The sequence below is a fragment of the Paenibacillus sp. D9 genome (genome assembly GCF_001188365.1).
GTDB lineage: Bacteria > Bacillota > Bacilli > Paenibacillales > Paenibacillaceae > Paenibacillus_O > Paenibacillus_O humicus.
The window spans coordinates 1,783,776-1,899,118 of the sequence record NZ_JZEJ01000001.1 but is presented as its reverse complement, the minus strand read 5'-3'; the positions used below and the strand labels follow the sequence as shown (position 1 = coordinate 1,899,118).

At 58.2% G+C, this 115,343-nt stretch carries 99 protein-coding genes, 1 pseudogene and 1 riboswitch (2 of these 101 cut by a window edge); of the genes and pseudogenes, 66 read left to right on the top strand and 34 right to left on the bottom strand.

Going from position 1 to position 115,343, the window contains the following annotated elements; translation table 11 throughout:
- Positions 1–158, bottom strand: the 5' portion of a protein-coding gene (locus VE23_RS26425) for a hypothetical protein (RefSeq protein ID WP_127506324.1). 259 nt of this gene lie to the left of the window's left edge; 158 of the gene's 417 nt are visible here — the first part of the coding sequence; it begins with the start codon at positions 156–158; its stop codon lies beyond the left edge, outside the window.
- 231 nt (positions 159–389) lie between these two features.
- A complete protein-coding gene (gene lspA, locus VE23_RS08740) occupies positions 390–845 on the bottom strand; it encodes a signal peptidase II (protein ID WP_048743767.1) in 456 nt (151 codons plus the stop codon).
- 525 nt (positions 846–1,370) lie between these two features.
- Here lspA and VE23_RS08735 point away from each other — a divergent pair.
- From VE23_RS08735 to VE23_RS08695, 9 genes are all read left to right on the top strand, one after another.
- Positions 1,371–3,170 (top strand): sensor histidine kinase, encoded by a 1,800-nt coding sequence (locus VE23_RS08735; RefSeq protein ID WP_232316849.1) that lies wholly within the window; start codon positions 1,371–1,373, stop codon positions 3,168–3,170.
- Positions 3,154–4,380: a response regulator transcription factor gene (locus VE23_RS08730; protein WP_049867792.1), complete on the top strand. Its 1,227-nt coding sequence runs from the start codon at positions 3,154–3,156 to the stop codon at positions 4,378–4,380. Before VE23_RS08735 ends, VE23_RS08730 begins: the two co-directional genes overlap by 17 nt.
- Before the next feature lie 234 nt (positions 4,381–4,614).
- On the top strand, positions 4,615–5,085 hold the full coding sequence (locus tag VE23_RS08725) for a YhcH/YjgK/YiaL family protein (protein WP_049867791.1): 471 nt from the start codon (positions 4,615–4,617) through the stop codon (positions 5,083–5,085).
- 52 nt (positions 5,086–5,137) lie between these two features.
- Positions 5,138–6,559 carry an ABC transporter substrate-binding protein gene (locus tag VE23_RS08720; protein ID WP_048743770.1) on the top strand — a complete coding sequence of 474 codons (1,422 nt, stop codon included), beginning with the start codon at positions 5,138–5,140 and terminating at the stop codon, positions 6,557–6,559.
- A 91-nt stretch (positions 6,560–6,650) separates the two neighbouring features.
- Positions 6,651–7,526, top strand: coding sequence for a carbohydrate ABC transporter permease (locus tag VE23_RS08715; protein ID WP_049867790.1), 876 nt, complete (start codon positions 6,651–6,653; stop codon positions 7,524–7,526).
- A gap of 9 nt (positions 7,527–7,535) precedes the next feature.
- Positions 7,536–8,375 carry a carbohydrate ABC transporter permease gene (locus VE23_RS08710; protein WP_048743772.1) on the top strand — a complete coding sequence of 280 codons (840 nt, stop codon included), beginning with the start codon at positions 7,536–7,538 and terminating at the stop codon, positions 8,373–8,375.
- Entirely contained in the window at positions 8,372–9,268 is an 897-nt protein-coding gene (locus VE23_RS08705; protein WP_049867789.1) for an ROK family protein, read from the top strand. The genes VE23_RS08710 and VE23_RS08705 overlap by 4 nt, the downstream gene beginning before the upstream one ends.
- Complete coding sequence (locus VE23_RS08700; RefSeq protein WP_049867788.1) at positions 9,269–10,201, top strand: dihydrodipicolinate synthase family protein; 933 nt, start codon at positions 9,269–9,271, stop codon at positions 10,199–10,201.
- A 1-nt stretch (position 10,202) separates the two neighbouring features.
- Positions 10,203–10,904: an N-acetylmannosamine-6-phosphate 2-epimerase gene (locus tag VE23_RS08695; RefSeq protein ID WP_048743776.1), complete on the top strand. Its 702-nt coding sequence runs from the start codon at positions 10,203–10,205 to the stop codon at positions 10,902–10,904.
- 108 nt (positions 10,905–11,012) lie between these two features.
- On the opposite strand, the gene VE23_RS08690 is transcribed toward VE23_RS08695, so the two are convergent.
- Both VE23_RS08690 and VE23_RS08685 read right to left on the bottom strand, forming a co-directional pair.
- Positions 11,013–11,375, bottom strand: coding sequence for a hypothetical protein (locus VE23_RS08690; RefSeq protein WP_049867787.1), 363 nt, complete (start codon positions 11,373–11,375; stop codon positions 11,013–11,015).
- Positions 11,376–11,605: 230 nt separating this feature from the next.
- Positions 11,606–12,241 (bottom strand): DUF1796 family putative cysteine peptidase, encoded by a 636-nt coding sequence (locus VE23_RS08685; RefSeq protein ID WP_048743778.1) that lies wholly within the window; start codon positions 12,239–12,241, stop codon positions 11,606–11,608.
- 330 nt (positions 12,242–12,571) lie between these two features.
- Here VE23_RS08685 and VE23_RS08680 point away from each other — a divergent pair, with 330 nt between their 5' ends.
- Positions 12,572–13,492, top strand: coding sequence for a DMT family transporter (locus tag VE23_RS08680; protein WP_049867786.1), 921 nt, complete (start codon positions 12,572–12,574; stop codon positions 13,490–13,492).
- Between the two features lie 60 nt (positions 13,493–13,552).
- On the opposite strand, the gene VE23_RS08675 is transcribed toward VE23_RS08680, so the two are convergent.
- Positions 13,553–14,614 (bottom strand): LacI family DNA-binding transcriptional regulator, encoded by a 1,062-nt coding sequence (locus tag VE23_RS08675; protein WP_049867785.1) that lies wholly within the window; start codon positions 14,612–14,614, stop codon positions 13,553–13,555.
- Positions 14,615–15,126: 512 nt separating this feature from the next.
- On the opposite strand from VE23_RS08675, the gene VE23_RS08670 reads away from it, so the two are divergent.
- From VE23_RS08670 to VE23_RS08650, 5 genes are all read left to right on the top strand, one after another.
- Positions 15,127–16,020: an ABC transporter permease gene (locus VE23_RS08670; RefSeq protein WP_332310161.1), complete on the top strand. Its 894-nt coding sequence runs from the start codon at positions 15,127–15,129 to the stop codon at positions 16,018–16,020.
- A 19-nt stretch (positions 16,021–16,039) separates the two neighbouring features.
- The gene (locus VE23_RS08665; protein ID WP_049867783.1) at positions 16,040–16,921 is read left to right on the top strand and encodes a carbohydrate ABC transporter permease; all 882 of its coding nucleotides are present in this window, start codon (positions 16,040–16,042) and stop codon (positions 16,919–16,921) included.
- A 57-nt stretch (positions 16,922–16,978) separates the two neighbouring features.
- On the top strand, positions 16,979–18,568 hold the full coding sequence (locus VE23_RS08660; RefSeq protein WP_049867782.1) for an extracellular solute-binding protein: 1,590 nt from the start codon (positions 16,979–16,981) through the stop codon (positions 18,566–18,568).
- A 79-nt stretch (positions 18,569–18,647) separates the two neighbouring features.
- The gene (locus VE23_RS08655; protein WP_049867781.1) at positions 18,648–20,117 is read left to right on the top strand and encodes a glycoside hydrolase family 32 protein; all 1,470 of its coding nucleotides are present in this window, start codon (positions 18,648–18,650) and stop codon (positions 20,115–20,117) included.
- Between the two features lie 15 nt (positions 20,118–20,132).
- On the top strand, positions 20,133–21,017 hold the full coding sequence (locus tag VE23_RS08650; protein WP_049867780.1) for an ROK family protein: 885 nt from the start codon (positions 20,133–20,135) through the stop codon (positions 21,015–21,017).
- Here VE23_RS08650 and VE23_RS27315 read toward each other — a convergent pair.
- The 7 genes from VE23_RS27315 to VE23_RS08615 all read right to left on the bottom strand — a co-directional run bounded on the left by VE23_RS27315 (position 20,964) and on the right by VE23_RS08615 (position 29,953).
- Entirely contained in the window at positions 20,964–21,389 is a 426-nt protein-coding gene (locus tag VE23_RS27315) for a hypothetical protein (RefSeq protein ID WP_232316847.1), read from the bottom strand. The two genes, VE23_RS08650 and VE23_RS27315, sit on opposite strands and share 54 nt — an antisense overlap.
- A gap of 256 nt (positions 21,390–21,645) precedes the next feature.
- Positions 21,646–22,377 (bottom strand): hypothetical protein, encoded by a 732-nt coding sequence (locus VE23_RS08640; protein ID WP_049867778.1) that lies wholly within the window; start codon positions 22,375–22,377, stop codon positions 21,646–21,648.
- Positions 22,378–22,797: 420 nt separating this feature from the next.
- A complete protein-coding gene (locus tag VE23_RS08635) occupies positions 22,798–23,937 on the bottom strand; it encodes a toxic anion resistance protein (RefSeq protein WP_049867777.1) in 1,140 nt (379 codons plus the stop codon).
- A 17-nt stretch (positions 23,938–23,954) separates the two neighbouring features.
- Entirely contained in the window at positions 23,955–25,643 is a 1,689-nt protein-coding gene (locus tag VE23_RS08630) for a vWA domain-containing protein (protein ID WP_048743785.1), read from the bottom strand.
- A 10-nt stretch (positions 25,644–25,653) separates the two neighbouring features.
- Positions 25,654–26,391 (bottom strand): hypothetical protein, encoded by a 738-nt coding sequence (locus tag VE23_RS08625; protein WP_049867776.1) that lies wholly within the window; start codon positions 26,389–26,391, stop codon positions 25,654–25,656.
- Between the two features lie 226 nt (positions 26,392–26,617).
- Positions 26,618–28,222, bottom strand: a complete 1,605-nt coding sequence (locus VE23_RS08620) for a helix-turn-helix domain-containing protein (RefSeq protein ID WP_049867775.1) — start codon at positions 28,220–28,222, stop codon at positions 26,618–26,620.
- Positions 28,223–28,246: 24 nt separating this feature from the next.
- Positions 28,247–29,953 carry a sensor histidine kinase gene (locus VE23_RS08615; protein ID WP_049867774.1) on the bottom strand — a complete coding sequence of 569 codons (1,707 nt, stop codon included), beginning with the start codon at positions 29,951–29,953 and terminating at the stop codon, positions 28,247–28,249.
- Between the two features lie 302 nt (positions 29,954–30,255).
- Between VE23_RS08615 and VE23_RS08610 the strand changes: the two genes are divergently transcribed.
- Genes VE23_RS08610 through VE23_RS08600 form a run of 3 tightly spaced genes read left to right on the top strand, consistent with a single transcriptional unit; the run spans position 30,256 to position 33,782 of the window.
- Positions 30,256–31,182 carry an ABC transporter permease gene (locus VE23_RS08610; protein ID WP_049867773.1) on the top strand — a complete coding sequence of 309 codons (927 nt, stop codon included), beginning with the start codon at positions 30,256–30,258 and terminating at the stop codon, positions 31,180–31,182.
- A 13-nt stretch (positions 31,183–31,195) separates the two neighbouring features.
- Entirely contained in the window at positions 31,196–32,122 is a 927-nt protein-coding gene (locus VE23_RS08605) for a carbohydrate ABC transporter permease (RefSeq protein ID WP_232316845.1), read from the top strand.
- Positions 32,123–32,180: 58 nt separating this feature from the next.
- Entirely contained in the window at positions 32,181–33,782 is a 1,602-nt protein-coding gene (locus tag VE23_RS08600) for an extracellular solute-binding protein (protein ID WP_049867771.1), read from the top strand.
- Between the two features lie 143 nt (positions 33,783–33,925).
- On the opposite strand, the gene VE23_RS08595 is transcribed toward VE23_RS08600, so the two are convergent.
- The 5 genes from VE23_RS08595 to VE23_RS08575 form a co-directional block, all read right to left on the bottom strand.
- Entirely contained in the window at positions 33,926–34,468 is a 543-nt protein-coding gene (locus VE23_RS08595; protein ID WP_049867770.1) for a methylated-DNA--[protein]-cysteine S-methyltransferase, read from the bottom strand.
- Complete coding sequence (locus VE23_RS08590; protein WP_232316843.1) at positions 34,452–35,120, bottom strand: bifunctional transcriptional activator/DNA repair enzyme AdaA; 669 nt, start codon at positions 35,118–35,120, stop codon at positions 34,452–34,454. The genes VE23_RS08595 and VE23_RS08590 overlap by 17 nt, the downstream gene beginning before the upstream one ends.
- 112 nt (positions 35,121–35,232) lie before the next feature.
- The gene (locus VE23_RS08585; protein ID WP_049867769.1) at positions 35,233–35,466 is read right to left on the bottom strand and encodes a hypothetical protein; all 234 of its coding nucleotides are present in this window, start codon (positions 35,464–35,466) and stop codon (positions 35,233–35,235) included.
- Complete coding sequence (locus VE23_RS08580) at positions 35,463–36,317, bottom strand: alpha/beta fold hydrolase (protein ID WP_232316837.1); 855 nt, start codon at positions 36,315–36,317, stop codon at positions 35,463–35,465. The genes VE23_RS08585 and VE23_RS08580 overlap by 4 nt, the downstream gene beginning before the upstream one ends.
- 7 nt (positions 36,318–36,324) lie before the next feature.
- Positions 36,325–37,494 (bottom strand): oxalate decarboxylase family bicupin, encoded by a 1,170-nt coding sequence (locus VE23_RS08575; RefSeq protein WP_048749845.1) that lies wholly within the window; start codon positions 37,492–37,494, stop codon positions 36,325–36,327.
- 163 nt (positions 37,495–37,657) lie between these two features.
- Here VE23_RS08575 and mscL point away from each other — a divergent pair, with 163 nt between their 5' ends.
- The 7 genes from mscL (at position 37,658) to VE23_RS08540 (ending at position 44,775) form a co-directional block, all read left to right on the top strand.
- Entirely contained in the window at positions 37,658–38,056 is a 399-nt protein-coding gene (mscL, locus tag VE23_RS08570) for a large conductance mechanosensitive channel protein MscL (RefSeq protein WP_048749843.1), read from the top strand.
- Positions 38,057–38,326: 270 nt separating this feature from the next.
- On the top strand, positions 38,327–39,313 hold the full coding sequence (locus VE23_RS08565; protein WP_048749846.1) for an aldo/keto reductase: 987 nt from the start codon (positions 38,327–38,329) through the stop codon (positions 39,311–39,313).
- A 254-nt stretch (positions 39,314–39,567) separates the two neighbouring features.
- Complete coding sequence (locus tag VE23_RS08560; RefSeq protein ID WP_069202570.1) at positions 39,568–40,527, top strand: ABC transporter permease; 960 nt, start codon at positions 39,568–39,570, stop codon at positions 40,525–40,527.
- 192 nt (positions 40,528–40,719) lie between these two features.
- Positions 40,720–41,760: a LacI family DNA-binding transcriptional regulator gene (locus VE23_RS08555; protein ID WP_048749839.1), complete on the top strand. Its 1,041-nt coding sequence runs from the start codon at positions 40,720–40,722 to the stop codon at positions 41,758–41,760.
- Positions 41,761–41,827: 67 nt separating this feature from the next.
- Positions 41,828–42,979 carry a Gfo/Idh/MocA family protein gene (locus VE23_RS08550; protein ID WP_373864520.1) on the top strand — a complete coding sequence of 384 codons (1,152 nt, stop codon included), beginning with the start codon at positions 41,828–41,830 and terminating at the stop codon, positions 42,977–42,979.
- 37 nt (positions 42,980–43,016) lie between these two features.
- Entirely contained in the window at positions 43,017–43,649 is a 633-nt protein-coding gene (locus tag VE23_RS08545; RefSeq protein WP_021881290.1) for a ThuA domain-containing protein, read from the top strand.
- 31 nt (positions 43,650–43,680) lie between these two features.
- Positions 43,681–44,775: a Gfo/Idh/MocA family protein gene (locus tag VE23_RS08540; protein WP_021881291.1), complete on the top strand. Its 1,095-nt coding sequence runs from the start codon at positions 43,681–43,683 to the stop codon at positions 44,773–44,775.
- A gap of 173 nt (positions 44,776–44,948) precedes the next feature.
- Here VE23_RS08540 and VE23_RS08535 read toward each other — a convergent pair whose 3' ends face one another.
- Together VE23_RS08535 and arfA are read right to left on the bottom strand one after the other, a co-directional pair.
- The gene (locus VE23_RS08535) at positions 44,949–46,181 is read right to left on the bottom strand and encodes an aminopeptidase (RefSeq protein ID WP_048749833.1); all 1,233 of its coding nucleotides are present in this window, start codon (positions 46,179–46,181) and stop codon (positions 44,949–44,951) included.
- A 247-nt stretch (positions 46,182–46,428) separates the two neighbouring features.
- Entirely contained in the window at positions 46,429–47,940 is a 1,512-nt protein-coding gene (gene arfA, locus VE23_RS08530) for an arabinosylfuranosidase ArfA (RefSeq protein ID WP_049867768.1), read from the bottom strand.
- A gap of 344 nt (positions 47,941–48,284) precedes the next feature.
- Here arfA and VE23_RS08525 point away from each other — a divergent pair, with 344 nt between their 5' ends.
- The 5 genes from VE23_RS08525 (at position 48,285) to VE23_RS08505 (ending at position 54,884) form a co-directional block, all read left to right on the top strand.
- On the top strand, positions 48,285–49,373 hold the full coding sequence (locus VE23_RS08525; RefSeq protein WP_049867767.1) for a GntR family transcriptional regulator: 1,089 nt from the start codon (positions 48,285–48,287) through the stop codon (positions 49,371–49,373).
- 134 nt (positions 49,374–49,507) lie between these two features.
- The gene (gene araD, locus VE23_RS08520; RefSeq protein ID WP_048749830.1) at positions 49,508–50,221 is read left to right on the top strand and encodes an L-ribulose-5-phosphate 4-epimerase; all 714 of its coding nucleotides are present in this window, start codon (positions 49,508–49,510) and stop codon (positions 50,219–50,221) included.
- Positions 50,218–51,930: a ribulokinase gene (locus VE23_RS08515; RefSeq protein ID WP_049867766.1), complete on the top strand. Its 1,713-nt coding sequence runs from the start codon at positions 50,218–50,220 to the stop codon at positions 51,928–51,930. Before araD ends, VE23_RS08515 begins: the two co-directional genes overlap by 4 nt.
- 209 nt (positions 51,931–52,139) lie before the next feature.
- Complete coding sequence (gene araA, locus VE23_RS08510; RefSeq protein ID WP_049867765.1) at positions 52,140–53,624, top strand: L-arabinose isomerase; 1,485 nt, start codon at positions 52,140–52,142, stop codon at positions 53,622–53,624.
- A 60-nt stretch (positions 53,625–53,684) separates the two neighbouring features.
- Positions 53,685–54,884, top strand: a complete 1,200-nt coding sequence (locus VE23_RS08505; protein WP_049867764.1) for a sn-glycerol-1-phosphate dehydrogenase — start codon at positions 53,685–53,687, stop codon at positions 54,882–54,884.
- A gap of 311 nt (positions 54,885–55,195) precedes the next feature.
- Here VE23_RS08505 and VE23_RS08500 read toward each other — a convergent pair whose 3' ends face one another.
- The gene (locus VE23_RS08500) at positions 55,196–56,140 is read right to left on the bottom strand and encodes an aldo/keto reductase (RefSeq protein ID WP_049867763.1); all 945 of its coding nucleotides are present in this window, start codon (positions 56,138–56,140) and stop codon (positions 55,196–55,198) included.
- 12 nt (positions 56,141–56,152) lie between these two features.
- Positions 56,153–57,172 carry a Gfo/Idh/MocA family protein gene (locus VE23_RS08495; protein ID WP_049867762.1) on the bottom strand — a complete coding sequence of 340 codons (1,020 nt, stop codon included), beginning with the start codon at positions 57,170–57,172 and terminating at the stop codon, positions 56,153–56,155.
- A 122-nt stretch (positions 57,173–57,294) separates the two neighbouring features.
- Here VE23_RS08495 and VE23_RS08490 point away from each other — a divergent pair, with 122 nt between their 5' ends.
- Together VE23_RS08490 and VE23_RS08485 are read left to right on the top strand one after the other, a co-directional pair.
- Complete coding sequence (locus tag VE23_RS08490) at positions 57,295–58,131, top strand: helix-turn-helix transcriptional regulator (protein WP_048747477.1); 837 nt, start codon at positions 57,295–57,297, stop codon at positions 58,129–58,131.
- Between the two features lie 92 nt (positions 58,132–58,223).
- Positions 58,224–58,622 carry a hypothetical protein gene (locus tag VE23_RS08485; protein WP_049867761.1) on the top strand — a complete coding sequence of 133 codons (399 nt, stop codon included), beginning with the start codon at positions 58,224–58,226 and terminating at the stop codon, positions 58,620–58,622.
- 132 nt (positions 58,623–58,754) lie between these two features.
- Here VE23_RS08485 and VE23_RS08480 read toward each other — a convergent pair whose 3' ends face one another.
- Entirely contained in the window at positions 58,755–59,714 is a 960-nt protein-coding gene (locus tag VE23_RS08480) for an aldo/keto reductase family protein (protein ID WP_049867760.1), read from the bottom strand.
- 368 nt (positions 59,715–60,082) lie between these two features.
- On the opposite strand from VE23_RS08480, the gene VE23_RS08475 reads away from it, so the two are divergent.
- The 8 genes from VE23_RS08475 to VE23_RS08440 all read left to right on the top strand — a co-directional run bounded on the left by VE23_RS08475 (position 60,083) and on the right by VE23_RS08440 (position 71,216).
- Entirely contained in the window at positions 60,083–61,774 is a 1,692-nt protein-coding gene (locus VE23_RS08475; protein ID WP_083436501.1) for a carbohydrate-binding protein, read from the top strand.
- A gap of 303 nt (positions 61,775–62,077) precedes the next feature.
- The gene (locus VE23_RS08470) at positions 62,078–63,457 is read left to right on the top strand and encodes an ABC transporter substrate-binding protein (protein ID WP_084781359.1); all 1,380 of its coding nucleotides are present in this window, start codon (positions 62,078–62,080) and stop codon (positions 63,455–63,457) included.
- A 77-nt stretch (positions 63,458–63,534) separates the two neighbouring features.
- Entirely contained in the window at positions 63,535–64,428 is an 894-nt protein-coding gene (locus VE23_RS08465; protein WP_049867758.1) for a carbohydrate ABC transporter permease, read from the top strand.
- A 12-nt stretch (positions 64,429–64,440) separates the two neighbouring features.
- Complete coding sequence (locus VE23_RS08460; protein ID WP_021878031.1) at positions 64,441–65,259, top strand: carbohydrate ABC transporter permease; 819 nt, start codon at positions 64,441–64,443, stop codon at positions 65,257–65,259.
- Positions 65,260–65,304: 45 nt separating this feature from the next.
- Positions 65,305–68,163, top strand: coding sequence for an alpha-mannosidase (locus tag VE23_RS08455; protein ID WP_049867757.1), 2,859 nt, complete (start codon positions 65,305–65,307; stop codon positions 68,161–68,163).
- 12 nt (positions 68,164–68,175) lie between these two features.
- Positions 68,176–69,399 (top strand): enolase C-terminal domain-like protein, encoded by a 1,224-nt coding sequence (locus VE23_RS08450; RefSeq protein WP_048747464.1) that lies wholly within the window; start codon positions 68,176–68,178, stop codon positions 69,397–69,399.
- 138 nt (positions 69,400–69,537) lie between these two features.
- Positions 69,538–70,392 carry an NAD-dependent epimerase/dehydratase family protein gene (locus tag VE23_RS08445; protein ID WP_049867756.1) on the top strand — a complete coding sequence of 285 codons (855 nt, stop codon included), beginning with the start codon at positions 69,538–69,540 and terminating at the stop codon, positions 70,390–70,392.
- A 479-nt stretch (positions 70,393–70,871) separates the two neighbouring features.
- Entirely contained in the window at positions 70,872–71,216 is a 345-nt protein-coding gene (locus VE23_RS08440; RefSeq protein WP_049867755.1) for a hypothetical protein, read from the top strand.
- 128 nt (positions 71,217–71,344) lie between these two features.
- Here the strand turns inward: VE23_RS08440 and VE23_RS08435 are convergent, their stop codons facing one another.
- A complete protein-coding gene (locus VE23_RS08435; protein ID WP_048747459.1) occupies positions 71,345–72,322 on the bottom strand; it encodes an alpha/beta fold hydrolase in 978 nt (325 codons plus the stop codon).
- A 24-nt stretch (positions 72,323–72,346) separates the two neighbouring features.
- On the opposite strand from VE23_RS08435, the gene VE23_RS27835 reads away from it, so the two are divergent.
- Complete coding sequence (locus VE23_RS27835) at positions 72,347–72,571, top strand: LysR substrate-binding domain-containing protein (protein ID WP_198156147.1); 225 nt, start codon at positions 72,347–72,349, stop codon at positions 72,569–72,571.
- A 3-nt stretch (positions 72,572–72,574) separates the two neighbouring features.
- Here the strand turns inward: VE23_RS27835 and VE23_RS08430 are convergent, their stop codons facing one another.
- Positions 72,575–73,432, bottom strand: coding sequence for a LysR family transcriptional regulator (locus VE23_RS08430; protein ID WP_021878024.1), 858 nt, complete (start codon positions 73,430–73,432; stop codon positions 72,575–72,577).
- A 101-nt stretch (positions 73,433–73,533) separates the two neighbouring features.
- Between VE23_RS08430 and VE23_RS08425 the strand changes: the two genes are divergently transcribed.
- Complete coding sequence (locus VE23_RS08425) at positions 73,534–74,229, top strand: flavodoxin family protein (RefSeq protein ID WP_232313131.1); 696 nt, start codon at positions 73,534–73,536, stop codon at positions 74,227–74,229.
- Between the two features lie 30 nt (positions 74,230–74,259).
- Here VE23_RS08425 and VE23_RS08420 read toward each other — a convergent pair whose 3' ends face one another.
- Positions 74,260–74,760, bottom strand: a complete 501-nt coding sequence (locus VE23_RS08420; RefSeq protein ID WP_048747455.1) for a VOC family protein — start codon at positions 74,758–74,760, stop codon at positions 74,260–74,262.
- A 95-nt stretch (positions 74,761–74,855) separates the two neighbouring features.
- Here VE23_RS08420 and VE23_RS08415 point away from each other — a divergent pair, with 95 nt between their 5' ends.
- The 3 genes and pseudogenes from VE23_RS08415 to VE23_RS08405 form a co-directional block, all read left to right on the top strand.
- On the top strand, positions 74,856–75,788 hold the full coding sequence (locus VE23_RS08415; protein ID WP_049867754.1) for a helix-turn-helix transcriptional regulator: 933 nt from the start codon (positions 74,856–74,858) through the stop codon (positions 75,786–75,788).
- Positions 75,789–76,280: 492 nt separating this feature from the next.
- The gene (locus VE23_RS08410) at positions 76,281–77,000 is read left to right on the top strand and encodes an SDR family NAD(P)-dependent oxidoreductase (RefSeq protein ID WP_021878020.1); all 720 of its coding nucleotides are present in this window, start codon (positions 76,281–76,283) and stop codon (positions 76,998–77,000) included.
- Positions 77,001–77,316: 316 nt separating this feature from the next.
- Positions 77,317–77,601 (top strand): annotated as a pseudogene (locus tag VE23_RS08405) (MMPL family transporter); the annotation flags it as partial.
- A gap of 408 nt (positions 77,602–78,009) precedes the next feature.
- Here VE23_RS08405 and VE23_RS08400 read toward each other — a convergent pair.
- Positions 78,010–79,320 (bottom strand): amidohydrolase family protein, encoded by a 1,311-nt coding sequence (locus VE23_RS08400; RefSeq protein ID WP_049867752.1) that lies wholly within the window; start codon positions 79,318–79,320, stop codon positions 78,010–78,012.
- 167 nt (positions 79,321–79,487) lie between these two features.
- Here VE23_RS08400 and VE23_RS08395 point away from each other — a divergent pair, with 167 nt between their 5' ends.
- On the top strand, positions 79,488–79,916 hold the full coding sequence (locus VE23_RS08395) for a MarR family winged helix-turn-helix transcriptional regulator (protein WP_049867751.1): 429 nt from the start codon (positions 79,488–79,490) through the stop codon (positions 79,914–79,916).
- Between the two features lie 212 nt (positions 79,917–80,128).
- On the opposite strand, the gene VE23_RS08390 is transcribed toward VE23_RS08395, so the two are convergent.
- Positions 80,129–80,593: a VOC family protein gene (locus VE23_RS08390; protein WP_049867750.1), complete on the bottom strand. Its 465-nt coding sequence runs from the start codon at positions 80,591–80,593 to the stop codon at positions 80,129–80,131.
- Positions 80,594–80,756: 163 nt separating this feature from the next.
- Between VE23_RS08390 and VE23_RS08385 the strand changes: the two genes are divergently transcribed.
- From VE23_RS08385 to VE23_RS08320, 14 genes are all read left to right on the top strand, one after another.
- Positions 80,757–81,668 (top strand): helix-turn-helix transcriptional regulator, encoded by a 912-nt coding sequence (locus VE23_RS08385; RefSeq protein ID WP_048747445.1) that lies wholly within the window; start codon positions 80,757–80,759, stop codon positions 81,666–81,668.
- Positions 81,669–81,819: 151 nt separating this feature from the next.
- Positions 81,820–82,944, top strand: a complete 1,125-nt coding sequence (locus VE23_RS08380) for an ABC transporter ATP-binding protein (protein WP_049867749.1) — start codon at positions 81,820–81,822, stop codon at positions 82,942–82,944.
- On the top strand, positions 82,941–85,949 hold the full coding sequence (locus tag VE23_RS08375) for an extracellular solute-binding protein (RefSeq protein ID WP_049867748.1): 3,009 nt from the start codon (positions 82,941–82,943) through the stop codon (positions 85,947–85,949). Before VE23_RS08380 ends, VE23_RS08375 begins: the two co-directional genes overlap by 4 nt.
- Positions 85,946–86,929, top strand: coding sequence for a carbohydrate ABC transporter permease (locus VE23_RS08370; RefSeq protein WP_083436357.1), 984 nt, complete (start codon positions 85,946–85,948; stop codon positions 86,927–86,929). Before VE23_RS08375 ends, VE23_RS08370 begins: the two co-directional genes overlap by 4 nt.
- Positions 86,930–86,932: 3 nt before the next feature.
- Positions 86,933–87,799 (top strand): carbohydrate ABC transporter permease, encoded by an 867-nt coding sequence (locus tag VE23_RS08365; protein ID WP_021881982.1) that lies wholly within the window; start codon positions 86,933–86,935, stop codon positions 87,797–87,799.
- A gap of 25 nt (positions 87,800–87,824) precedes the next feature.
- A complete protein-coding gene (locus VE23_RS08360) occupies positions 87,825–89,840 on the top strand; it encodes a YIP1 family protein (RefSeq protein ID WP_049867747.1) in 2,016 nt (671 codons plus the stop codon).
- A 76-nt stretch (positions 89,841–89,916) separates the two neighbouring features.
- Positions 89,917–92,058: a DUF5696 domain-containing protein gene (locus tag VE23_RS08355; protein ID WP_049867746.1), complete on the top strand. Its 2,142-nt coding sequence runs from the start codon at positions 89,917–89,919 to the stop codon at positions 92,056–92,058.
- Positions 92,055–92,951 carry a carbohydrate ABC transporter permease gene (locus VE23_RS08350; RefSeq protein ID WP_021882131.1) on the top strand — a complete coding sequence of 299 codons (897 nt, stop codon included), beginning with the start codon at positions 92,055–92,057 and terminating at the stop codon, positions 92,949–92,951. The genes VE23_RS08355 and VE23_RS08350 overlap by 4 nt, the downstream gene beginning before the upstream one ends.
- On the top strand, positions 92,948–93,925 hold the full coding sequence (locus VE23_RS08345; protein WP_049867745.1) for a carbohydrate ABC transporter permease: 978 nt from the start codon (positions 92,948–92,950) through the stop codon (positions 93,923–93,925). The genes VE23_RS08350 and VE23_RS08345 overlap by 4 nt, the downstream gene beginning before the upstream one ends.
- Before the next feature lie 321 nt (positions 93,926–94,246).
- Entirely contained in the window at positions 94,247–95,617 is a 1,371-nt protein-coding gene (locus tag VE23_RS08340) for an ABC transporter substrate-binding protein (protein WP_198156146.1), read from the top strand.
- Between the two features lie 350 nt (positions 95,618–95,967).
- Positions 95,968–97,521: an extracellular solute-binding protein gene (locus VE23_RS08335; RefSeq protein WP_049867743.1), complete on the top strand. Its 1,554-nt coding sequence runs from the start codon at positions 95,968–95,970 to the stop codon at positions 97,519–97,521.
- A gap of 4 nt (positions 97,522–97,525) precedes the next feature.
- A complete protein-coding gene (locus VE23_RS08330) occupies positions 97,526–99,163 on the top strand; it encodes a response regulator transcription factor (RefSeq protein ID WP_049867742.1) in 1,638 nt (545 codons plus the stop codon).
- Positions 99,156–100,973 carry a cache domain-containing sensor histidine kinase gene (locus tag VE23_RS08325; RefSeq protein WP_049867741.1) on the top strand — a complete coding sequence of 606 codons (1,818 nt, stop codon included), beginning with the start codon at positions 99,156–99,158 and terminating at the stop codon, positions 100,971–100,973. Before VE23_RS08330 ends, VE23_RS08325 begins: the two co-directional genes overlap by 8 nt.
- 150 nt (positions 100,974–101,123) lie before the next feature.
- A complete protein-coding gene (locus VE23_RS08320) occupies positions 101,124–102,431 on the top strand; it encodes a family 43 glycosylhydrolase (RefSeq protein ID WP_069202443.1) in 1,308 nt (435 codons plus the stop codon).
- 78 nt (positions 102,432–102,509) lie between these two features.
- Here the strand turns inward: VE23_RS08320 and VE23_RS08315 are convergent, their stop codons facing one another.
- Positions 102,510–103,649 carry a YheC/YheD family protein gene (locus tag VE23_RS08315; RefSeq protein WP_049867740.1) on the bottom strand — a complete coding sequence of 380 codons (1,140 nt, stop codon included), beginning with the start codon at positions 103,647–103,649 and terminating at the stop codon, positions 102,510–102,512.
- Between the two features lie 224 nt (positions 103,650–103,873).
- On the opposite strand from VE23_RS08315, the gene VE23_RS08310 reads away from it, so the two are divergent.
- Positions 103,874–104,647, top strand: coding sequence for an exosporium glycoprotein BclB-related protein (locus VE23_RS08310; RefSeq protein ID WP_049867739.1), 774 nt, complete (start codon positions 103,874–103,876; stop codon positions 104,645–104,647).
- A 116-nt stretch (positions 104,648–104,763) separates the two neighbouring features.
- Here the strand turns inward: VE23_RS08310 and VE23_RS08305 are convergent, their stop codons facing one another.
- From VE23_RS08305 to VE23_RS08295, 3 genes are all read right to left on the bottom strand, one after another.
- Positions 104,764–107,259, bottom strand: a complete 2,496-nt coding sequence (locus tag VE23_RS08305; protein ID WP_049867738.1) for a DsrE/DsrF/DrsH-like family protein — start codon at positions 107,257–107,259, stop codon at positions 104,764–104,766.
- Positions 107,259–107,549, bottom strand: coding sequence for an ArsR/SmtB family transcription factor (locus tag VE23_RS08300; RefSeq protein WP_049869666.1), 291 nt, complete (start codon positions 107,547–107,549; stop codon positions 107,259–107,261). The genes VE23_RS08305 and VE23_RS08300 overlap by 1 nt, the downstream gene beginning before the upstream one ends.
- Positions 107,550–107,720: 171 nt before the next feature.
- Positions 107,721–108,170: a MarR family winged helix-turn-helix transcriptional regulator gene (locus tag VE23_RS08295; RefSeq protein WP_048748434.1), complete on the bottom strand. Its 450-nt coding sequence runs from the start codon at positions 108,168–108,170 to the stop codon at positions 107,721–107,723.
- A gap of 176 nt (positions 108,171–108,346) precedes the next feature.
- On the opposite strand from VE23_RS08295, the gene VE23_RS08290 reads away from it, so the two are divergent.
- Positions 108,347–108,802, top strand: coding sequence for a CBS domain-containing protein (locus tag VE23_RS08290; protein ID WP_049867737.1), 456 nt, complete (start codon positions 108,347–108,349; stop codon positions 108,800–108,802).
- Positions 108,803–108,881: 79 nt separating this feature from the next.
- Here the strand turns inward: VE23_RS08290 and VE23_RS08285 are convergent, their stop codons facing one another.
- A complete protein-coding gene (locus VE23_RS08285) occupies positions 108,882–110,228 on the bottom strand; it encodes a glycosyl hydrolase family 18 protein (protein WP_048748274.1) in 1,347 nt (448 codons plus the stop codon).
- Between the two features lie 365 nt (positions 110,229–110,593).
- Positions 110,594–110,727: riboswitch (cyclic di-AMP (ydaO/yuaA leader) on the top strand.
- A gap of 3 nt (positions 110,728–110,730) precedes the next feature.
- Between VE23_RS08285 and VE23_RS08280 the strand changes: the two genes are divergently transcribed.
- Entirely contained in the window at positions 110,731–111,222 is a 492-nt protein-coding gene (locus tag VE23_RS08280; RefSeq protein WP_021881457.1) for a C40 family peptidase, read from the top strand.
- Between the two features lie 133 nt (positions 111,223–111,355).
- On the opposite strand, the gene VE23_RS08275 is transcribed toward VE23_RS08280, so the two are convergent.
- Positions 111,356–111,925 (bottom strand): GbsR/MarR family transcriptional regulator, encoded by a 570-nt coding sequence (locus VE23_RS08275; protein WP_048748275.1) that lies wholly within the window; start codon positions 111,923–111,925, stop codon positions 111,356–111,358.
- A 241-nt stretch (positions 111,926–112,166) separates the two neighbouring features.
- Here VE23_RS08275 and VE23_RS08270 point away from each other — a divergent pair, with 241 nt between their 5' ends.
- Genes VE23_RS08270 through VE23_RS08260 form a run of 3 tightly spaced genes read left to right on the top strand, consistent with a single transcriptional unit; the run spans position 112,167 to position 115,122 of the window.
- Positions 112,167–113,384, top strand: coding sequence for a quaternary amine ABC transporter ATP-binding protein (locus VE23_RS08270; protein ID WP_048748276.1), 1,218 nt, complete (start codon positions 112,167–112,169; stop codon positions 113,382–113,384).
- On the top strand, positions 113,362–114,207 hold the full coding sequence (locus VE23_RS08265) for an ABC transporter permease (protein ID WP_021881613.1): 846 nt from the start codon (positions 113,362–113,364) through the stop codon (positions 114,205–114,207). The genes VE23_RS08270 and VE23_RS08265 overlap by 23 nt, the downstream gene beginning before the upstream one ends.
- Before the next feature lie 24 nt (positions 114,208–114,231).
- Positions 114,232–115,122, top strand: a complete 891-nt coding sequence (locus VE23_RS08260) for a glycine betaine ABC transporter substrate-binding protein (RefSeq protein ID WP_049867736.1) — start codon at positions 114,232–114,234, stop codon at positions 115,120–115,122.
- 117 nt (positions 115,123–115,239) lie between these two features.
- Here the strand turns inward: VE23_RS08260 and VE23_RS08255 are convergent, their stop codons facing one another.
- Positions 115,240–115,343, bottom strand: partial view of a tetratricopeptide repeat protein gene (locus tag VE23_RS08255; RefSeq protein WP_069202568.1) — the final stretch only. It continues 751 nt past the right edge of the window; 104 of the gene's 855 nt are visible here — the last part of the coding sequence; its start codon lies off the right edge, out of view — the gene reads right to left on this strand; it ends in the stop codon at positions 115,240–115,242.

Here is a 115,343-nt window from a genome sequence, read left to right as displayed (position 1 = left end):
CTTGAACCGTTTGCAAATTTGCTGATGGAACCGGAGACAGAAACTCCTCCAACTGTAGACGATATGGAAGATGCTGCAAAAGAGCTTCCTCCTAGCATAAACGCTGCTACAGGTACGGATAAGGCAAATGTTAATAGTTTGGATTTGTGTAATTTCATATAATTACCTCCATCAATCCTATTTTATTCCTATGTAAGATCTTGTTGTCGTATCTACTTTTCTCCGGCCGGATGATGGGGTAGATATCTCTTGCAAGAATATATTATATTACAATTTATGTCAACATTTTAATATAAACCCTTATAATGGGATTTTTTTGGAAGAGATTCGACACTTATCGATGCATGCATCAATCGGAGCTGCGGGCCGTGCATGCGGAGCGGAGGATATCAATTCTTCCACTCTTTGATTGCTAACCTTTTCAGCCAGTTGAGGGCCGAATGAATGAGAAGGAGCAGCACGCCAGCCTCGATGGCATGATCGGCCACGTTGAGAATGCCTCCGGAGCGCACAAGGAAGTCCGTTACGCGTCCGAACAGCAGGCGATCGATTCCGTTGCCTGCCGCTCCGCCAACGAGCAATCCGAAGCTGGCTTCCAGAAGGATGCGTTTCTTCTCCAGGGTGCCGCGATAATAGAGAATGGCCACGACGAACAGCAGAGCCGCAATGCCGAACAGAGTTCCATATCCCTGAAACAGGCTTCCGGCCATCCCGCTGTTCTCATAACGGCTGATTTGGAACGGCCCCCATGGGAATGAATCCCCGATCTCGAGATTTCTGCGGATCAGCCATTTGGTCGCTTGATCCAGCATGAATGTCAGTACCGCGATGCTATAGAACAGCATGGCCGACCTTCTTTCCTTATAGGCTTCTTCCATTCTAGAACATTTGTGCAAGCTTTGTCTTTATCGCGCTTCCCTCCTCTCCGTTCCGAATGGCAGTCAAACCGGTTCAGCCTGATTCATTAAAGGTTCTAACGCAGCGACAACTCCCAATCAATTTCATTTTGCCGATGTTGATGGAAATCCGCTTGTTGCCAATCTGCTTTTTATCGCAATTGTCAAGCGAATAACCGTCGAAATCCAGTCGGCGCAGCGTCGATAAATCTATTGCTTTTAAGATATTTAGAGCTTGTAAAATGCAGTGTAATTCTAAAATCGATATAATGGACGAATCGGGAAAAGATCGTCCCGTTTCCTTTGCTTGGCCAAAAGCCGGTACTGGAACGGATTGCATGATGCGAGAACTGCGGATTGGAGCTAGAATGAGGGGATGAATGAAAGCGCAGTCATCAGGTCTTTGAAAATAACAGGTTCTATCTTTGGGATGACGTTATAGCAGCCAGAGGGACAAAAGGGATGTGAATGCAGTTGAAAACCTTCGATGCAGCAAGCCGCCAAAGCCGCTTCCCCCGCTGGAACACGATCCGCAACCGCGTATTCTTCTCCATCCTCTGCTTTCTGATCGCCCCCGTGCTGATCAGCATGTATCTGCTCGACAAGCCGCTGGAGCGGACGATCGAGCATAAAATCGGGGAATCCAACCAGGATGCCTTGTCTCTGGTCACCTACAACGTGAAGCTTCTGCTTGACGACATGGTCCAGGCATCGGTGGAGATGACGCTCCAGGCCGATATCCGCTCGGTTTTGAAGGATCCCGGCCAATATTCCAAATACGAAAAGCTCAGGCTGTCCGATGCCGCGTTCAAACGGGTGTTCAGCTCTTATTTCACGAACACGGACATCACCTTGATCGACCGCTACGGCGGCTGGCTGAGCACAAGCTACGTACCGGATGCCAAGCTGAGCGCCTATACCGGCTCCGACTGGTACTCTTCGCTCATGAGCCAGCCCTATCGCCAGCTCTGGATGTCCGGAGACTCCCGGATGCTGTACCTGGAGCAGAGGCCGATGGTGACGCTTGTCAAAGCGGTGTCCGACTTTCCCGAAGGCCAAAATCTCGGTTCGATCTCCTTCAGCGTGCCGGAGACGGATGTCCGCAAAATGCTGCGGGGCCTGGACGGGGCCGTCTATTTGCTGGACAAGGAGGACCGGATCGTCTCTGCCGGCGGAGGCGGCATGCAGGGGCAGCAGGCTCCGGAGGAAATCGTGATGGCCGGAATCCACTCGAGCCGCCAAGGACAAAGCATCGTCGAAAAGGACGGACGGAAGTGGATCGTCAGCCATGATACGATCGGCTTGAACGGCTGGACGACGGTCCAGATGGTGCCTTACGACAAAGTGTTCGAGGAAATCGTGACGATCCGGCGGACCAATATGCTTGTTCTTGCTGCGATATTCATCGTGTTCACGATCGTGACGCTGTCGATTTCCAACGGAATGTCCAAGCCTCTGAGGCTGCTGCGCAAGAAGATGACCGAGCTGGAAAGCAAGCAGTTCCATTCCACGATCCAGGTCGCGGGACCTCAGGAGATCGCGGCGCTCAGCCAGACGTACAACGACATGGTGAGGGAGATCAGGCATCTGCTGCAGCGGGTCAAGCAGGAATACGAGCAGAAGGAAGACATGCGCTTCCGGGCGCTCCAGTCCCAGATCAATCCCCATTTCCTGCTCAATACGCTGAACAACATCAAATGGCTTGCTTACTTGCGCAAGGACGACGAGGTCGGGGACATGCTGTCCAGCCTCGGCGGCATTCTGGAAGGAAGCATCGGGCGCGACGGCAGTCTTGCGACGCTGCGGCAGGAGCTGGATTATATCGGCAGCTACATGAACTTGATGAAAATGAGCCTGGGCGCCGTCTCTCTCGAGATCGATGTTCCGGATGAGCTGCTGGATCAGGAAGCGCTTAAAATGATGCTGCAGCCTGTCGTGGAGAACTGCCTCATGCATGGGCTGAAGGACAAGGCGTCAGGCGGCGCGATCCGGATCGAGGCTCTCCGAAACGAGGAGCAGGTCATCGTCGCGGTAAGCGACAACGGGGCCGGCATGGCGGAGGCGAGGCTGATGGAGCTGAGGAAACGGCTGGAGGCGGACGCGCAGGAGGAGCCGTCCCGGCGGATCGGAATCAAAAATGTGCATGACCGGATCCGGCTTCAGTACGGCAAGCCCTATGGCATCAAGCTGGATAGCATGGAAGGGAACGGGACGACGGTGACGGTACTGTTGCCCGCAAGGAAAGGGAGGGAAGGACATGGCGGGGAAGCTTAAAGTGATGCTGGTCGAGGATGAGCTGCTGGTCCGGCTCGGGATCAAGTCGCTGGTCGACTGGGAGAGCCACTCCTTCGACTATATCGGCGATGCGGCCGACGGGGAGATGGCGCTGGAGCTGATGGAGCAGGGCGTGCCGGATATTCTGCTGACCGATATCGTCATGCCGCGGATGGACGGACTCGAGCTGATCGCCAGGGTGAAGGAGAAGTACCCGGATATGATGATCATCGTGCTCAGCAGCCACGACGAATACGACTATGTGCGCCGGGCGATGAAGCTCGGCATCGAGGATTACGTGCTGAAGACTTCCATCAAGCCGTCCGTGCTGCTGGAGCTGCTGGGCGAAGCTGCGGCCAAATACGAATCCCGCCGCGGGAGCGGAGCTTCCCCGGCGCCTGCGGAACGGCGGGGGAGCCAGGCTGACCGCATGGGGCGGCAATTGCGAGGCGAGCTCCAGGAGCCCCGGCCAGCCGGGCTGGAGCTGCCGCCGCTGCCGAAAGGAATGCGGCTGCTGCATGTGCGCGTGAGGGGATTCCGCGACGAGTCGCAGCGGGATTCGGCCTTCCGCCTGCTTGACCATCTTGTCCAGTCGGAGCTGCGGGATTTCCTGGGTTCCAGCCTCTGCATGCCCAATCCGCTCGAGATGGCCGCGTTGATTCAGCCGTTGGAATCCACAGCCGATGCCATCGCAGCCGATGCCATCGCAGCCGAAGCCGCCGCGGCGCGGATCGACAGCCTGATCCGAGCTTCCGGATCGATGCTCGGCATGGAGCTCGAAGCCGGCCTGTCGCCGCCTTGCGCAGATTGGGAGGAGCTTCGAGGCTATTATGCGGAGGCGCGCAGGCATGTGGAGGAATCGCCCCCTAACGCCGCATCGCGGGAAGATATCCGCGGCCTGCTGGCGTATCTGGGGGAGAACTACGCGAAATCCTTGTCTCTGAAGGATGCCGCAGCCCGGCTGAGCATGAGCGAGGCGTACCTCAGCACCTTGTTCAAGCGCGAAACCGGAATGAATTTTACCGATTGGGTGAACCGGCTGCGGATCGAGAAAGCTTCGGAGTATTTGAAGAAGACCGATATGCCCAGTTATTTGATTTCGGAGCGGGTAGGATACGAGAACATCAACTATTTCGGAAGGATCTTCAAGAAGGTCAAGGGAATAAGCCCGCAGCAGTTCAGGGGGAAATTTAAAAAAGGCTTGAAATGAAGGCTTGAAATGACTTTATAGGGAGGCTGCCTCGAGCAGGGCCTCTCTTTTTATCTAAATAGAGTGAATGTACGGCTAAAGAATGTGAAGATCGGCGGATAAAATCCATACAGGGTGAACAATTCGCGCAAATCCGTTCCTGTGAGCCTCGAATAGGCCTCGATATAATGAGGGCATAAGCCGCAAAGCCGACATTCATAAAAGGGCTTACATGAATCATGAAGGAGGGCAGGCATGATTGCAGATGCCTTGGACGGGTCCGGACACGATAGCCGTTATCTTCATCCTGTGCTGCAGCGAGCGCTTGCATTTCTGCTTGAAACCGATTTCTCGAAGGTGGAGGACGGCCGCATCGACATCGACGGCGACCGCTTCTATGCGCAGGTCATGAGTCTCCATACCGTCCCGCCGGTGGAGAGGCTTGCGGAAAAGCACGAGCGCTGCATCGATATCCATTTCCTGCTCGAAGGGGAGGAAGACATCGGCTGGAAGCCCCATGACGGCAAGGAAATCCTGCATCTTGCTTATGACGCCGAGCAGGATTGCACGCTGTACCGCGAGCTGGAGCGTGAGCGGCGCATCCGGCTTGAGCCCGGAATGTACATGATGCTGTTCCCGTCCGATATCCATCGTCCCGGGCTGGGAGGCGGGGAGCGGGCGCGCAAGGCCGTCGTCAAGATCGCTGCTGATCTGCTGCAAGCCTGATCCGCAACGGCCGGCATCATCCGCAATGACCAATTTGAAGGGGGAAATACCCATGCTCAAAAAAAGAGCGATGACCGTCCTGACCGCTGCTCTGGCTTTATCCGTGGCCGCCGGCTGTTCCGGCGCCAACTCGAATTCGAATTCCGCCGGTTCAGCCGACTCGGCCGGAGGGACATCCGGTGCCGGCAAAAAGGAAAAGGTGGAGCTTTCCCTGTGGCTGACTCCGCAATGGAAGGGAGTCATGGACGCCACGGAGGACGGCGCCGACTACGACAGCTTTTTCCTGTATGCCGCCGACAAATTCAAGAAGCAGTACGACAAGTACGACGTGAAGGTCAATGTCCAGGTCGTCGCGGGAGACCAGCGGGATGAGCTGCTGAACGTCAACCTCAACGGCGGCACTCCGCCGGATATGTTTTTTGAAAGCGTGTTCGCAATGGGCGATTATGTGCACCGTGGGGCGCTCGCTCCTCTGACCGACATCGTGGACGATGCCGCCAGAAAGGACATCGCCCAAGGCTACTGGGACAACGTCACGTTCGGCAAGGACGTCTACTTCTATCCGTTCGCCCATAACCCGGGAACGCTGGCCTACAACGCCGATATGTTCCGCGCGGCCGGCCTGGACAGCTTGGTAGGCGGGGAAAACGAGATCAAGACGTGGACGCTCGACGAATACAACCGGATTCTGGAGACGCTGAAAACGAAGCTGCCGAAGGACAAGTACCCCAATGCGTACCCGATGGCGCTGTATGCTCTGAACAACCAGGGGGATACGTGGAACCTGGCTTACCTGAGAATGTTCGGCAACAAGTTCTTCGATGACAAGAACAATCTCGCCGTGGACGATGCCGACGGAATCAAGGCGGCCGAATGGCTGAAGAAGGTGTACGATTCCGGCTATTCCAACCCCGGCGCCGAATCCGTCTCCTCCAACGATGCCAACGCGATGTTCCAGAACCAGCAGCTCGGCATCAGCTTCACCAACGCCGTCCTGTACAACAACGCCAAGGCGGACATGAAGGCGGGCAAATCTCCTTCCTTCGACATGCGCCTGGCGAATATTCCATCCGCAAGCGGCAAGCCGCTGGCCTTCACGTATGTCGTCGGCACGGCGCTGTTCAACACGGGCGACAAGGCCCGAATGGAAGCGTCCAAGGACTTCATCAAGTTCTTCTCCACCGATCCGGAGCTGGTGAAGGCATCCAAGAACAGCATTCCGGTGCGCAGCTCGGTCGCTTCCGAATTCGCCTCCCAATTTCCGCTGTTTACCGCCTATGACGCCAACGCCGCCAACATGTTCTCCTTCACCGGCAATGTCGCGGGCTACAGCGAGCTGAGGCAGGTGCTGTATCCGGAGCTGCAGGCGATGTACACGGGAGAGAAGACCCCGGCGCAGGCGATCAAGGATTATCAGTCCAAAGGAAACGCCGTTCTGCAGAAAGCCAGAGAAAGCTCGGTCATCAAGCCCTAAGCCGATCGCGAGGAAGCGAGCGCGCCATCCGGCATCCGGGATGTCCCGCCTGCGGGCGGGAGTTCCGGCCAAGGGAGAAAGGTAAGCAGCCATGATACGGTACAATCGCAATGTCAAAGAAGGCCTGACCGGATATTTGTTCATCGCCCCGCAGTTCCTGCTGTTCCTGATCTTCGTCGTCTATCCGATCGTCGAAGGCTTGCGCCTCAGCCTGTACAAGGTCCAATACCGGACGGAAACGTTCGTCGGATTCGACAATTACGCCGCTCTGTTCGGCGACCCCGTCTTTTTCAAGGCGGTCTGGAACACGGTCATTTTCGTCGTCGCCATCGTTTTGCTGACGGTCGCCTTTTCCTTCTTCGTCGGCTCCGCCGTCTTCGACAAAAACGCCAAGTATGTCTCGTTCATCCGGGGGAGTTATTACATTCCCGTCATGGTGTCCATGGTCGTCATGAGCATGGTGTGGAGCTTCCTGCTGAATCCGGCCAACGGCCTCATCTCGTATATGGCCCGGGAGATGGAAATGAGCACGGTGAATCTGCTCGGCAACAAAAGCACGGTGCTGCCGGTCGTCATCTTCGTCACCTTCGCCACGAACGTCGGGCAGGCGATCATCCTGTACATCGCCGCGATGATCGGCGTCCCGAAGGATCTGTTCGAGGCCGCGGAAGTAGACGGGGCGAGCCGCCTGCATGTCATCCGCCATATTCTCCTGCCGCTCGTGAAGCCCACCACCATCTACATCACCATCATCAACATCATCGCCGTGCTGAAAATCTTCGTGGTCATCCAGCTGCTTACGGGCGGCGGACCGAACAACGCTTCCGTGACCTTGATGTACTACCTCTACAACAACGCCTTCAAGTACAACCAGCTCGGCGTTGCCTCCGCGGTAGGCGTCATCATGTTCCTGCTGACGCTGTTGTTGTCCGTGCCCCAGCTCAAAGCCATGTTCAACGATAAGTGAGGGTTGGCTATGCGGCAAGAAAAAGCAAAGAAACGGGAATCATTCGATATCGCCAGCAACACGGTCGTGCTTCTCTTCGCCCTGCTGAATCTGTTCCCGCTGTACTGGCTGTTCAGCAGCTCGGTCAAGAACAGCTCCGATGTCATCAAGATGCCGCCGGACTGGTGGCCGCGCACGTTTACCTGGTCCAACTACGCCGATGTGTTCACCAATCAGCCGGCTCTGCGCTGGACGCTGAACAGCTTGTACGTGGCCGGATTGTCGACGGCGCTGCTCATCGTCACGAGCTCCATGGCGGCCTACGCCTTTTCCAAGCTTCGGTTCAAGGGGCGCAGCGTCTTCTTTATCGTCTTCATCTCCAGCCTGATGATTCCGAAGGAAGTGATGATCGTGCCTCTGTTCCGGATCTCCCAGGATCTGGGTCTCGTCAACAGCGTGTACGGCATGATCTGGCCCAACGTGGCGACGGCTTTCGGCGTCTTCCTTCTCAAAGGATTTTTCGACACGGCGCCGGATGCGCTGAGGGAAGCGGCAAGGATTGACGGGGCCGGAGAAGTCAGAACATTCTTGCAAATCATGCTGCCGATCGTCAAGCCCGGCATCGGAGCGCTGTTCATCCTGAACTTCGTTCAGGTATGGAACGACTATCTGTGGCAGCTGGTCATCGGCCAGAACAAGGAGAGCAAAACGCTTATGGTCGGAATCGCGACGCTGATGCAGGATCTCAATCCGAACTTCGCCTACAAGATGGCGGGCGCCACGGTCGCCGCGATCCCGATGCTGCTTATCTTCATCCTGTTCCAACGATACTTCACCCGCGGAATCTCGATTGGAGCGGTGAAGGAATGAGGCTGTTCGCCGCTCTCGACGTGGGAGGAACCGACATCAAGTTCGCCGTCCTGGACGGCTCGGCGGACATCGTTTTCGACGGCCGCGCCGCCACGCCGCAGGGACGGGCGAACATCGCCATACCGGAAGCGGCTGCTTCCATCATGGAATCGCTGATGGCCAGGCATCCCGGCATAGCGGGAATCGGGGTCAGCACCGCGGGAGTCGTCGATCCCGGCAGCGGGGAGATTCTCTACGCCGGAGGGACGATTCCAGAGTACCGGGGCACGAATTGGAAAAGCGCTCTCGGCCGCCGGTTCGGCCTCCCGGTCTCGGTCATGAACGATGTCAACGCCGCCGCGCTGGGCGAATGGTGGAAGGGCGCGGCGCGCGGCTGCCCGCATTTTGCCTGCATCACGCTCGGCACCGGCATCGGCGGCGCGCTGTTCACAGAAGGAGCCGTCATGGCCGGGCCTCGCTTTCGAGCCGGAGAAATCGGCCATTCGCTCTATGACAAGGATGCCGGCACGACGTACGAGCAGCGGGCGTCGACTTCGGCTCTGCTGAACCGCGCGGCTGCGCAATGGCCCGGCTTCAAAGGCTCCGGCCCGGAGCTGTTCGCAGCCGCCCGATCCGGCGACGCCGCATGCGGAGCGCTGATCGACGAATGGGCCGCAGAGGTGGCGCGCGGAATCGCGGAACTGATGCTGCTGTTCGACCCGCTCAAGGTGCTGATCGGCGGCGGCGTGTCTGCCCAAGGCGAAGAGTTGCTCCGCAGGATCGGCCCTCATGTGCGGAGCTGCCTGCCTGCCGGGTTCGCTCCCGCCGAGCTGGCCGTCGCCGAGCTTGGCAACAGGGCGGCGCTGTATGGAGCCGTTCATGCTTACTATACGAAAGAGACGGAGACGATCTAGATGAGGAAAAGCAATGTGTCAAAGTTCCAAGGGATGTATGTCGCCTTGTACTCCGCTTATGACGAAGCGGGCGCCGTAAGTCCCGGGCGCGCGGCCAAGCTGGCTCGCTATTATGTCGGCAAAGGCCTTGCCGGCCTCTATGTCGGCGGCAGCTCGGGAGAAGGAATTCTCCAGAGCGTCGAGGAACGCAAGGCGATGCTGGAGGCGGTTCTGGAGGAAGTGCGCGGCGAGCTCAAAATCATCGTGCATGTAGGAGCCAATTCCACGGCGGACAGCGTGGAGCTGTCCCGCCATGCCGAAGCCTGCGGCGCCGATGCGATTTCGGCGGTGCCGTCGATCTACTACCGGCTGTCCGAAGCCGCGGTGGAGAACCATTGGCAGCAGATGATCGATGCGGCCTCGCTGCCGTTCATCATCTACAACATTCCGCAGACGACCGGCTTCAGCTTGTCCGCTTCCCTATGCGCCAAGCTGGCCAAGCAGGACAAGGTCATCGGCGTCAAGATGTCCGGAGAGAGCACTTATGGACTGCAGCAGCTGAAGGCGGCGGGCGGGGAAGACTTCCTCGTTTTCAACGGTCCCGACGAGCAGTTCCTGGCCGGCCGGATGATGGGGGCGGACGGCGGCATCGGCGGCACCTACGGCGTCATGCCGGAGCTCTTCGCAGCGCTCTGCAAGCTCGCGGACGAAGGAAGGATGAAGGAGGCGCAGGCGCTTCAAGTCCGAATCAACTCGGTCATCTCGCAGCTGCTGAATTATCCGTCCCTGTACGGTGCCTGCAAGGCGATTCTGTCGCTGCGCGGCATCGAGACGGGCTCGCCGCGGCTGCCACTCCTGCCGGTAAGCGCTGCAGACGGCGATTCCTTGAAGGCTCTCAATCGGGACATCGAGGCGGCCGTCGCCGAGTACGCGGCATTTCCGGGGAAATACTGATATGCTGGAGCGGATCAGAGGCGGTCTGGTCGTCTCCTGCCAAGCGTTGGAGCAGGAGCCGCTGCACAGCCCGTTCATCATGGCCAAGATGGCGCTGGCGGCGGAGCAGGGTGGAGCGGCAGGCATCCGGGCGAATACCAAGCCCGATATTCTCGCCATCAAAAGCGAGGTCGGCCTGCCGGTTATCGGCATCGTGAAGCGCGACTATGCGGGCAGCGAGGTGTTCATTACGGCTACGAGGCGGGAGATCGACGAGCTGCTGGAATCAGGCTGCGAGATGATCGCGCTGGATGCCACGTCGCGCCCGCGTCCGGGCGGCGAGACGCTGAGCGGACTGGTCGGTTACTGCCGCAGCGTCAACTCTTCCGTGCAGCTGATGGCCGACATCTCGACGCTGGAGGAGGCGGCCGAGGCACAGCGGCTCGGCTTCGACTGCGTGTCCACGACTCTGCACGGCTACACGCCTGGCACTTCGGGACGGCATCTGTACGATGACGACTTCCGGTTTCTGCGTGATGTCGTAGAGACAGCCGCGATTCCGGTCGTCGCCGAGGGCAATGTGCTGACGCCGGAAATGTTCAGCCGCTGCCTGGAGCTCGGGGCGGCAGCGGTCGTCGTAGGAGGGGCCATTACGCGGCCGAAGGGAATTACGGAGCGTTTTCTCTCGGCAGCGGGCGGCAAGGCTAGCATGCAGCTAAAATAGGCAAAGCCGGTCCCGATTGGGGACCGGCTTTTTTGCATGTTGAGGATTTTTGTTTCAAAGACTCTAAGGGTTTTGATTTTTGATAGGGACAATAGCGCCCGCCATCAATTAATGATCCGATTTGTAAATCAATTTGATCGAGTTGGGATCCGATCCCTGGAGGTATATTTCATGAACGCCACAGGTGTTTTTAATATGGATTTCAAATTCGCCGCTAGAGTGGGGCCATTTAATGAGGCTCCCCTTTATTGTTAGAACTAATTTATTTTCATGGCAGGTCTTGCTGTATCCGCTATAATTTAAGGCACTATCCATGAATGTTCCCTTCAACAAAATCGTTTCCTCTTCAATTCGGGTACTGGTTATTGCGATGGAATTAGGATTCATTACATTTGTGAGCATGAAATAGGCTGCTGTCAATCCTAGTATGACAACGATCAGGGTCGTTAGCAGCAGAATTTTACCTCTCATTTGATCCTCCTGAGCCTCGCATTAATAAACTTGAATTTGCTTGATGCATGGAGCGAGAACTATCGCGTTGCTAGATTCAGAATACCATTTCTTCTAAATAATGCCATAGCTAATGAACAAAGATTGCGGATGAAGATGGAACTTTGACAGCATTCGCCTGCTGCCGAGAGAGTGATTGAAATCTGTCATCTTGCCAAGCCGGGTGCAGCGAGCTATCAGCCGCATCCTTTTCAACGATGGCTTATGCCGGAAAGAATTTGCCTCCAGTAGACATCGTTGTCATGGAAGAGATCGGCGACCTGAGGAATATGCAGGGCGCATACATGGGGAATCCGCCAGCCAAGCTCCTCGATTCCGGCCGCCGGTCCATGTTGCACGTAGAGAATGTTGAACTTGCCTCGGACCATTTTGCTCAGCACCTGCTGAAGCTCGTACAGCTCCGGGTAACTTCCTTCCGTCCGGATGAACAGCATCCTTTCGGCTGTGCCGATTTTATGCAGCATTCTTTCGGTGCGCCGCTTCATCTTGGCCCTGAACTCCGGATAAGGAAGCAGGGCGTACGGCGTATCCGGATGGATCGCAGGAAAGTCGTGATTGGAGACGATTCCATAAGCTTGATCCTTGACGAGATAACAGCCGGCATTGGGGTCGATCCCGACAATGCTCATGTTTTCGAGCTCCATGAAGTGGGCGAAGCGTTCCTGCAAAGCTCTCGATACGCCGGACAGATGAGGCGAGCCCATCCAATCGATCGGACCGGAGTAAAGCCGAAGGCCCGAACGGGTCATCTGCACGCCTGGCAGGCAGTTGTGGCCAAGGCTGTAGATCGCGTCATACGATCCTCCCAGGTCGGATAATGTAAGCATTTTCCATCCCTCCCGTTTTTCCCTCTCGTATAGTAAATGCAAGACCGATAGAGCCGGGCCGGGCAAGCTGTCGGGAAGGGGGAAATATGCTTTTGTCCCGGAGACTCTTTCCCTAGGCCTGATTCGCCGAATATAGTAGAGTGAAGCGGTTATGAACCGGCAAGATGTCGCCTGAGCGCGTGTGGAGGAGTTGTTCATTCGATAAGGCTGCCTATCATTCATCGGGAGAATGGAGTGCACAAGGATTCGTCTGATCGAATACCAGAAAGCGGGAGCAGACAACGCAGATATGCGAAGCGCAATCGACTGGATTCGGCATGGAGGTTTCGAATGAATGCAATAACCAAGTCTGCTTATCCTGCCCGGACAAAAGGCATCGCCCTGGCTTTGGCTGGGGCTTCCCTCTGGGGAATATCGGGTACGATGGCGCAATATTTGTTCCAGAAGCAAGGCTTCGAGGTGGAATGGCTTACCGTCGTCCGGATGCTGACAGCCGGCTTGATCATGCTGGGAATCGCGTATCGTAAAAATCGGGGGCAGGTGTGGGGGATATGGAAGACCGGGAAGGATGCGGCATCCATCATCCTGTTCGGAATTCTGGGCATGCTTGCCGTCCAATATACATTTTTCGCGTCCATCCATCACGGCAACGCGGCGACGGCAACGGTGATCCAGTATACCGCTCCGGTGCTGATCCTATGCTTCTCGGCCATCAGAGCCAGAAGGTTTCCGGGGCGGGTTCTGCAAGCAGGAGTTCTCCTTGCCATGGGCGGAACCTTCCTCCTCGTAACGGGAGGAAACGTGACGAGCCTGTCCGTATCCGCTCCTGCGATAGGGTGGGGACTGGCTTCCGCTGTCGCGCTGGCCTTTTATACGCTGCAGCCGGGCCGCCTGCTGCTGAGCTGGGGCTCGCTGATCGTCGTCGGGTGGGGCATGGTGATCGGGGGAGGCTGCCTCGCTTTTTATCATCCCCCTTGGGAATTTCAAGGAAGCTGGTCGGCATCATCGTTCGCAGCACTTGTTGTCGTCATCCTGTTCGGAACGATATTCGCCTTCATCTGGTATTTGGAGAGCACCAAATATATTTCCGCTTCGGAGACCAGTTTGTTCGCCTGCATCGAGCCGCTCACCGCAACGGCCATCTCGGTCATCTGGCTTGGCGTTCATTTCGGCCTCTGGGAGTGGGCGGGCACGCTCTGCGTCGTGGGCACTGTGACGCTGATGTCTCTCGTCAAGCAGGCTCCGTCGTGAGGAAAACAAAAAAAGCAGGCACCTGAGAAAAGGTGCCTGCTTTTTTTGTTTGCCTGCGGTTCAGCGGAGAGCGGCGGCAGCATCGTTCCGTTGGAGGCTGCCTGTCGATTCCCGGTAGACGGGATCGGTTTTGACATGCGTGACCATAAAAGGCTTCGCCGGGTTGTGGATCCGGGAGAGCAGCATTTCCGCCGTGACGAACCCCATGTCGGTGTTGTAGATGTGGACTGTCGTCAGCTGGGGCTCGACGATCCTCGATTCCTGGGCGTCGTCGAATCCGACGACGAGCACATCCTCTGGAATGCGGATGTTTTTGTTCTTGAGCGCGCGGAGCAGGCCGACGGCAATGAAATCGTTGGCGCATACGAATGCGGAAGGCAGACGCTCCATCCGGTCCAACTGATCCTCGATCCAGCGGGCTTCGCCGAAATGCCGGTCGTTCTCCACGATGCATGCCGAACGGTCCAGTGGAAGACCGGCATCGGCCAACGCCCGATTGAAGCCGGTCCATCGCTCGTTGAAGCTCTTGCAATGGTTATAATCCCCGACGAAGCCGAGGCGGCTGTGGCCCGAGGCGATCAGCCTGCTCGCGATGGAGTAGACGCTGTGCTCGTTCTCCATCAGGATGACGTCCGCTTGAAGCTCGGAGAACAGGATCTCCGAAGAGGCATCGATGAAAATAACCGGAATGCCGAGGGAGCAGATCATCTCGCTGTAAGCTTTGTCGAACATTTCGATGCAGACGATTCCGTCGGCTTTGCCCGGCTCGAAGTTGTTGGGAAGGGTGAGGGAAGCCGTATCGGAGTCCCTCACAATATGAAACGAGAGATTGAATCCCTCGGCGCTGATCTTCTTCTCCAATCCGCTCAGCAGAAGGGAGCCGAAATGGGAATTGGTCGGCATATTGGCCGTGAAAAGCGCGATGTTGCCTGATTTTCGGGCAAAAGCATCCGTATCCACGAAAGCGAACTGCTTGTACTTGAGTTCAGCCGCTTTTTTGAGGATTTTGTTGCGCGTCGCTTCGGGAATGCTTTCGTTGCCGTTCAGAGCCTTGGAGGCGGTATTGCGGGATACGCCAACAGCGTCCGCTATATCCTGAATGGTCACTTTGTCTTTTGGCATGTCCGCCGATTCACCTCGAATGAGTCAATATCCCCGTCTATCCTGATTTCAATCCTGGAAACTGTCCTGGTTACATTCAATTTATCGTCGATTGACCAAAATGTCAAGTGATACATTACAAATGTACAATAATTACATGAATTTTGAGCCGTTTTATTCCGTTACATATGGTGCTGTTTGCTTTACATTTGATGATTATTTTATATGGAGATGGGAGTGGGAAAAAGGATGAGACGGATAGGAAGAAGCTTGAAAACGGTTGAGACAGCCCTTTTTGGCCAGATTCTAGATCATTTTTGGAATTTTGCACTGTTTTGCTTCCGAAATTTTTTACAAAAACAGTTGACATTATCGACAGTTAATTGCTAAATTGTAAGAGTAAAATCAAATGAAAGCCTTTACATATTTGTGCAAATGTAAAGAAGATGAATGGGGGTCAACAATTGGATTTAGTACCGAATGGATATGAAGAAGCTGTCGTGCCGAGCAGGCAAGGGAGAATGAACCGAGCCATGTCATCCATCAAGCAAAATCATTTCCTTTATTGGCTCATGGCGCCCGCCTTTATCCTAACGGTCATCTTCAAGTACATTCCCATGTACGGGGTGATCATTGCTTTCAAGGATTTCAGCTATAGCAAGGGAATATGGGGGAGCGATTGGGTGGGCTTCAAGTACTTCGAGAAATTTTTGAATGCCCCGAACTTCGAAGCCATTTTCATGAACACGCTCAAGCTCAGCCTGTACGGACTGGCGTTCGGCTTTCCGGTTCCGATCATCCTTGCTCTAATGCTGAACCAGCTGCGGAGGCAAGGCGTGAAGAAGAACGTGCAGCTGATGCTTTACGCCCCCAACTTCATCTCTGTCGTTGTCATCGTCGGGATGGTCTTCATCTTCCTGTCCCCGACAGGACCGATCAACAAGCTGATCCTTCTATTCACCGGCCACCCGGTCAACTTCATGTCCGATCCCGGTTATTTCCGTACGGTCTATATCGTGTCCGGAATCTGGCAGGCGGCGGGATGGTCTTCCATCATTTATGTGGCTGCCTTGGCCGGAGTAGACCCGGAGCTGCACAACGCAGCCACGATCGACGGAGCCAACCTGCTGCAGAGAATACGCAGCATCGATCTGCCCACGATCAAGCCGGTCATGGCGATCGTGTTCATTCTCTCTGCGGGAGGAATCATGGCCATCGGCTTTGAAAAGGCGTTCCTGATGCAGACGGCTCTCAATCTTCCCACATCGGAAATTCTGCCTACCTATGTGTACAAGGTCGGCTTGAAATCAGGCGATTACTCCTACTCCGCCGCCATCGGCTTGTTCAACTCCATCATCAACGTCATCCTGCTGATCTTGGTTAACTTTGTCGTGAAGAAGCTCAACGAAGGAGAAGGCCTCTACTAAATAAGAAAGGAGCTGCCCTATGAATATCAAGCCGACCGCCATGGACCGGTTCATTCTTGCCGTCAATCGCCTGCTCTTGGCTTGCATCGTCCTTGTCGTCCTTGTTCCGCTCATCTATGTGGCCGTCGCCTCCTTCATGGAACCGACCGCCCTCTTGAACAAGGGCATATCGTTTCATTTGAAGGATTACAGCGTCGAGGGCTACAAGCTGATTCTCTCCAATAAAGCCATGGTGCGCGGCTTCCTCAACGCTCTGTTCTATTCAGGCGCGTTCGCGCTGATCACAGTGGCGGTATCGGTATGCGCGGGGTTCCCGCTGTCGATCGACAGCTTTGCCGGCCGCAAGTTTTTCATGACGGCGTTTGTGTTTACGATGTTTTTCGGGGGAGGGCTCATCCCGACCTTCCTCGTCATCAAGCAGCTCGGCATGCTCGACACGGTATGGGCGATCCTCATTCCCGGCGCCGTCAACGTGTGGAACATCATTCTGGCGAGAACTTTCTTCAAGGGGATACCAAGGGAGCTGAGCGAGGCGGCCAAGGTCGACGGAGCCTCGGAACTGACCATCTTCCTGAACATCGTCCTGCCGCTGTCCAAGCCGATCATGTTCGTTCTGGCCTTGTACGCCTTCGTCGGCCAGTGGAACTCCTTTTTCGACGCTATGATCTATCTGGAGAATACCAAGCTGTATCCGCTGCAGCTCGTGCTGCGTTCGATTCTGATCCAGAATCAGGTCAGCCCCGAGATGCTGACGGACCGCGCCCAGGCAGCGGAGCTCAAGCGCCTGTCCGAAATCATCAAGTATGCTTCCATCGTCATTTCCAGCCTTCCGCTGCTGATCATGTATCCCTTTTTCCAGAAATACTTCGAGAAGGGCGTCATGGTAGGATCTTTGAAGTAAGGAGGGCGGCAGTCTGGGCACTGTCTATAAGATCAACCATCATAGGAGGGGTATCAAATGAAAAAAATGAAAAAAACGGCGGTCTGCTTTTCCGGCGCGGCACTGCTGCTCGCCGCAGCCGGATGCAGCGGAAACGACGCAGGACCGGATGGATCGGGAGATTCCGCCACGACCTTGAAGTTCATGACCCAGAGCTCCGTGCTCGCTCCGGAAAATCCCAACGACAAGCTCATCTTCAAGCGGCTGGAGGAAAAGACGGGCATCCATATCAAGTGGACCAACTATACAAGCGACGTCTTCGCCGAGAAGCGGAATCTGGCGCTGGCGACAGGCGACCTTCCCGACGCGATTTTCGATGCGGGTCTGGGCGACTACGAGCTGCTGAAGCTGGCCAAGGACGGCACGATCATCCCGCTCGACGATCTCGTTAAGCAGATGCCGAACCTGAACGCGGTGCTGGAGAAGGCTCCCCAGTACAAGGCGATGATGACGGCTCCGGACGGGCATATCTACTCTCTTCCCTGGATCGAAGAGCTGGGATCGGGCAAGGAAAGCATCCATTCCGTCAACAACATTCCTTGGATCAACATAGCTTGGCTCGACAAGCTGGGACTTCAAATGCCGACAACGACCGAAGAGCTGAAGCAGGTGCTCATCGCCTTCAAGACGAAGGATCCCAACGGCAACGGGAAGGCCGACGAGATTCCGCTTTCCTTCATCAACTCCGATGGGGGCAATGAGGATCTCGGGTTTCTGTTCGGATCGTTCGGGGGAGGAATCAACTGGGACTATACGCTCGTGAGCGACGAAGGCAAGATCAGCTTCGGTCCCGCGGAAGAAGGCTTCAAGAAAGCCGTCGACTATATCCATGAGCTGTATGCTGCCGGAGTCATTGACAACGAGTTCGTCACTCAAGATTGGAACACGTATATCGCCAAGGGCAAGGAAGATGTCTATGGCCTATACTTCACTTGGGACAAGGCCAACGTGACCGGCATGGACAGCAAGTTCGAGCCGATGCCGGCTCTGGCCGGCCCGGACGGCACGAAGAACGTTACCCGCACGAACGGCATGGGATTCGATCGGGGCCGCATGGTCGTCACGAAGGCGAACAAGAATCTGGAGGCGACGGCCAAGTGGATGGACCAGCTGTACGATCCGCTGCAGTCGGTTCAGGACAACTGGGGAACGTACGGCGACGACAAGCAGCAGAACATCTTTGAATTCGACGAAGCCAATAAAATGCTCAAGCATCTGCCGCTGAACGGTGCGGCTCCAGGGGAGCTGAGAGGGAAGACAAGCGTAGGCGGACCGCTGGCGATTCTAGATTCGTATTACGGCACCGTCACGACGAAGCCGGATGACGCGGCATGGAGACTGGACATCCTCAAGAAGATTTACGTGCCGGACATGAAGGCCAAGAACATCTATCCGAAAGTGTTCTACTCGATGGAGGATCTCGACCGTCTGTCCGCCATCGAGGCCGATTTGAAGCCCTATGTGCTGCGGATGCGCACGGAATGGATCCAGAACGGCAAGGCCGATCAGGAATGGGCTTCCTATCTCAAGGAGCTCGACCGGCTTGGTCTGCAGGACTGGCTGAGAATCAAGCAGGAAGGCTATGACCGCAACGCGGCCGCGGGCTGAAGCCGAACGGCTGCAGCTTCAGGACTTCAGCAGCAGGACAGCACTCATGACATTTGAATGGCATAAAAGGAGAGTTACGATGAACCCTATATCCAACACGGCTTTTCGACCCGAATACCATTTCACTCCGCCAGCCGGCTGGATGAACGATCCGAACGGAATGGTCTATTATCGCGGCGCCTATCATCTGTTCTACCAGCATCATCCCCGCGGTACGACCTGGGGTCCGATGCACTGGGGCCATGCGGTCAGCAAGGATCTGATCCGGTGGGAGCATCGTCCTATCGCGCTGGCTCCCGACGAGCACGGCATGATCTTTTCCGGCAGCGCCGTTGTCGACCGATATGATACATCGGGCTTCTTTGGCGGCGGGGAGGGGCTCGTCGCGATCTTCACGCATCATGACGAGCATCCGGTCACGGGTGCAGCCAGGCAGAGACAGAGCCTGGCGTACAGCTTGGACGAGGGAGCGACATGGATCAAGTACGCTGGCAATCCCGTCCTTTCCCATGAAAGCCATGCCGATTTTCGGGATCCGAAAGTATTCCGGCATGAAGGCTGCTGGATCATGATTCTCGCCTCCGGTCAAACGGTGACGATCTACCGCTCGGTTAACCTCATCGATTGGACGTTTGCGAGCGAGTTCGGCCAAGGAATCGGCTCCCACGACGGTGTCTGGGAATGTCCGGACTTGTTCCCGCTTGCTGTGGACGGCGATCCGCAGAAGCGCGTCTGGGCGATGCTCGTCAGCATCGGCAACGATCCCGGCATCGTGGAGGGATCGCGGATCCAGTATTTCATGGGCTCCTTCGACGGGTTCGCGTTCACGCCCGATGAAGCATCGAATACCGTTCGCTGGCTGGATCACGGCCGGGACAATTATGCGGCGGTCACGTGGTCCGGCATTCCGGAGACGGATGGCCGTACGGTCTGCATCGGCTGGATGAGCAATTGGCGTTATGCCAACCAGACGCCGACCGAAGGCTGGAGGAGCGCCATGACGATTCCCCGAGAGCTCGCGCTTGACTACTCGGAAGGCGACGCCGTCCTCGTGCAGCGGCCGGTCCGTGAGCTGGAGTCGGCGCGGCAGCCGCTGCTGTCTCTTCTGGAGCCGGAATGGAAGGAAGCCCAGAGCAAGCTGAGCGGATTCGGGCTGGACAGCTTCGAGATGGTGGCCGAGTTCGAGGCGGAAGCCGGCGCCGGAGAGTACGGCATCAGCATAAGGATGTCGGCGGAGGAAGAGACGCGAGTAGGTTTCAGTCCGCAGAGCGGGGAATTGTTCGTGGATCGGACACGATCCGGAGTGGGCGATTTCCATGTCGATTTTGCTGGCAGGCACGCCATGGCGGCGAAGGCGGACGGTGGACGGATGAAGCTTCGTATTCTCGTGGACCGATCTTCGGTCGAAGTGTTCGCATGCGGCGGACGGGCCGTCATGACCGAGCTGATCTTCCCGGATCCCGAGTCGCTGGGACTCCTCCTGTTCGGCAGCGAAGATCGGGTCAAGCTTCTTTCGCTCGAGCTGTACAGACTGGCGCTGGGCAGTTGAAGGAGGCGGACAGGCATGAGAATCGGAGCGATTGAAGCAGGAGGAACCAAGTTTGTGTGCGGCATCGGCAATGAGGACGGAGATATCCTGGACAGCATCAGCTTCCCGACGGGGGATCCCGAGCGGACCGTGGAACAGGCGATGGCTTATTTCCGCAGCCGGGATGCGGAGGCGATCGGGATCGGCTCGTTCGGGCCGATCGGCGTCCATCCGGACCGGCCAGATTACGGGTTCGTGACCGCGACGCCCAAGACAGGGTGGTCCGGGTTCGATTTCCTGGGGACGATGAAGCGGGAGTTCGGGGTTCCGATCGGCTGGGATACGGATGTCAACGCAGCGGCGCTTGGCGAAGCATCTTGGGGAGCGGCTTCAGGTCTGGGCAGCTGCGTATATATTACGGTCGGAACCGGTATCGGAGTCGGCGTTTATTACGAAGGCAGGCTGGTTCACGGGCTGCTTCATCCTGAAGGAGGACATGTGCTGACGCGCAGGCATCCCAAGGACGGGTTCCGCGGCATCTGTCCCTTCCATGGCGACTGCCTGGAGGGGATGGCTGCCGGCCCGGCACTGGAAGCCCGCTGGCAGGTCAAGGGGAGTGTGCTTCCGTCAGAGCACGAGGCATGGACATTCGAGGCGTTCTATCTCGGCCAGGCAGTCGCGAACGTGATTTTGATGCTGTCGCCAGCGAAGGTCATTCTTGGAGGAGGCGTCATGCAGCAGCCGCAGCTGCTGCCGATGATCAGGGAAGAGGTCCGCCGCAATCTGAACGGATACGTAAAGGCGGACGAGCTTGCGGAAGGTCTGGACGCGTATGTCGTGCTTCCAGGGCTTGACGGCCGTTCGGGATTAAGCGGGGCGCTGGCGCTCGGGTTGAGGGCTTGGAGGGACAGCCAAGGCTGACGTGACGAATAGACAGCGAAGACAACCGAACGACGAGAGTAAACATGGTTGGCTGAAGCCGTCTTTGACGGAAATAGGTGCAAGGAATAGCAGGCTTTCAATTTTAAAAACGAAAGGCCAGCCGGTAATTTCCGGCTGGCCTTTCTGTTGGCTTAGTGAGGCTGCCGCAAAGGAACCTTCTTTCCATTTTGCATGGTCAGAGCCCCAGCTTATGTCCCTTCTCCAGCCGGACGATCTGCTTCCCGCCGTTGTCGGCGAGTCGCGGAACTGCAGGATGGTGTCGCGCATCTTGGGCAGAGCCTCCTGCTTGTAGGCGCTGATGGAATCGAGAGCCGACAGCATCTCGGTGAACGCCTGCTTCAGCGTATCCACGGAGATGCCGGCCTCCATCAATACGCCGGATAGATGAGGCGAGCCCATCCAATCGATCGGACCGGAATAAAGCCGTTTTTGGGGCATGATCCGCCGAATATCGTCCGACTGGCAGGCTAGTCCGCCATTGCGGCGGAGACCGCCGTCGCCTGCGCAATCGAAACACGCGGAAGGCAACGTTCGGTCAGGCTGATGAGGAGCGTTTTCGCATCAGGCATACGTTTCGTTCCGGCTTTCCGTTCGACGCCGCTAAGGCTTACGACTCGACCGGCGTTATTTTCAAGGAAGCTTTGCCGTTGTTCAGCGTCAGCACGCCCTCGTAATATCCTCTGCCGCAGCCGGTCGTATCGCATTTGCACTCGTAGTCGCCGGAACATCCGCAGACGTAGAATTGGGTTTCGTTGAAGCCGGGGGAAATATGCGATAAGTTCTGATAGAACGTATGCGCGTGATGGGTGAAGATCGCCAGCACTTTGTCTCTGACGTTGGCCGGGATAGCGTGGAAAAAATGGGCTGTCTCCTGCGCGTCCAGCACATGCGAAGGATCGACGGTGATGCCGTTTACTTTCAGCGGCCAGTGACAATCGATGATGTAGTAGAAATTCGGATCGAGCTTGGTCAGCAGATCGATGCTCGCGAAGCTGAATTTTCCCGGAGCGTTGTCGAGCCAGACGTACTTGACCTTGCCCTGCGTGCCGGGAAAATCCATCTTGCCCATCACGTCGCCAAGGTACTGTTTGAACTGGGCGCGCGTGTTGTCCTCCCAGTTGCCGATCGACGCTTTGAAAGGAATGTGCTTGGGGCCAAGAATGCCCGTCGCGACGTTCTTGAACGCCTTGTAGTCCGTTGTGGCTTGCGTTCCGGTCGATCCGTGCTTGTTGTCGCCGCCAAAAATGCAGAAGCTCTTGCGGCCGGACTTCACCGCTTGCTGAAGCAGACGCTTATAAATGCTCAGGCTGTTCCCAAAACCGACATGGCTGTCGCCCATGACGAGGAAGTTGACGGTTTGGACGGCATTCAGGCGCCTTTTTTTGAGTGGGCAGGCGGTTATTTTGCGTTTCGCAACGCGCTGGACGGGTTTAACGCTTTGGATTCGCTTGGACGGTTTGGCGTTTTTGACGCGTTTGGCGGTTTTGGCGGCGGGAGAAGCGACACCGGATTTCTTGTAGAAGCGATTAAGCCGCAGCTTCAGCTTGAATCATCCTTTCATAGACCGGAATGGACTATATATATTCTCGCCCCGCCGGCATTGGAAGACGGAGGCGGCCCAATTCGTGCCGGATCTGTCTCGTCAGGCAGACCCCATGACGAAACGAACAAAAGCAGGCACCTATATATGTACAGGTGCCTGCTTTTGGGTGTGCTCGTTGTTCGAAGGGAGACCGCAGCGGCATCGTTCCGCTGGAGGTCAAAGCCCCAGCTTATGCCCCTTCTCCAGCCGGACGATCTGCTTCTCGCCGTTGTCGGCGAGCTCGCGGAACTGCAGGATGGTGTCGCGCATCTTGGGCAGAGCCTCCTGCTTGTAGGCGCTGATGGAATCGAGAGCCGACAGCACCTCGGTGAACGCCTGCTTCAGCGTATCCACGGAGATGCTGGCCTCCAGAGACTGCTTGTGGATCGCGGCTCCCTGCGTATTGAGCATCCGGGAGGTAGAGGAGATGATGTCGTTGGTCGTCTGGTTGAGCAGCTCGATCTTCTTGAGCACGATCTTCTGGTTGTAGAGCGCCGAAGCGACGATGACGGAGATTTTGAGCGCCGAGATCGTGACGTTCTTGGCTCTGTCGACGCCCCGGATCAATTCCTTGTTGTTGCGGATGACGACCTCGATCGCCATGATGCCCTGCTGGTTGACGACGAGCATCTGCTGCAGGTCCATCACGCGCTGGCGCATCGGGAACAGCACCTCTTCGGTAATGAAGCGAACCTTCTCGGGATCCTCGCCGCGGACTTTGGCGGCCTCGATCTGGGCTTCGATCGATTCGTCCATGAGCCCGCCGAGCTGGATTTCCTTCTGGAGCTTCTTGGTCAGCTCCCGAAGGGCCTGCTGCTCGATCTCCAGCGTCGTGTTGTCGTTCTTCAGCGTCGACCGGCCCTTGTCGAGAGAGACGACGATATCGGAGATGACGGCGTCGGCCTTCTGAAATTTCAGGAAGTACGCCCGCAGCGGATTGAACAGCTTGCCGAGGAAGCCGCTCTTGGCAAAGTCGACGGCGCTCGGGTCGAGATCCTTGAGCTGCGTATGCAGCTCGGACAGTCCCTTGGCGACTTGGCCGCCTTCGTCTCCCGTCCTGGAGAGATTGCCGACCGATACCTGGAGCAGCGAGTTTTTGTCCGAGGAAGCCTTCATCGTTTTCATGCCGAAGCCGTCGATCGTCTGGAGTATCTCCCTGCGTTTGTCCAGCGATTCCGTGTCCAGCTCCATGATGGCGGCGACGTTGGCGTCCGCCAGCTCCTTGAGCTTGCGGATCTCCTCCGGCACGGGCTTGACTTCTTCTTCTACCGCCGCCTTGATCTCTTCCGGGCTGGCTACCTCAAGCGAAAATGTCATGGTCATCCTCCTCCGAGTTACATCTGGACATTGAACAGATTGCCGATCTTGTAGACGACATCATCCGTATCCGCGTTGATGCTGGCGGCCTCGTTGATGCTCGATATGCTTTGCAGCGCCTTGATGTTGGCATTGTAGCCGATCGTATAGATCGGGACCTTGTAGATTTCGACGAGCTCCTTGATGTCCTTGAGCGTATGGCCCTCATTCGTCTCGCCGTCGCTGAGCACGAAGATGAGCGGCTTGACGCCGGGGTTGGCCGCCATCTCGTCCTGCAGCATCTTGAGCGCGACGATGATGCCGTCGAAGGTGGCGGTGCCGCCTCCGGCCTGCAAGCCTTCCACCGCGCCGACGAACATGGACTGCTGGTTCGTGTCGTACTTCTTGATCGGAAGGTTGACCGTGACCGAGCTGGAGTAGGAGACGAGGCCGATGCTGTTGTCCTTGCCGAGGTATTTCTGGCCCTTGAGCAGCGATTCCTTGAGCTGGTTCAGCGGCGCGCCGTCCATGCTGCCCGAAACGTCGGCGACGAACACGGCCGCGATCGGCTTGCTGCCGTTCTTCTTCTCTTTCCATACCTTCTGGGCGGAGCCGAGCAGGCTGCCGTCGACCGAAGGGAGCTCCGACTTGTAGTCCTGCAGGCCGTTGAAGCCTTTGTCCGCCGCGGCCTTCTGGTAGTTGTCCTGGGCGGTGAATTCGGCGAATTTCTTGATGATGTCGAGCTTCTCCCGGGGGAGCTCGCCCAGGGCGTACAGCGGGCTGTCATGCCGCGCTCCGAATGGCGTGAACACGTATCCGCTCTTCAAGTCGGCCGCATTGACGTATGTCTGGTATTCCAATACGAATCCGTCCAGCATGCCCGACTTGGCCGCATCGCGCATCTGGATCGTCGTCGACGCGGTGAACGGAATGTTGGCCTGGAACTTCTCGAAGCCTTGGACCGCTTTGTCGCTGAGAATATTGGCGCTGTCGAACGTGCTCAGCGCCGTGACGAGAAAGTTGAGTCCGGTGGAGCTTGCGAACGGATCCGTGTAGCCCATGGAAAATTCGTTGTTTGCGATCGCTTCCGTCACCGTTTTGACGTTGACCGAGCCGTATGTATCCACGAGGGCATCATACTTGGCTTTGGCGATGACGATGCCGGGAACGTTGCCGGTGAGCCGCTTCGAGATCAGCTCCGTCTTGACTCCGGCCGCTTTGACCATCTCGCCCCACAGCTCGTTGGACGGGGTGAACGCATCGGGGATATATTTGCCGGACTTAATGTAATCGGCTGCCGTGCCGGAAGCGATGTTGCGGATCTTGACCGATGCCGGCTTGCCGTCCACGACGATGCCGGCCTTGTTGAACTCGGCTGCGGTTTCTGTCAGCCAGCCGTCCACGCCGGTTCCCGATTTTTCGGTCGACGAGAAGATTTCGACGAATTGATCCGTGGAATTATTGACCGTGACCGGAAACTTGGAGATGTCCGGCAGCGATTCGGCAATGTCCGCAGGGTTCAGGTCGATCTGTCCTTTGACCGGGGTTTCCGTCGCGACCGACAGATCGCCGTACAGCTTGTTCAGACGTTTGCCCGCATCCTCGGCCGATACCTGGGCTTTGCTCTTGCCCAGGTTGGAGGTCAGGGATATGCCCGCGTAGACGCCCGCGAACACAAGCACGACAATGACGGCGGATAGAAGGAAAAACCTGCTTTTCTTCGGCATTCTGCACCTCTTACTGTTTGTAGAATTTGGTCTGCTTGATGAGGGAATCCAGCTCCTGCATGCCCGGCATCGCATCGATGTCATCGGGATCGATGCCGTCGAGGCGGGAGATTTCGAGGAGCAGCCGGTCGAGCTTCATCAGCAGCTCCTCGTTGGCGGACAGGGAGCTTTTGACGAAGGCAAGGTGGTCGTTGTACATGGCCGCCTTCTCCTGGATGAGCTCGCTGGAGAAGGAGCTTCTCTTGCGGCCCGACATGCTGGAGAACTCCGCCTCGTCGAACACATGCAGCCGGTTCAGCAGGCTGCGCACGTTGAGATAGAACAGCTTCTCCGCCTCTTCGGTTACGGAGGCGAACTTCTTGAAGCTCAGCTCGCCGCGGTCGAAGCGCTGCTCCAGCACATTTTCCAGCGCGAGCTTTTTTTTCTTCAGCCGGGCGATCTGCTCCAGCGCCGTCGCGATATCGTTCTCAAGCGCCTTGACGCGCCTGTATGGAGACAGCGCTTCCGCGTAATCGTCATAGGATTTGATCTGCTTGACGGGCAGAGCGGCAGGCTCCCGGAATACGATCGCATAGCTTCCGTAGAACAGCGCCAGCGCGCTTGCCAGCAGCAGGCTGACGCCGGAGGCGGTCTCCAGCGCGCTGCCGCCGATCTCGACGTTCAGCAGTCCGGGCGACAGCACCGCGATATCGGCGGCAGCCACGACGACGATCAATCCAGCGAGTCTGAACAGCTTGGAACCGTTCATTTCTTCTTTCCCCCCTTGCCCTGCGCCGAACGGGGCTCTCAATCTATCTTCCAATGTTTTACTAGGAAAAGTATACCATAGGTTGCGCTGCCTCTCTCTTGCAAGAAGCGAAATAATCCTCAGAGTTTTAAAATATTCCCAATCTGTCCGTTATATGTTCCGGGCCGCGCTGCAGCTCCCCGGGCCGGCTTTCCCTTCAGCGCAAAAAAAGCCGGCCCGGACCGCGTCACGGTCTGGCCGGCTTTTGGAACTTCTTGCGGTAGTCGGCCGGACTGCAGCCGGTCTCCTGCTTGAACAGCTTGGAAAAATGAGAGTCGTTGGCGTATCCGACCTGATTGGCGACGGCGCGGACCGGCAGGGAGGGGTCCTGCAGCAGCCGCTTGGCCTCCGAGAGCCGCGCCTGGATGATATAAGTGCCGAGAGGCATGCCTGTCTCCTTCTTGAACAGCCGGGCCATGTAGTCGGGATTGAGAAAGACCGTCTCCGCCAGGCTTGTGCGGGTAAGATCATGCGCGAGATGGGCATGGATATGACGGGCGACCTCGTCCGCGATGGACTTGGGATGCTCGGCGAAAGGACGGGAATGCGCCGCCGTACGGACCAGATACCGAAGGTAGCCCTGCATGTCTTCGACGGAATGGAGGGACTGGGCATGCAGCCGGTCCCCTTCCGAGCCCGCATACAGCTGATGGGCCTGAATTTCCCTGCTCTTCAGATGGGCGTAGACGATCTGGACCATATCGTGCCGGAACGGCCGTAGCACGGAAGCGCATAGAGCGTTCTCCCGCATCAGGCGCTTCAGATACGCCTCGGTTTCATCGAGAAAAGAGCCGTATGCCCCCTCGCCAAGCAGCCGCTCGAGCAAGTCCAGATTGGGCGGCATATAAGCCGCCTCCTGACTGGAGCCGCTTTCGACGAAGATCGTCTCATTGCGGTGCTTGATCCATTCCTCATTGACATGCAGCAGCTCCTTGACGGCTTTGCGGATCTCCCCGAGCGGCCGGGACGTCGCGATATGGCAGCTGCAGTCGCATTTCAGGAATTTGCGGACCTCGGATATCAGCGCGTCGCAGAGCCGCATCGGGATATCTCTGTCGGGAGCAAGCGTCCATTTCAAGATGAGCATCCAGTTGCCTTCCTTGAACTCGGAGATGGCTTCGACGGATAAGGAGGGGTGCTGAAACAGCTCGTACATGACATTGAGCAGCGCGTAGTCGAACAGCGGCTTGTCTTCGCGGCCGAGGCTGGCCTCATGCGGGAACAAGGTCACAAGCACGGGCAGGAACAGATCGCTCAGCCGGTAGGGTAGATTCTCTTCCGTGATGGCGCCTGCAGCCGCAGAAGGACTGGAGGGGAAGGCCTTGCCGGCGACGAGCCGGGTCCAGAAATCCTCCAGCACGCTCTTGCGGCTCTTTTGCCACAGCTCCCCTTCATGGATCGCCAGCTCGTTATGCTTCTGCTCGCGGGCTTTGGCGATCGCCTTCCGGATAATCAGAGTCAGCTTGTCGACCTCGATCGGCTTGAGGAAATAATCGAAGCTTTGCAGCTCGATCGCTTTCTGCGCATAGTTGAAGTCGGCGTAGTTGGTCAGAAAGATCGCCTGGACCGGGCAATTCTCCTGTCGGATCCAGGCCAGCAGCTCGAGCCCGCTGCCCTGGGGCATCTCGATATCGCAAATGAGGATCTGCACGGTATATTCCAGCAGAATCTCCCTTGCCTGCGCGACATTGTAGGCGGTATGGACATGCTCGACGTTCATCGCGCGCCAATCGATTTTGCTCTCAAGCGCCTTGACGACGAAGTAATCGTCGTCCACAAGAAGGACGTTCATGGCAGGCTTCCTTTCGGGATGGGATTAGTCGCTGCCGGCCGGGAGCGTCATCGTGATGCGGGCTCCGCCGTCGATTCCATTGGCGAAGTCGACCGTCGCCCGCTCGCGGTACATCAGCTTCAGCCGCTGCAGCGTGTTCATGATGCCGATCCGGTTGCCTCCTGTCTGATCGAGGCTCTCTCCGCTGTGCAGCCGCTCCAGGATGGGAGGCGGGAATCCGGGGCCGGTGTCCGCGATAGCGATGACGGCCATCTCCTCATCCTCCGTTCTCTGCATCGACACCGTGATGGAGATGCTGAGCTCCCGCTCTCGCGAGACAGCATATTTGACGGCATTCTCGATGAACGTCTGGATGACGAGAGGGGGAATCTTTACGCCCGAAGCACGGTCCGGCTGGCAGATCGTATAGGACAATGCGCTCCGGTAGCGGGATCGCTGAATATCGAGATAGATTCGGGCATGCTCGATCTCGTCCTCGAGGAGGACCAGGTTGTCTCCGCTCTGGAAGATATAGCGGAAGTAGCGCGTCGTGGCCATCGACATGCTCTCGATCTCCTCGTGCATTTCCATTTGCGCCATGCTGTAAATGCTCGTCAGGCAGTTCAGAAAGAAATGCGGGTTGATCTGAAGCTTCATGTAATCCAGCTGAATCTTCTTTTTTTCCAGCTCCTGCTCGTACATTTCGATCTTGTATTTCTTGAGCTGCCTGACGAGATCCCGGAACTGCGCGTTCGCCTGCTCCAGCTCGATGATGCGGCTTCCGGCGCCTGATCCGGAGTCGCCGTCCTCGTAGATGCGGGCCAGATTGTAGGAGAAGCTCTTGACGGGCCCGAGCACCTGCTTGCGGAAGAGGAACAGGAACGCGCTGAGCGTGCAGGTGACGAGAAAGAAGAGCAGCATGATCAGCAGCTGCACAATCATGATCTTCTCGAACGCCCCGTAGTGGATGACCAGCTCGGCGGTGAAGGTGGCGTTGCTGAAGCTGCTGTCCACGACGGTCGGCGCCCGGAGCAGATTCAGCCAGAACGGCTTGCGGGCGCCGGGCGGGCTGCCGCTCTGGGGAGCGGACAGGCTGCGGCCTTCCTCGTCGACCAGCGATGCGTACCCGCTTGCCCCGAGATCCATCTGCCGGAGCGGCCGGATCATATTGTCCGCCGAGACGAGTCCGATCAGGTAGCGGTCATGGTAGGGGACGATGTTGACGATGTAGGAAATTCCCCGAACCGTAAGCGGCGTCCATTTGGAATAATAGTTTTCATAGACCCCCTTGTCTTCCGTCAGCGATCGGATCTGCTGCTTCAGCTCGAGAAAATGCCCGTAGGATATCCCCATCGGCGCGCAGTTCTGGAACAAGTCCCGGCTCTTCAAGTAATAGAAGAAGTTGTATTCCTGCTCGTAGTTTTTCGTCAGCTCGGTGAACCGCTTAAAGAGCTTCTCCTGAGCCTTCAGGAATTCGGTGCTGTTGTCCGGATAATCGTTCATGTCCGTGATCGTCTCGTCGTTGGCCAGCGTCCAGCCCATGTAATGGTTGATATAGGCGAAGTCATGGTCGATCCGGTTGACATAGAGATCGGCCGTATCCTGGACATTGCTCGTGGATTGCTGCTTGACCAGGGACATGGAGATGACGCTGATGACAAGGTCGAGCGCAAGGGCCAGGAACGAGAGGAAAACCAGCAGCCTGACATAATGGATGATCGGGTAGGGCTTTTTCCGGTTGGATGGATTCATAGGCGGGAGGCTCCAGTCCTTTCCGCGCTTCCAATCTTGAATGCGCTTTATTTCTAGTATAAAGGTTTTCGTCCAGAAAATGGATCGGATGTCGGCGGCTCGGAATGCCAAAGTCCGGATAGCGCAAAAACAAGTCCGGATAACCGCATGGAGGGAGGGATGACCGAGGGCGGATTCCTCCCGGCGCGCCTCGGAAGTCCGGATAACGGTCCTTCAGGTCCGCCGTCCGCGCCCTGGGCGGGGCTATACTGGAGGAGTTCAAGACGGACAGCGACAGTGCCGCTGCATGGGGGGGAATGAAGATGGCATCCGGTCAAGCCGGAACGACGGGACGGACGGTCAGGCAGATCAGAAGGGGAGCGGGACTGTATGTGCTGCTGCTGCCCGCATTTATCCTGACGCTGCTTTTCGCGTACAAGCCGATGTACGGCGTCGTGATCGCGTTCAAGGATTACAGTCCTGCGCTCGGAATCATGGACAGTCCATGGGCGGGATTCAAGTATTTCGAGAAATTTTTCCAATCGTATCAATTCGACAATACGATCCGGAACACGCTGGTCATCAGCCTGTACAGCATGGCCACGTTCCCGATACCGATCGCGCTGGCGCTCATGGTGAACCAGATGCGGGCCAACCGGTTCAGACGCTTCTTTCAGACGGTGACGTACATGCCGCATTTCATCTCGACGGTCGTCATGGTGGGGCTGATGCTCATTCTGTTCTCGCCAAGCACAGGACTGCTGGGCAATCTGTACGCGCTGTTCGGAGCGGAGCCTCCCGATCTGATGGGCTCCTCGGGCCTGTTCACCAGCGTTTATGTCTGGTCGGACGTGTGGCAGCATGCCGGCTGGGACAGCATCATCTATATCGCGGCGCTGTCGGCGGTCGATCCTAGCCTCTATGAGGCTGCGACTGTCGACGGAGCGAGCCGCTGGCAGAAGGTCCGCTTCATCGATATTCCGATGCTGCTTCCGACGGCCGTGACGCTGCTGGTATTGCGGGTCGGCGGGCTGCTCGGGGTAGGCTTTGAAAAGGTATACCTGATGCAGAACGATCTCAACATCACCTCGAGCGAGATCCTCTCCACCTATGTGTACAAGATCGGCCTGCTCAGCAGCCAGTACAGCTTCTCCTCCGCAATCAACCTGTTCAATACGGTCATCAACTTCGCCCTGCTCGTCATCGTCAATCAAATCGCCAAAAAAACAAGCAGCAACAGCTTGTGGTAAGCCGGAGGAATTCATGATGGAGACACGGAAGGCCGCTGTTGCGGGCAAAACGGCCGGAGGCGTCAACACCCGCTCTTCCGATGCCGTCCTGGAGGCGGTTCTGTACGGACTCGCCGTCCTGATGCTGATCGTGCTTTTGTATCCGCTTTATTTTATCGTCATCGCCTCCTTCAGCAATCCGTCCTCGGTTGCCGGCGGCAAAGTATGGCTCTGGCCGAGCGGCTTCACGCTGGACGGATACAAGGAGCTGCTGAAGCATGCCAACATCTGGATCGGCTACCGCAACACGATCCTGTATACGGCAGCGGGCACGGCGATCGGCCTCGCAGTCAACCTGTCTGCGGCGTATGCGCTGTCCCGCAGGGATTTGCCCGGGCGCAAGCTTCTGTCCCTTTACTTCATCTTCACGATGTTTTTCAGCGGCGGCCTCATTCCGATTTTCCTGACGGTCCGCGACTTCCATATGTACGATACCTTTCTCGTCATGGTGCTTCCCTTCTCCGTGTCGGCCTACAACATCATCGTAGCCCGGACGTTTTTCCAGACGAGCATTCCGGGCGATCTGTGGGAAGCGGCGCAGATCGACGGCTGCGGCAATCTGAGGTACTTCGCGCAGGTCGTGCTTCCGCTCTCCAAGGCGATTGTCGCCGTGCTCGGATTGTGGATCGCCGTCGGCTATTGGAACTCCTACTTCAACGCGCTGATCTATCTGAAAAATCCCGACCTGTACCCGCTGCAGCTCATCCTGCGCAACATCCTGATCACCAATCAGATGCAGTCCGGCATGGGGAGCGGGGAGGCGGCGCAGATCGCGCTCAGGCTGGCCAGCCTGATGAGGTATTCGGTCATCATCGTCTCTACCGTTCCGATCATGCTGCTGTACCCGTTCGTGCAGAAGTATTTCAATCAGGGGGTGATGATCGGCGCCGTGAAGGAATGAGCAATCGGCTTGACCGGGATGTGATCTCGCGACAACAATTAATCGGGGGGAATGAAAGATGGGTTACCGTTCCGCATCTAAAACCGTGATGGCCGCGCTGCTCTCCGGAGCTCTGCTGGTCGGGCTGACCGCCTGCAGCGGCGGCGGAGGAGACAAGGCCGCAGCCGTGAAGACCGGCGAGTTCAACAAGGAAGGCCTGCCGATCGTCAAGACGCCGGTAACGCTCAAGGCGCTGACCGTCCGCTGGGGCAACATGGGCGACACGTTCACCAAGAACCAGTGGATGATCGATCTGGAGAAAAATACGAATGTGAAGATCGAATGGCAGGTCATGTCCTCCAACGACTGGAACGAGCAGAAGTCGATCATGCTCGCCAGCGGCACGCTGCCGGACATCATTTTCGGCGATCTCGCGTTCTCGGACTCCGACATCGTCAACAATCTGAGCTACTTCCGCCCATTGGACGAATACATCGATTCCTACATGCCGAACCTGAAGGCCGCGCTGCAGGAAACGCCGGAGCTGAAAAAGCTGAGCACGTTCCCGGACGGCAAAATCTACTCCATGCCGGCAAGGCTGCCGTCCCGTCCGAAAACGAAGTTCCAGCCGGTCATCAACAAGACGTGGCTGGATAAGCTCGGCCTCAAGGTGCCGGATACGATCGACGATCTCTACAACGTGTTCAAGGCGTTCAAGGAGCAGGATCCGAACGGCAACGGCAAGAACGACGAGATTCCGTATACCGAGAAAGGGCTGAGCATGGACTTCCTCAATCCGTTCGGCATCACCGATCCGAACGGCAACAACATGCTCGTCAAGGACGGCAAGCCGGTCTATTATCCGGTGACAGAGGAATACAAGGAAGGGCTGAAGTGGGCCAACAAGCTGTATGAAGCGGGCCTCATCGACAAGGAAATGTTCACGCAGGACGCCACGATGACCTCGGCCAAGCAGCAGAACGCGGACGCGCCGATCGTCGGCTTCTCCTACCAGTGGACTCCGGACGCCGTGTTCGGCAAATGGAAGGACCAGTACGTCACGATTCCGCCGCTCGCAGGACCGGACGGCAAGCGGTATCAGTCCGGCATTCCGGTCGGCATGAGCCTGTACCGCAACGAGCTGCTCATTACGGCCTCCTGCAAGCAGCCGGAGATCGCCGCGCGCTGGGCGGACCAGTTCTACACGAACGAAGCCGGCATCCAGAACTTCTGGGGAGCGATCGGCACCGTCATCCAGAAGAACGACAACGGCACGTACACCCTGATGGACCCTCCCAGCGGCACTAGCGCCGACGCCTGGTACTGGGAGCAGTCGGTCCGCGACTTCGGACCGAAGTACGTGAGCCCTTCCTTCGAGAAGAACATCGTGCTCAATCCGAAGACCGGCGACGGCCTGAAGCTGGAGATCGACAAGCTCGGCAGCGAATACGTGACGACGCCGTTCCCGAACGTCATGTACAGCGCGGAGGAATTCCAGGAGCTGCCGACCTTGACGACCGACATCGACGGTTATGCGGCGACGATGCGCGCCCAGTGGGTGACCAAGGGCAACATCGATGCCGAATGGGATGCTTACATCAAGAAGCTGAACGACATGAAGCTGGATCAGCTGCTCAAGATCCGCACAGCCGCGTATGAACGGTATATGAGCGTGAAATAGATCGGGCGGGCCGCATCGCGGCCCGCTTTCGCTATTATTCCTCGGGCGAGCTCCGCCGCGCTGGATCGGGCTGGGCATATGCTGCTGGCCAAGCAAGTGAAAACGCCCCGGGACCGTTTCCATGTCCCGAGGCGCTGCTTTTGCTATGCCTTCCCTTGATTACCGGCCCTTCGCGCTCGCTCCAGTTCCAGCAGCGTCGTCTTCATTTCCATCCCGCCCCGGTAGCCGGTAAGCGCGCCGCCCTTGCCGATGACCCTGTGGCAGGGCACGGCGATCAGCACGGGGTTGGCGCCGATCGCGGCGCCGACGGCCCGGACTGCGGAAGGCCTGCCGATCCGGTCCGCGATTCCGGAGTACGACTCGGTATCTCCATAAGGAATGCTCTTGAGCGCCTCCCATACCGCGAGCTGGAACGGCGTTCCGCTCATCGCGAACGGCAGCGTGAACGCATCGCGCCTGCCCTCCAAGTATTGAAGCAGCTCGTCCGCGTAGGGATGAAGCTTCTCCTCGCTTCGAACGAGCCTCGATCCCGGCATGCGGGCGCTTGTCCACGCCGTCATTTCGGCTTCCCCTCCATCCCGCGAGCCGACGAATGCCAACCCTTCTTCGGTTGCGGCCAGATGAAGCTCCCAATCTCCGTGACGGAGCATGGACCAATAGACGATAACCTCATTTTGTGCGCTCATGAATCCGTTCCCCTTTCCTGTCGGCGGCATTCCGGCGGTAAGCAGCCGGAGTCATGCCCGTCATTTTTTTGAACAAAGTCGTGAAATAAGGCGTGTTGGGCCAGCCGCAGCGCTTGCCTACGGCAGCGACGGGCAGATCCGTGGACAGCAGCAGCTCCTTGGCGGCTTCGGCCCGAACCTGCTGGATGTATTCAACGGGCGTGACGCCCACGATTTTATGGAACGTCCGGTGGAGGTGGAACGGCGAGCCGTGGCATGCGGCCGCGAGAGCTTCCAAGGTCAGGCGCTCGGCATAATGAGCGCGGATGAATCTTTGGGCCAGGGTGATCCAGTCCTCGTCAGGCACGAGCTCTCCCGTCGGCCTGCATCGCTTGCAAGGGCGGTAGCCGGCGGCGAGCGCTTCGCCGAACGTTCGGAACAAGCCGGCGTTCTCCCGGTTCGGCAGCCTGGACCGGCAGGAAGGCCTGCAGAATATTCCGGTCGTCCTGACCGCGTAGAAAAATTCCCCGTCTCTCGAGCCGTCGCATGCTGCCACGGCTTCCCATTCACTGTCGCCCAGCAGCTGCGGCTCTCCGAGGGAGCTGCCGCCCCCGTCTTCCCGCAGCCCGAAGCCGATTGAATCCGTTATCCGCATCAGGATCACCTCCTTCATCAGTATAACGCCTTCAAGCGCGTTTGTGCGGCATCCCGGATAGGAGCGCAAGATTGCGAAACCGTCCAACTAAAAAAAGTCCCCTAAGGGACTCTCGGCCAGTCTGGCAACGTCAGGCTGGCCGGCTGCCTCGCCGGCTGCCCTTGCCGGCTGCACTCGCCGGCTGCCTCGCCGGCTGCCCTTGCCGGCTGCACTCGCCGGCTGCCTCGCCGGCTGCCCTTGCCGGCTGCACTCGCCGGCTGCCTCGCCGGCTGCCCTTGCCGGCTGCACTCGCCGGCTGCCTCGCCGCCTGCTTCACCGGCTGCACCGACTGCTGGAGGAATGGCTCGCTCCGGCTTCCCTTCAATCCCTGGCAGCTTCGTACAGGCCGGCCGCGATGCGCGCCGGAGCGGTTTTGACGGTGGACATATGGTCGCCTTCCGTTTTGATCAGCCGGAACACCCCGAGACGTCCGGACATGTGTGGATGCCAGCCGTAGCCTTCTCCTTGCGGCAGCACGCCGTCGGTCGTGAGGTACAGGTAGCTTCTCGGAATTTCGAGTCCATAGAATTTCTTCAGGTCGAGCTTCTCGAAGAGAGGTTTCGCCGGCTCCGGAACCATCCTGCTGTACAGATGATCGGCGAGTCTTTTGTCGGCCAGATTCGCGAACGTATCCCTGAACAGCGGGTACGGAAGCATGATCGTATCGTCGGAGGAAGACTGCCTGAGCTGGATGAACGATTGCTGCACGGGAGGAGGGAGCTCGTCTGCGACCGATTGGCCGTCCTTCAGGACGAACGCGTTCATGAAGATGATTCTGCGGATTCGGTCCGGCACGAGCTCGGCGGTTTTCTGAATGACGCTTCCTCCGAAGCTGTGGCCGACGAGCCGCACATCGGAGAGGCCGCAGCCCGTAATGGTTGCCGCCACCGCTCGGGTAATGGCTTCATGCGTAACGCCGGGATTATAATCCGGGCCATGACCGGGATATTCCGGCACATGGACGATGTGGCCTTGCCTTCTCAGCTCGGATGCAACCTCGCTCCAATAGCTGGCGTCCGCCCAGGACCCATGGACGAGGACAAAGGTCAGACTCGGCGCAGGCTCGCCCTGCTGGCTGCCGCTTCGGTACAGGCTGCGGATAGGAGGCAGGGGAGGATAAGCAGCCATCCAGGCGTAGGGAAACCGATCCTGCGCAAAAAAGCGTTCGGGATGCATTCGGCTCTCACTCCTTATCCGGTCCCGGCACGACGGGCCATTTGACTTTCCGGAGGCAATCGATGACCTCGTCTCCGACATGGAGGTTGCTTTTGACGAGCTGGCGAGGCGTCAGCGCCATCCACTGGTTGAGGGAAATATCCTCGAAGCGGCTGCTGCGGAACATTTCCAGAAACCAGAGCGTGGAGGTTCCGGTGTTCTGGATGTAATGGCCGAAGGCGAAAGGGACGTAGCCGACGTCGCCGGCTCTGTAATCGAAGGTCCTCGCTTTGCCGCCGGCGCCGAATACGGTCATGCGGCCCTGTCCGGCCAAGTAATACTGCCATTCATCCTGGTTGGGATGCCAATGAAGCTCGCGCATGCCTCCCGGCTTGATTTCGACCAGCGCGGCCGCGATCGTCTTGGATGCCAGGAAGTTGGTCGAATCTGCGATCCTCACGCTGCCGCCCGGTGTCGTGAGAGGAGTCTGGGCGAGCAGCGAATGCTTGAAAGGAAACGGGACGGAGCCGTATGGCGACTGAATTTCCTGGCTTTGGACGGGACCCGGCACCCGGTCGCGGTAGATGTAGACCTGTCCGGGCGGAATGGAATCGAACGCGCTCGCCGGAACGCCGAAGTTCTCGGCCAGCACGTCCTTGGGAGTATGGGCGAACCAATCGGAGATGGAGAGGGTGTTCAGATCCGAGAAATGGCCGTCGTCGAAGACGAGCAGGAATTCGCAGCCTTCCTCCAGCCCTTGGATGGAATGGGGCAGCCCCGGCGGAAAGTACCACAGATCTCCGGGACCGACGTCGGCGATGAAATTGCGGCCTTGCCAGTCGATGGCGGTAATCCGGGCGCTTCCGAGGAGCATATAAGACCATTCGGCCTGCTGATGCCAGTGCAGCTCCCGGACTCCTCCCGGAATGAGGCTCATATTGACTCCGGCAAGCGTTGTCGCTGCGGGGAGCTCCCGGATGGTCACCTCGCGCGACCAACCGCCCTGGTTCAGCTGCATATGCGCATCCGAGAAGGAGAATCTCAGATTCGGGATGAGGCCGTTGTCCGTTGGCGGGGGGACGAGCAGATCGGGATTTTGCAGATCGCGCATAAGGTTGCGGGGGCCTTTGTCAGGCCCGCCGGCTCCATCCGCTCGCATGGGCTCGGGAACCGGCATGGATTGGCGCTCATTGTTCATGGCATGGACTCCTTTTCCGGTGGCAGGCTCGGGTTCTGCCGCTATGTGCTACCTTACGCCGGCTTTCCGCCGGATATGTATCTGGCGGCAGAAGCCGAATGGAGTTAAAATGGAAGGACGTGGGAAATAGACAACCTATAATGGAACAGGAGTGAGGCTCCCTTTGTGGAAGGAATTCAAGGCGTTCGCGCTCAAAGGCAACATCCTGGATCTCGCTATCGCCGTCATCATCGGGGCGGCCTTCGGCAAAATCGTCAGCTCGCTCGTGGCGGACATTCTGACGCCGCTGATCGGCATGCTGTTCGGAGGCGTCGACGTCTCCGGGCTCAAGGCGACATTCGGAGATACTACGCTCGCCTATGGATTGTTCCTCCAGAGCGTGATCGACTTCTTCATCGTTTCGTTCTCCATTTTCCTGTTCATCCGGCTGCTCACCGGCCTCAAGCGCAAGCGGCATCATGAGGAAGAGCTGCCGAAGAGGCAGGATCCCGTCCTGACGGGCGAGGAGAAGCTGCTGATCGAAATCCGCGATTTGCTGAAGGACCGGCAGGGCAAGCTCTAGCGAGACGGAGACTCCGGCATGGGAGGCTCCGGCAAGACGGACATTCTGGTATGGCGGAGGCTTTTTGGAAGTATCGGCGCTGGGACTCGGCTGCATGGGCATGTCAAGACGGAGACTCTGGCATGATGGAAACTCCAGCATTATGGAAGCTTCAGCAAGACGGACACGCTGGCATTGCGGAGGCTGCAGCATAACGATTGGACGGCGCATGGACGGCCGGAAGGATGGGCCGCTGCCGGTTTGGCAAAATGAATGGGAGGCGAATTCTGCATGCAGAAACGGATGCTGGGAAAAGAAGGTTTGGAAGTATCGGCGCTGGGACTCGGCTGCATGGGCATGTCGGATTTCTACGGGGGCCGGGACGAAGCGGAGTCGATCTCCACGATCCACCGCGCGCTGGAGCTCGGCGTGACGCTCCTGGACACGGCGGACATGTACGGCGTCGGAGCCAATGAAGAGCTGGTCGGACAAGCCGTCAAAGGCAGAAGGTACGACGCGGCCATCGCGACCAAGTTCGGCATCCGCAGAGCGGAGGACGGGTCAAGGCTCGGGGTGAGCGGCCGTCCCGATTATGTACGCGCGGCTTGCGAGGCCAGCCTGCGGCGTCTTGGAACCGATCATATCGATCTGTACTATCAGCATCGGGTTGATCCCGATACGCCGATCGAGGAGACGGTCGGGGCGATGGCGGAGCTGGTCAAGGAAGGCAAGGTCCGCTTTCTCGGCCTGTCGGAAGCCGCTCCGGATACGATCCGACGCGCCAGCGCCGTGCATCCCATCTCTGCGCTTCAGACGGAATATTCCCTGTGGAGCCGGGATGTCGAGGACGAGATCCTCCCGCTCTGCCGCGAGCTCGGCATCGGCTTCGTTCCCTATTCGCCGCTCGGCAGAGGTTTCCTGACCGGCCAGATCCAAGCGTTCGACGATTTGCCGCAGGACGATTACCGCCGCCACTCTCCCCGCTTCCAGGGAGAGAACTTCGGCAGGAATCTGGAGCTGGTGGACCGGGTCCGCGACATTGCGGCGGCGAAAGGCTGCAGGCCTTCCCAGCTGGCGCTTGCCTGGCTGCTGTCGCAGGGCGACGACATCGTTCCGATCCCGGGGACGAAGCGCCGCAGCTATCTGGAGGAGAACATCGGAGCGGTCCATATCGGGCTGACGGACGGAGATCGGAGCCGGATCGAGGAGGTCGCCCCGCGCGGAGCGGCGCATGGCGAGCGGTACGCCGAGGACGGCATGAAAACCGTCAATCTGTAGCCATCTTCTATGCCACAAGGCTGTGAATGCTCTGGAGCAAGCAGAAGATGAGCAGGAAATGGTGTATTTAGCAGGAGATTGTAATTAATGGAGCAGGAGATTGTAATTGAACAGAAGATTGCAATCGAGCAGAAGATTGCAATAGAGCAGAAGATTGTAATTGAACAGAAGATGGTAACTATGGGCAGGTGGTCGCGAATGCGCAGGAGTCCGCGCCTCCGCCATCCATTCCTGCCGGCAAGCGAGGGTCCGATATGTGGGAATTCATCATTCGCAGAACGCTTCAATCCATTGTCGTCCTGTTGATCGTGTCCGCTTCATGCTTTTATTTGATTCATGAAATGCCCGGCGACATGTGGTCGACGATCGGAATGACGCTGGAGCAGAAGCAGCTCGTGGATGCCCGGAAGCATGCGCTCGGACTCGATCTGCCCTTTCTGGAGCAGTATTGGGCCTGGCTCAAAGGTCTCCGTCATGGAGCGCTCGGCCTGGATTACCAGATGTATCCGATCAGCGGCTACATCTGGAAGTATGCGCAGAACAGCCTGATTCTGATCGGCACCGCGTGGCTTCTTGCGCTCATGATCGCGTTTCCGCTGGCGATCTACAACAGCCGCCGGCCGGGCGGCCTGTCGGACCGGGCGGCAGCCATGCTCGCGCTTGCCGGCTTCGCCTTGCCAGCCAGCGCCGCCGGCATCTGGCTGCGTCAGCTGTTTGCCATGAACCTGCTCTGGCTTCCTCCAAGCAGCATGCATACTCCCGGAATGGAAGGGAACCTGCCGGATCTGCTTCAGCATATGGTTCTGCCCGTGGCGACCTTGATGCTGGGCATCGTCGCCGTGTATCTCAAGTTCATCCGCTCCAGCCTGCAGGAGGTGCTTCCTTTGGACTATCTGCAGACTGCCCGGGCAAAAGGCGTTCCCGAAAAACGGGTCATCCTTGTGCATGGACTCAAAAACGCCATGATCCCCGTCGTTACTCTTGCCGCGATGGATCTGCCGATGCTGGTCAGCGGCTCGGCCATCGTCGAGAACGTGTTCAATTGGGGCGGTCTCGGATCGCTGATGGTTTACGCCGCTCTTTCGCGCAACCATCCGCTGCTGATCGCCGTCATCCTCCTCGTTACCGCTCTCGTTGTCCTATTTTCCTGGATCGCGGATATGATCTATCTGCTGCTGGATCCGCGGATCCGGTTCGGCAGGAAGACGGGATAGGTGACGCGGCGCGGCCCATTCGCAAACGATGCCGTTCATTTGATTCATCCCCCCGGCCTTGCCGGGTTTTTTTGTTCGCTATTGCGCCATTCATCGCTTTGTTGTCGCAGGATTGCATTGACATAAGAGCGTTTTCATGAAAAAATGTACACGCGTACATGAGTATATATTTAAGGCAAATGAGGCTGTGGAATGACAAAAAGGACGGAAGTCGCCAAGCTTGCGGGCGTATCCGAGGCGACCGTGTCGCGGGTGCTGAGCGGGACGGGGCCGATCAAGGAGGCAACCCGGCTCAAGGTGCTGGAGGCGGCGGACGCGCTGGGTTATGTGCCTAGCGACATCGCCCGGCAGTTCGCGAAGAAGAGGAGCGGAAACCTGGGCGTCGTGCTGCCGTTCATGCCGAACGTGCCGCTCTTCTCCACCTTCTACTTCTCGCAGCTGCTCGGCGGTATCGGTCTTGCGGCCGGCGAGCGGGGGCTGAATCTGCTGCTGATCTTCCGGCAGCCGGGAGATGCAAGTCCATATGCCGGCTTGTTCCGATCCCGCAAGGCGGATGCCTGCATCGTGCTCGGTTCGAGCGGGATTCCGGGAGAGAGGGAGGCGCTGATGGAGCTGGAGACGGCCGGCTATCCCTACGCCGTCGCAGGCCAGCGGTTCGAAGGACTGGAGCATCGGACGGCAGACGGAGATCATGCCGCAGGGAGCCGGCAGACGGTAGCCCATCTGCACGGACTCGGCTGCCGCAGCATTGCCTTTGTCGGCGGTCCTGCGCAGTATTCCAACAGCGGAGACCGGTATGCCGGCTATGTGGAGGGGTTGGAGCAGGCGGATCTGCCGCTGTCGCCGCATATCGTTCTTGAAGGCAAGTACAGCCGCAAGAGCGGCCTGGCGCTTGCCTCTCGGGTAGAGGAGCTGCTGCGGAGCGGACAGGCCGACAGCGTGTATGCCGGCAACGACCGGATGGCGATCGGCATCATGCAAGGCTTGCTGGAGAAAGGGATCCAGGCCGGAAGGGATTACGCGCTCGCCGGATATGACGGCTCGGATGGAGCTTCCATGACGAGCCCGCAGCTTACTTCCGTGGCGGTCCCTTTCGACGAAGTCGGCCGGCAGGCTGCGCTGCGGGCGATCGGCGAGGCGGAGGGCGGCATCGCGCCTTCCCATGAGCTCATGCTGGCTACGAGGCTGGCGGCGAGGGATTCGACGCTGTTGTACCGCCCCGGCCGTCCATGAGGCGAAGGCAAGCAGACAACAGAATCCATTGAAGGAGATGATGTCGGTGAAGAAGATCAAGGTTGGGATGGTTGGCTACAAGTTCATGGGCAAGGCGCATAGCAATGCCTATCGCGCCCTGCCGATGTTTTTCCCGGATGCCCCTGCGGGTCCGGAGCTGAAGGTTCTCTGCGGCCGCGATGCCGCAGCCGTCGAGCAGGCCCGCGCCCAGTTCGGCTGGGAGGAAGCCGAGACGGATTGGAGACGGCTCGTCCAGCGGGACGATCTCGACCTGATCGACATCAACGCTCCGAGCGATGCGCACAAGGAAATCGCGCTGGCCGCAGCGGCAGCAGGCAAGCATCTGTTCTGCGAGAAGCCGCTCGCTCTGTCGTTGCCGGATGCGAGGGAGATGCTGGAGGCGGCCCGTCAAGCCGGAATCAAGCATATGGTCGGCTTCAACTACCGGTTCTCGCCGGCCGTGCAGCTCGTCAAGAAGCTGATCGATGAAGGACGGCTCGGCCAAATCTATCATTTCCGCGCCTGGTTCCTTCAGGACTGGATTTTGGATCCGGACTTCCCGCTCGTATGGAGGCTGCAGAAGGATATCGCCGGCTCCGGATCGCATGGCGATCTCGGCGCCCACCTGATCGACATGGCCCGTTACCTGGTGGGAGAGTTCAGCGAGGTGATCGGCATGAGCGAAACTTTCGTCAAGGACCGGCCCATCGCCGCCGAGATGACGGGACTGAGCGCCAAGGGCGACAAGGACGCTCCGCGCGGTCCGGTCACGGTCGACGACGCGACGCTGTTCCTCGCCCGCTTCGAGGGCGGCGCGCTCGGCAGCTTCGAGGCGACCCGCTTCGCGGCGGGTCATCGGAGCACCAATTCCTTCGAGATCAACGGCAGCAAAGGCAGCGTCATTTTCGATTTCGAGCGGATGAACGAGCTGCAGGTGTATTTCACCGACGATGCGGACGATGTGCAAGGCTTCCGCCGAGTGCTCGTCACCGATGCGCCGCATGCGTATATCAACGCCTGGTGGCCGGCAGGGCATACGATCGGATTCGAGCATACGTTCACGCATGAGATGCTGGAGCTGTTCACCGCCATTCATGAAGACCGTCAGCCTTCGCCGAATTTCGTCGACGGCGTCAAATGCCAGGAGGTGCTGGAGGCGGTCGACCGTTCCATCGCGGAGCGACGCTGGGTAGCCCTACAGGAAATGCAGGAAGCGTGAAGCTCGAAAACGATATGAGGACAAAGGCGGGTGCACTATGAGAAAAGCATTGATCGTGCAGGGCGGATGGGACGGCCATCAGCCGAAAGAGGTGGCCGCGATTTTCGCGGAGCTGCTGGGCAAGGAACAATTCGACGTTGTCGTCTCGGATACGCTGGACAGCTTCAAGGACGCGGAGCTGATGATCTCGCTCGATCTGATCGTCCCGATCTGGACGATGGGAAGCATCGCTCAGGAGCAGCTGCGCCCGCTGCTGGATGCCGTGCAGGCCGGCTGCGGCATCGCCGGCTGCCACGGAGGGATGAGCGACGCCTTCCGCAATGAAGTCGAATATCAGCATATGGTCGGCGGACAATGGGTCGCGCATCCCGGCAACGACGGGGTGAGATACGAGGTGAGCATGAGCCGCCCGGACGATCCTTTGACAGAGGGAATCGGAGATTTCGAGGTTTCCTCGGAAAAATACTACATGCACGTCGATCCAGCCATCACCGTACATGCGGCGACCGACTTCGACGGCGTCAAGATGCCCGTCGTCTGGACGAAGACATGGGGCCAAGGACGCGTCTACCACAATACGCTCGGACATCAGGCCAATATCGTCGAGATGCCTCCGGTGCTCGAACTGATGAGACGGGGCTTCCTGTGGGCCGCCCGTCCGCAAGCCTAGAACAACGACAGCCCAAGGAGGCCCCAATACTATGAACCCCATTAAAGTCGGCGTCATCGGCTGCGGCAACATCAGCCGCATCTATTTCACGAACCTGAAGCAGTATCCCGAGGTGGAGCTGGCGGCCTGCGCCGACATGGATCCCTCCAGAGCGCGCGCCATGGCGGAGGAATACGGCATTCCCCATGCCTATACAGTGGAAGAGCTGCTCGCAGATCCGGAGATCGGCATCGTCGTCAACCTGACGATTCCGCAGGCCCATGCCCCGGTATGCCTGGCTGCGCTGGAAGCCGGCAAGCATGTGTATGTGGAGAAGCCGCTCGCCGTCACGCGCGAGGAGGGCCGTCAGGTTCTTGAGCTGGCCGCCAGCAAAGGGCTCCGGGTGGCTAGCGCTCCCGAAACGTTCCTCGGCGGCGCCATCCAGACCTGCCGCAAGCTGATCGACGACGGAGCGATCGGCCGTCCGATCGCCGCAGTCGGCTTCATGCTGAGCGGCGGCCACGAGAGCTGGCATCCCGATCCGGCCTTCTACTACAAGAAGGGCGGCGGACCGATGTTCGACATGGGCCCGTACTATTTGACCGCTCTGGTGAATCTGCTCGGTCCGATCCGCAGGGTGACCGGCTCGGCAGTCGTCTCGCATCCGCAGCGGACCGTCCGCAGCGAGCCCAAGCGCGGAGAAGTGATCGACGTCGAGGTTCCGACCCATATCGCCGGGGTGATCGACTTCGAGAACGGCACGGTCGGCACGCTCATTACGAGCTTCGACACCCCGGTCGGGGGAACGCTGCCGAATATCGAGATTTACGGCACGGCAGGCACGCTGCTCGTTCCGGATCCCAATAATTTCGGGGGCGTCGTCCGGCTGCGCAGGCAGGGAGCCGATGCGGCGGAAGAGATTCCGCTCACGCACGGCTTCACGGACAACAACCGCGGCATCGGCGTGGCCGACCTGGCCCGCTCCATCGCGGAGGGAATTCCGCATCGCGCCAGCGGCGAGATGGCCTACCATGTGCTGGAGGCGATGCACGGCTTCCATGACGCCTCCGCCGAGGGCAGGCACTACGAGATGGTCAGCAGCTGCTCCCGTCCGGAAGCGATGCCTGAGGCCGCGGAAGCGAAGTAAGGGATGGAAGCACAGGCTGCCGGTGACTGCGGCCGATTCATCTGCCGAACAGCGCCGGCGGATTCCTCCTCCAATGCCGCTGAAAAACAAAAAGCAATCCGGAAGCCTGGCTTCCGGATTGCTTTTTTTAGTTTCCGGGATGCTGCATCGGCCTCATAGGCCGGGTTTTGAACCTAGAGAGCCCAGTTGCCGGCGCGGAAGATCGGCTCGATCTTGCCGTCCTGCGTGACGCCGTCGATGTCCATCTCCGGCGAGCCGATCATGAAGTCCTCATGGACGAGGCTGCGGTTGGAGCCGCGGGCAGCCAGCTCCTCGGGAGACAGGTCCGAGCCGCCTTCCAGGTTGACCGGATAGGCTTGGCCGAGAGCGAGATGGCAGGATGCGTTCTCGTCGTACAGAGTATTGAAGAAGGTAATGCCGGAATTCGAGATCGGGGAATCGTTCGGCACAAGCGCGACTTCGCCGAGCTGCACGGCGCCTTCGTCGGTCGCGAGCAGCTTGGACAGCGTCTCGTAGCCTTGCTCGGCGGAAAACTCGACGACTTTGCCGTCCTTGAACGTCAAGGAGAAGCCGTCGATGACCTGTCCATTGTAGTTCAGCGGCTTTGTGCTGCGAACGGTTCCGTTCACCCGATCCTTGTGCGGCATTGTGAACACTTCCTCCGTCGGCATGTTCGGATTGAACATGACGCCGCGCGAATTTTCCTTGCTTCCTCCGAGCCAGAGATGGCCATCCGGAAGTCCGATTGTCAGCTCCGTGCCGGGAGCCGTATAGCGGAGCTCCGCATAGCGCTTGGCGTTGAGCCGGTCGACCATGGACAGCAGGGTGGCGTTATGCTCTTCCCATGCCGAGACCGGATTGTCGAGACCGATCCGGGTGGCATCGATGATTCTGTCCCACAGCTTCTCGACCGCTTCTTCTACGGGAATGCCCGGGAATACTTTGGCGGACCATTCCGGAGTGGCGTAGGATACGAGCGTCCAGGCGTTCTCGTGGTTCATCAGCGCATTGCGGTAAGGAGCGAGAGCGGTTGATGCCGTCTTGGAGCTGGTCGCCATCCGGTCCGGATCGATATCGTTCAGCAGGTCCGGGTTCGGGGAGTAGATCTGGATGAAGGCGGCGCCTTCGTCGGCGAACCCTTTCATGGCATTGGCGCGCCATGCCGGATATTCCGAGAAGCTCTCCTCCGGCGCCTGCTTGAAGCGGATGCGGGTCAGCTCCTCGTCATTGTACTCGACGTGGACGTCGCGGGCACCGGCTGCATACGCTCTGGACGACACCAGCCGAACGAGAGGCGCGGCGGTGATCGGAGCCATGACGACGACTTTCTGATTCGGCTGCACGTTGACACCGACGCGGACGATAATGTCGGCGTAGTTTTCCAATTGCTGTTGAGTAGGTCGCATAGGAACCCCCATAGAAATAGAGTAGGTTGAACAGGAAATCTATTCTATTATAGTCGGTCCGGGCCAAGGTTCCAATCGGGGACCGGATGAGCGGATGCCGTTTAAAGCGTTTTCATCTTAGGCGTGGAACAAGGAGCCGCTCGGAATCAGCGACCGATGGATGATGAGGGAACGAAAAAAACCTGAAGGGACTCCGGCAGCGTCCGCCGGAGTCCCTTGCTTGTCATTCCTGCAACCTGCAATCGGCTTACGAAATGGTCCGGAGACGGATCACGTTCCAGGAAGCCTTCGGCAGGGAAGCGGCGACCTTGGAGCCGTCCACGGTCGAGCTTCCGCCCGTGCGGGGAAGGACCGTGTCGGGCCTAGCCGCTGTATTGAACGCCTTGAGATCGGGATTGTCGAGCACGATATGCTCGATCAAGGAGCATGTCCCGAAGCTGCGGAGGTCGATTTCCGTCAGCAGCTCCTCGTCCAGGCTGCGGTTGACGGCGAAGATCGTGATTTCGCCGGTTTCCTCGCGATGGACGGCGACGGACTCCAGATAAGGAACATCGGTGATTTCTTTGGTGTCGTATTTGGGAGAGCGGATCAGGGGCACGAGCGCCTGGCCGCGGCCGAAAAGGGAAGCGTGCAAGTACGGATAATAAATGCTTTGCGCCCAGGCGCTGCCTCCGTTCTCGGTCATGATGGGCGCGATGACGTTGACGAGCTGGGCGAGACAGCCGATATGGACGCGGTCGGCATGCTTGAGCAGCGAGATCAGCATGCAGCCGACGACGAGCGCATCCTCCATGTTGTAGACGTCTTCAAGCTGCGGGGGAGCGATCTGCCAAGGGTCCAGCTTGCGGTCGGATTCATTGGAATGATACCAGACGTTCCACTCGTCGAAGCTCAGGTGGATCCGCTTTTTGCTGCGCTTTTTGGCTTTGACGTAATCGCAGATCGCGACAACGCTTTCAATGAACTCGTCCATCTGAAGCGACCGCGCCAGGAAAGTGGGGGTGTCGCCTTCATGATTGCCGTAGTATTGGTGCAGCGACAGGTAGTCCACCTGGTCATAGGACAGGTCGAGCACCGTCGCTTCCCATTCTGCAAAGGTAGGCATGCCAAGGCCGGAGCTGCCGCAGGCGACCAGCTCGATGGAAGGATCGACCTGACGCATCGCCTTGGCGGCTTCCGATGCGGCTCTGCCGTATTCGGCGGCGGTCTTCTGGCCAATCTGCCATGGACCGTCCATCTCGTTGCCGAGACACCAGGTTTTGATTCCATGGGGCTCCTTATAGCCGTGGGAAATCCGCAGATCGCTCCAATAGCTGCCTCCCGGATGGTTGGCGTATTCGATCGCCTGCCGGGCATCCTCCATGCCCTGGGTGCCGAGATTGATCGCCCACATGACATCGGTTCCGGCCGCCTTCGCCCAGTCGGCGAATTCGTTCATGCCGACGAGATTCGGCTCCACCGTGCGCCATGCCAGCTCCAGCCGGCTCGGACGGCTGTCCCGGGGGCCGATGCCATCCTTCCAGTCATAGGCTGACACGAAGTTGCCCCCCGGATAGCGGACAATCGGTACCTGGAGCTTCTTCACCATGTCCAGGACGTCCCGGCGGAAGCCGCTGCTGTCCGCGAGAGGATGTTCCGGCTCATAGATGCCGCCGTAGACGGCTCGGCCCAGATGCTCGATAAAAGAACCGTAAAGCCGGTCGTCCACGCGGCCGATGACAAAATCCCTGTCGACAGCCATTTTTGCTTGAAGAGCCATTCGCCTGCACCTCGTTCGCATCGATTTGGTCTATATAAATTGAACGGAAACGAACAGGGGCCGCTGCGCAGATGGAATGCTCTTCCGATCGCTGTTAGACCCGGATTTCTCGAAAAAATCCCTATGAATAGGGGATATACGGGTTAAAGGCGAACGCTTCAAGTTTTCGGAGAAAAACGCTTCGTAAGCTCTGCTTCTCCAGAAATCATTCCATCGACTCCGCTCGATCAAATGTTCGCTTTATATAGAAGGGTTTGTTTTCCAGCCTTATCATAGCTCATCCAACATGTATGTACAACTTAAATATGATATAATCATGTAAATATATGCGACGGGGTGCTGGGATGGATGACAAGGTTCCGAAATATTTGGCGTTGAAGCAGCAGATTGGAGATTGGCTGCAGGAGGGACGGTACAAGGCCGACGAGCAGATGCTCTCGGAAAACGAACTCGCGGCCATGTTCGGCCTCAGCAGGCAGACGGTCCGGCAGACGATTGGAGAGCTGGTGAACGACGGGCTGCTCTACCGGGTCCAAGGCAAGGGGACGTTCGTCTCCCGGCTGCGCGTACGCACCGCCGGAGACACGCCGACGATCGGCATGGTGACGACGTATATTTCCGACTATATCTTCCCCCATATCGTCCGGGGCGCGGAGAGCGAGCTGAGCCGCAGAGGCTGCGGGCTCCTCCTCTCCAGCACGGACAACGACAAGCTCAAGGAGCGGGACAGCCTGGAGCGGATGCTTTCCTACCCGGCAAGCGGGCTCATCATCGAACCGACGAAGAGCGCCCAGGGAAACGCGAACATGGACCTGTACATCCGGCTGGAGCTGGAGGGGATTCCGTTCGTCATGATCAACGAGCGTTATTCGGGTCTCGACTGTCCTTGCATTAGGGTCGATGACGAAGCGGGCGGATATGAGGCGGCTTCCCATCTCATCAGCCTCGGCCATCGGGAGCTGGCCGGCTTTTTCAAGACCGACGACATCCAGGGAACGATGCGGATGAAGGGATTCATGAGAGCCTGCAGAGAGAAGGGAATACCGCTGCACCCGGAGCGGCTCGTGCTGTACTCCTCCGAGGACAAGCATGAGAAGCCGCTTGAAGCGGCTTCCCGTCTTCTGACCGGAGACCGCCGTCCGACCGCTCTCGTCTGCTACAACGACGAGCTGGCTGTGCGGCTGGTCGATGCCGCGGCGGGCCTCGGGCTGTCGGTGCCCGGCGATCTGTCGCTGACGGGCTTCGACGACTCCGCTTATGCGGTCGCGGGTCCGGTCAAGCTGACGAGCCTCACGCATCCGAAGGCGGAGCTTGGCATCAAGGCGGCCGAGACGCTGCTTGGCTTGATCGAAGGCCGTCCGGGCGAGGCGAAGGAGTTCGTCTACAAGCCGGAGCTTGTCATCCGCGATTCCACGGCAGCCCTGGAAAAGTGATGGTTTAGTATTGGAATCGAGAATCAAGACCAGCCTGATGTATGTACAGGCTGGTCTTTTTATGGTTCATATATTCCCAAGATGTACATACAAGTATATAATGGGGTGGAATCGGCGAAAGGAGGCCTCGCTCTATGCTTCAGCAGTTGAAGGAAGAAGTGCTCAAAGCCAATCTCGACCTGCCTCGCTACAACCTGGTCACGTTCACCTGGGGCAATGTCAGCGGCATCGACCGCGGCTCCGGCCTTGTCGTCATCAAGCCTAGCGGGATTCCTTATGAGGACATGACGGCGGACGACATGGCGGTCGTGGATCTCAAAGGAAACGTCGTGGAGGGAAGGTGGAAGCCGTCGTCGGACGCGCCGACCCATCTGGTGCTGTACCGGTCCTTTCCATCCATCGGCGGCATCGTCCATACCCATTCCTCCTGGGCGACGGCTTGGGCCCAGTCCGGGCTCGGAATACCGGCTCTCGGCACGACCCATGCGGATTATTTTCACGGCGAGATTCCCTGCACCCGTCCGATGAACGCCGCGGAGATCGAGGGCGCATATGAGAAGGAGACGGGAAGGGTCATCGCAGAGACGTTCCTGAACCGCGATCCCGACGCCATTCCCGGCGTCCTCGTCCATGGCCATGCTCCGTTCACGTGGGGCAAGGATCCGTCCGAAGCGGTCCATAACGCCGTCGTGCTGGAGGAGGTGGCCAAGATGGCTTACCGCAGCTTCCGGCTGAAGCCGGATCTGGCCGGCATGTCGGAGCTGCTGCTGGACCGCCACTATTTGCGCAAGCACGGATCGGGCGCTTATTACGGCCAATCCATTCCCAAGGAGGGCTCGCAGCCATGAAAAGGAAATACGCCATCGGCGTCGATTACGGGACGCAGTCCGGGCGGGCCGTCCTGGTCGATCTGGTCGACGGCTCCGAGATCGCGGATCATGTCACACCGTACCGCCATCATGTCATCGACCGCCGGCTGCCGGGCTCGGGGCTGGAGCTGGAGCCGGACTGGGCGCTTCAGCATCCTTCGGACTACATGGAAGTGCTGGGAAGCTCGATTCCGGCGGTGCTCCGGCTATCCGGCGTCGATCCGGAAGACATTATCGGCATCGGCATCGACTTCACGGCCTGCACGATGCTGCCTGTCGATGCCGCGGGGACGCCGCTCTGCCTGCTGCCGGAGCATGCGGGCCATCCGCACAGCTGGGTGAAGCTGTGGAAGCATCATGCGGCGCAGGACGAGGCGAACAAGCTGAACGAAGCGGCGGAGCATAGAGGCGAAGCCTGGCTGCAGCGCTACGGCGGCAAGCTGTCCTCCGAGTGGATGCTCGCCAAAGTTTGGCAAATACTCGATGAAGCCCGGGATATTTACGAACGGGCCGATCTGTTCATGGAAGCGGCGGATTGGGTCATTTACCGGCTGACCGATGCTTTCGTCCGCAACAGCTGCACGGCCGGCTACAAAGCCGCCTGGCACAAGCGCGACGGCTATCCGGGCGCCGACTTCTTCGGCTCGCTGGATCCGCGCCTGGAGGATTTGACGGCCACCAAGCTCCGCGGAGAGATCGTTCCGCCGGGCACGAGAGTCGGCGGCCTTACGGAAGCGATGGCCCGGCTGACCGGCCTGCGCGCGGGCACGGCGGTCGCCGCCGGCAACGTGGACGCCCATGCCGCGGTTCCCGCCGTCGGCGTCGTGACGCCGGGCAAGCTGGTGATGGTGATGGGCACTTCCATCTGCCATATGCTGCTCGGCGAAGAGGAGCGCATCGTGGAGGGCATGTGCGGAGTCGTCGAGGACGGCATCATTCCGGGGTATTACGGCTATGAAGCGGGCCAGTCCGCTGTCGGAGACATCTTCGAGTGGTACACGCGCGAAGCGGTGCCGGCCTATGCGCTTGAAGCGGCTGCCGACGCCGGTGCCGGCATTCACGAATGGCTCGAGGAAAAGGCGGCGGCGCTGCTGCCGGGAGAGTCGGGCCTGCTGGCGCTGGACTGGTGGAACGGCAACCGCTCGGTGCTGGTCGACGCCGACCTGACCGGCTTGATGCTTGGATATACGCTCCACACCCGTCCGGAAGAAGTGTACCGCGCGCTGCTGGAGGCGACGGCCTACGGAACCCGGATGATCGTAGACGCTTTTCATGGCAGCGGAGTGCCGGTCGACATTCTCTACGCTTGCGGCGGCCTGCCTCAAAAAAACCGCCTCATGATGCAGATCTACGCCGACGTGACGAACCGCGAGATCCGGATTGCCGATTCCAGGCAGACGCCGGCGCTCGGCGCCGCCATGTTCGCCGCTGTCGCTGCCGGCTCGGAGCAGGGAGGCTACGATTCCATCGTGGATGCCGCGCGTTTCATGGCGCGCGTCAAGGAAGAGTCGTTCAAGCCGATCCCCGGCAATGTCCGGGTCTACGAAGCTCTCTTCCAGGAATACAGCAAGCTGCATGATTATTTCGGACGTGGAGCCGGAAGAGTCATGAAAACGCTTAAATCGATGAAGGAGCAGGCGAGGAATTCTTCGGAACGGAACGGCCGGACGCAGCCGCAGGTTCAATAGAGCTGGAGGGGTTCGGAACGGATTTTGATTCGATCACATTCATAGACCGAATTTATAGAACGAATTCATAGTCGAATTCATAGACCGAGTTGATAGTCGAATTCATAGGCCAAATGACCAAATCAATGATCAAATTAATCGAATGGATCTGCTTTAAAAGACCGCAACTTACCGATTGAACCCATCAACCTTGGAAGGATGGCTGCCATATGTTGACCGCTCGCCCTTGGCGTTTCTGGTTTTTGACCGGAAGCCAGCATCTGTATGGACCCGAGACACTTTTGGAAGTAGAAGGGCATAGCCGCGAAATCGCGGAAAAGCTGAGTTCATCCAGCGTTATTCCTTGTGAAATCGAGTTCCGTGGAGTGCTCACGACCCCGGAGGAGATCTCCTCGGCGCTGGCCGCAGCCGGAGCGGACGCCGAATGCGCGGGAGTCATTGCGTGGATGCACACTTTTTCCCCCTCCAAAATGTGGATCGGAGGCTTGTCCAGGCTGAAGAAGCCGCTCCTTCACCTGGCTACGCAGTACAACCGCGACATTCCGTGGGAGACGATCGACATGGACTTCATGAACACGAACCAGTCCGCCCATGGCGACCGGGAGCATGGCTATATCCATGCCAGGATGGGAACCGCCCGCAAGGTCGTGTTCGGGCATTGGGAGGACGAAGCCGTCCGCCGGGAAATCGGTGACTGGCAGCGAGCCGCCGCCGCATTCGCGGAGAGCCGCACGCTGAAGGTTGCCCGTTTCGGCGACAATATGCGGCAGGTAGCCGTGACGGAGGGCGACAAGGTCGGAGCGGAGATCAAGTTCGGCTGGTCGGTCAACACATACGGAGTCGGCGATCTGGCGAAGAGGGTCGATGAGGTCGCGGCCGCGGAGGTGGAGCGGCTCATGGGCGTATACGCCGAGCTGTACGCGATGAATGACGGATCGCCGGAGGCAAGGGAGGCGATCGCCTACCAGGCGCGGCTGGAGATCGCGATCCGGGGCTTTCTGGAGGACGGGGGCTTCACCGCGTTCACGACGACATTCGAGGATCTGCACGGACTGAAGCAGCTTCCCGGTCTCGCCGTGCAGAGGCTCATGGCGCAGGGATACGGCTTTGCAGGGGAAGGCGACTGGAAGACGGCAGCGCTCGTGCGTCTGATGAAAATCATGTCCGGCAATGAAGGCACCTCCTTCATGGAGGACTACACCTATCATCTGGAACCTGGCAACGAGCTTGTGCTTGGCGCCCATATGCTGGAGATCTGCCCGACGATCGCGGCGGCACGCCCCGCTCTGGAGGTGCATCCGCTCGGCATCGGCGGCAAGGAGGATCCGGCGCGCATGGTGTTCAGCGGACGCGGAGGCGACGCCATCAATGCGTCGATCGTCGATTTGGGCGGACGGTTCCGCCTGCTCGTCAGCGAGGTCGAAGCCGTGGAGCCGGCTCGGAATATGCCCCGGCTTCCGGTCGCGCGGGTTTTGTGGAGGCTGTTTCCATCATTGAAGCAGGGAGTGGAGAACTGGATCGAGGCGGGCGGCGCGCATCATACCGGCTTCTCGTACAACGTCAGCACGGAGCAGATGCTCGACTTCGCCGAGATGGCAGGCATCGAAGCGGTTGTGATCGGCCGGGACACGAAGCCGGGGAGCCTGCGCCAGGAGCTGCGGCTGAGCGATCTTTTGTGGCGGCTGAATCGCTGAGACATGGGCGCTGACAAGCCTCAGGCAGCAAGGCAGCCATGGAAGGGAGAGAATGCCGGCATGATTCTGCAAGAAATGGCGCAAGGAGCGCTCGCCTTAGGGCGGGACTTGAGCGGCATGACATTCCCGGAAACGATCGACGTCTCGTCCGGGGCGGCAGCCCGGACTGTGGAATTCCTATCGGAGAAAGGGCATCGGAACGCGGTCATGGCATGCGACGCGGCAACGTCGAAAGTTGCGGGAACGATTCTTCTCGATGCGGCGTCAAGCATGAAGCTGGCCCTGCATCCCGTCTTGATCGATGCCAATGCGGCGGGCGACGTCGTCGCGGACGAGGCTTCGGTCGTGCAGCTGCTGCTGTCGGTCCAGCAGCATCGGGCGACGGCCATCGTCGCAGCCGGCTCCGGCACGATCCACGACCTCAGCCGTTATGCCGCCTACACGGCAAGCATTCCTTTCGTAAGCGTGCCGACCGCGCCTTCGGTCGACGGCTTCACCTCGCTCGGGGCTCCTTTGCTCATCCGCGGGATGAAAACGACGGTCTCCGCCGTCGGCCCCTCGGCTTTGTTCGCGGATACGGATCTGCTCCGGGCGGCTCCCGCGCCGCTAGTTGCCGCCGGCTTCGGGGATATGCTCGGCAAATTCACGTCCCTGCTGGATTGGCGGATTGAAGCCCGCCTGGGCTTAAGCCCGTATGATGAATGGGCGGCTGCGATGACGGAGGATGCGCTGGAGTCATGCATCCGACATGCCGGCAGCATCGCAAGCCGCAGCGCCGAAGGAATCACGGCGCTGACCGAAGCCTTGATCCGCTCGGGGCTTGCCATGCTCATACTGGGCTCGTCAAACTGCGCTTCCGGCGCGGAGCACCATCTTTCGCATTATTGGGAGATGGAGCTGCACCGCACGGGGCAGAGGCAGCTGCTGCATGGAGCGAAGGTCGGAGCGGCAAGCGCGCTGATCTCCTCGCTGTACAAACGTATCGCCGCTTCGGCTGATGGCACAGATCGTTATCGTCACGGCGAGGTGGTGGACGCCGCAGGAAGGAAGGCGCTGGAGCGGCATTGGCCGGAAATACAGGAATGGATCGGCAGCCTGCCGGAACCGGGCCGAATCAGGGACTGGCTGCGCTCCGTCGGCGGTCCGGTCTCGGCGCAGGAGCTCGGCCTGCCGGAGCAGCTGGTGGAGAAATCGCTGCGCGAGGCGGACAAGGTCCGGCCGAACCGTTTCACGCTGCTGCGGGCCTATAACCGGTACTGATTCTTGGAAGGGGAAGCTGGCCGTGGTTGCATCCAGGCGGGACAAGCTTCTGCTTTACTCTATCTAATGGTTTTCGCATCTCGCTCGGAAAGTCCTAAGAGGGACATCAGGGAAATGAATAGAAAAGCCCTTCTATCAAGATCATCCGCTTGGTAATGGAATGGAGAGAGGGCAGGCCCGCCAAAAAGGAAAAGGGACGAAGCGGATCAACCATATCCGCTTCGTCCCTTTTGGCGTTTTAGGAATGGAGAGGCTGTCCTGAGGGGCAGCCTCCTTGATTGCCTGCACAAGCTCTCTTTTTCGGGCTATTCTTATCCCGCAACGCTAGCAGCGGTAAGATCCAGCCAGTCCAGCTCGGCGCGCGTCAGCTTGATGGATGTCCCTTCCTGGCAAGAGCGGAGCTCTTGCGCGTTCTGGGCGCCGATCAGCGCGCAGGTCGGGAACGGCTGATTGAGCACATAAGCCAGAGCGATCTGAATGACCGTGACTTCCTTGTCCTTGGCCAGCTGCTCGGCCCGGCGCAGACGCTCCCAGTTGCCGTCGCTGTAGAAGACGCGGACGATGTCGTCGTTGTCGCGCACCTCGGGCGAGAAGCGGCCGGTGAAGAAGCCGCGCGCCTGGGAGGACCAGGACAGCAGGGGCAGCTGCTGCTGCTCATGCCACCGAAGCGTTTCCGCGTCGGCCGACACGCAGCCGTGCCAGAACGGCTCGTTGACCTTGGCGAGGCTCAAGTTCGGGCTGCTGAAGGTGAAGCCGGCAAGGCCATGGGCCGCCGCATATTCATTGGCTTCCTGCAGCCGCTGCCAGGTCCAGTTGGAGCCGCCGATCGCGCCGATGCGGCCGGCTTCGATATGCTCGTTCAGCGCTTCGATGATTTCGCCGACAGGCACGGAAGGATCGTCCCGGTGAAGCGCATACAGCTCCACGTAATCCGTGCGCAGCCGCTCCAGGCTCGTCGTCAGATCGCTGTTGATCGCCTGGCGGTTCACGCGGGGACCGGTATGGTCATGATGGGCGCCCTTCGTCAGGATGACGAGGTCATCGCGGTTGCCGCGCTCCTCCATGTAACGGCCCAGAACCTCTTCGCTCTGGCCGCCGCAATAGATGTGCGCCGTATCCACGGCATTTCCGCCGATGGCGAGGAAGGCGTCGAGATTGGCCGCCGCTTTCTCGTACTGGTCATGCGTAAAGTAGTCGGAGCCCTTCATCAGAATCGAGACGGGCTTGTCGGTTCCCGGGATGAGGATTGTTTTCATGGCATTTCCTCCTTATTGGTGGGTTGCAACCGGTTGCAGGACGATGCGCTTGTCCTCGCGCGCGGATTGCAGGCAGGCTTCCAGAACGCGCATGTTGCGGACCGCATCCTGCGGCGGGAATTTCTGCGGCTCTCCGTGCAGCACCGTACGGGCGAAATCGTCGCATTCCAGCGAGAAATGGTTGATGTGAGGAACTTCGATTTCCTCCCGCTGTCCGTTGACTGTTAAGTAGAAATGGGCTCCGCTGTCCTCCGGAGCGATGAAAGCGGAAGGAACCTCGATGATGCCCTCGGTACCGAGCACCTCGAGCGTATTGCGGAAGGCGCCCCACATGCCGCAGTCGAAGGTAACGCCCAGGCCGCCCGGGAATTCCAGCAATCCTGAAGCCATCATATCGACATCGCCGTGCTGCGGCGAGAACAAAGCTCTGACGGTGACGGCCTCCGGCTCTTGGCCGAGCAGGAGCCGGGCTGCCGTGATGGGATAACAGCCGACGTCGTAGAGGCCGCCGCCTCCCCAGTCCTTGTTGAATCGGACGTTGCCGGAGCTGTTGGAGCTGTTGAACGTGAACGTGCCGTGTATGCTTCTCAGATCGCCGATTTTGCCGGAATCGATAATGCTGCGGATCGTCTCGTAACGGGGATGATGGCGGTACATGAAGGCTTCCGCGAGAATGACGCCGCTCGCGGCCGCTGCTGCAGCCATTTCTTCCGCTTCGGCCGAGGTCAGCGCGATCGGCTTCTCGCACAGCACATGCTTGCCGGCAGCCATGACGCGGATCGCCCACTCGCGGTGCAGATGGTTGGGCAGCGGAATGTAGACCGCCTGGACTTCATCGTCGGCTAACAGCTCCTCATAGCTGCCATAATATCCGGGTATCCCGAATTCATCCGCCGTCCCGCGGGCTTTCCCTTCATCCCGGCTTGCAATGGCTATGACTTCATTGAGCTCGGATTTCATCAGGCCCGGAATGACCGAACCCCTCGCGATCGATGCGGTGCTCAAAATGCCCCATTTCAGCTTCCCGTTCATGGCTCAAACATCTCCTCCTTCAACAACTGCGATTATATTGTCATTATATGAAATGGAAGATAGAATAAAAATAATAATATTTTGAGAGTCATTAGAACAATATTGTCCTGGAGGAGATTTCAATGGAGCGGCAGGCCCATTTATTGACCTGGCCGGATCTTCCGTACTTCGTCTTTCCGGAATCGGTCGGCAGATACACGGAATATCCCACGCATTCGGTGCATCGGGAGGCAGGCGCCCTGAACAACTTCAACATCCATTACGTCGCCTCCGGGCGGGGGTATGTCGAGGTGGAAGGCAAGATCCACGAGCTGGAGCGGGGCGAGGCGGTTCTGTATTTTCCGCTGCAGCGACAGCGGTATTACAGCAGCGCCGAGGAGCCGTGGGATGTGCGCTGGATCCATTTTTATGGCGGCACGCTTCATGATTATATGATCGAAAGGGGCTTCCACAAGAACAATCTGTGGAAGCTGCGCCAGCCCGCCGCCTGGGAGGAGGCTCATCTCGCGCTGCTTCAGGAAGCCGAAGCGAACAGCATGACCCGGCCGGCGCTGCTGTCCACGCTGACGTATGCGGTGCTCGCGGAGTTCGTGCAGCAGGCGGTCAGCCTGACCTCGGGGCGCACGAGCCCGGCAGAGAGCCGCGTCATCGGCCTGCTGCCGCTCATGCAGCAGGAGGCGGCGAAGCCGTTCATCCTTCAGGAATGGGCGGATCGGGCGGAGGTGAGCCCGCATTATTTCTGCAAGCTGTTCAAGAGCGCCATGCAGATGACGCCATCGGACTTCGTGACGCGCGCCCGGCTGCAGATGGCGAAGCAGCAGCTGCTGGAGCGGAAGGACGACAACATCGGAGATATCGCCGTGCGGGCCGGATATCCGAGCGCCAGCTATTTCAACAAGCGGTTCCAGGAGCATGAAGGGATGACGCCGACGGAGTATCGGAGCTTGTTCAACAACTGACTCAGGCTTGGGAAAGGTTCGGACAGAAACATGGAGCCCGCAACCTTGCGCAGCCGCCTTGCGTTTTTGAGAGCAGGGGAGGGATGATTGCGTTGAAGAAGAAGCTCTCGCTGCTCCTTTTCCTGCTGCTCCTATTCCTGTCCGCATATACCGCAGGCTTCATCTGGATAAGGAACGGCGTCCAAAAAATAATAACGATTGGAATGCAAACGGATATAAACTTCGCTCCCTACATGAATGAGCAGGCCTACGACAAGCTGAATCCGCTGAAGCGCGGTTTGGTGCAGTCGCCTTACCGCTACGAGTCGAACAAACATAAAATCTTTTCCATCGTTCCGATTCATTCCTTTTTTGGAGCCTATGTTTATGCCAGGCAGAGCTTTTCCTTCGTAGCCGATGATCATCGGTTCGGATCGGTGGAGACCATCAGGATGAGAGTAAAATGGAAAAACGGACACTGGCATGCGGAAGAGGTGGAAATAAATCCTTGAGCGCCGATGGACGGACTATAATTGTTCTCGTGCAGGAGGCAACTGGCAAAAGAGCGCTCGTCGACGACGGGCGCTCTTTGCTGTGCGGTTAACAGATTGCTGGAATAGGAAAGAAGGTCCGAACGGACTTTTCTATTCTTCCGTTCCCGTCAAAATCGCCTCGATCTTCGCGACGATCTCTTCCGAAAGCTCTACGCCCGAAGCCTTCACATTCTCTTCCAGCTGGGACACCTTCGTCGCTCCGACGAGCGTGCTGGCTACGCTGTCATGGCGCAGAATCCAGGCGAGCGCCAGGCTGGAGAGGGACAAGCCCAGCTCGTTCGCCACGGCGTCCAGCTGGTCGACCTTCCGCAGATGGCTGTCGGTCAGGTAGTTCTTGATCCACATGTTCGTCTTCGGATCGCTCGCGCGGCTGCCCTCCGGAAGCTCCTGGCCGAGCCGGTATTTGCCGGTGAGCACGCCTTGGGCGAGAGGGGAGAACACGACTTGGGAAATGCCGTTCTTCTCGCTGACCGACAGCACGTCCCGCTCGATGGTGCGGTTGAACATGCTGTACTCCGGCTGGTTGACGACGATGCGGTCCAGCAGGTACTTGTCCGCGACCTGAACCGCCTCCTGGATCTGGGCCGCGCTCCATTCGCTGACGCCGACGTACAGCACCTTGCCCTGGCGGACAAAGTCCTCGATCGTGCGCAGCGTCTCCTCCACCGGAGTCTCGGGATCGTAGCGGTGGCAGTAGAAAATGTCGACGTAGTCCTGCTTCAGCCGCTTCAGGCTGGCGTTCAGCTGCTCGACGACATGCTTGCGGGAGAGGCCCCGGTCATTCGGGCCCGAGCCCATCGGCCAGAACGCCTTCGTCGCCAGCACATACGACTCGCGCGGATACGCAGGCAGAATGTCGCCGAGCATGGATTCCGCCGCGCCCTGCTCATACACATTGGCGGTGTCGATGAAGTTGATGCCGAGCTCGAAGGCGCGGTCGACCAGCTTCGCTCCCGTATTTTCACCGACTGTATGTCCGTACGTCATCCAGCTGCCGAGACTGATCTCGCTGACCTTGAGGCCGGAGCGGCCAAGCTTTCTGTATTTCATTCGCTGTCTCTCCTGACATTGAGATATTGGATTCCGTTGTTTCCCGCGCTCAGCATGCAAGGATATGAACGCGTGTTTACAAAGTTTATCACGACTCGGTCCTCCTCACAATAGAGCGTTTTCATTGTACGAGCCGAAAGAGGGGTCAAACCGTATCGATTTGCCCTGAGAAAGATAAATCCGCCCTATAGATGGAAAGGGATTCCATCGCTAAACTGGAGAAAGCAAGCCCGCCGATTTATGAAAGCGCTTGCTGATGCGAAGTCGAGGAGGTGGGGAAGACTGCCGATTCAACGGCAGCCTGCAACAGCGGTCGCCGCCAGACGTCGCCGCCATCCAGCATTCGATCGAGATCAAAGGAGGAACTTATGAACAAATCCCGTCTCTTCAACCGCCGCCGCCTGCTCTCTCTGCTCGTCGCCGTCGCCATGCTGGCAACCGGGATGTCCCTGTCCGCCAGCCAAGCCTCGGCCGCCTCCGCGTTCGCCCAGACAGCCGCCTCCGGCTACAGCAGCCAGTCCGGCATCCAGCTTGAAGCCTCCAGCGAGGGCGGCCAGAACGTCGCCTTCATCGACAACGGCGACTATATCGCCTTCAACGGAGTCGACTTCGGCAGCGGAGCGTCGTCGCTCGATGTCCGCGTCGCCAGCAACAACAGCGGCGGCAGCATCGAGGCGCGCCTGGACAGCGTGTCCGGCACGCTGATCGGAACCTGCGCCGTCCCGGGAACGGGCGGCTGGCAGAACTGGCAGACCAAGTCCTGCTCCGTCTCCGGAGCAAGCGGCGTCCATACGCTTTACCTGAAGTTTACCGGAGGCGCCGGCAACCTGTTCAACATTCTCTGGTTCAAGTTCAATGCGGCTTCGGCGCCAAGCGGCGGAGACGTCGTCGGCAAGCTGTTCGCGGGCTACCAGGGCTGGTTCAATGCCGCAGGCGACGGCTCTCCGAACGGAGGCTGGGTGCACTGGTCCAAAAACAGCAGCGCGCCTGCCGCGACCGGCAACGTCAACTTCGAGCTGTATCCCGACATGAGGGAATATACGAAGTCCTACCAGACCGGACTCGGCAATTTTGGCAACGGATCCTCGGCCAAGCTGTTCTCCTCGTATGACCAGGAGACGGTGAGCAAGCATTTCGAATGGATGAAGACGTACAACATCGACGGAGCGGCCCTCCAGCGGTTCGGGGCGGACGAGAGCGACACGCCGAACAACTGGAAGACGAACCGCGACAGCGTCGCCGTCAAGGTCAAGAACGCGGCGGAGGCGAACAACCGCAAGTTCTACGTCATGTACGACATTACCGGCATGAACGCCTCCAACTGGGTCAATGCCGTCAAGCATGACTGGACGGCCAACGTCGTCAACGCGATGGGACTTCCCTCGTCCAGCGCCTACGCCAAGCAGAACGGCAAAACGGTCGTCTGCATCTGGGGCATCGGCTTCACCGACCGTCCCGGCACGGCCGCCGAGTCGGCGGGGCTGATCAGCTGGTTCAAGCAGCAGGGCGTCTATGTCATCGGCGGCGTGCCGGCCTACTGGCGCACCGGCGTCAACGACTCCAAGGCCGGGTTCCTCGACGTGTACAAGTCGCTGGACATGATCTCCCCGTGGTTCGTCGGCCGCTTTCACGACATGAACGACGCAGACAGCTGGAAGACCAACGTCTGGCAGCCGGACTACACGTTCACGCAGCAGAACAATATCGCCTACCAGCCCGTCATCTGGCCGGGCTCGGCCTGGTCCAACATGACCGGCGGCCCGCGCAACGAGAATCCGCGCATGCACGGCGATTTCATGTGGAGGCAGGCTTACGACATGAAGACGGTCGGCATCAACACCGGCTACGTCGCGATGTTCGACGAGTACGACGAAGGAACGGCCATCGCCAAGATCGCCGAGAACAGCTCCATGATTCCGACGAATCAATACTTCCTGACGCTGGACGCCGACGGCGTGTCGGTATCGTCGGACTTCTACCTGAGGCTCGCGGGGGACATCAACCGCATGTTCAAGGGAGAGCTGCCGGTTACGGCGACCCATCCGACGAGCCACCGCTAAGCAACACAAGCCTCTATGGGACGCTATCGTCCTGTAGAGGCTTTTTCGCGTGGACTCCTACGGATTCCTATTTTCTCCCACCCGGAAATAATCGCTGGGCAAGCTGAGGCATCGCATGAACCGGCTCAAATCCGCGTCCGCGCAAGGTTGAACCGCAGCTTCCCGAGACAAAGCCAAGATCGGCCTGCAAAAGCCAATTCCGCCTCCTGTATGCTTTCCTGTCTCCTGCGCTACGATGAATAGGCGAGGCGGGCAGCCGCCGCAGGAACGACTCCAAGCTAAATACAGAAAAGGTGGTTGGCCATGAACAGAAAAGCAGGTTGTATCCTATCGACGATGACGGCATCCGCTCTCCTGCTGAGCGCTTGCTCGGGCGGCGGAGGCGACGATAACGCTGCGGGCTCCGGCAAGGAGCTGACGATGTGGACCTGGAAGGTGGCGTACACGCCGGGCTTCGAGGCGGCGGCCAAGCTGTACGAGCAGAAGACGGGCGTCAAGGTCAAGATCGACACCTTCACTCCGGACGACACGTACCGCCAGAAGTTCCAGGCGGCGGCCAACTCCAAAAACCTGCCGGATGTCATCAACTGGTGGGCGACCGCGGGCGATTCCATCGAAGGCTCCGTGCTGGAGCTGTCCGGCGAAATCAAGGACGACGTGCTCGGCAAATACGTCGGCACCGCAATGGACCCGATCCGCATCACGCAGAGCCAGGTGGACTCCTGGAAGACGGATAAAAACGCCACGACCGTCCAGAAAGGACTGAAGGTCGGCGAGTTCTACGGCCTGCCGCTCGACATCGGAGGCTTCTTCACCTTCTACGGCAACAAGAAGCTGCTGGAGGAAGCCGGGCTGAAGGCGGAAGCGCCGAAAACCTGGGAGGAATTCGTCTCCATGATGGAAGCCGTCAAGGCGAAAAGCGGAACGCCGGGCCTCGTGTTCGGCGCGAAAATTCCGGATCTGTGGGAGAACTGGGCCGGCTCCGCGCTTTCCATCATGCATGGCGGACCGCAGGGCTACATCGATCTGCTGGAGCGCAAGGCCAAGATGAGCGATCCCGCCAACCTGCCGGTCGTCAAGGCGATGGAGACGCTGGCGGGCAAGGAACTGCTCATGCCGGGCGTCCTGTCGACCGACATCGACGGCGCCGACCAGGCGTTCGCGGCGGGCAAGGCGGCGTTCGACCTCGGCGGCTCCTTCACGATGTCGACGCTGCTCGCGATGGGCATGAAGCCGGAGGATATCATCACGTTCCCGGTGCCGCCGCTGGAAGGCTCCAAAATCCAGGCCTGGACGACCGATCCGTTCACCCTGACGCAGCTGTCCGTCAATAAGGATTCCAAAAACCGAGAAGCGGCGCTTGATTTCATCACCTTCATGACGACCGATCCCGAAGCGGCCGTCGCCTTCGCGAACGGCGCCTACACCGTGCCGGCCGTAAATCTCGGCGACCATGCCAAGAATCTCGATCCGAACCTGAAGTCCATCTCCGACACTTTCGCCAAGGAGCCTGGACCGTATTCCGAAGCTTCGCCGGCCATCAATTCCCTGCGCGGCAAGCATAAGGAATGGGAAGTGTACGCCCAGGCGCTGCAGTCGGTCATCGAGAAGAAGCTGACGGCGGAGCAGGCGGCGGGGAAATTCGACGACACGATGGCGAAGCTTGAGGCAAGCGGCAACTAAGTCCCGATCCATCCGGCCGGCCGGCGCATCCAGCGCCGGCCGGCCGTTACTCCAAGAGCCTGAAGGTGATTTTTGAGATGGTAACGACAAAAAACAAATGGGTGCCGTATCTGTTCCTGCTGCCCGGCGTGCTGCTGTTTCTCGGCGTCGGGGTGTATTCGGTCGGCTTCTCCATCCTGCTCAGCTTCTACAACTGGTCGGGCATCGACTTCTCGACGGCGCGCTTCGAGGGGCTGGCGAACTTCCGCCAGTTCCTGCTCGGCGACGACCCGATCGTCACGCAGAACTTCTACAAGGCGCTGCTGCACAACGCGCTGATCGCCGTCTTCCAGGTGGTCATCGTCGTGCCGGCGGCGCTCGTGCTGGCGTTCACCTTGCAGAACACGAAGATGGCCGCGATGTACCGCACCGTCTATTTCTTGCCCATGATTGCGTCCGGTGTCGCGATTTTCTACGTCTGGAAAGGGCTGTTCGAGCCCGCCGGCGCGCTCAATGCGCTGTTCCAATGGATCGGCCTGGACTTCCTCGTCATTCCCGGAGGCATGCTCGGCAGCTCGTCGACCTCGCTCATGGGCATCATCCTGACGACGATCTGGGGCGGCCTTCCGGGCACGCTCATCCTGTATTACGCGGGACTTACATCCATCGACCCGACCCTCTACGAGGCGGCCAGCGTGGACGGGGCGAGCAAGACGACCCTCATCCGCAAGATTACATGGCCGCTGCTCAAGCCGATCACGCTGATCGCGGTCATCCAGATGATCAACGGGGCTTTTCAGACGTTCGAGAACGTATTCATCATGACCGGCGGGGGACCGGGCGGCAGCTCGGAGGTCATCGGAACTCTCGTGTACCGCACCGCGTTCCTCGACAACGACTACGGCCTGGCAAGCGCGATCGGATGGGTCTCCTTCCTCGTAACGGGAGTCATCGCCATCTTCAGCATCCGCTCCTTCCAGGCGGACATATAGGAGGGGACCCGCATGGTCAAATACTTGAAGCATATCCTACTCGTCATCTACGGCGTCACCTGCGTGTACCCGTTTCTATGGATGATCGGGACGTCTCTCAAGACGACCCAGGACTCGCTCGCGAATCCGCAGTCTCCCTTCCCCAAGGCCGCGCCTCTTTGGTCCAACTTCGGGGAGGTGTGGAGCAAGCTGAACTTCTACCAGTTCTTCGTCAACAGCGTCGTCGTCAGCCTCTTCGTCATCCTCGGCGTCGTCGTCATCTACACGATGATGGGGTATTCGTTCGCGAAGTTCCGGTACAAGGGCAAAAAAATCTTCTATTACACGTTCATCGCGCTGCTGCTCGTGCCGGGCGTGACGACGCTGATTCCGCTCTATATCAACATGACGAACCTCGGCCTGCAAAACTCGTACATCGGCATGATCCTCCCCATGATCAACGGGGCGGCGCCTTTCGCGATTTTCCTGTTCACGAGCTATTTCCGGACGATCTCGCATGAGCTGTACGAGAGCGCCGTGCTCGACGGCTGCGGCAGCTTCAAGATCTACTGGCGCATCTACCTGCCGCTCGCCCTTCCGGCGATCGGCACGATCGCGATCCTGAACTTCATCGGCAGCTGGAACAACATCCTCTGGCCGATGATCATCGTCGACAAGCAAAGCATGTTTACGCTTCCGATGGGGCTCATGTACCTGGACTCCTCGTCGTTCAAGAAGTGGAACGAGCTCATGGCCGGCGCGCTGATCACCGTCATTCCGATTCTGATGGCGTTCCCGTTCATGCAGAAAATGTACGTGAAGGGCATGACGGTCGGTTCGGTCAAGATGTAAGCGGATCTAAGCCAGCGAATATACAGAGATAGGATGATCGGCGAAATGAAGACGAAAACAGCGCATGTCATCGCGCATTCGCATTGGGACCGGGAGTGGTATCTCCCGTTCGAGACGCACCGGCTGCAGCTCGTGCAGCTGATGGACGATCTGATCGAGACGTTCCGCGACGATCCGGACTTCAGCAGCTTCCATCTCGACGGGCAGTACATCGTATTGGAGGACTACCTGGCTGTGAAGCCAGAGCGCGAGGCGGAGGTGCGGCAGCTCGTCCAGCAGGGCAGGCTTGTCGTCGGCCCGTGGTATATTCTCCAGGATGAGTTCCTCGTGAGCAGCGAGGCCAACGCCCGCAACCTGCTCATCGGGATCAAGGCCTCGGAGAAGTTCGGCGGCGTCGCCGAGATCGGGTATTTCCCCGATTCCTTCGGCAATATGGGGCAGGCTCCACAGCTGATCGCGCAGGCGGGCATCAAGACGGCCGTGTACGGACGCGGAGTCAAGCCGGTCGGCTTCAACAATGAGGTGCAGGAGGGCGGCGAGCATACGTCGCGGTTCTCCGAGATGTACTGGGAATCGCCGGACGGCACGCGGGTGCTGGCGATCCTGTTCGCCGGCTGGTACAACAACGGCGTGGAGATTCCAGCGGAGCCGGAGGCGGCGCGGGAATATTGGGAGCGCAAGCTGGCGGATGCCGAGGCGTTCGCCTCGACGGATCAGCTGCTGTTCATGAACGGCTGCGACCACCAGCCGCTGCAGAAGGATCTGTCCGAGGCGCTGCGCACCGCCGCCGAGGTCAGGCCGGACGTCGAGTTCCGGCAGTCGAGCTTCCCTCAGTACGTCGCGGCGCTGGAGGCGGAGCTGCCCCGGGATCTCGATATCGTCAAGGGCGAGCTGCGCAGCCAGTTCACGGACGGCTGGATCACGCTCGTGAACACCGCCTCGGCGAGGGTGTACATCAAGCAGGCCAACGCGCGTGTGCAGACGCTGCTGGAGAAGGTGGCGGAGCCGCTGTCGGCGATGGCGATGCTCGCAGGCGCCGCCTATCCGCGGGAAGAGCTGCTGTACGCCTGGAAAACGCTGCTGCAGAACCATCCGCATGACAGCATCTGCGGCTGCAGCGTGGACGAGGTCCATCGCGAGATGATGACCCGCTTCGCCAAGGCGGGGCAGGTCGCGGAGGCCGTCGCGCGGCGCAGCGCGGAGTGGCTGGCTGCACAGGTGGACACGTCCGGCTTCCGCGAAGGTTCGCGTCCGTTCGTCGTGTTCAACACGTCGGGCCATGCCCGGGGAGGCGTAGTGAAGGCGGCGGTCGACCTGGAGCGGTTTTATTTCGACCATCGTCAGCCGCATGAGCGGTACGGCGAGCTGGAGCCGGCGTTCGAGTCGTTGAGTCTCGACGATTGGATCGTCGTCGATGAGGCGGGGAGGCAGGTTCCGGCCGAGCTGCGCAAGGTCGGCCTGGAATTCGGCTACGACCTGCCGGGGGACCGCTTCCGCCAGCCGTACTGGGCGTTCCGCGTCGAGGCCGAGCTGCATGCCGAGCCGCTGCCGGGCATCGGGTATCGGACGTATGCGGTTGTGCCTTCCGGGGAAGGGACGGTGGCTTTGCATGACAGCGGCGGCTTGGCTGCATCGGGACGCGTCATTGAAAATGGGCAGGTTCGTATCAAGGTTGCCGAGGACGGCTCCTTTACGCTGACGGATAAAGGGAACGGCCGCGTTTATGCCGGTCTCGGCGTTTACGAGGATACGGGCGACATCGGCAACGAGTACATGTACCGGCAGCCGGACGGCGAGCAGCCGCTGACGACCCGGGAACTTCAGGCGGAGGTTCGTGTTGCGGAGCATACGGCTGTGCGGGCCGTTCTGGAAATCGTCCACCGCTGGCAGCTGCCGGCCGGAGCGGACGAGACGCTGGACCGCGAGGTCGCGTCCATGGTTCCGTTCCGCTGCCGCAAGTCCCGGCGCGTAGAGGAAACGGCTGAGGTGAAGATCGTCACGAGACTGGCGCTGGAGCGGGGTTCGCGCTCGGTCGCGATCTCCAGCACGGTCGACAACACGGTCCGCGACCATCGGATCCGCATGCTGTTCCCGACGGGACTTGCGGCGGACGCCGTGACGGCGGATTCCATCTACGAGCTGGCCCGCCGTCCGATCAAGCCGGAGTCGGCCTGGACCAATCCGAGCAACGCCCAGCATCAGAACGCGTTCGTCAGCATCAGCGACGGCTCGGCCGGACTGACCGTCGCCAACATCGGCCTGAACGAGTATGAGGCGCTGGAGGAAGGCTCGACGCTCGCCGTGACGCTGCTGCGCGGCACGCGGGAGCTCGGCGATTGGGGCGTCTTCCCGACACCGGAAGCTCAATGCCTGGGCGTGCACACGCTGGAAATGAAGCTCATCGTCCATGACGGCGATGTTGCGGAGTCGGGAGCCTTCGTCGAGGCGTACCAGTTCCCGGTGCCGTGGACGGCGGTCCAGACCGGCGAGCATGGCGGAGCCCTCCCGGCTTCGCGGGAGATGGTCGCTTGGCATGGCGAAGGCCTCGCGTTCAGCGCGCTCAAGGCGGGCGAGGACAGCGACGACCTGTTCCTGCGCGTGTTCAACGTAAAGGGGGAAGAGACCGCTCTTAAGGTCAAGTCCATACTCCTTGAGGGAGCGGATTTGTCCGAGGGAATGAGTATGGATGGTACGGGCCCGTCGGGTTGCCGTAATCACGATGCGACCGCATGTGCTGCGGATATTCCTTTCAATGAAAGCTCGATCATGGATGACGTGGACAACCCGATGTATGAGAGCACAATCATGGAAGAAGTCGGCGCGGCTCTGGCAAGCTCCCAAGGGGAGTTCATCCAGGCTGTCGGACCGGCCAAGATCGTCACGGTCGGCATTCGCCGTCCGTAAGGAGGGATCGCAATGGCCAGGATCAGGGATATCCAGTGCATCCGCACGAGAGAGAACGGCTGCTGGACGATCGTGAAGGTCGTCACCGACCAGGACGGGCTGTACGGGCTTGGCTCCGCCTCGGATCTGTACAACCCGGAGGCGGTCGTGCAGGTGATCGAGCAGCTGCTGAAGCCGCTGCTGATCGGCAAGGACGCCGCCAACATCGAGGATCTGTGGAATGTGATGAGCCTCAGCGCCTACTGGCGCAGCGGCGGCATCCTGCAGACGGCCGTCGGCGGCATCGACATGGCGCTGTGGGACATCAAAGGAAAGGAAGCGGGCTTGCCGGTGTACCAGCTGCTCGGAGGAGCGGCCCGTGCGGCCGTGCCTTGCTACGGGCATGCGGGCGGGCGAGATCTAGCCGAGCTCAAGGAAGACGTGCATCGCTTCATCGAGGAGGGCTACACCGTTATCCGCGTGCAGATGGGCGGCTACGGGGGCGGCGGCTTCATCGACGCCTCGCGTGCTCGGCTGCCAGAGAATGCATGGTCGAGGAATCAGGTTTTCGACGAGCAGGCCTATGTGTCCGCCATACCCCGGATGTTCGAGGGGCTGCGGCTGGAGTTCGGGCCGGATGCGCAGTTCACGCATGACGTGCATGAGCATCTGTCTCCGGTCCAGGCGATCCAGCTGGCGCGGAATCTGGATCCTTATCGATTGTTTTTCCTGGAGGACGCGCTTCCGCCTGAACAGCTTGGCTGGTACCGCCATCTGCGGGCTTCCTGCTCCACGCCCCAAGCGGTAGGCGAGCAGTTCACCAACGTGCAGGAGTGGCTGCCCCTGATCTCCGAGCGGCTGATCGACTTCATCCGCGTCCGCCTGTCCAAGGCGGGCGGCATCAGCGCCTGCCGCAAAATCGCCGCCGTCGCAGAGGCGTTTGGCGTCCGCACCGCCTGGCAGGAGGGCGGGGAGAACGATCCCGTCAACCAGGCGGCGGCGGTCCATCTGGACATGGCGCTGTGGAACTTCGGCATTCAGGAGGTGAACCATTTCCGGCCGGAGGAGCGGGAAGCTTTTCCGGGATTGATCGAGCGAAAAGGCGGCTACCTGTATCCGAACGACAAGCCGGGACTCGGACTGGAGCTGGATGAAGTCCAAGCTGCGGGCCTGCTGCGCAAAGGCTGGGACAGCTCGAAGTACCATCATCCGTATGCGCTGGACCGCAAGGCGGATGGGACGCTGGTACGGCCTTGATGGCGGCTGTTTCTTGGAGTAGGAGCATTCAAGTACGGTGAAGAACGTCAGCCAGGCAGACCCGCTCTACACGATGTTTTTTTGAGCAGCTGTACAGATCGGGCTGAAGTGCGGGGACAAGCGAAGAGGAGGCGCCACATGAAAACAGTCGCGGTAACGGGAGGCAGCGGCAAGCTGGGCTCGGAGGTCGTGCGCCAGCTGAAGGAAGCCGAATTCGACGTCGTTTCGCTGGATAGCCGCATTTCAGATAAGCTGCCTTGCAGGCAGCTTCAGGTAGACATGAACGATTTGGGGCAGGTGATGAGCGCCCTGCGCGGAGCGGAGGGCATCGTCCATCTGGCAGCGATACCGGCGCCGGTCGGGTTCCCGCATAACCATATCTTCGCCAACAACGTCATCGGGGGCTTCAACATTTTGGAGGCTGCTTCGCTGCTTGGAATTAATCGAGTTGTCATGGGATCGAGCACGTCCTGCTATGGCTTCGCGTGGGCGGAGAAGCCCTTTGCGCCGGCTTATCTGCCAGTCGATGAGGATCATCCCCATCTGGCCCAGGAAGGCTACGGCCTGTCCAAGACGCTGAACGAGCAGACGGCGGCGATGTTCAGCCGCCGCAGCGGGCTGGAGGTCGTCAGCCTCCGATTCTCCCTGATCGCGGCTCCGCAGGAGCATGATCATTTGCGGGAGGCGATGAAGCGGCCGGAGGCTTTTCGGAAGATCCTTTGGAGTTATGTAGATCTACGGGACGCCGCCGCGGCTTGTGTTCTGGCCTTGACGGCGGAGGGGATCCAGGGAGCGGAAGTGCTGAATATAACCGGGGATGATACGCTGAGCGAGCTGGATACGGCGGAGCTGGTGAAGAATTATTATCCCGAGGTGAAGGAGTTTAAGAAGGAGCTGACAGGGCGGGAGCCGCTGTTCAGCAATGAGCGGGCGAAGCGGGTTTTAGGTTGGGTGCCGGGATATTGTTGCGGAAATAACTATATGGACGATTAAGATAGCTGCACTCAGCAAATGCACACGGTTGGAACACCATAATGATTTCAAGTCCGCATAAAAGCGGGCTTTTTTCTTTACAAACATAAACCTAGGTTGCTCGGAAGTGTTGCTATATGGAATGACAACGAGCATACCGAGAGTGCTCAATACTCAGTAGTTAAGTTACGCGGGGTCCAGTTTAAGATTAAGAGTAGTGAACCCTACCATAAGTGACGGCGAAAAGTTTGAGTGACAAAAAAGGGGGAGAGGATTGATTGTAGGAGTGATGGAAGAAGCTTATCCCCCTAGAGATGGACTGTAGGGGGATTTTTGTACGACCCAATAAGATCATGTTTTCCAATTTAACGGTATGATTGTACTGACCGCGAGCAGCTTGTTCCATTAAGGACACGAGGCGAAATAATAGTTATAATGAACGGCTCTTAAGTGTAGGACATCAGTCGAACTCATATTTATGGGAAGTCATCGATAATTTCATGTCGATCTCAGATAAGACTAGAAAGTATTATGGGGTAGATCAGGAAATAGATGTTCCATATGCAAGCAAGCTAGAACTAATTATTGATGAGACTGAGAAAGATGATTCGTCCATTGTCGGCGAGGAATGCCATATTCTTTCTGGACAGAAGAATGGGCCTAGACATGGTCAAAACCGTCCTAAAGATGAAATGGATACTTATGATAGCTTAATTCGGTTATGTCGCATTCATTACAAGATGATTGATGACCAAATTGAGACATTTACCGTATCTTTTCAATTCTTTTTGGCCACCACTTTTAAGAAGGATGTAGTGTCTAGAGTTTCAAACACTAGAGCGTAAATGTCTTTAGGCGACATTTCTAATAAATAGTTCTTCCAAGAAAAACAGCTCTTTCTGGCGAGTACTGTACATAGGGAGTACAACCTTCTCTGAACCTCAAGCCCAGCAAGGCTATTGATTTATGAAATTCAATTGGACAGAAGATTATTTAGTGCATCATTAATAAAAGAGATATCAGGCTGATGAATACCCCTTCCAGCAAAATGTCCCCAAATGGAGTCTATTGGATGTATGCATGCGTTCGGCATATGATCGGCTTCGTACATGCTATCATCGTGCGTAAAATAGAGATCTGTTTTTCCTGGCATAATGCAGGCTTGGGCCTTGATGCTTTGGAGTGCCTGATTGAAATCACCCTTGTACAAGGGATTATTGCTGATGTCGGCATGTTGCCCTGTCCGAATCATTGCCAATAAGTTGCAAGGGTCAAGCGCAAGAAAGTTTTGCTCCCAGAAACCGGCAATAAACTCATCTAATGAATCGTACCCTAGCTCCTTGTAGCAGCTATTACGATAGAACGCATGCGAGAGTCCCCATCCGGCGTAAATACGTCCTACGGTTCGTAAGCTTGTGCTCGTGTCGTCAGTCTCCAGTGGAGCCTTTACACCTTCAAAGAAGGCATAGGTGTGAGGCCAAGTCTTGGCTGTTCCGTTAAAAGGTGCTATCCGTTGAACCATATTGGGATAAGCGGCTCCCCATTCAAAGGCTTGCATAGCTCCTAATGACCAGCCTGTGACCAGAGCAATCTTCTTAATCCCTAGTTTGTACATCATGAGATGGTGCTGTATTCGCACATTGTCATAGATCGTAATGAGAGGAAATGAGTTCTTATCTGACGGTATTTCCATGTTGCTAGGGGATGAAGACAAGCCGTTTCCTAACAGATTTGGAACCATAATAAAGTATTTATTTGGATCCAGTGCCATACCTTCGCCGATCAACCATTCATTGCTTCGATGGGTATCGCCCAGAGCTGTAGGATACAAAATAACATTGTTCTTCTCAGCATTCAAAGTCCCATAAGTTTTGTATGCGAGAAAAGCGTTATTCAGCACTGCACCTGACTGCAGGGTATAATCGCCTAGCTCCAAAATTTCATATTCCATGATAAAGTCCCTCCTAAAACAGAATTGATTTTCGATCAGGCATTAGCTCGGGAAGGAATCGTTAGATTACATATGAATTTGGAATTTTCAAGTGCTGAAGCAATAAAACAATGCGCAATGTCCGGCATCGGAATTGCATTTCTTCCTCAACTGGCCGTATCGGGTGAGTTTGAAAGAGGAGAACTACCTATCCTTCCTTGCGAAATGACAGAACTTAGAGTAGCGACACAGACGGCCTGGCATAAATAAATTTCAATCAAGGCCAGCGATCTTCACCATTTCTACGAAAGCTGTCAAAGCTTTACTGGAAAATGGAGCATTCCGGCGAACCAGGTTTGTCTGCGTACACCTGAACGCTGCCGGAAGCGTGAATGCACCCAGCGACTTGTAGGCTCCAGTCAGCACGGATTGAGGCAGCAGCGTAGCAGCAAGACCGGACCGCACACAACTCAGCAGCGTTTCCAACGAGCTGATTTCAATCATCTTCACCAGAGGTGTTCCTTTGCTGCCAAGCCACTCCTCCAAAATAGCCCTGAATGGACATCCCTTCGGAAAAACAGCCCATTTCGTCTTCGACAGGTCCGGGTAAACCTCATCTGTTTTTTGGGTCAGCAGCTTGACCTGCTCCTGCATCGTATATTCACAAATCAACTGAGGCGACTTGATATCGCCAGTGATGAAGGCGCCATCCAATTGATAGTTTAGTACCTTTGCAAGAAGCTCCGATGAGGTTCCAGTTATTAGGGAAAGCGATACATCCGGGTATTGCAATTGAAAATCTGATAAGATGTTCATAAAATTTCCGCATGTAACGGTCTCTACAACGCCGATCGCTAAGGGGCCGCTTGGATAAGATGTCTCCCGGACCTCTTTAACCGCTTCTTCGGACAAATTCATAATCGTTAGCGCATATTTGCGTAATACGATCCCCTTTTCAGATAGTGTGACGCCTTTGGAATGTCTGTGGAACAACGCTACCCCCAATTCAGACTCCAGCTTACGGATTCGCGCGGTAACATTCGACTGCACGTACTCCAATCGTTCAGCTGCCCGCGAAATACTGCCTTCTTCTGCAATGCTCAAAAATACTTTGAGATCAATCAGTTCCACGGTTTCTCCTCCAAAGGGATATCAGAAATAATGATACAAATATCAATATCGATCATTATTCAATTTGCAATTTCATTATTACAATGAGGATAAGAAAAGCGTTGAACCTAAAACCGCATTGGAAAGGGGAAATAGAATTGAATAACCATTCACCAAAGCTGCTTATCCTCGTTGGCAGCCCGCGACGCAAAGGGAATTCTGCCGCGCTTGCAGCAGCTGTTCAGCGTGGGGCGGAGCAGGTGAGGACTCAGGTATCGTTGCGGTTCATTGACTCGTACATTTCAAGCTTTCTCCATGATTGCCGGACCTGTCGTCTTCCGGACAGCGAGTGCGCTATTGCCGACCAGTACCGGACGCTGTTTTTCGATGACTTTCTACCGGCCGACGGTGTGGTGTTCTGTTCCCCGGTGTACTGGTACGGCTTATCGGCTCAGACAAAAGCGTTCTTCGATCGCACATTCTGCTATTATGCAGCGTCGTACTCGGAATCGGCCCATGTTATGGAGAGGATGTCCCGCAAGCGCATTGGCCTTGCGCTGGCTTCCGAGGAGACTTATCCGGGCGCCTCGCTCGGCATTATCCATCAAATTCAGGAGTATTCCCGCTACACAGACTCCGAATTTGTTGGTGTCGTGCGAGGCTTCGGCAACAGCCGCGGCGAGGTGGTGAATGACCCAAGTTCTCCGGTTACCGCCGCCGAGCAGCTTGGCCGTGAATTTTTCCGGAGCAAATATTCCGATTACCGCTTAGACACCCAAAGGAGCGGGCGAGTGTGGCCTTCGGATTCGACTCATTAGTTGCTCCTGAAAAAGTCCAAAATGGGTCTTTCAGCTCTTTTCCACATCCGTCAAAAATGAGTTAAAGCTCTTCTGGGCATATTCCATAGCATCAATATACTCTTGCTGTTTTGACCGCTCTATCATTTCTTCAGGACTAACGTCCTCTATTTTGGATGTTATCCACCATATATTCCCGAACGGATCAACTACTCTTCCGCCTCGTTCCCCCCATGCCTGGGTTATCACTCTCGTCATGGATGTAGCGCCGGCCTTGATGGCCTGAGCAAAAATTTCATCGCTGTCACCCACATACAGACGGATCAAGCAAGGAAACGACGGCCATTCGGCAGGAGAATCGAACATTAGAATCTTTGAATCGCCGATGCGCACCTCTGCATGACCTATGCTTCCGTCAGCATTGTATACCCGGCCAAGTTCCTGTGCATTAAATGCGGAAGCCAAAAAAGCAATCAATTTTTCTGTGCTTTTTGTAGTGACCCAGGGGGTAATGGTATGGTTCTCAGGTTGCAGCATTTGGTTCTCGTTCATTCGGCTCAACCTCCAATGACAGAATTGGATTTGATTGTAACATGGAAAACTTGACAACATTATGTCATGTTTTAAAGGGTAGAGGGGGTGAAAGGATGAGGATCGACCGATTAATCTCCATTATTATGCTTCTCATGCAACGCAGAAAAGTGGATGCTAAAGAGCTGGCCGCAATTTTGGAAGTGACTACCCGTACGATTTACCGCGATGTTGAAGCTATCAATCAGGCGGGTATTCCGATCATAACCTACCCTGGACGTCAGGGCGGCATCGGTATTCTGGAAGAATATAAAGTAGATAAAAAGCTTTTCACAAACAAGGACATTCGTACGATGCTTATTGGCTTGTCAGGCGTTCAATCTGTATTAAAAGATGAGCAATCCAAAAATGCCATTATCAAAGTCAAAGGTATGGTGCCTCGTAATCAATTATCGTTGGTTGAAAGACAAACGGAACAAATCGTCATTGACCTGACGCCGTGGTATGCAGACGCTCGTTTGGAGCAATTTCTAGAATGCGTGCATAAAGCTTTGGATCAGCAGAAAATAGTACATTTTGAATATTGCAACGCACAGGGAAGGACGTCCAACCGTGAAGTCGAGCCGTATCGACTTGTTCACAAGGGAAATCATTGGTACTTGCAAGGCTTTTGTCGGACAAAGCAGGTGTTTCGAACATTTAGAGTTTACCGGATATCTAATATATCTCTTTCAGAGACTACATTTGTCCCGAGCAACTTTGAAATCGATGAGATGGATGCATCATTCTCCAAAGAAGCATCATGGATAAACGTTCAAATTAGATTTAATGAGAATATTAAAAAGAAGATGATAGATTATTATGGTGAAGATTGTATTGTTTCTTATACGGATGGCTGGTACACTGCAACAATTTTATTGGAAGATAATGAGCAAGGTTATGACTCCTTATTAAGATTTACCAATCACTGCGAATGTTTGAGCCCTTCGCATATCAGAGAACATTTAATTGAAAAAGCGGCTGGTATTTTGTCTTTATATGGACGATAGACGGACAGCGCGGAGAGTCGTACCACAGTGCCGAAAGACCTGATACATCGTTTTAGGGGAAGTTCCCAATGCATGTGGGACGTGCTTTAAACCACAATATTATATAGCATAACTGAAATAAATCACCTAATAAACGCACTGCGTCCGCTTGAAGACAGGTAGATACCAATCTGTAGGCAAGTTTGGCGATATGAGATTTATGCTTTTGAGGTTCTAACGGGGGTGACGGACTCCCCAGAGTACCATCAACTAAAGAAGACTTTGATTTTTGAAATTTGGTCTCATGAGAAAGGAACAGAGTTGAAAAATGTTATAAGTTCGTTACCGTCCTGTCCTCTGAGTGGTTATTTGGGGAGAGAGTATTTGGATGCTTCGTTGATTCGGGATAAGTAGCCATATAAAAATAGTGATTATTATTTAAATGAGACACTGTTCTCATGAGCGGTGATTACTAGATATAATTATAAAAAAATCGTATCGAAAGGATAACTCATGAAAAATTTCATTATCTTCGGAGCAAGTAAAGGATTAGGTGAGGCATTCGTCAAGGGATTACCCGAACATGGCGATCAGGTTTGGGTGGTTTCTAGAACTTACCCTAGCAGTTTAAACGTTGAAGATGGTATTCTGAAATATTGGATCGAGGCGGATTTAGCGAATCCTGATGCAAGCAAGTTGATTACGAGTGCATTAAATGATATTGCTATAGACGTATTAATATACAATGTAGGGATATGGGAGAGTAAAGGGTTTCGAGACGACTATAATTTTGAGCAAGATGATCCAGCGGAGATTGCCAATATCATCAATATTAATGTTACTTCTGCGATTACCTGTATCCAGAAGCTTTTACCGAATCTCAAAAAGTCAGATAACGCCAAAATTTTCTTGATTGGTTCTACGGCAGGTCTTGAACATAACGATTTTACACAAGTTTCATTTGCAGCTTCTAAGTTTGGTTTGCGTGGTATTGGAAATTCCATGAGAGAGTATGTAAAGAAATATGGAATCGGTGTAACTTGTATAAATCCTGGTGAGATTGCAACCCAAATTCCATTGGAGGATGGAGTCGAAAAAGTCCTCTCAACATATGGCGGCACACAGATTCCTCTTCAAGATATGGTTTCTTTGGTTAAATGCGTAATGAACCTTTCTAAAGCTTCTTGCGTAAAAGAAATCACTATCCCAACAATGTTAGATACAAATGCGTAGTTGACTTGATTGAGAATAAAAGTTCGAACATAGTGAAGTACTTTTTAAAGAAACCACTCCGTAATTGGGAATGGTTTTGTTTTATATGCGGATGTATACGTTATGGTCAACCGTACTTTGTGCTTAGATACATTGCGGTGTATCGTATCATAAGTGACAGCGAAAAATAGTGGGATTTCGGGCTAGATTGAAGTCCGGCACAGCAAAGATTTGAGTATGAATCAATTCAAGACTAAAGGGTCTATTCAAGTTCACTCAATGATTTGGCGACAATTTGCACTTCCTCTTTTCGGTGGAGCTATCGTGATCCTAGCTAGGAATGGGACTGAGCGGCCGAGTCGTGACTGAAGCGGGACTAATCATGATTTTTGTATTTGGCGCCTTTATATTTGCTGACGATCCGATGATTAAAGTAATGGGCTTTGCACTTACTTTCGGTGTTTTGGTGGACGCATTCTTGATTCGGATGACCTTAGCTCCTGCGATCATGGCTTTGCTTGGAAGGTCCGCCTGGTACCTGCCTAAATGGCTCGATAATGTGATGCCAAATGTCGATATTGAAAGCGAGTCGATAATGAAGGAATTGGAGCAAAGTAAGTAAACAAAGGCCAATTCAAGAAAAAATCACAGGAGGCAGTTGAATCATGACTAGTTCATGCATCAACAATTCCCAACGAGTGATGGCAGCTTGCTGCCAGCCGTGATGAGGTTAGTCGGAGCGGATGTATCCCGACAATTAATTCCACGTTCCTTGTTTACGGGACCGAGGGTGGCCGAGACCCGAAACATGGCGCCTTTTTTGGCTTCGCTTTATAGATGAAACGGCCATATGAAAGTGAAGATGGATGGACGCCATTGTCCATCCACGTCTTTAAACGTGCCTTTTCAGACGGCGTCAATCGGCTGGCAGTTGAATTACAAAAACGAACAGCAGGGCCCTCTTCGAAGCGGAGGGCCCTGTTGTTCGTTTTTGACTACATATAATTTGTTAGAACAGGAGTAACAACGATCAACTTCGTTTCTGTACGCCTTTGAACCATACGGCTTGAATGGACAGGGTATCCGAGATAGTGGTTGTCGGATCGCCATTGACCAGGACGAGGTCAGCGCGCGCTCCTTCGATAATACGTCCGCGATCCTCAAGACCGAACCGACGGGCCGGTTTCGAGGTAGCCGACTGAAGCGCTTCTATCGGAGTGAATCCAGCCGTAACGAGCAGCTGCAATTCATGATGCACGCTGGCTCCATGAGCCAGGCCGCCAAGATTCGGAACGGGAACGGGGGCAACATCCGTACCGACAAGAATATCCACTCCTGCATGGTGAAGATCCATCACGTTTTTGAAGCTGTTTTCCATTTTGCCTTGCGGGAAAGTATGGAAGCTAGAGTTCAGAATATCGATCCATTCCGGACTTAAGTTGGAATAAACACGCGGATCATTCGCCAAATCGGTTGCTGAATTCCCGAGAATGGATGAGTTCAACACCAAGCACGGTATAACAAACGCGCCGGAATCGACGATGGATTGCACTAACTCCGACGTGTATTCAGGCCTGTCGACAAACAGGTGGCCCAATCCGTCGACTCCAAGATCGATGGCGGTTTGCGAAGAATGAGCAGTCAAGACGTGGGCGATGACGATTTTGCCGAACTTATGGGCTTCTTCCACGGCTGCACGTAGAATCTCGTCGCTTAAAACCGGCAGGCCAGGAGCACCCATGACGGTGCCTTCTTCAATCATGATTTTGATATAGTCGGCGCCATTCTCCACTTGTGTATGCACATGTTTGATGGCTTCTTCCACCGTCGTTACTTGCGGAACTTCTTCGTGATCGTGGGCGTATGCGGCCAGCATAGCTTCCCGGTCTTCCTTTGCAAGCTTCTCCAATTCCTTTAATACGAATTCCGGGATCTCATCCCCATCCGGAAGCAATTCATCCGGATGGCCGCCCGGGGCGGTTATCGCCGTGCCTGCAGAACGGACATCGGCGACGTCCTCTGCATTTTTCAATTGGATTGCGCGTCCTCTCTCCGTAAAGTCGCCGTTCATCTCGAGTTCTGTCGTCACGCCGAAATTCAAGGCATCCCGCAAACCGCCGATGGAAGTGTGGACATGCGCATCAATTAAGCCGGGCAGTAATGTCGCATTGTTGGCATCGATGATAGTTGCATTCGCCGGAATGTCGCCGCCCACCGCAAGGATGGTTTCTCCTTTGATGACAACGCTCCTTGACTCGATTACTCTTTCCCCATCGAAAATACGCGCATTCGTAATGGCAGTCACTTTTTCTGACGGAACGTGTTGAACTGCATTCTTCATTCTTATTCCTCCTTGGCCTGACAGCTGCATGGCAATGTAACAATTAGGAGTATAAAAGTTAGAAAGCTAACTGTCAATAAACTAACTGTTGTTTGACGCGTCTGCTCGTTTTTTGTATAGTCTATTTATAGACAATTAGCCTTCTAATAATTTGAGGGGGTACCATCATGAAACCCCGCAAGGAAACGCCTTATCTGGATTTGCTTCAGATTATCGGCCTTAAGTTAAAGAAAAGAGCGGACGAGAGCATCAAAGAGCTGGGTTTAAACGCGCACCAGGGGAAAATAATCGACTATATCTACAAAAACCAAGATAGAACTATTATTCAAAAGGACCTTGCAGATCGGTTTCACGTGCGAGGAGCCAGTATTACAAGCATGCTTCAGGGCCTTGAGAAAAGAGGATTTATCGAGCGCAAGATACCTGCCAATAATGAACGGCAAAAAAATATATATGTTTTGCCCAAAGCCGTTGAATTGATCGAAGACTTTAATGCTTCCTTTCAAAGCGTCGAGGATCAAATCGTTCAAACCCTTACCGCAGAGGAAAAGAAAACCTTGAAGGAAATACTAGTTAAAATCAATGAAGGCTTGTGACTGCTGTTGGATTTTGACCGACCGCGGCTTGAAAGTTCCATGTTAGGGTTGAAAACCATGCGCCGCGGCAGCTCCTTTCGTATTTTTCGCCGATAGCCCCGTTCAGCTGAACCGCTCTATCGGCTTAATTCCTCCCTACCCATCCTCCCTGTCCTTGATTTTCTGAACAAAAAAAAGCGCGGCAACCGTCCATAGACGGTACCGCGCCTTTATTATTTTTTATGGGCAATTACGGAATCAAGAAACTTGTCTGCGTCGCTGTTGAACTTCCAGACCATGCCGAATCGATCCACCAGCATTCCGAAGCAAGCGGACCAAGGCTGGCTGGACAAAGGCAATATGATTTGTCCTCCAACAGACAGGTTGTTGAAGTATGCGGCCAAAGCTTCTTGATCCTCGATAACGAGACTGATCAGCACCTGGTTTCCTTGTACAAGCTCGCCCGTTACCGGCTTCATGGAAGGCAGAAGGTCCGACATCATGATTTTTCCGCCATCAAACTCGATCGATGACTCCATCACCATTTCCTGTTCATTTGACGGCAACGGGTAGTTGGGATCTTGGGGAAGATCCTTGAACTGGACTTTCTTGACCTGGGTCGCATGGAACGCTTCGGCATAAAAGTCGATCGCTTGTCCTGCATTTCCATCAAAATTCAAATACGCAACAGCTGACATGGTGATTCCTCCTTCTTTTGATGCACTCAGCATAAGGTATAATAGGTGACAGCTATATTGTCACTTATTTGTGCTGCGCCCAAACAAAAGTTGGGATTAAAATGAAACAGACGTTTTTGAATTCATATGAACAGCTACGATGCTCGAATTCGAGGAGGGGAAAATGGGGAAGATAGAGCGGCTGATTGCCATCGTCATGATCCTGCTGCAAAAGGAAGTCGTTTCAGCGAACGAATTTGCCAAGCTGTTTCAGGTGTCCAAAAGAACGATTCTCCGCGATATGGAAACGCTTGGCCTGTCCAATATTCCGATTTACTCCATTCATGGGGTGAATGGCGGTTATGGGATCATGAATGAATATAAGCTCGACAAGCGCCTTTTGAGCCACAAGGATTTGGAAAATCTGTTGGTCGCTCTGAGCGGACTGGGGCAAATTCGGGTCCATCAGGAAGTGGAGATGACGATAAAGAAGATTGAGTCCATGGTGAATCCGGTGTCTCCCAAAGGGTTTATTCATCTGTCCTTTTACGATTGGGAAGGGCGGTCGGAGATTCAACCGATCTTGAACATTTGCCAGCAGGCCATCCTGCAGAACAGGCTGGTTTCATTTGATTATATGGATCGAAACGGTCTCGCTACAAAGAGAACGGTGGAGCCTTACCAGCTTCATTTCAGCGAGATGAGCTGGTACTTGAAGGGCTTTTGTTTAGAACGGCAGGCGTATCGAACGTTTAAACTGTCGAGAACGGATCGTTTGAATACGGAGAAACAATCCTTTATTCCTCGAAATGATCTGGATCATTCAGTCGCGGGAAATGACTATCAGGCTCGGCTCGTTGCCGTCAAAGCTCGGATTTCCCCCCGCATCCAAGATCAATTGCTGGAAAGGTATGGCCGAAAAAGCATCGATGCCTCGAATCCCGAACAGGTGGTGGCGACGATCAGCGTGCCTCAAGACGAGATCGGGTTTCAATTTTTAGCGGGTTTCGGGCGGGACTTGAGGATTATCGAGCCCGAATCCTATGTGGCTGACTATCGGAATTTTTTGGCCGGAATCATGGACGCCTATACTTGAGAGAATACGATCGAGAATCTGAGTTCCGCAACTCTCTTCCCCAGCCAATATCCCCCTGCAAAAGCCAATTCCACCCTATTATTTCCATTCCCGCCTTGCGCTAACATGGACTCTAGAGCAATCCAGAAGAGTCTAGCGCGAGGTGAGAACAGTGGGAAGCATCACGTTCAATCATGTCTTCAAACGCTATAAAGGCGAAGCCCGCCCCGCCGTGGACGATTTTCATCTGTCCATCGAGGAGGGCGAGTTCCTCGTGCTCGTCGGGCCGTCCGGCTGCGGCAAGTCCACGACGCTGCGCATGCTGGCCGGTCTCGAGGAGATCAGCAGCGGCGAGCTGTACATGGACGGCAAGTTCATCAATTACGTCTCCCCCAAGGACCGGGACATCGCCATGGTGTTCCAGAACTACGCCCTTTACCCCAACCTGTCCGTGTTCGAAAATATCGCGCTCGGCCTCAAGCTGCGCAAGACCGCCAAGCATGAAATCGGGCTGCGCGTGAACCGCGTGGCCAAGATTCTCGAAATCTCGCATCTGCTGGAGCGCAAGCCGAGCCAGCTGTCCGGCGGCCAGAAGCAGCGCGTCGCCCTCGGCCGAGCCATCGCCAGGGAGCCGCAGGTATTCCTCATGGACGAGCCGCTGTCCAACCTCGACGCCAAGCTGCGGGCGCAGACCCGCGCCGAGCTCATCAAGCTCCAGAGCGACCTCAAGCGGACGACGGTCTACGTCACCCACGACCAGGTCGAAGCGATGACGATGGGCACCCGGATCGTCGTCATGAAGGACGGCGTCATCCAGCAGGTCGCCCCGCCGCGCAAGCTGTACGACGAGCCGGCCAATCTGTTCGTGGCGGGCTTCATCGGCTCTCCTCAAATGAACTTTATCCCCGGCAGGATCCAGCGGGAGGACGGGACCCTCTACTTCGCCAACCGCCGGATGAAGCTGCCGCTGCCCGTGGAGATGGAGCGACGCCTCGGCGGCACCGACCGGTCGCTGCGCAGCGTCGTGCTCGGCGTCCGGCCGGAGCATGTACGCCTGAGCGCCGCGCTTCCGGAAGGGGAGGACAGCGGCTACACGGCCGCCGTCGTGCAGATGAAGGAGGAAACCGGAGCCGATTCCTATGTGTATTTGCTGGCCGGCGACACGAGAGTCATAGCCCGGACCGATCCTGAAAGCGCATACCAACCCGAGGAGCAGGCTGCCTTCGGCTTCCAGATGGACAAGATTCACCTGTTCGACGAGAGCAGCGGAGTATCGCTGAGGAGAGAGCAGGCATGACGGGAAGCGGCCAAAGATCCTTCCTCCCGAAACGAAGCCGGCAGCCTCTACTCCGGGCGGGCAAGCTCGGCCTGAGGCTGCTGCTCATCGCCGCTGTTGCAAGCGGTATCATCTGGTGGTCTTCCGGCAAGGAAGCGGCGACGTTCTCCCAGACGGTCAGCGCCTCGCAGCTGCTGGGGAATTCTCCGCAGCCCGATGCCGAAGGGAAGCTTCCCTATGCCAGGCTGATGCTCCAGCATCCCGAGGCGGAGGCGGAAGCGGCCTCCTCGCCGACCATCTCGATCGATCCGCTCCAGTACACGGAATCGGCTCCGGAGGCGAAGCTGGCGGAGACGGATGGTCCCGACGGTCCCGCGCTGAGCTGGAACAGCGACTCCGGCTGGGTGGAATGGTCGTTCGAAGCTCCGCGCGCAGGCTGGTACGAGCTGCATCTGGACTACAAGCCGCTGCCCGGCGGCCGCACATCCGTCATCCGGGGCGTGCAGCTCGACGGCGCCTACCCGTTCGCCGAGTCGGAGACGATCGAGCTGCAGCGGCTGTGGAAGGATGCCAAGTACCCGTATGAACGCAACGAGCTCGGCATGCAGGTGCGCCCCCGGCAGACGGAGATATCGGAATGGTCCGTCAAGGCGGCGAGCGACTTCTCGGCCTCGTCCAGGCCGCTGCTGTACCGGCTGGAGCAGGGCGGCCACACGCTGAGGCTGGTCGGAGAGCGGGAGCCGGTCGCGCTTAAGAAGCTTTCCTTCGAGCCGCAGCGCGTCCTTCCCGCCTACGAGGAGTATGTCTCCTCGCAGCCGGCGGATCAGGCCGGGAATCAGCCGGCGTGGTACGAAATCACGGAAGCCGAGGCGTTCGACCGCAAGTCGAGCATCTCCATCCAGACGGACCACTGGGCCGAGCCGAACATATCGCCCGATCCCAAAGGGCATCTCACCTACAACGTGCTCGGGGGCAACCGCTGGCGGCTGCCGGGAGAATGGGTGGAATGGAGGACGGAGGTTCCGGAGGACGGCTGGTACGTCCTGGATCTGAAGAACTTCCAGAACTACCGCGCCGGCTTCAAGGCCTACCGCACGATCCAGATCGACGGCGAGGTTCCGTTCCGCGAATGGCTGCATTACGGGCTCGGCTACCACAAGGAATTCGAGATCGCCCCGGCGGCGGACGGCGAGGGCAATCCCTACCGGATCTACTTGAAGAAAGGCGGGCACAAAATCACGATGACGGCGGATTCGTCGCCTCTCCAGCCGGTGTCGCTCGCGCTCAAGGAGACGCTCGGCCAGATTTCGGACTTCGACCGGCATATCCGGCTGATTACGGGCAACTACAGCAAAAACGCCTCGGATGCTAACATCGACTCCCAGCGCACCTGGGAGATGAAGAAATACGATCCCGACGCCGGAGCGAAGGTGCAGGCGATCGTCGCCAGGCTGAACGTCATCCGCGACTATGTGAACGGCCTGAACGGCCGCGATTCCGACCTGTCTCAGGCGATCAAGTCCTCCGTCAGCATGCTGCAGGCCATGCTGGACGATGTGGACGAAATTCCGAGCAAGGTCAACGACTTCTCCACGATCCAGGCCAGCATCGGGACCTGGATGTCGACGCTGACCCAGCAGCCGCTCATGCTCGATTACTTCGTCCTGCGCACGCCGGACAGCGATCCCGGCCTGAAGACCGCCTCGGTGCTCTCCCGCGTGCCGTATGCGCTCGGCGACTTCGGACGCTCGTTCACGATGGATTACGAGCTGGGCGGCAAGACCGAGCAAGGAGCGCTGACGATCTGGGTGCAGCGGGGACGCGACTACGTCGATCTGCTCCGCGAGATGGTCGATCAGGACTTCACTCCGAAGACAGGCATCGCGGTGAACATCAACCTGATGCCGAACCCGAACATGCTCATCCTCGGCAACGCGGCCGGCGAGGTGCCGGATGTCGCGCTCGGGCTCGGGGAAGCGACGCCGGCCGACTACGCGATGCGGAATGCGGCCCAGGACCTGTCCGGATATCCCGGCTTCGGCGACGTCATGAAGCGGTTCATCCCGGGAGCGGCCCGGGCGCTCAGCTATGACGGCGGCACTTACGGCCTGCCGGAGGTGCAGAACTTCCAGCTGCTCTTCTACCGCACGGACATTCTGGACCGTCTCGGGCTGAAGGCTCCCGACACCTGGGAGGATGTGTTCGACATGCTGCCGACGCTGCAGGAGAACGGCATGACGATGAACGTGCCCAAGGGCGACTTCGCGACCTTTTTCCTGGAGAACGGGGCGGATCCTTATTCGGCCGACGGCCTCAAGGCCAATCTCGGCAGCCCGCAGGGACAGCAGGCGTTCAAGCAGTGGACGGAAATGTTCACGAAGTACAACCTGCCGATCGATATTCCGGCGTTCTTCCAGCATTTCCGCGACGGGGACATCCCGATCGGCATCGCCGACTTCAACACCTACGTGCAGCTGCTCGTCGCCGCGCCGGAGATTACCGGCCACTGGGCGACCGCTCCGCTGCCGGGCATCCGGCAAGCGGACGGGGAGGTCGCCCGCTGGTCGCCGCAAGGGCTGTCGACGGCGATGATCATGAAGAAGAGCGGCCGGAAGGACGCCGCCTGGGAATTCCTGAAGTGGTGGACCTCGGACGAGGTGCAGGCGCAGTACGCGAGCGACATGGAATCGTTCTACGGCTTGGAATACCGGTGGAACACCGCGAACGTCGAGGCGATGAAATCGCTCAGCTGGCCGGGCGCCGACCTCATGGCGATCCGCGAGCAGTCCCGCTGGGCGAAAAACATGCCGAACGTGCCCGGCTACTACTTCCTGGGACGGGAGATGGAGTTCGCCTGGAACCGGACGGTATTCGACGGCATCCCGGCCAAGGAATCGCTGGAGCAGGCGCAGCTCTCGCTGCAGCGGGAAATGAACCGCAGGCAGAAGGACTTCGGCATCGCGGGCGGCAGCCTCGGCGTGCCGCAGATCGGCAAGCCTTACGACTGGGGAGGGACGGACAAATGAATACCGGCACCGAGCCGACTCCCGCAATCGCCATCGGCAGCGGACGCAAGCCCTCGCCGGCGCTGCCGAAGCTGAGGCGCTTCGCAAGCGACCTGCGCAGGGACGCCTTCTGTTATGTGTTCCTCGCTCCGTTCCTGATCTGCTTCCTCGTCTTCATCGTCGTTCCCGTCGCCATGGCGGCGACGCTCGGCTTCACGTCCTACGACGGCTTCGGCAAGCTGCATTTCATCGGCTTCGACAACTACATCGCGCTGTTCACGCAGGATATCGTCTTCCTGACCAAGGCGCTGCCCAATACGTTTCTGTTCGCGCTCATCGTCGGTCCGGGCGGGTACGTCCTGTCGTTCCTGTTCGCCTGGCTGATCCACCAGCTGCCGCTCAAGGTGCGCGACTACTACACGCTCGTCTTCTATGCTCCGTCGATGGCGGGGGCCGTGGCGCTGTCCGTCGTCTGGATCGCCGCCTTCAGCGGGGACCGCGTCGGCTACGTCAACAACTTCCTGCTGTCGATGGGCTGGATCGACGGGCCGATCGTCTGGCTCCAGGATCCGAAGTCGCTCATGAAGATCATGATCCTCGTCTCGCTCTGGATGAGCTTCAGCGTCGGCTTCCTCGCGATGCTCGCCGGCCTGCAGACGGTCAACCGGGAGCTGTACGAGGCCGGCCGCATCGACGGCATCTCCAGCCGGCTGCAGGAGGTGTTCTACATCACCGTCCCGTCGATGAAGCCGCAGATGCTGTTCAGCGCCGTCATGACGATCGTGTCCACGCTCAAGGCGGGCAGCATCTCGACGCAGCTGACGGGCATGGCGGTGACGCCGCAGTACGCGGGGCATCTCATCATCAACCATATCGACGACTACGCCTTCATCCGCTTCGAGCTCGGCTACGCCTCGGCGCTGTCGGTCATCCTGCTGCTGCTCAGCTACTTCGTCATGAGATTCGCCTATCGCCTGTTCAACTCGAAGGAGGAGCTGTGAGCCATGATCGCCAGACTCCGAAGAATCCGCTCGGCATCGCCTTTCCAGGCCGTCCTGATCGGCGGCTTCACCGCGCTCGCGGCGTTCATGTCGCTGCCGATCATCTTCATCTTCAGCCATGCGTTCAAGCCGCAGAACGAGCTGTTCCTGTTCCCGCCGCGCTTCTTCGTCCTGCATCCGACGCTGCGCAACTTCGAGTCGCTGTTCCTGCACGCCTCGAACGCGACCGTTCCGTTCACGCGCTATCTGTTCAACAGCATCGTCGTGCTCGGCCTGACGCTGGCGAGCGTCATCATCGTCAGCACGATGGCCGCTTATGTGCTGGCCAAGTACCGGTTCCACTTCAAGGCGCTCATTCTCTCGATGATCACCCTGTCGCTCATGTTCGCGCCGGAGACAGTCTCCATCCCGAGGTATCTGATGGTCAGCGGCATCGGCCTGAACAACACGTATTTCGGCCATGTGCTGCCGTCGCTCGCCTCGCCCGTCGCCGTGTTCATGCTCGTCGGCTTCGTCTCGCAGATTCCGAACGATCTCATCGAGGCGGCCAAGATCGACGGAGCGGGCCATGTCGGCATCTTTGCCCGCATCGTGCTGCCGCTGTCGGCTCCCGCCATCGCGACGATCTCGATCCTGACGTTCCAGACGGTATGGGGCGACGTCGAGACGTCGACCCTGTTCATGCAGAAGGAAGCGATGCGCACGTTGGCGTTCTACGTCAACAGCCTGCTCAGCGGCCTGCAGAACAACGTCGCGGGCCAGAACATGGCCGCTGCGGCCGGACTGCTCATCTTCATCCCGAACCTGATCATATTCCTGCTGTTCCAGCGCAAGGTGCTCGAAAGCATGGTCCATTCCGGGATCAAGTGATTCCATCAGCAAAGGAAGTCGGACAATGAAGAAATGGATCGCTCTACTGCTCGTCGCGGCGCTGGCCTGGATCGCCGCGCCGGAGCCCGCTTCCGCCGGGCTTCCGTATCGAACGTTCTATTACGACAGCAACCAGTCGGACTGGTTCCGCATCCAGCCGATCTATACGCCGGCGGGCGCATACAACGCGGACTTCCAGGAGCCCGCGGATCTGCAGGCGGGGCCGGACGGCAGCATTTACGTGGCCGACAAGAAGCTGGACCGGATCGTCGTGCTGCGCAAGGACGGCTCCCTCGACCGCCGGATCGGCGAGGAGGAGGGACCCGGCAGCCTCAGCTCGCCGGAGGGGGTGTTCGCGGCGCCGGACGGCAGCGTCTACGTCGCGGATTCCGGCAACCAGCGGATCGCCGTATTCGGTACGGACGGCAAGTTCCGCAGGGAATACAAGAAGCCGGACTCGCCGCTGCTCGGGACGGAGCATTTCGTTCCGGTGAAGCTCGCCGTCGACCGGCGCGGCGTCATGTACATCGCGCTGAACTCCTCCTATCAGGGCCTCGTCCGGCTGAGTCCGGACGGCGAGTTCATGGGGTATTTCGGAGCGAACAAAGCCGATACGTCGATGCTGAATTGGCTCAAGAAGCTGATCCTGAACAAGGAGCAGCTGTCCAAGGAGAAGGCGGCGCTGCCCAAGCCGATCGCCAACGTCGCGATCGACGGGGACGGCTTCATCTATACCGCGACGGCGGGGGGAGAGGGCAAGGGGGCGGTCCGCAAGCTCAACGCGGGCGGGGTGGACGCCTTCAAGAACAAAACGCTCGTGAACGGAAACGGCATCGTGGATGCGGCTCTCGACGACGAAGGCTTTCTCTACGACGTCGATACGGATTCCGGCTTCATCACCTTGTACGACCGCAGCGCGGAAGCGCTGTTCGCCTTCGGAGCCGTGGACAAGGAAACGCAGCAGTACGGCATTGTCGGCTACCCGACCGCCATCGGCGTCGATTCGGAGCATGCGGTCTGGGTGGCGGACAGCGCGACCAAGACGGTGCATAAGTTCGTCCGCACCGAGTTCGGCCGGGAGGCGCTGAAGGCGATGGCGCTCTACGCCGACGGCAGGTACGAGGAGAGCAAGCCCTACTGGGACGCGGTCTACGCCCGCAACGATATGTTCAACGCGACCTTCCAGGGTCTCGGCAAGGTGTACCTGCATGAAGGGGACAACAGGCGCGCGCTCTCGTTCATGCGGACGGCGTTCGACACGGACGGGTATTCCAAGGCGTTCTGGCAGATCCGGCTCGACTGGCTGCAGAACCGCTTTGTCCTGCTCTTCGCCGGCATCGCCGCCCTCCTTCTCCTGCTCCGCTGCGGGAGAAAGGGGATCAAGCGCCTGCTGCGGCGGCATCCGCTGCCGGAGAAGTGGAGCCGTCCGCTCGGACATCTGCGCCATTTCGGCTCTGTCATGATCCATCCGTACGAAGGCTTCTACCGGCTCAAGGAAACCCGGATTCCGGCGTGGATCACGCTGACGCTGCTGGCCGCCGTCCTCGCGGTGAAGCTGGCCCGGATCTACTGGACCGGCTTCCTGTTCCATCCGGTCGATCTGGCCGACGTCAATCTGCCGAGCGAGCTTGGCTTGTTCATCCTTCCGTGGGCCACCTGGATCATCGCCAATTACCTCGTCTGCAGCGTGAGGGACGGGGAGGGCCGGTTCCGGGAAGTGGTCCAGGGCAGCACGTACGCGCTGGCGCCTTATCTGTTCCTGTCCATCCCGATCCTCATCCTCTCCAATATCGTGACGCTGGACGAGAAGGTGCTGGTCGCTTCCCTGACGACGGTGACGGCGATCTGGCTGGGCGTCCTGTTCATCGTCATGACCCAGGTCATCCACAACTTCGACTTCGTGGAGACGATCAAGAATTCGGCGGTGACGGTGTTCGCGATCGGCACGATCTGGCTGTTCGGCTTCATCATCTTCGGCTTGTCCTACAACCTGCTGGACTTCTTCCAAGAGCTGTATAAAGAGGTGAACTTCCATCCGTAACTTTCTGAATCGAATCTCTCTTCGAACGAAGCTGCTCGCCGCTGCCGTCTTCCTCGCCGCCGTCGCCATCCTGGCGGTGCTGCTGGGACGGGAAGGACCGACGGCGGCCGAGACGCTCGCCCGCCTCGGCATCGACGCGGCGCCGCCGGCATCTGCCGCCGTGGCGCAGGGCGAGCTTTGGCAGCCGGTCCCGGAAGCGGACGGCTACGCGCTTGCTGCCCAGACGGACGCCTACGGGCTGTATGTCCGTCCGGACAACGGCGGCATCGCCGTGCTTGACCGCAGATCGGGCTACCGCTGGACGAGCAGCCCGACCAGGGAGGAGCTCGCCAAGGAGAAGGTCAAGGGCCTGCTGCTCTCCAACCTGCAGTCGGCGTTCGTGCTGACCTACGTCCGAAGCAAGGGGGCGGACCAGACGATCCGGGAATCGGTCAACAGCCTCAGTCCCGGCGTCAGGACCACTATCGTGAAGGACGGGGATGGAATCCAGGCCAGCTATTCCTTTCCGGACAAAAAGCTCGGCGTGACGATCCGCTACTCCCTGACGGAGGCGGGGCTGAAGGTCTCCGTTCCCGCGGCGGGCATCGTCGAAGACGGCGATTATGCCGCCTTCTCGCTTGATCTGCTGCCGTATTTCGGCGCCGCCGCCGCTTCGGACGACGGGTATCTGTTCGTGCCGGACGGTCCCGGCGGGCTGATCCGCTTCAATGCTCCGCGTGCCGGCATCTCCAAGGGTTATCTGCATGAAGTGTACGGAGCCGAATTGACCAACTCCGCCAATTGGACGCGCGACGCCGGGATGAGGGAGGACATCGCCTACCCCGTGTTCGGGCTCAAGAAGGGAGATCAGGCCTTCGTGGCGGTGCTGGCCAAAGGCGAGGGAGCGGCGCAGATCGCGGCGATGCCGCCGGGCATCAAGTCCTCTCTCTACAACGTCTACTCCAGCCAGATGTACCGGGAGGAATATCTGTACCGGATGAGCCGGCTGGCCGCGCCGACGAAGGCCGTCCAGAAGCAGCGGCTCGACTTCGACCGGGAGGTGGAGTACCGCTTCCTGAGCGGGCAGAAGGCGGATTATTCCGGCATGGCGGAATCGTACCGCGACTATCTGATCGCAGCGGGATCGCTGGGCAAGCCGCTGCAGCCCGCCGAGCATGTGCCTCTGTATCTCAAAATCATGGGAGGCAACTACGAGAAAGCGTTCGGAAGGGTGCGCTACGTTGCCGCCACGACGTTCGCCCAGGCGGGAGAGATGATGCGGAGCCTCCGGAGCAAAGGCGTCGCCGCTTCCAAGGTGGCCTTTTACGGCTGGCAGAACATGGGCGACTACGACATGGAGAAACGGTTCCCGATCGAATCCTCGCTGGGAGGAGAATCCGCCGCCAAGGCGTTCATCGGCGAGATGAAGGCAGCCGGAACGGACGTCAGCTTCTACGAGGACTTCCTCTGGGTAGACGGCCATTCCTCGGCATCCGGCAAGAGCGGCGCCGTGCGCGCGATCGACGGGACGGCCTTCATCGACGAGGGCTGGTTCATGGCGAAGCCGTCCTTCACCGCCGCGAGCGCGGCGGCGGCCGTGGACCGGCTCAAGAAGCTGGGCGTATCCGGCATTCTGTACAGCGGACTCGGCGATACGACGTTCAACGACTATGAGCCCTCCGGCATTTTGTCCCGGGGATATACGAGCAGGGTGTACGCCGGCTTGCTGTCGTACACCCGCAAGGAGCTCGGCTCGGCGGGCGTATTCCGCGGCAACGCCTATACGCTGAGCCAGGCGGACTACATCAGCTCGCTGCCTTCGGAATCGAGCTACGATTTCCTGATCGACGAGACCGTACCGTTCTATCCGATGGTGCTGCACGGGTATGTGCCCTATACGTTCGGGGAAGGCAATCTGCGCGACGACGAGCGGAAGGAATTCCTGCGGGCGATCGAATACGGCGCTATGCCGTCCTTCATGGTGACCCATGACGACTCGCGCAAGCTCAAGGAGTCGGCCTCCAATTTCCTGTACAGCAGCCGCTTCGACAAGTGGGAAGGCCGCATCGTCGAGGAATACGGACAGTTCGATTCGCTCGCGGGCTTGTTCGCCCGGAGGATAACGGCCCATGAGAAGCTGTCGGCCGACCGGTACGCGACGACTTACGAGGACGGGACCCGGGTGATCGTCGATTACGCGGCAGGAAGCTTCTCGGTCGAGAAAGGAGGCGGAGCATGAGCCGCCCTGCGCCATACAGACGAAAAGCGATGGAGCATCACGCCAAGCGGTACGGGATCGGCATGCTGTTCATGCTTCCCTGGATGATCGGTTTCTCCGCCTTCGTCGCGGTGCCGGTCGGCTGGTCGATGTTCATGTCGCTGCACAAAGTCGCCGTCGTGCCGGGCGGCTTCAAGTACGACTGGATCGGCCTGCAGAACTATCGGGACGCGTTCCTGAAGGACAATGTATTTCCGATCGAGCTCATCACGTACTTCCAGCAGATGCTGCTGATGGTTCCCGTCATCGTCATCTTCGCACTGCTCATCTCGCTGCTGCTCAACCAGAAGTTCCCCGGCCGGTTCGTCTATCGGGCGCTGTTCTTCCTGCCGGTCATCTTCGCGACGGGCCAGGTGCTCTCGGAGCTGTTCTCCCAAGGGGCGGGGGACATCCCGTTCCTCGACCAGTACAATCTGGAGCCGCTGGTGCGCCAGTATGTCGGCGGGGAGCTGGCCAAGACGGTCATGGAGGTGCTCGGGCGCATCGTGCTCATCCTGTGGTACTCGGGCGTCCAGATCCTCATCTTCATCGCCGGCTTCCAGACGGTCTCCCCGTCCATCTACGAGGCGGTCCGCATCGACGGCGCCTCTCCGTGGGACAGCTTCTGGAAGATCACGCTGCCGGCCAGCATGCCGTTCGTCAGCCTCAACATGCTGTATACGATCATCGACCTGTTCACATTTCCGCTGAACCCGGTGCTGAAGCATATCCGGGACAACATGTTCAAGGTGGACACGGGATACGGCTACGCGAGCGCGCTGGCCTGGATTTATTTCGCCTTTATATTCGCGCTGATCGCCATCGTGACGGGACTGTTCAGCCGCAGCATGAGCAAGAGGAGGGGAAGGGCATGAGCGCCAGCATATGGCTGCAAAAGGCGGGCAAGCAGGCAAAAGGGCTGCTTTGGGGGCGGCGCGTCCAGAAAGCCAAGATGATCGTGCTCGGGCGCACCCTGTCGGACGGCCTGCTGGCCAAGCTGGCCATCTACGCGCTGCTCTCCATCGTGGCGTACCTGTATTTGCAGCCGCTGCTGTACATGGTCAGCACGATGCTCAAGGATATGAGCGACCTGCTCGATCCGACTGTCAAATGGATACCGCGAGCCGTCACCTGGGAGAACCTGTCCAAGGCGTTCAAAGGGCTTCAATACCCCGTAGCGCTGCGGAATACGGCGCTGATCGCCCTGAGCTGCTCGCTCGCCCAGGTGCTCGTCTGCGCCATGACGGGGTACGCGCTGGCGAGGCTCGCCTTGCCGTTCAAGGGGCTGATCACGGCGCTCGTCATCCTGACCTTCCTCATCCCGCCGCAGGTGATCATCATTCCGCTGTATGTCATCTTCAGCAAGCTCGGCCTGCTCAACACGCTGTTCGTGTTCCTCGTGCCGGCGCTGTTCGGCCAGGGGCTCAAGGGGGCGCTGTTCATCCTCATCTTCCGCCAGTTCTTCCGCGCGCAGCCGGCCAGCCTGGAGGAGGCGGCGAAGCTCGACGGGGCGTCCTCGTTCCGGCTGTTCTTCCGCATCATGCTGCCGCTCGCCCAGTCCGCCTGCCTCGTCGTGTTCCTGTTCTCGTTCATCTGGTACTGGAACATGTACTACGAGCCGTCCATGTTTCTCGCGAACGGCTTCACGCCGCTGTCGATCCGCCTCGACAATCTGGAGGACGTGCTCAACCCGTCCTTGCTCGGCAACACGCATTTCATTACGAATCCCGTGACGGAAGGCACCAAGATGGCTGCCGCCTTCCTCATCATCCTGCCGCCGCTGATCCTCTTCATGGTGCTGCAGCGCTGGTTCGTCGCCGGCATCGAGCGGACGGGAATCGTGGAATGAATCGGGGCAGGCGCCTTGAAGGGAGGGATGCGCTTTCGTCCGGCGCGGACGTGCTGTTTCCGTTCTATGCGGCCGAGCATGGCTGATGAAGCCGGAGCTGCGGGCAAGCTCAAGCCCGAGACTGCCCGCCTGCTCGCGAAGCCGGTTTTCCGAAAAACGCCGAGCGCCCGCCGCAGACGCGCGGATTTCTCCCTTCTTCAAGGGGAACTCAAGAAATCCGGGTTCGACAGCGGCCCCAGGGGCCGCCCGAATTCGGCTCGCCTTGCTCGGCGTTCAAGCCATCCGTTCAATTACGGTTCCTATCAGGGGAGGATATCCAAGATGACCAGCAAAAAAACGATTCATTCCGTGCTCGGCACGGTGCTCGCCTTATCATTCGTTCTGGCCGGCTGCAGCGGCAACAGCGCGAACAACGCTCCTGCCTCCGGAAGCCCGGCTCCGAGCACGGCGGCCGATACGGACGCGGCAGGCGGCGGAGGCGGCGCGGAAGAGAAGCATGATCCCGTCACGCTGAGGTTCATTTCGTGGAAGGATTCCTACAACGAGCTCTACGAGCTGTTCCACCGGAAATACCCCTGGATCACGATCCAGCAGATTCCCGTCAACTCCCAGCCGATCATGGAGATCATCGCGGCTCAGGAAGCGGCGGGCACGCCGGCGGATGTCACGGAGATCGACTCCGACCTCATCACGTTCCAGCAGAACGGCCTGATCGAGGATCTGACGCCGTACATCGACAAGAGCGACATTTTCAAAAACGCCAAGTTCCCGGAAGGATTTTTCGACACGATGACGTTCAAGGGCCAGAAGCTCGCCGTCCCGATGGTCGACGTGCCGATGTGGGTGCTCGTGAACAAGGACCTGCTCGCCAAGCACGGCGTCGACATGCCGGGCAACGACTGGACGTACGACGACTTCCGCGACGTCGCCAAGCAGATCACCGATCCGGATGCGGGCGAATACGGCGTAACGACCCAGCCCGAGATCCAGATGCGGCTGCTCAGCACGAAGGCGATCGCGGACGGCCATGCCGACAATCTGCAGTACATGAACAAGGATTTGACGCAAAGCCTGCTCAGCACCCCGGATGTCATCAACGACGCCAAATGGCTGCGCGAGTTCGTGACGAAGGACGGCTCGATGCAGAGCGAGGCGGCGGCCGCGGCCAGCGGCGGCGTGACCAAGGAGTTCATCAACGGCAAGACCGGCTTCGCGATCGGCGGCGACTGGGTGCTGCCGACGCTCAAGGAGAAGGCGGCGTTCAGCTGGGATGTGCTGCCGTTCCCTAAAGGCAAGGTGAGCCAGCCGGGCTACTCCATCTACGGCCCGCTCGCGCTGCTGTCCGGCTCCAAGCATAAGGAGGAGGCGTTCCTCTGGCTCAGCTTCCAGTTCACCAAGGAAGCCCAGAAGTGGAAGATCGACCAGGGCGCGAACGCTTCGGTCGTCGATCCCGAGCTGACGGCTTATTACGACCAGGCTCCGATCTGGCAGGGCAAAAACATCGAGGCGGTCAAGATCGCGCAGAAGAACGCCTACATCCAGCCCGGCCTGACCGTCCCCGGCTGGAACGAGTACAATTACAACAACATCGTCAACGACATCGTGTTCGGCGATCGCGACATCAACGACCTTATTCCGGAGACCGAGGCCTGGAACAAGAAGACAACCGAGCTGGCGGCGGCGCTGAAGTAGCGGCGAGGATGGGAATGGACTCTTCGGGCTGAAGGGAAGAAAAAGAAAAGGACTGTTCCGCAGAGCCTCGGGGCTCCAGGGAACAGTCCTTTCTGCGCGGCGGCAGCTAACAGATTGGAGCGCGAAAGCCCGCTTGCCTGATGAAGAGCGGAAGGGATCGAATTTGTCTATTAAACTTTATCTGGAGAATCCGCCAAGATCAGACGGGATTGTTTGCAATCGCCTCATTGTCGGAAGGACGAAGCGGAGCTATCATTAACGGGAAGCGATCTGAAATGAAAGCGCATACTCGATAAGGCGCCGTTCGGCGCCTGTTTTCATATTCCATTCCGAAGGGAGGGCCCGCGCGCATGTTCGCGACCAAGCTAGGCAAACTCGCAGCGGCTGCCTGCGTTCTCCTCATCGTGGCCGGCCTGTCCGTCTATATGGCCCGCGGCACGGACGGCCACGCTGCCCGGGAACCGCAGCTTCCGGCATCCGAGCCGGAGGTCACGCTCAAGTTCTACTTCGGCGGCGACAAAAAAGCCGCGACCGACGAAGTGTGGACGGCGGTTAGCGACTACGTCAAGTCCAAGGGCTTGAACGTGAAGTTCAACGTCAACTTCATCCCCTGGCCGGAAATGCCGGGCAAGCTGCTCGTGATGGCAGCCGCCGGCGACCGCTGGGATCTGAACTTCGATTCGGACAACTCCTATCAGCAGATGGCGGCGCGCGGTTCCTACCTGCCCCTGAACGAGCTGCTGCCGAAGTACGCTCCCCGCCTGTACGAAAAATACAAGGATCTGGACACGCTGTCCGCCACGACGGTGAAGGGCGAGGTGATCGCCCTGCCCTGGACGATCAAGATGAACCAGCGCTTCTACGCCGGCTGGCGCTCCGATCTCGCCGAGAAGGCCGGCATCCGCCGCAGCCCGGGCTCCGTCCAGACGGTCGAGGACGTCGATGAGCTCCTGCATGAGCTGAAGGCGGCCTATCCCGACGCCAAGTTCACGCGGACGTCTCCGCTGCCTCTCTATATGATGCGGGAGGAGTGGGTCGACCTCGGCTTCCACGGCCTCGGCTTCTATTACGGCGATCCGCAGGTGAAGGTGCGGGCGATCGAGGAGCAGCCGTTTTACCGGGAGTCTGCGGAGATGAGCCGGAAATGGTACAACGACAACATCCTCAACCGCGACGCGACGATCGACAAAGAGAGCGCCGCCGACCAGTGGAGGAACGGGAAGATGCTGTTCACCATCACTTCCCACGAATGGGCCTACGCCGCCGATCCGGGCTTCTCGGACGGCTCGTACCGCCAGCAGATGTCGCTGATGTATCCCGGCAAGCGGTATATCAACCGTTCTCCGATCGCGAACGTGGCCGCCATCAACCGCAACTCCGAGCATCCCGACCGGGTGCTCCGCTTCCTGGACATGATGGAGACGGACCGGACGCTCTATGATCTCGTCATTTACGGCATCGAGGGCAAGACGTACGAGCTGGAGGGAGACACGGCGGTCTATCCCGGCAACATGGGGTTCGCCACGAGCAATTATATGGACTGGGGCGGCCAATGGGCGTTCTGGAAGCCGGCGTTCATGCGCCCGACCGCTACGTATCCGGCAGGCTTCTGGGAAGAGGAGACGCGCTTCGCCGAGCAGCCGATGAACGTGAAGTCGCCCGTGGAAGGGCTGTTCATCAGCGATGCGGGCATCGGCGCCAAGCTGGCCGCGCGCGATCAGAGCTACGAGGATAAGGGGAAGGCGATCGAATACGGCATGGTCCAGGATGTCGGCCCATCCGTGGAAGCCTATATCGCGCTTCAGGAAAGGAACGGCCTGGACAAGGTCATTGCCGACGTGCAGAGGCAGATCGACGACTATCTGGGCGCGAAAACAAATCAGCGTGCGAAGTCTGGAGGATGATAGGATGCTCAGCGCATTGATCGTGGATGACGAATACGAGATTCGCGAAGGCCTCCGCCGAAGGATTCCCTGGTCGGAATTCGGCATCGGCACCGTGCTGGTGGCGGACGACGGGGACGAGGCGCTGACGATGGCCGCCGAAGCGAGGCCGGATCTCATCATTACGGACATCAAGATGAACCGGATGTCGGGACTGGAGCTTCTGGACGCGCTCAGGGAAGTGCCGGACTACGACTGGCAGGCCGTTCTGATCAGCGGTTACGACGATTTCGAGCTCGTCAAGCAGGGCATGCAGCTGTCGGCGATGGACTATATCCTGAAGCCGATCAACAGGGAGGAGCTGGAGCGGATCGTGCGCAGGGCGGTCGACCTCATCGTCGGCAAGCGGATGGACAAGCAGAGCCGCGAGCTGATGAACGACCAGATGCGGCTGGCGATGCCGAAGCTGCGCGAGGAGCTGCTGCGGGAAATCGTGGAGAGCGACTATGATCCTTACCGGGAGACGCGCGTGCTGCACCGGCTTAAGGCGCTTCAGCTGGGATGGCTCGAGAAGACGCCGCTCATGCTCCTGATGGCGGAGCCCGACGATCTCAAGGCCGTCGCTTCCCAGCGAAGCTTTCCGTCCGAGAAGGAGCTGATCCTGTTCGGCATCGGCAACGTGATGAGCCAGACGCTGCAGGAGGAATACCCGGGCGAGTTCACGCTGTTCACCGATTCCGGCGACCGCTGGATCGCCGTCCTCGGCAGCCGGGACGGGCGGCATCCGGAGCAGAGCCTCGCCGTAGCGGGCGTCTGCCTGCAGCGGATCAACCAGTTCGTCAAGGTGAAGGCGAGCATCGCCCTGACGAGCGTGCCGAAGGACTGGAGCCATCTGCATGCCCAGTACGTCGAATGCAGCGAGTGGCTGGAGCAGAAGGCGCTTTACGGCGGCAACCGGCTGTTCACGGAGACGATGGACGAGGAGAGCCGGCACGAAGGCCCGCTGTCCATCCGCGAGCCCGCGGACGCGCTCGATCTCGTCCGGTACGGCTCCGATCAGGACATCACGGCAGCGATGGCCAGCTTCGTCGACATGGTGAAGGGCTGGGAGCTGGCGACCCTCAAGGATATCCAGCAGCAGCTGTTCAAGTGGCTGATGGGCATCTGCCGGGCCGCCTCCGCGGCGGGCTGGGCGGACCGCACCTGGGAGAAGGATCCCATCGCGCTGTGGGAGCAGCTGGAGCTCTACGACAATCTCTTGTCGCTGCAGGAGCATGCGGAGACCGTCCTGCTCTCGATGGCGGCCGACTTTCGGCGGATGACGGAGCCGACGAGCCAGATCGTCCACGAAGCGGAGAAGATCATCGCCTCGAGGTTCGGGGACAATCTGTCGCTGCAGGCGGTGGCGGAGGAAGTCCATGTCACGCCCGTCTGGCTGAGCAAGCTGTTCAAGAAGGAGAAGGGCAAGACATTCCTTGAGGCGCTGACGGAAATCCGGATGGCGAGGGCCAAGGAAATGCTCGGAGACGTGAAATTCAAAATCTACCAGATTTCCTACCAGGTCGGCTACAAGGACCCGGTGCATTTCACCAAGCTGTTCAAGAAGCAGACGGGCATCACGCCGAAGGAATACCGGAGACAGCGGGGAATTCTGGATGATTAAGGCTTCGCTGAAGCTGGGCTCCTCATTCCGCAACAAGATGATCCTGATCTTCTTCGCCATCACGATCGTGCCGTTCATCCTCTTCGCTTCCTACGCGTACACCAAGTCGGTCGAAGGCATCCAGAAGGCGAACGAGACGTTCTCGATGGGGTATCTGGAGCAGGCCCAGAAAAACGTGGAGGCTTACCTGAGCCAGCTGAACGACCAGATCAACGACCTGATCGGCGACAAGACGCTGCAGACGCTGCTGGAGCGTCCGCCGGCCAGCGCGCAGGATGAGGAAGCCTTCGCGGTCAACATGCTGAATCTCGTCTATCAGAAGAAAAAGCAGATCGACGCCCTCCAGCTCCGCGTCTACCCGCTGCCGCTGCAGGCTTATCCGACCTATATGAGAACGCTGGGAGAATCGACGGGCATCGGCGCAGAGGCCTGGTTCGCGGGGGCGAGGGAAAGCTCGGTGCCGACCTGGCATCTGTCGCTGCATGAGGGGCCGGGCGGCAGCCCGCTGCTCGTCTACGTCAAGACGTTCACCGGGCTGCATGACCGCGTCCCCCGCGGGCTGGTCGTCACCGATTTGGCCGACAGCCATCTGAGCCGCTTCTTCTCGCCGACCAAGCAGCTGGAAGGGCAGAAGTTTCTCGTTATCGGCGAGGGCGGAGAGGTGCTCTTCGACTCCTCCCGCAACGAGACGACCGGGCAGATCTTCGAGTCGGCGAAGCTCGCAGAGCAGCGCAGCATCCATACGGAAGGCGAGCTGCGGCTGTCCCTGCACGGCAAGGAGAATCTGGCTGCGTTCGTCAATATGGAGAGCCTGCCGTGGACGATCGTCAGCCTGACGCCGATGAGCGCCCTGACCAAGCCGGTGGAGGACTTGAACCGGCTGCTTGTCTTTTTCCTCATCGCCTACCTCGTCTGCTCCGTCGGCGTCGTCGCCTACATCACCTTGACCTTCACCCAGCCGGTTTTCCAGCTCGTGCGGCTCATGCGCAGGCTGGAGGAGGGCGACTTCAAGCTCGCCATTCCGCATCAGAAGCGCCAGGATGAGATCGGCTGGCTGTACCGGGGCTTCAGCAGCATCCTGCGCAAGATCGAGGGGCTGATCGAGCAGTCGACCCGGGCCGAGCGCAACAAGAAGGAGCTGGAGTTTCAGGTGCTCAGCCATCAGATCAACCCGCATTTCCTCTACAATACGCTGGAGTCCATAAGGTGGAAGGCGGAGAACCACGGCCGCAGCGACATCGGGGAGATGGTGTCGGCGCTCGGCAATCTGCTGAGGCTGAGCCTCAACCAGGGCAAGGACATGACGACGGTCGGCCGCGAAGTCGAGCAGGTGAAGGCGTTCGTGCAGATCGAGCAGGCGCGCATCGGCCAGCCGCTGCGGGTCGTCTATTTCTTCGACGAGGAGATGCTCGCCCTGCCGTTCATGAGGCTGCTGCTGCAGCCGCTGGTCGAGAATGCCATCCAGCACAGCATCCGCGGCAACTTCGACAAGGGCAAGGTGCTTCTCTCCGGGCATATCGAGGAGGGAGATATGGTCATCGCGATCTCCGACAACGGCAGGGGCATCCCCGACTCCGTCCTGCGGCAGCTGGACGACGGGGAAGACGGAGCGGTCGGCGGGGAAGGCAAGCGGCCGGGCGTCGGGCTGCGCAACGTCAACGAACGGCTGAAGCTGTATTTCGGGAACGACTACAAGCTCAGGATCGACACCGGGGAAGGCAGAGGGACGAAGATTACGATCCGCCACCCTATTCTGCCTGCCGGTGAACCGGGGGATGAAGCCGCCGAGGGAACAGAGAGGCGGGAGTGAGTCGGCTTTTCGGCTTGAAGCCCGGCACAGCGGCCAAGGAACCCCTGCAAAGTTTAAGGATGCCTCCTTTCGAGCATGTCCGGCACCGCGGTAAGATGATGGCATGCGCCGCGGCATGAAAGGACAACAGCAAATCGAGGAGGATTCGGCATGAGCCATCCCAAAGACGCAGCAAAAAAAACGGCGGGAAATCCCGTTATCACCTCCATCTATACGGCGGATCCGTCCGCCCACGCATGGGGAGACGGCAGAATCTACGTATATGCCTCCCATGACATGGATCCGGCCCGAGGCTGCGATCTCATGGACCGCTACCATGTCTTCTCATCGGACGATATGGCGAACTGGATCGACGAGGGCGAAATTCTCCGCTCCGAGGACGTCTCCTGGGGACGGCCGGAGGGCGGCTTCATGTGGGCGCCGGACGCCGCATGCAAGGATGGAACCTATTATTTTTATTACCCCCATCCAAGCGGTTCCCGGTGGAACGAGACGTGGAAGATCGGGGTGGCGACGAGCAGCGAGCCGGCGCGGGGATTCGTCGACCGGGGATATATCGAGGGACTCGGCGGCTTTGCCATGATCGATCCTTGCGTGTTCACCGACGACGACGGCCGTTCCTATATGTATTATGGCGGCGGCGGCAAGTGCCAGGGCGGCGAGATGGGAGAGGACATGATGTCCATCCAGGGCGCCATGGCGGATATGGAAGGGCTGGAGGATTTTCATGAAGCCGCTTGGGTGTTCAAGCGGGAAGGAGTCTACTACCTCACCTATGCCGACAATCTGCATGACAACAACCGGATGCACTATGCGACGAGCCGCCATCCGCTCGGGCCCTGGACGTACGGTGGAATCTTCCTGGAGCCGACCGGATGCTCCACCACCCACGGCTCGGTCGCGGAGTTCAAGGGGCAATGGTATTTGTTCTACCATAATCAGGCCATATCCGGAGAAGGGAATCTTCGGAGCATGTGCATCGACGAGCTCCACTTCGAGAAGGACGGCTCCATCCGGACCGTCGTCCAGACGAAGGAAGGCGTGCGTTCCGCAGGCGGCGGGGCAAGCCGGACCGGCACGGCCACCGTCTACCCGGCTGGCGGCTGCGCTCCCGGCGGCGGAGCCTGGCTGGAGCCGGCCGGCCACGGGGAGCAGGCGCTGGCCGGCATGCATCTTCCGGAGGCGTTCGCCGTCTTCGGCGGCGTGGACGGAGGCGTCGGCGGCAGGGCGTACGTCGAGCTCCGCTATGCGACGGACGAACGCCTGGCCAAGGTGAATCTGACCGTCAACGGCAGCGACTATTCGCTGCTGAATGCGCTGTCCACGGGCGGCGGCGGCAGCTTTGACGGCCGCACCGGCATTACGGTGACGCTGATGCCGGGCAGCGGCAATGAAATCAGGCTGGACGGCGGCAAAGGGAGCTTGTCCATCCTCTCCGTCTCCGTCGAGCTGCTCTAGACGCAAACGGTTCTTCTCCGCTATACAGCTCAAGCCGGCCGGCGCCGATGATCGGTGCGCCTGCCGGCTTTTGCCGTTTCACGACAAGGCGATCGGAACGTTTTGCAAGTGAGCGATGGGGAGCGGAATGGCTTCGGTGATTTCATGCGAGGTTTCAGCCATGGAGGATTCGCTTTCCGGAGAGGATGACCGGGTCAAAAGATGGGAGGCGTACAGAAGCGGAAATTCGTACGCGGCGCGCTTGGACTGCTTGAAAGGAGAGTAGAGGCTATTTTGCGGCATTCCGTTCACTTCGATGATCCAGGGATGCCCGGCGCGGTCCAGCGCCAGATCGACGCTCAATTCGCCGAAGCTTCTCTCATGGGCCTCGTCCAGCCGTTCTGCGGCGGCGGCTCCGATGGCCTTGATTTTAGCCAGGAGCGGCTTCGCCCGTTCCGGCAGAAACACGGTTTTCAGCACGTCGGCTGTCAGGACGACGCGTTCGGCGATGCTGGTATTGAAGCAGCCTTTTGCGGCGATGCGGCTGACGGCGCTGGTGACGGTCCATTCGCCGTTGCCGTTTTTCTGAACCAGCACGCGAATGTCGAAATACTGGCCGAACAAGGTGAGGGCGGGAATTCCGGATTGAACCATGCAGGGGGAGGAGCCGAGTAGATCCCGGAGCTGATGATGAAACCGGGTACGGTCTTCGAAGATGTGGCTGGGGAGGAGATAGTGGTTGCCGAGGTGAATCTCGCCCGAAGCCTTCAGCTCGGCTCGGAAGACGCCGATGCCCCTGCTTCCGTGGATGGGCTTGAAGTAGAGGATGCGGTGAAGATCGAGAAGTCTGTCGGCCGAAGCTTCGTCATGAGGCTCGCTGTCCGGGAGGTGGGGAGCAAGCGCGGGGCTCAGGATGCGGTGGACGTCCATCTTGTCGAGGCGGTTGATGCTGTTGAAGAGGAATCCGGCGCCGATCTCGGCCTCAAGCCGTTTGAGCAGCAGAGGGTCCGGCTCGTAGCAGCGGTTGTAGATGACGCGGGGGAGGGGGAACTTCGAATGCGCCCATCTTCGCCTCCGGCGATGGAGGGCGCTCACCCGCCTGCGCTTCCAGTCGATATCGGAGAGGGTGAAGCAGATCAGCTTCAGTCCGGTCGGATTATGGCGCCGGTAGAGGGCGAGAAGCGCTCTTCCCGTTTTTGCATTCGGCACGAGGATGCCGAGCAGTTTTTTCGTGCTCATCGGCGTTCTTCAGCAGCCTCCTTCGGGTTGTCATGGGCTGTCCCTGTTAGAGTATGCCTTGTCTGCCGGTTGTGCTTGGACAGCGATGCGCCGTCGGGAAAAATGTGCGCCTGTCAGCCGTAACTCCCTAGACCAAAGCGGAATAAGATGATTGCGGGATGGTAAATCTTTCCTTTGTCTGAATCAACTGTATGGATATAGCTTAGAGGAGGGGGTAATTTTTCATGGGTAGACTTCCAGGGCCGCCAGGGCCACCAGGACCGCAAGGACCGCAAGGTCCTCAAGGCATTCCGGGACCGATCGGTCCGATCGGTCCCGCGGGAGCAGCCGGCGCAAGGGGCGCAACGGGAGCAACGGGCTCGACCGGCGCAGCAGGCGCAGCAGGAGCGGCCGGCGCAGTCGGAGCGACAGGAGCAGCCGGAACGACTGGAGCAACGGGAGCAACGGGCGCAACGGGCGCAACGGGCGCGGCTGCCGGCGGAGCGATCATTCCGTACGCTTCGGGAATACCGATTGTCATGAGTTCTGTTGTCGGCGGCCTGGTCGGGACTGCTGGACTTGTCGCATTCGGTACCGGAGTTCCGTCTGTTGCCGTTGTCGGCGGAACGATCGATCTGACGGGCGGAGCTCTCGGAACGACGCTCGACGAAGCCTTCGTCGTTCCGCGGGCAGGTACGATCAACGCGATCTATGCCTCCTTCAGCAACGTCTTGGCCTTGACTCTCGTCGGCACGACCGTCACGGTAACCGCGCAGCTGTACAGCTCGCCGGTAGGCAGCACGGTATTTTCTCCTCTGGCTGGAACGGCTGTCAATCTCGCTCCCGCGCTCACGGGAATCGTCGCTGTAGGCTCGGTAAGCACCGGCTCCGCAACGGGTTTGGCGGTACCTGTCCCTGCGGGCACCCGCCTGCTCTTGGCTTACACGATCACCGCCACCGGACTTGACCTCGTTCAAGCCGTCACCGGCTTTGCCAGCGCGGGCGTATCGATCATCTAACCGGCTGCATGAAGGCATTTCGAATCGCGGAGCTTCTCCCGCTGGTCCGGAATGTCTTTTTTTAATTAGATAGACAAAAAAATCCCCGTCCGGTCCAAACCGGTACGGGGATGAAGTTAAATGAACAGGTTGATGCCGGACTGATCGGCCTTGCCGAGGTAATAGCCGACGCCGCCGAGCTTGACGCCGTCGATCAGCTCCTCGCGCTTGATGCCCATGACATCCATCGACATCGTGCAGGCGACGACCTCGACGCCTTGCCCGATCGCGGTCTGGATCAGCTCTTCGAGGGAGGAGATGTTGCTGCCCTTCATGACGCCGCGGATCATCTTGGCGCCCATGCCGCCCATATTCATCCTGGACATGCCCAGTTTGCGGCTGCCGCGCGGCATCATCAGGCCGAACATCTTGCCGATGAAGCTCTTCTCTACCGCCACCTTCTCGGAACGGCGGATGACGTTGAGTCCCCAGAATGTGAAGAACATCGTCACTTTCTTGCCGCTGGCTGCGGCGCCGTTGGCGATGATGAACGAAGCAATCGCTTTGTCCAGATCGCCGCTGAAGACGATGAGGGAGCTGCCTTCGGGCGCCTCGCCCGAACGGGGAGAGGCTGCCGCTGCTTCGGCGGCGGCAGGCTTGCGCACATAAGCCTCGATGACGCCGCGAGGTTTCTTTTCAAGCCGCAGCAGCTCGTTGCGGGACATGGTCGCCCAAGCGCTTATATCCTCGTAGAAGCCCGGGTCGGTCGCGGTGACGCGAAGCACTTGTCCTTCCTGCATCGCATCGATCTTCTGCTTGACCTCGATAAGCGGGCCGGGGCAGCTGAGGCCGCATGCATCGAGCTCGGCGTGGACTTGAGCGACGACTTCCTTCGGCAGCGGAGCCTGTTCGGCAGCCGCTTCGGCAGCGGCAGCGGATTCGGCTCCGGCAGGCGGGATCATGACGAGCGGCTGCCGGGGCGGATTCGGTTTATATTGTGCCATTTGGTAGCTTTTATACCCTCCTGTCAGGTTGCGTACGGAGAAGCCTTTCTGGAGCAGGATGCGCGAAGCGGTATAACCGCGCAGCCCAACCTGGCAGTACACCCAGATTTCCTTTGCCGGGTCCAGTTCACCAAGGCGCTCGCGCAGCTCGTCCACAGGGATATGGAGCGAGCCCGGAATATGGCCGTTTTCATGCTCCAATACCGTGCGGACATCGATCAGCATCGTTCCGCTGGCGCTGCGGGAACCGAGCTCATCGGCCGTGAACACATTCGTTTTGCCGGTCAGGATGTTTTCGGCTGTATATCCGGCCATGTTGACGGGATCCTTGGCGGAGGAGAAGGGGGGCGCGTAGGCGAGCTCCAGCTCGGTCAGATCCGCGACGCTTCCGCGAAGCCGGATGACAGCGGCGATGGAGTCGATCCGCTTGTCGACGCCGTCGGCTCCCACGGCCTGGGCTCCCAGCACGCGGCCTTCATCATTGAAGATAAGCTTGAGCGTCATGGGCGAGGCGCCCGGATAATAGCCGGCATGGGAGCTCGGATGGACGACGGTGACCCGGTAGGGAATGCCGAACCGCTTCAGCATCTTCTCGTTCAGTCCGGTAGCTGCCCCGGTCAGGCCGAACACTTTGATGATCGAGGTGCCTTGCGTGCCCTTGTAGGAGCTGCGGAGTCCGCAGGCATTGTCGGCGGCGATCCTTCCCTGCTTGTTGGCAGGGCCGGCCAGCGGGATGGCGGCTGACCGTCCGCTGACGTAATCCACGACCTCGACCGCATCTCCAACCGCGAACACATCCTGCAGATTTGTTTCGAGGCGTTCGTTCACCCGGATATGGCCCCGTTCTCCAAGCTCAAGACCGCTGTCCTTCAGGAAATTCGTGTCGGGAACGACGCCCGCGGCCCAAATGACGATGTCGGCGGCAACCTTCCATCCGCCTGCAAGGCTGGCTTCGATCCGCTCTCCGGCATCCGCAAAAGCTCGAACCGAATCGTTCATGATCAGCTTGACGCCGTTCTGCTCCATTTCCTTGGCCAGTGCGGAAGCCATCTCCGGATCGAACGGAGCTAGAATCTGGCTTCCCGACTGGATGAGCGTGACATCGAGGCCGAGCTCGCGCAGATTCTCCGCCATCTCCACGCCGATGTATCCTCCTCCGACTACAAGGGCCGCGCGTACGCCGTCCCGGCCGACCTGTTCCTTGATGCGGTCCATGTCGGGAATATTGCGCAGGGTGTGCACCTTCGGATTGCCGATGCCGGGAATATCCGGCTTCAGAGGCTTCGCGCCGGGCGACAGAATCAGAGCGTCGTAGCTTTCCTCATAGAGCCCGTTCGAAGCCGATCTTACGGTGACGGTCTTGGCGTCCGCATTGAGGCCGATCACTTCGCTCTCGGTGCGGATATCGAGCCCGAAGCGCCGGGTCATCGCTTCCGGCGTCTGGACGAGCAGCTTGGAGCGGTCCTTGATGGAATTCCCGATATAATAAGGGAGGCCGCAGTTGGCGAATGAAATGTAGGCATCCCGTTCAAACATGACGATGTGGGCGTCCTCGTCGAGCCTGCGCAGCCGCGCGGCTGCCGAAGCGCCTCCTGCGACTCCGCCGACAATCAGTATTTTTCTAGCCATCAAGCTTCTTCCTCCCCGGTAATCATATGGACAAGCGCCTGGACTTTGGCATTCGGCACCGAATAATGGACCTCGAGGCCGCTGCGGCTCGTCACGACGATGCCGGCGGCGCGAAGCTTCTGCAGATGCTGGGAAACGGTCGATTGCGGCAGCCCGAGGCATTCCTGCATATACGACACATTGCAGGAGCCCTTGCCGATCAGTCCTCTGACGATGCAGAGGCGGATCGGGTGGGCGAGCGCCTTGAGCAGCTCGGCCGCCTGCTCGTAAGCTTTTACGTTCGTGTTCATGTCCATCATGCTGATTCTCCCATCCCGTCTTAATATCGCAATATTAGAATATAGCGATACAAAAGGCAAGAGGAAAGAAGAGGATATTCATGCCGGAAATGTGTCCATTTTTATTCTGCAGGCAGGCATTAACCCCCCCGGAAATGAAAGCAGCCTTGATCCCGTGGAGGATCAAGGTCGTTTCGCTGCTTGAGTCTCGTGCAGGACGGCCCGGTTGAACTTCTCCAGGAGCGCGCCGAATTGTTCCCGCTCCTCATCGGACCATTCCGTCAGCAGCTCGGCGATATAACCGGCTCTTACCTTCCGGTTCGCCTCCAGTGCGAGCGCGCCGGTCTCCGTCAGCTCCAGGGAATAGGAACGGCCGTCCTGGGGATTGGGAATCCGGCACACCAAGCCCTTCTGCTCCAGGGCGGCGGATTGGCGGCTTACGGTGGAAATATCCAGACGAAAATCATCTGCGAGCGCCTTGACGCCGGCCGACCTCCTCGATGAAATTTGCTGAAGGAGCAAATAAGCGGAGCGATCCAGCATTCCTTCCTCCTTGTAGGTCGTGGCGGAGGCGACAAGCCTGGCGAGGATGGAGAGCTCGAGCTCGATATGCTCGAAAGGAAGTTCGTTCATGGCAATTCCTCATTATCATTCGGCATGGGTGGGGCAGCGCATCCAACAGCTGGATGAGCAGTCGGCGGCAGGGATAACCATTGACAGGATGTCCAGTAGTTGTATAATACAAGTATATACTTTCATCATACAACTTGTTTGAGGCATCCGCAAATCGGTATCGAGGGGTTATGAGGATGAAAGCCAAGGATTTTATGATCTCCAAGGTTTATAAAGTCAAGGAAACCGATACGGTGAGGGATGTCATCGAGAGATTTCTTGCATACCGCATCAGCGGCCTGCCTGTCGTCAACGAGCGCAACGAGATCGTCGGATATGTCAGCGACGGCGACATCATGCGATATATCGGCAAGCATGAAGACATCATTGTCGATGCCTTTTATTTCACGGCCGTCGTGAATGGCGACAACGATGAATATGAGGAGAGGCTGAAGCGGCTCCTTCCTTTGAACGTCATGGCGATCGCCAAGAAAAAAGTGGTTACCGCTTCCGTGGAGGACGACATCGAGCAGATCGCCGCCATCCTTGGCAAGAAGCAGATCAAAAAGCTGCCGGTCCACCGGGGCGGCGTCCTTGCGGGCATCATCAGCCGCGGCGACGTCATCCGGCAATCGTTTCAATCTCTTCTTTAACGAGCCGCTTTCAAGCCGAAAAAGAGCCCATGATGCCGGCCAGGCATCATGGGCTCTTTTTCGTTCTGCATTCCGCCGATCATTTCATCGCTTGATAGATGGCCTCCAGCAGCTCTCCGTTCATGTTCTGGCCGTACTCCCAGAACATGATGCCGCCGAGACCGCCGGATTTCACGTAATTTACTTTTCCCGTCAGCGATTCCGCATCGTCGTAGCTGAGGAAGCCGCCGCTGGAATTCGTCAAGTACGGGGCTCTTGCGGTGGAATCCCACTGGCGGGTCCAGCCGTTCTTGTTGATATAGCTCGCCTTGAGCTCATCATAGGTGTAATCGCCGGAGCCATGGGAGTAGAAGGCGCCTCCGGCGACGAGCTTCGCTGCCGGAGCGCCCTTGCCCTTCAGCAGCTTGATGGCGGAATCGACGCTGTAGCTGGCCATCGGGGAGTTGTAGAGAGCGGTATGATGGGTATTCGCGCCGTTCTGCAGGTCGTATGTCATGACGTTGAGGAAATCGAAGGAAGGGATGACCGCGGCGATATCGATGTTGCCGAGACCGTAATCGGAAGCGCCGACGGCGGCTGTAAGCTGGTATTTGTTGGCGGAGCGCCCATCGGCGGAGCTGGCCGAATCCAGAACCGAACGGAGCTTCTGGATGAACAAAGTATAGTTCGCGCGGTCGCCTGAGCCCGGATATTCCCAATCGATATCGATGCCGTCCAGCTTATTGGCCCGGATATAGGATACGGCGCTGTTTGCGAACGCCGTGCGGCTAGCTTCCGTAGCCGCTGCTGCCGGGAAGCTCGCGGAGCGGCCCCAGCCTCCGACGGAGACGAGAACCTTGAGATTCGGATTTTTGGATTTCAGCGAGACGAGCTGCGCCAGCTTGCCGGTATCCCCTCCGCTGACACCGGTAGAGGTCGCGTCGGCGAAGGCGTAGAACACATGCGTCAGCTTTTCGGCCGGCACGGTGCTGATGACGGGGAAATGCCAGTCGGCTACATACGCGCCGATGATTTTTCCGGCAGGGACAGGAGTGGCCGTCGGCGTCGGCGTTTTGGTCGGCGCCGGCGTCGGTGTCGGAGTGGCGCTAGGCTTAGGCGTAGCCGAAGGAGCAGGGGTTACCGTCGGAGTCGGCGTAGGGGATGCCGAGCAGACGGAGAGCGCTTTCCAGGCTCCCCATTCTCCGGCGAGATCCGGACGCTCGCCTTGCGTCCACCATTTGGCTTCATAGAGCGTGCCGGAGTAGACCGCCTTCTGCCCGACGGTATAGACGGATGACGAGCTCCAGGCAGCGACTCCGCTGCATGCATCCGCAGCGCTGGCTTTCTGGACGGCGGCGCCTTGCGGAAGGAGCGAAAAGGCGAGCAGCACGGCAAGCATCAAGACTCTCAGCGCGGAAGCGGCGATGCGGCGGTTCGATTTGAACATGAACGATACCTCCTGAAGGATAGGATGATAGGGGCGAAGCAAGAATGAGAGGGGATATCCGGCCTCCTTTTTTCGAATCTATTGAAAGCACTTTCATTATCAATGAAAGTGTTTATCGATAAAAGGGGAAAATTGGATGAAAACAGGGAGAAATTTCTAGCGAATAGGAATAGAGTACCTTAAGAGGATAAGGAGAGAGGAATTTACATGGCGGGATAGGGTCGGATTACATCTCTATCTCGATAAAAACAAGGTCGAATGGCCCTCCGGATCGGGAAGAGTCGAATTATGAAAGACTTCTAATAATCCAAAGGGAGGAGTTCGACAAAAAACTACGAATATTAACCAATAGCAAACAGGCTTGAAACAAATAAATGCCGAATTTTCGCTAAGAAAAACGGGGGAACCACTCGGGGTGAATGAATTCTGCAAGAGAGAATTCTAGGGAACCTTCTACCGAACCCATCAGCTAACTTCGTAGGCACCGGAGGGAGAACCATCAGTGAAGAAAGTCATCATGTCCATTACCGCTTTCATTCTTATTGCCGTGTTCGCATCATCCAGCGTATTCGCGAGCACCGAATTGAAGTCATCCATCGGCAAGGTTCTCGGCACTCCCTACAAGTATGGGGGCACGACTACGGCAGGATTCGACTGCTCGGGATTCGTCCGCTATATTTTCGGCCAGTTCGACGTGAAGCTGCCACGCTCCTCCCAGTCCCAGGCCAAGGCCGGCACGAAGGTGGACAAGGATGATCTTCGTCCGGGGGATCTCGTCTTCTTCAACACCAGCGGCCGCGGCATCTCGCATGCCGGCATCTATGTCGGAGACGGCAAGTTCGCCCACTCCTCGAGCAAGGGCGTCCGGTATACGGATCTGGACGATGCCTACTATGCCAAGCGCTACGTTACGGCGCGCCGCGTCGCAACGGGCGAGGATTACAGCAAGATGGTGAGCGAAGAGGAAGAAACGGCCGACGACGCCGGGGAATGACGGACGGCTCCAGAAGGATGAAGAGAGACAGGCGGCATGAGCCGCCTGTCTCTCTTTTTTTGTCCAGTCGGCTGCAGTTCAGCAGCACAACCAAAAAGAAGCCTTCCCGCCGGGGAAGGCTTCTTTTTGGGTTTCAGCTTGAAGGCTCTTCCTTCGGCACATGCTTGAAGATCTCGCCGGATTCCATGAGATCGATGACCCGGTCCAGCCACAAATAATAGTCGATCGCCTGGCGGATCTTCTCCAGATCGCCGCCGATCAGGGCGTGCAGGGCTTCCGAGCCGCCGCTCTCGGCCAGCTTGTCCAGCTCCGCCTTGGAGCGGCGAAGCGCCATCAGGTTGAGCTCCACGGCCTTTCTCCACTTCAGGACAAAAAAATCGGCGAACGTCTGGTGCCAGTCCCGCTCGACTTCATACAAGTCCTTCCGCGAACCCTTTTCCCATACCTTGTTCACCATATTCAAATCAACCAGCGTGCGGATGCCGGTGCTCATGCTCGTTTTGCTCATTTCCATCGCTTGGCCCATCTCGTCGAGATTCATCGGCTTGTCCTGGAAAAACATCAGCCCATACAGCAGTCCTGTAGATTGCGTAATGCCGTACAGGTCCATGTTCTTGCCGATGGACTCGATCACGCGCTTGCGCGCCTTCTGGATTGCCTGCTCCTGCGCGGCCTCCAAGCCGGCGAAATCATTGGTCATCATGTCCGCTCCTTCATCGCCTTCTCGGCTGACAAAGTAATTGTAAGAAACAATCCCGGCAATGTAAAGCGCTTAATGAACGAGTATATGAGAGGATACGGGAGCATTTGGCATATAAACTATATACAGAAAAAACCGTACGTACTTATTATACGGATAAAACGGTTGACGGTGTCATAAATTGTTCGATAGACTAGTTCGAGTGAGCGTTGGCCGCAAGCGAGGCCATGAGGAGGTGAAGCGCTTGTCGATCATTGAAGTCACGGATGTGACGAAAATATTCGGCGAGGATCCAAAACGAATTCTGCCGCTTCTGAAGGAAGGGTGGAGCAAGGACAGGATCTTTAAAGAAACGAGGCATACGGTTGGGGTCAACCGGGTTCAGTTTGCCGTCGAGCCGGGAGAAATCTTTGTCATCATGGGATTGTCCGGCAGCGGGAAATCGACTCTCGTGCGTCTGCTGAATAGGCTTATCGAGCCGACAGGAGGCGCCATCCGCATCGCGGGACAGGATATTACCCGCCTGAATGCGGAGCAGCTGAGGAAGGTGCGCCAGAAAAAGATCAGCATGGTCTTCCAGAAATTCGCGCTGTTCCCGCATCGGACGCTGCTTGAGAACGTGGAATACGGGCTTGAGGTCCAGAAGGTGCCCAAAAAGGAAAGAGAACCGAAAGCAAGGGAAGCCTTGCGGCTCGTCGGACTGGAAGAAAGGGCGGACAGTTATCCCGAGCAGCTGAGCGGCGGCATGCAGCAGCGGGTCGGACTGGCAAGGGCGCTGGCGAACGACCCTGAGATCCTGCTCATGGACGAAGCGTTCAGCGCGCTCGATCCGCTCATCCGCAAGGATATGCAGGACGAGCTGCTGGAGCTGCAGGAGAAAATGAAAAAAACGATCGTGTTCATTACGCATGATTTGGATGAGGCGCTGCGGATCGGAGACCGCATCGCGCTCATGAAGGACGGAGCGATCGTGCAGATCGGCACGCCGGAAGAAATCATGGTCAATCCTGCCAATGAATATGTGGAGCGGTTCGTCGAGGACGTGGATTTGTCCAAGGTGCTGACCGCCTCCCATGTGATGCGGCGTCCCGAGACGATCGGTCTCGACCGCGGCGCCAGGGTCGCCCTGCAGCTGATGCGCGAGAGCGGCATCTCCAATCTGTTCGTGACGGACCGCAGCCGCAAGCTGATCGGCGTCCTCACCGCCGACGACGCGTCGGAGGCGGTGAAGCGCGGACAGCCGCTGGAGGAGATCGTCATCCGGGATACTCCGGTCGTCGCTCCGGAGATGCTGCTCCACGAGCTGTTCGATATATGCGGCACCAGCAAGTATCCGGTCGCCGTCGTGAACGAGGCGGGACGCATCGTCGGCGTCATCGTGCGCGGAGCCGTGCTCGGAGCGCTTGCCGGACATGTCGCGAATCGGGAGGTGAGCGTGGATGCTGCCGAAACTACCGCTTGATAAATGGGTGGACCGCATGGTCGATTCCATCGAGGAGAACTTGAATTTCCTGTTCGATCCGATTTCGGCCGCAATCGAAGGCGTCGTGGACTTTTTCTCTTATCTGCTCCATCTTCCGCCTGCGATCGTGCTGATCGTTCTGTTTGCGGCGCTGGCCTGGTGGATCATGCGCTGGCCGATGGCGCTGTTCACGTTCGTCGGCTTGTTCCTGATCGACAATCTCGGTTATTGGGACCATACGATGGATACGCTGGCGCTCGTGCTGACATCGGCGATCGTCAGCATCGTGCTCGGCGTGCCGATCGGAATCGCCTGCGCCCGCAACAACCGCACGCAGAGCATCGTGACGCCCATCCTTGATTTCATGCAGACGATGCCGGCGTTCGTCTACCTGATCCCGGCCGTGACGTTTTTCAATCTGGGCGTTGTGCCCGGCGTCATCGCCTCGGTCATTTTTGCGGTGCCGCCGACGATCCGCCTGACGAATCTCGGCATACGCCAGGTGCCGGCCGACCTGGTGGAGGCGGCCGATTCCTTCGGCTCCACCCCTTCCCAGAAGCTGTTCAAGGTGCAGCTGCCGCTCGCGGTGCCATCGATCATGGCAGGCATCAACCAGACGCTCATGCTCGCCCTGTCCATGGTTGTCATCGCTTCCCTGATCGGGGCGCAGGGCATCGGAGCGGATGTATACCGCGCCGTCAGCCAAATCAAGACGGGCAAAGGCTTCGAAGCCGGCCTGGCCATCGTCATACTGGCGATCTTCCTGGATCGGCTGACGCAGCATCTCGTCAAAGGAAAAAAACATGCGGACAGGAGAGGATAGATTTTGATTCGGAATTCTTGGAAAATGGTTGGGGTACTCGGACTTGCAGGAGCCATCGCGCTTGGAGGCTGTTCTTCGAACAGCAATGACAATGGAACGGCTTCCGGGGGAAGCGGGGCGTCTGTCGGCAAGGCTGTCGGCCATAAAATCATCGGCATCGATCCCGGCGCCGGCCTGATGGCTGCCGCCAACCGTGCTGTCGAGGACTACGGCCTGTCGGACTGGACGCTGGTCGAAGGCTCCGGAGCGGCGATGACCGTAGCGCTCGACAAGGCGATCAAAAAGAAGGAGCCGATCATCGTCACCGGCTGGACGCCTCACTGGATGTTCGCGAAGTATGATCTGAAATATCTGGACGATCCCAAAAAATCGTTCGGGGAAGACGAGGAAATCCATACGATCGTCCGCGGCGGACTGAAGCAGGATGCGCCGTCGGCTTATGATTTCCTCGACCGCTTCGAATGGACGGATGCCGACATGGCCAAAGTGATGGTGGCCATTCAGGAAGGCGCCGATCCCGCTGCCGCCGCCGCCGATTGGGCGAAGGACAATGCCGGCTTGATCGACGGCTGGGTGGACGGCATCGAGAAGGTGTCCGGCAAGCCGTTCAAGCTCGCCTACGTAGCCTGGGATTCCGAGATCGCCAGCACGAACGTGGTGGCATGGGTGCTGGAGAACCGCCTCGGCTACAAGACGGAGCTGCTGCAGGTGGAAGCCGGTCCGATGTGGGCGGGAGTGGCGAACGGCGACGCGGACGCGATCGTCGCGGCTTGGCTGCCGATTACGCACAAGGACTATGCGGAGCAGTACAAGGACAAGTACGAGGATCTCGGGGCGAATTTGAAGGGAACGAAGCTTGGCCTCGTCGTTCCTTCTTATATGGACATTTCCTCGATCGAGGATTTGGCCAAGTAGGACAGCATCGGAGTCCCGGCAGGCACCAGGCACAAGAATGAGCTTGAGCCGCTTGCCGGACGAAAAAGAAAACCAGGAGGCAGACGCATTTTCGGATGCGCCTGCCTCCTGGTTTTTTTATGGCTTGGCGAGGGAGAGCCGCTTTAACCTCTCGAGCCGCTCGGGCTCGGAAAACCAGCGGTCCCGGGAAAGGAGCGAATGCGCCTCGCCGAAGCATTCGG

Bases quoted from the DNA above. Each gene is read 5' to 3' on its own strand.
- lspA (WP_048743767.1), bottom strand. From the start codon at position 845: ATGCTGTTCTATAGCATCGCGGTACTGACATTCATGCTGGATCAAGCG.
- VE23_RS08730 (WP_049867792.1), top strand. From the start codon at position 3,154: ATGGCGGGGAAGCTTAAAGTGATGCTGGTCGAGGATGAGCTGCTGGTC.
- VE23_RS08725 (WP_049867791.1), top strand. From the start codon at position 4,615: ATGATTGCAGATGCCTTGGACGGGTCCGGACACGATAGCCGTTATCTT.
- VE23_RS08720 (WP_048743770.1), top strand. From the start codon at position 5,138: ATGCTCAAAAAAAGAGCGATGACCGTCCTGACCGCTGCTCTGGCTTTA.
- VE23_RS08715 (WP_049867790.1), top strand. From the start codon at position 6,651: ATGATACGGTACAATCGCAATGTCAAAGAAGGCCTGACCGGATATTTG.
- VE23_RS08710 (WP_048743772.1), top strand. From the start codon at position 7,536: ATGCGGCAAGAAAAAGCAAAGAAACGGGAATCATTCGATATCGCCAGC.
- VE23_RS08705 (WP_049867789.1), top strand. From the start codon at position 8,372: ATGAGGCTGTTCGCCGCTCTCGACGTGGGAGGAACCGACATCAAGTTC.
- VE23_RS08700 (WP_049867788.1), top strand. From the start codon at position 9,269: ATGAGGAAAAGCAATGTGTCAAAGTTCCAAGGGATGTATGTCGCCTTG.
- VE23_RS08695 (WP_048743776.1), top strand. From the start codon at position 10,203: ATGCTGGAGCGGATCAGAGGCGGTCTGGTCGTCTCCTGCCAAGCGTTG.
- VE23_RS08690 (WP_049867787.1), bottom strand. From the start codon at position 11,375: ATGAGAGGTAAAATTCTGCTGCTAACGACCCTGATCGTTGTCATACTA.
- VE23_RS08685 (WP_048743778.1), bottom strand. From the start codon at position 12,241: ATGCTTACATTATCCGACCTGGGAGGATCGTATGACGCGATCTACAGC.
- VE23_RS08680 (WP_049867786.1), top strand. From the start codon at position 12,572: ATGAATGCAATAACCAAGTCTGCTTATCCTGCCCGGACAAAAGGCATC.
- VE23_RS08675 (WP_049867785.1), bottom strand. From the start codon at position 14,614: ATGCCAAAAGACAAAGTGACCATTCAGGATATAGCGGACGCTGTTGGC.
- VE23_RS08670 (WP_332310161.1), top strand. From the start codon at position 15,127: ATGTCATCCATCAAGCAAAATCATTTCCTTTATTGGCTCATGGCGCCC.
- VE23_RS08665 (WP_049867783.1), top strand. From the start codon at position 16,040: ATGAATATCAAGCCGACCGCCATGGACCGGTTCATTCTTGCCGTCAAT.
- VE23_RS08660 (WP_049867782.1), top strand. From the start codon at position 16,979: ATGAAAAAAATGAAAAAAACGGCGGTCTGCTTTTCCGGCGCGGCACTG.
- VE23_RS08655 (WP_049867781.1), top strand. From the start codon at position 18,648: ATGAACCCTATATCCAACACGGCTTTTCGACCCGAATACCATTTCACT.
- VE23_RS08650 (WP_049867780.1), top strand. From the start codon at position 20,133: ATGAGAATCGGAGCGATTGAAGCAGGAGGAACCAAGTTTGTGTGCGGC.
- VE23_RS08640 (WP_049867778.1), bottom strand. From the start codon at position 22,377: ATGGGCGACAGCCATGTCGGTTTTGGGAACAGCCTGAGCATTTATAAG.
- VE23_RS08635 (WP_049867777.1), bottom strand. From the start codon at position 23,937: ATGACATTTTCGCTTGAGGTAGCCAGCCCGGAAGAGATCAAGGCGGCG.
- VE23_RS08630 (WP_048743785.1), bottom strand. From the start codon at position 25,643: ATGCCGAAGAAAAGCAGGTTTTTCCTTCTATCCGCCGTCATTGTCGTG.
- VE23_RS08625 (WP_049867776.1), bottom strand. From the start codon at position 26,391: ATGAACGGTTCCAAGCTGTTCAGACTCGCTGGATTGATCGTCGTCGTG.
- VE23_RS08620 (WP_049867775.1), bottom strand. From the start codon at position 28,222: ATGAACGTCCTTCTTGTGGACGACGATTACTTCGTCGTCAAGGCGCTT.
- VE23_RS08615 (WP_049867774.1), bottom strand. From the start codon at position 29,953: ATGAATCCATCCAACCGGAAAAAGCCCTACCCGATCATCCATTATGTC.
- VE23_RS08610 (WP_049867773.1), top strand. From the start codon at position 30,256: ATGGCATCCGGTCAAGCCGGAACGACGGGACGGACGGTCAGGCAGATC.
- VE23_RS08605 (WP_232316845.1), top strand. From the start codon at position 31,196: ATGATGGAGACACGGAAGGCCGCTGTTGCGGGCAAAACGGCCGGAGGC.
- VE23_RS08600 (WP_049867771.1), top strand. From the start codon at position 32,181: ATGGGTTACCGTTCCGCATCTAAAACCGTGATGGCCGCGCTGCTCTCC.
- VE23_RS08595 (WP_049867770.1), bottom strand. From the start codon at position 34,468: ATGAGCGCACAAAATGAGGTTATCGTCTATTGGTCCATGCTCCGTCAC.
- VE23_RS08590 (WP_232316843.1), bottom strand. From the start codon at position 35,120: ATGAAGGAGGTGATCCTGATGCGGATAACGGATTCAATCGGCTTCGGG.
- VE23_RS08580 (WP_232316837.1), bottom strand. From the start codon at position 36,317: ATGCATCCCGAACGCTTTTTTGCGCAGGATCGGTTTCCCTACGCCTGG.
- VE23_RS08575 (WP_048749845.1), bottom strand. From the start codon at position 37,494: ATGAACAATGAGCGCCAATCCATGCCGGTTCCCGAGCCCATGCGAGCG.
- VE23_RS08565 (WP_048749846.1), top strand. From the start codon at position 38,327: ATGCAGAAACGGATGCTGGGAAAAGAAGGTTTGGAAGTATCGGCGCTG.
- VE23_RS08560 (WP_069202570.1), top strand. From the start codon at position 39,568: ATGTGGGAATTCATCATTCGCAGAACGCTTCAATCCATTGTCGTCCTG.
- VE23_RS08555 (WP_048749839.1), top strand. From the start codon at position 40,720: ATGACAAAAAGGACGGAAGTCGCCAAGCTTGCGGGCGTATCCGAGGCG.
- VE23_RS08550 (WP_373864520.1), top strand. From the start codon at position 41,828: ATGGTTGGCTACAAGTTCATGGGCAAGGCGCATAGCAATGCCTATCGC.
- VE23_RS08545 (WP_021881290.1), top strand. From the start codon at position 43,017: ATGAGAAAAGCATTGATCGTGCAGGGCGGATGGGACGGCCATCAGCCG.
- VE23_RS08540 (WP_021881291.1), top strand. From the start codon at position 43,681: ATGAACCCCATTAAAGTCGGCGTCATCGGCTGCGGCAACATCAGCCGC.
- VE23_RS08535 (WP_048749833.1), bottom strand. From the start codon at position 46,181: ATGCGACCTACTCAACAGCAATTGGAAAACTACGCCGACATTATCGTC.
- arfA (WP_049867768.1), bottom strand. From the start codon at position 47,940: ATGGCTCTTCAAGCAAAAATGGCTGTCGACAGGGATTTTGTCATCGGC.
- VE23_RS08525 (WP_049867767.1), top strand. From the start codon at position 48,285: ATGGATGACAAGGTTCCGAAATATTTGGCGTTGAAGCAGCAGATTGGA.
- araD (WP_048749830.1), top strand. From the start codon at position 49,508: ATGCTTCAGCAGTTGAAGGAAGAAGTGCTCAAAGCCAATCTCGACCTG.
- VE23_RS08515 (WP_049867766.1), top strand. From the start codon at position 50,218: ATGAAAAGGAAATACGCCATCGGCGTCGATTACGGGACGCAGTCCGGG.
- araA (WP_049867765.1), top strand. From the start codon at position 52,140: ATGTTGACCGCTCGCCCTTGGCGTTTCTGGTTTTTGACCGGAAGCCAG.
- VE23_RS08505 (WP_049867764.1), top strand. From the start codon at position 53,685: ATGATTCTGCAAGAAATGGCGCAAGGAGCGCTCGCCTTAGGGCGGGAC.
- VE23_RS08500 (WP_049867763.1), bottom strand. From the start codon at position 56,140: ATGAAAACAATCCTCATCCCGGGAACCGACAAGCCCGTCTCGATTCTG.
- VE23_RS08495 (WP_049867762.1), bottom strand. From the start codon at position 57,172: ATGAACGGGAAGCTGAAATGGGGCATTTTGAGCACCGCATCGATCGCG.
- VE23_RS08490 (WP_048747477.1), top strand. From the start codon at position 57,295: ATGGAGCGGCAGGCCCATTTATTGACCTGGCCGGATCTTCCGTACTTC.
- VE23_RS08480 (WP_049867760.1), bottom strand. From the start codon at position 59,714: ATGAAATACAGAAAGCTTGGCCGCTCCGGCCTCAAGGTCAGCGAGATC.
- VE23_RS08475 (WP_083436501.1), top strand. From the start codon at position 60,083: ATGAACAAATCCCGTCTCTTCAACCGCCGCCGCCTGCTCTCTCTGCTC.
- VE23_RS08470 (WP_084781359.1), top strand. From the start codon at position 62,078: ATGAACAGAAAAGCAGGTTGTATCCTATCGACGATGACGGCATCCGCT.
- VE23_RS08465 (WP_049867758.1), top strand. From the start codon at position 63,535: ATGGTAACGACAAAAAACAAATGGGTGCCGTATCTGTTCCTGCTGCCC.
- VE23_RS08460 (WP_021878031.1), top strand. From the start codon at position 64,441: ATGGTCAAATACTTGAAGCATATCCTACTCGTCATCTACGGCGTCACC.
- VE23_RS08455 (WP_049867757.1), top strand. From the start codon at position 65,305: ATGAAGACGAAAACAGCGCATGTCATCGCGCATTCGCATTGGGACCGG.
- VE23_RS08450 (WP_048747464.1), top strand. From the start codon at position 68,176: ATGGCCAGGATCAGGGATATCCAGTGCATCCGCACGAGAGAGAACGGC.
- VE23_RS08445 (WP_049867756.1), top strand. From the start codon at position 69,538: ATGAAAACAGTCGCGGTAACGGGAGGCAGCGGCAAGCTGGGCTCGGAG.
- VE23_RS08440 (WP_049867755.1), top strand. From the start codon at position 70,872: ATGTCGATCTCAGATAAGACTAGAAAGTATTATGGGGTAGATCAGGAA.
- VE23_RS08435 (WP_048747459.1), bottom strand. From the start codon at position 72,322: ATGGAATATGAAATTTTGGAGCTAGGCGATTATACCCTGCAGTCAGGT.
- VE23_RS08420 (WP_048747455.1), bottom strand. From the start codon at position 74,760: ATGAACGAGAACCAAATGCTGCAACCTGAGAACCATACCATTACCCCC.
- VE23_RS08415 (WP_049867754.1), top strand. From the start codon at position 74,856: ATGAGGATCGACCGATTAATCTCCATTATTATGCTTCTCATGCAACGC.
- VE23_RS08410 (WP_021878020.1), top strand. From the start codon at position 76,281: ATGAAAAATTTCATTATCTTCGGAGCAAGTAAAGGATTAGGTGAGGCA.
- VE23_RS08400 (WP_049867752.1), bottom strand. From the start codon at position 79,320: ATGAAGAATGCAGTTCAACACGTTCCGTCAGAAAAAGTGACTGCCATT.
- VE23_RS08395 (WP_049867751.1), top strand. From the start codon at position 79,488: ATGAAACCCCGCAAGGAAACGCCTTATCTGGATTTGCTTCAGATTATC.
- VE23_RS08390 (WP_049867750.1), bottom strand. From the start codon at position 80,593: ATGTCAGCTGTTGCGTATTTGAATTTTGATGGAAATGCAGGACAAGCG.
- VE23_RS08385 (WP_048747445.1), top strand. From the start codon at position 80,757: ATGGGGAAGATAGAGCGGCTGATTGCCATCGTCATGATCCTGCTGCAA.
- VE23_RS08375 (WP_049867748.1), top strand. From the start codon at position 82,941: ATGACGGGAAGCGGCCAAAGATCCTTCCTCCCGAAACGAAGCCGGCAG.
- VE23_RS08370 (WP_083436357.1), top strand. From the start codon at position 85,946: ATGAATACCGGCACCGAGCCGACTCCCGCAATCGCCATCGGCAGCGGA.
- VE23_RS08365 (WP_021881982.1), top strand. From the start codon at position 86,933: ATGATCGCCAGACTCCGAAGAATCCGCTCGGCATCGCCTTTCCAGGCC.
- VE23_RS08360 (WP_049867747.1), top strand. From the start codon at position 87,825: ATGAAGAAATGGATCGCTCTACTGCTCGTCGCGGCGCTGGCCTGGATC.
- VE23_RS08350 (WP_021882131.1), top strand. From the start codon at position 92,055: ATGAGCCGCCCTGCGCCATACAGACGAAAAGCGATGGAGCATCACGCC.
- VE23_RS08345 (WP_049867745.1), top strand. From the start codon at position 92,948: ATGAGCGCCAGCATATGGCTGCAAAAGGCGGGCAAGCAGGCAAAAGGG.
- VE23_RS08340 (WP_198156146.1), top strand. From the start codon at position 94,247: ATGACCAGCAAAAAAACGATTCATTCCGTGCTCGGCACGGTGCTCGCC.
- VE23_RS08335 (WP_049867743.1), top strand. From the start codon at position 95,968: ATGTTCGCGACCAAGCTAGGCAAACTCGCAGCGGCTGCCTGCGTTCTC.
- VE23_RS08330 (WP_049867742.1), top strand. From the start codon at position 97,526: ATGCTCAGCGCATTGATCGTGGATGACGAATACGAGATTCGCGAAGGC.
- VE23_RS08325 (WP_049867741.1), top strand. From the start codon at position 99,156: ATGATTAAGGCTTCGCTGAAGCTGGGCTCCTCATTCCGCAACAAGATG.
- VE23_RS08320 (WP_069202443.1), top strand. From the start codon at position 101,124: ATGAGCCATCCCAAAGACGCAGCAAAAAAAACGGCGGGAAATCCCGTT.
- VE23_RS08315 (WP_049867740.1), bottom strand. From the start codon at position 103,649: ATGAGCACGAAAAAACTGCTCGGCATCCTCGTGCCGAATGCAAAAACG.
- VE23_RS08310 (WP_049867739.1), top strand. From the start codon at position 103,874: ATGGGTAGACTTCCAGGGCCGCCAGGGCCACCAGGACCGCAAGGACCG.
- VE23_RS08305 (WP_049867738.1), bottom strand. From the start codon at position 107,259: ATGGCTAGAAAAATACTGATTGTCGGCGGAGTCGCAGGAGGCGCTTCG.
- VE23_RS08300 (WP_049869666.1), bottom strand. From the start codon at position 107,549: ATGAACACGAACGTAAAAGCTTACGAGCAGGCGGCCGAGCTGCTCAAG.
- VE23_RS08295 (WP_048748434.1), bottom strand. From the start codon at position 108,170: ATGAACGAACTTCCTTTCGAGCATATCGAGCTCGAGCTCTCCATCCTC.
- VE23_RS08290 (WP_049867737.1), top strand. From the start codon at position 108,347: ATGAAAGCCAAGGATTTTATGATCTCCAAGGTTTATAAAGTCAAGGAA.
- VE23_RS08285 (WP_048748274.1), bottom strand. From the start codon at position 110,228: ATGTTCAAATCGAACCGCCGCATCGCCGCTTCCGCGCTGAGAGTCTTG.
- VE23_RS08275 (WP_048748275.1), bottom strand. From the start codon at position 111,925: ATGATGACCAATGATTTCGCCGGCTTGGAGGCCGCGCAGGAGCAGGCA.
- VE23_RS08265 (WP_021881613.1), top strand. From the start codon at position 113,362: ATGCTGCCGAAACTACCGCTTGATAAATGGGTGGACCGCATGGTCGAT.
- VE23_RS08260 (WP_049867736.1), top strand. From the start codon at position 114,232: ATGGTTGGGGTACTCGGACTTGCAGGAGCCATCGCGCTTGGAGGCTGT.